The sequence below is a fragment of the Polynucleobacter sp. AP-Latsch-80-C2 genome, assembly GCF_018882185.1.
GTDB lineage: Bacteria > Pseudomonadota > Gammaproteobacteria > Burkholderiales > Burkholderiaceae > Polynucleobacter.
On record NZ_JACVOY010000009.1, the window covers coordinates 1 to 114,368 of the forward strand.

Consider the following 114,368-nt stretch of genomic DNA (forward strand, 5'->3'; position numbering starts at 1 on the left):
CTAGCCTGATTAACCAAAGCCTTAAAACCTCTGAAAACCGAGACTTAGCGAATAAGACTCTCAATCAGATGGTGGATGACAGAATCAGTGATGTGAGAAGTCTAGAGGGGAAGTATTGTTCTTGAGGATTAAAAATAACTTTCCGCTAATGTCCTGATGGCTGAGATAGCTCAATGTCCTGAGTGCGGTAACGTACGTCCAGTTTTTGATGAGTGCCCACATTGTGGATCTACTGATTCGCCTACATTATCGGTGGACACGATTGAGATTAATCTTAAGCATGGTCAGCCTCTGGTGGAGGAGGCTTTAGATAATCTTACCGAGCACCTACGCCGCTCTATGGATTTAGGAATCAAAGCCATTGTTCTTATTCATGGATATGGATCAGGTGGTGAGGGCGGACAGATCAAGAGGGCTGTGCATCAAGCCCTCGAAAGCAATCGTTTCTCAGACCGCGTTGATGAATATTATTTTGGTGAACAAGTTCCCGCTGGAAGTGCAGCCTATCAATCATTAATTAAGCGACGACCCGGTTTAAAAGCCCATCTTCAACAGTTCAAAATAGGTAATCCAGGAATAAGCATCCTATTATTAGGTGCATATGCCAGAAGTGCTTAGAATGGACGTATATCCTTGAAAAGGCAGAATATGACTAATAAATCCAGTCCCACAAATTCAGAAGAAATTAATCCAGAGCAACTGCTCGGAGACTTCAAGGCGCTTATGGCGGATGCTGAGGCACTCATTAAAGCCACAGCGAGTCATGAGGATGGGGCAATTGCATCCATTCGCTCTAAGGCGATAGATACCCTCAGTAATGCCAAAGAGAATCTCTCAAATTTAGAAGGCACTCTAGCTGATAAGGCAAAGGTGGTGGCTGAAGGTGCGGATGACTTTGTTCATCGCAATCCGTGGGAGGCAGTTGGAGTTGCCGCTGGATTGGGATTGCTGATTGGTCTATTAATGCGTCGTCACTGAGCATCCCATGTCACAAGAAAATTTACTCTCATCCATTAAGAATCTTGCTGCAACAGGAGCATCGATTGCGCAAACACGCATAGAGCTGCTTTCGGTCGATGTGCAAATTGCTCGTGCTAAATCTATCCGACTAATGGTAATGATTGTGTGTGCACTTTTCTTTTTATTCGTTGGATTAGTGATGCTGTCTCTACTCATTGTGATTTACTACTGGGACTCCAATAGGATGTTGGCGCTCAGTCTTTTGACCGCCAGCTATTTGACGATAGGACTCATACTGGTATTGCTTGTGAGGCAATCGCTCATTACGATGCCTAAGCTTTTTGAAGCATCCATTGCAGAGTTCGCAAAGGATCGCGAGGAGCTGTCTCGCTGATGCAAAACTTAGCTCAATTAGAACAGCGTCGTCATGATTTGCAAACTCAGGCTAATCGAGAGCGTAAAGAATTTTCCTTGCACTTTGAACCCTTGGAAAAGTCTCTATCTTGGGCTGATAAAGGCGTCGATATTTTTAATTTCTTCAAAAGTAATCCCGTTCTTCTGACGGGAGCTTTTGCTGGACTCGCTCATTACAAACCAAAGCTAGCAAGTAGGGTGCTGGCTTTCGGAATGGGCGCTATGAAGTTAGTCAAAAGCGCAAGGCATCTCATCTAACTTTTCAGAACAGATTTATTGATGATGTGATGTTGATTCAGGAGCTTACTGCCATTGAGCAGCTCAATCTCCAATAGAGTGAGCGCCCCGGCGACTTCAAAGCCTGCGCTGCGAATTAACTTGTCAGCCGCTATTAATGTCCCACCCGTAGCAAGAACATCGTCTAGCAAAAGAACCTTGGCTCCTGCAGGTAAAGTGGATTGTTGGATTTCTAAAGAATCCGCACCATATTCGAGCCCATAAGATTCACGATGTGTGGCTAAGGGGAGTTTATTGGGTTTACGGGCTAACGCAAGGCCTTTATGAGCATGGTGGGCTAATGCAGACCCAAAGATAAAGCCTCGGGACTCAATACCCAGAATATGGGTGTAATCAAACTCTTGGGCCAATAGATTGAGTTGATTGATAGCCTCCTTAAATGCTTGGGGATTCACAAGCAATGGCGATATATCTCGAAACAGGATTCCGGGTTTAGGAAAGTCGGGAACTCCAGGGAGATAATCTAATAAATTCATTTTGCTGTTTTAATCTCTATTATGAAAAACGATCTTCTGATTATCACCGCCTTAGAGGCTGAGCTCAATCGTGATGTTTTGCCTGCGGGTGTCGAGATAGTCTATACAGGGGTTGGGAAGATCAATGCCTCAATTGCAAGCTATCAGGCCATTCATCGATTAAAGCCAAAGCATATTATTAATTTTGGTACGGCTGGAAAAATTAATCCCCAAATTCAGGGCTTACTAGAAATTGGCGCAGTGATACAAAGGGATATGAATGCCGAACCTTTGGCTCCGCGTGGCAAGACTCCCTTTAGTCATACACCAACGAAATATCACTCCAGTAGCGGGTTCTATATCTGCGGAACGGGCGATAGCTTTGTTAATTCGCATGATGAATGGCTTCATCAACAAAAAGTGGATCTTGTTGATATGGAGCTATTTGCTATTGCTGCAGTGGCACATCACCATGGCATTCCATGGAAGTCGTTTAAATACATCACCGATGATGCCAACGAAAACTCTGGGTCTGATTGGCAGGGCAAAGTAAACCACGGCCAAGAGCTCTATTTGGCCATGCTCAATAAGGTCTTGGAGCAATTTTAACCAAGCTATATGGACAAGTAATGCCGAATTAGCTATTGGGCTAATTCATCTTTTGGGGAAAACCCGAGCTCAAAAAGTCCCAAAAATTCATTAGGATTTAGCTTGTTGTATTAATAAATATCTAATAAAAACGGAAGAGACATGAAAAAAATCAAGATTAGCTTACTGGTAACCACGATTACTGGTTTTGCTGCGACAGGTGCGCTTGCCCAGTCAAAAGCGAATGCTTGGGAAGGCGCATACGGACAAGTAGGCGTTGGTTATGGAAACTTTGCACCCTCTATTAGTAATGGCACAGCCACAATTCCAACTGGTAGATCAGCCCCTTATCCGGCAACAATATCGGGGACAACATCGGCTACTAACGTTAATAACATTAATACTGGTTTAGTTACTATTGCTGCTGGATACAACTTTGGTATCAATGAAAATTATGTTTTGGGCATTGGTGCTACTTACTATCCTGGCGCCAGCTCTTCAGCAACCGGGACTTTGAATACTTTGTATAACGGCAACGTTGTTGGTAGTACCAATGCAACTTATAACATCAAGAACCTCTACAATATTTTCTTGAGCCCAGGTTATGTGATTGATAAAGATCGCTTAGCCTATTTGAAGATTGGCTATACCGGCTCTACAATTGGTTTATCTTCACCAATTTTGACTTACAACACCACTAATTTATCAGGCATTAATCTGGGTCTAGGCTACAAACAGATGATCAATGCCCAGTGGTACGCTTTTGGTGAGGCAAATTATGCGTCTTATGGAAGCCAAACTGCTTCTGCGACGACAACTAAAGGTACTTCTGTTAGTAATTCTATTAAAGGGACTGGAATGGATCTTTTGGTCGGCATCGGTTATCGCTTCTAATGCTGCGTTAGGATTACAAAAAGCCCTCAAATTGAGGGCTTTTTCATTTTTATCTGTATTTAACATGGAACTGGCCAGCTCTATACTTGGCGGTAATATAAAAAATACATGAGACAAGACTTGGACAATGACTAATCCTAGTAAGCCATGGCTAAAAAGCTATCCAGAGGGCGTTCCTCACACTGTTGAGGAATCTTCAAACACCTCCTTAGTGGAGATGTTTGAAGAGTCATTTGCAAGCTTTCCAAATCGCAAGGCTTGTGAATATCTCGGAAAGTTTATGACTTACCGTGACCTAGATGATCAGTCCAAAAATTTTGCATCATATCTGCAGTCCTTAGGCCTTGAGCGTGGTTCGCGTGTTGCCATCATGCTGCCTAATGTCATTCAATTTCAGATAGCAATGATGGGGGTCTTGCGTGCAGGTTTTGTGGTGGTGAATGTCAACCCGCTATACACTGCGAGAGAATTGGAGTATCAGCTCAAGGATAGTGGCGCTTCTGTACTAATTATTTTGGAAAACTTTGCCCACGTTTACCAAAATATTAGTAAGCAAGCGCCTATGCACAAAACCATTGTTACTAGTCTTGGGGAATTTATTGGAGCTAAAGGTGCAATAGTTGACTTTGTAGTTCGGCATATCAAGAAAGCCGTACCTCAGTGGAGTCTTCCTCAGAGCATTCAATTCAAAGATGCCATTCAACTAGGGGCTAAGAATACTTTTCAGAAGCCCACGATTTGCGCGGATGACCCTGCCTTTTTGCAGTACACCGGTGGCACTACCGGTATTTCTAAAGGTGCGGTTTTATTGCATCGAAATATCTTAGCCAATGCAAAGCAAATCGAGGTGTGGCTTGAGCCTGGTTTGAAGGGTAAGCATATTGAGCAACTCATTTTTTTATGTGCCTTGCCGCTGTATCACATCTTTGCACTGACGGCCTGTGCAGTTTTTGGTGCTCGCAAGGGTGGTATGTTAATCATGGTTCCTAATCCACGCGATATTCCAGGCTTTATTAAGCTTCTCAAATCACATCCTAATATTCATATTTTCCCTGGTGTAAATACGCTATTCAATGCACTGATACATCGCCCAGAATTCTCCAAAATAAAACTCCCTAATTTGTTAGTCACCATTGGTGGTGGTATGGCGATGCAAAAAGTCGTTGCAGATGAATGGCAAAAACTTACCGGTATTCCTATCGCTGAAGGTTATGGTCTTTCTGAGACTTCCCCTGTAGCTTGCGTCAATACGCCACTGATTGATAGTTTTACTGGCCATGTCGGCTTGCCAGTGCCAGGCACTGAAGTTGTAATTTTGGGTGAAAACGATACTGAAGTGCCTTTAGGGCAGGCTGGTGAAATTTGTATTCGGGGACCTCAAGTGATGACCCGATACTGGAACATGCCAGATGAAACACGCAATGTCTTTACTGCTGATGGTTACTTTCGTTCGGGAGACATTGGCACGATGGATGTCGACGGTTATGTCAAGATTATTGATCGCAAGAAGGATATGATCATTGTGTCTGGCTTTAAAGTTTTTCCAAATGAGGTCGAGGAAGTTTTATCTTTGATGCCAGGAATCTTAGAATGCGCTGTTATCGGCACTCCAGACGACGACACTGGAGAAGCAGTCAAAGCTTTCATTGTTAAAGAGCATGAGCACTTAACTGAAGAGCAGGTACTGGCTTATTGCAAGCAGCAGATGACAAACTATAAGCGTCCAAAGAAAATTATTTTTCGTACCGAACTACCAAAGACCAATGTTGGAAAAATCCTGCGCCGCGAGTTAAGAGATTAATGTCAGTGCTGATTCGTTCCTTCTTGTTTTATCTTTACTTAATCTCAATAACGATCATTGCAGCAGTTCTGTGTGTCATTATCACGCCAGTCACTAGTGTCCAGCAACGCTATGCGCTCGTTCGCTATTGGAGTGGTCTGAACTTATGGATGCTAGATAAGATATGCAACATTCAGTGTCACGTTTTAGGAATGGAGCATATTCACGCGTGCGGTTCTAAGCCTATGATTTTGCTGAGTAAGCATCAATCAGCCTGGGAAACGATTGTTTACCCCTATCTATTTCCCAAGACTCTATGCTTTGTTTCAAAGCGAGAGCTACTATGGCTACCATTTTTTGGGTGGGCTTTAGCCTCATTAAAAATGATCACCATCAATCGAGGAGATCGGGAAGCGGCCCGTGCAGCTGTCGCAGTGCAAGGAAGAGAGCGCTTGACTCAAGGCCAGTGGATCGCTATTTTTCCAGAGGGAACGAGAACGCCAGTAGGCTCTTATCGACCCTATCGCAAGGGTGGGTTTCGTTTAGCCATTGCGACTAATACCGACATTATTCCCGTAGCGCAAAACGCTGGAAATGTTTGGCCGCGCAATAGCTTTAGAAAGTATCCGGGACTAATCACGGTAACGATTGGCCCGGCTATCTCAGTTAAAGATAAGACTGAAGAAAAAATTCAAATAGAAGTAGAGGCATGGATCGAAGGCGAAATGCATCGCATCGATCCAGCCGCATACTAGTTTTCTATTAATTCTTTGGGGTTTTGCCAACCATTTTGGCCGCTCTCAAGAAATCAAAGTCCACTCCTTTATCAGCCTGCATTACGGTATCTAAAAATAGCTTTTGATAGCCACGTTCAGCAGTAGGAGAGGTAATGGGATTTTCTTGAGCGCGTTTAGCCAATTCTTCATCGGATATGAGAAGACTAATTTCACGATTTTGAACACTCAGACGAATTTGGTCGCCGCTACGCACATGCGCTAAGGGTCCGCCAATGGCTGATTCTGGGGTGACGTGCAACACAATCGTTCCAAATGCGGTTCCGCTCATTCGCCCATCAGAGATGCGCACAATATCTTTTACGCCGGCACGAGCAAGCTTCATCGGGATTGGGATGTAGCCGGCCTCAGGCATGCCTGGAGCTCCTTTGGGCCCAATATTTTTGAGCACCAAAATATCATCGGCTGTGACATCTAAATCCGGGCTATCGATTCGCGTAACCAGATCTTCTGCATTTTCAAAAACGACGGCACGTCCAGTGTGCTCCATCAATTGTTCGTTGGCAGCCGATTGTTTGATGATGGCGCCACCAGGAGCCAGATTGCCATACAGTACTGCAATGCTGCCGCGGGGATAAATTGGGTTGTCAAATTTACGGACTACCTCTTGTTTAAAGCTAGGGGGTGCAGCGTCAATTTCTTCGCCCAAGGTTTTACCAGTTACGGTCATGGTATTTAATTTCATGAGTGGCTTTAATTCACGAAGCAGGGTAGTCATGCCTCCAGCATCATGAAAGTTTTCCATGTAGTGATCACCAGAGGGCTTTAGATCAACGAGAACAGGGGTTTCGTTTCCCATTCTATCGAGCGCATCTAAATCGATCTCAAGACCCATGCGCCCGGCAATGGCTGCAAGATGAACAATGCCGTTGGTTGAGCCACCAATCGCCAATAAAACACGCATGGCATTTTCAAATGCATCAGCAGTCAGCACTTTATCTATGGTCAAACCATCTTTAGCCATTTGCACAGCGCATGTACCCGTTTCCTCTGCAATACGGATGCGGTCAGCCGTGACAGCTGGGGGTGTGGCACCACCAGGTACCGTCATGCCTAGCGCTTCGGAGATGCAGGCCATCGTACTAGCCGTTCCCATTACAGAACAGGTACCTACGCTAGCAACCAACTGATCATTAACCTCATCCTTTTCAACTTCATCAATTTCACCAGCACGGAATTTTCCCCAGTAGCGACGACAGTCAGTACAAGCACCCACTCGTTCACTACGATGTGACCCTGTCAACATGGAGCCAGTGATTAGCTGAATGGCTGGAAGACCTGCAGAGGCGGCGCCCATCATCTGTGCGGGAACTGTTTTATCGCATCCACCAATCATCACTACTGCATCCATTGGTTGAGCGCGCAGCATTTCTTCTGTATCCATCGACATGAGATTGCGAAGATACATGCTAGTAGGTGCTGCAAAACTTTCATGAATGGAGATGGTAGGAAATTCCATTGGAAGTCCACCAGCAAGCATGACGCCACGTTTTACAGCCTCTATGAGTTGTGGCATATTGCCATGACAAGGGTTAAATGCGCTACCAGTATTAATAATGCCAATGACTGGGCGATCGAGTGCGCTATTGGTATATCCAGCCCCTTTGATAAAGGCTTTGCGCAGAAATAAGGAGAAGCCCTTATCGCCATAACTGGTGAGACCTTTGCGCAAACCGCTATCAGGTTTTTGATCAGATGGATTTTTAGGCTTCGTGCTCATGATTGTCTTTTTGTCTCTACTGTATTTATGTTCAATAACTTATCGATAGTTATTGGTCTTTATGGAGATTGTAGCTATTCAAAATCTAAAATGCTTACAATCCGCCGCCCCAGCGGTATTGCCATGAGACGCCCAGGGCTTGATAGCTAGTACTGGAGCGTGAATAGACTCCGGCACTGCCAGTGAGGCGAATTGAATTGTGTGTATCAACTGGATAGGAAAAGGTGCTTCCAAAGCGCCAATTTTCTTGTGTACCGCTTACAGGATTACCATTTACATAGGTTTGTCCGCCAAAGAAGTAAGTCACATCGGCTGAGATATAGGCGGTTGATGGGAAGTAATAAATGACATGGGATTCAGATGAATAGATGGGATTTTGTGACAGCGTATTGCTTCCCTGAAAACTTGTATTACTAGTGTAGATGGTGGCAGCGCCAGCCAGTTCTAAGCGCCAAGGACCTATCGCTTTGGATGCTCCAATGGCAGGTTGCACAAACCAGCGATTGGCTCCTACATTAATAAGTTGTTGATTGTTATAGTTTCCCCAGGGAATAGAGGCTGCTAAGCTTGCGCCAATAATAAGATCTTGCTGATAGTTTTTAAATTGATCCAAGGTAAGTGCAGGTGCACCATACAAATTTATAGAGGCTTTAATCAGGGGATCCGATAAACCCTCAGCAGATGCATTGACGGTTTGACCACCTTGTTTGCCCGTGCCACTTAATTCTGCATATGGCAAAAGCAGGGTAATTTTTCCAGACTGGCCCCAGGCATCAACGATCCGCGTTAGACTCGCCGCCTCGGTAGTGAGGGTATAGGAACCGCTCTTAGCTTGGGCTATACCTGCACTAGCAAAGTTAATACCAATAGGTGCATTGGAATAGGCGCGCGCTTCAATTTCTTGAGCTTGAGTATTAAATCCAGCCAGAAGTAAAGCGCATAGAAAAAAACGCTGTACGTAGAAACGTATTTTTTTATGTTTTAGTAGCAGGCTCATTAGACTTCGCTCTATCACCAAAGAGAATAGCAATCGTTGCCGTACTCCCTAAAGAAATTCTGAGACCAATCAATACTAAATAAGGCCAAACAATTAGCCAATACACAATACACATTGCAATGACACGCAATGGGTTTGCCTGACCGAATCCCATGAGTGAGTCCCAAAAGCTTTTTCCATGGATCAAACCATCAACACCAGCCTCAACATAGTTTAGACAAAGCACAATGCCAACATAAATGAAGGATTGCAATAAGAGCGATCTAATTAAACCTTTAGATTTGCTTACCTTCATTGGAAAAACAGCCTCGCTAATCAGCAAGAACTTTGCAGATAGCGCCCCTTTAACTATGGCAAAGCCAAAGATGGATAGCGGGATAGGGCGCTCATCCAAAATAGTTGCCGCTAGAAAACTGAGTGCGCAGAACCAAGAGCCAAAGTAAATTGATAAAGCGAAGGCCTTTTTAGCCTCATCCTCTATTTTCTTTTTTATGACTTGGTGAGCGGAAGGGCTCGTGGATGGGCTCGTGGATGGGGTATTCATATCGATATTGTATGTGCTTGAATTCCAAAAGAAAAAGGCCGCTTAAATAGCGACCTTTTCAGATTTGGCTCCTCGACCTGGGCTCGAACCAGGGACCTACGGATTAACAGTCCGGCGCTCTACCAACTGAGCTATCGAGGAATAAGCCGATATTATAGCAAGATGAAATCATCTCTCCCTACTTCTGTGCAGATCCCCAAAGTACTGACGATTGCTGGGTCGGACAGCGGTGGTGGTGCTGGGATTCAGGCCGATCTCAAGACAATAGCCGCCTTAGGGGGCTACGGTATGTCGGTCATTACTGCCATTACCGCCCAAAATACCTTGGGAGTCACGCGGATCCAAGACATTGATCTCGATGTGATTGAGGCGCAAATTGATGCAGTCTTGCTTGATATTGGCGCTGATATTGTCAAAATTGGGATGTTAGCAAGCCCTGAAATAGTGGCAGTGGTGGCAAAAGCTTTGCGGCGTCATGGCATCAAGCGCATTGTTCTTGACCCTGTGTTACGGGCAACTTCGGGCGCAAGCTTAGGGGGTGATGACACTGCCCAAGCCATCCTTACCGAGTTGTTTCCAATCGCTTCTTTAGTGACGCCTAATCTTGATGAGGCAGCCTTGCTTTTAGGTCGTGAACTCAAGGGGCCGGATGACTTTAAATTGGCCGCGCAAGAATTGCTCGATTTGGGTCCACAAGCCGTGTTGATTAAAGGGGGTCACTTAGATGCGACTCATACTCAAATAACAGACTTCTTAATGTGGCGCTCTCTGGAAGATGGTCTTGAGGTAGTTCAATCAAAAACATTCAAGCACTATCGCGTCAATACCGCCAATACGCATGGCACAGGATGTACGCTGGCTTCGGCCATTGCTACTTATTTGGCTGATGGCCATGATTTGACTCATGCTGTTGCAAAGGCGATTGCTTATGTTGAGGCAGGTTTAGAAGCGGGGCGTTTTTTAAGCATCGGCGAAGGTCCAGGACCGCTGTGGCATATGCATGACTTTTATCCTACCGCCTTGCTTGAAGAAAAAGATAAGTATTGAATGACCGCTTAAGCGCGCATCAAGTCTTGCAATTGCTTGACGGCTACTTTGGGTTCTTTTGCTTGAGTGATTGCTCTCACGACTGCTACTGAACCCACGCCACTTTTGGCAACCGCATGAATGCTATCTTGATCAATTCCGCCAATAGCCACCAGAGGATAGTGACTCAATAACTTGGCGTATTTGTAAAGCCTGCCGAGGCCTTGGGGGGCTGTAGCCATCTTTTTGAGGTTAGTTGCGAAGACTGCACCCATTGCAATATAGCTTGGGCAGTATCGGTCGGCATAGGCCATCTCAGCATAGCCATGCGTACTCAATCCCAAGCGTAAACCTGCGTCTCTGATAGCGTCTAGGTTAGCCGTTTCTAAATCTTCTTGTCCAAGATGCACGCCATACGCTTCAGCCTCAATGGCCTCTTGCCAGTAGTCATTAATGAACAATAAGGTTTTACTATCTTGAGCAGCTTTTACGGATTCTCGAATTTGTTTCTTAATTTTGTTTTTGTCATCGGATTTAAAGCGTAGTTGCACTGTTGGAACCTCAGCTTCAACCATGCGTTTTACCCAATCAGCATCAGGCATGACGCCATACAGCCCCAAGCGTTTTGGACACTCTGCAAATGCCTTGGGATTCATATTGCGCGTCCATGGCAGAAGATCAAAGTGCTCAGGACGACTTGGCCATTTAAAGGGATTAAACCCGCCATCTTGAATCGCCATGCGCGACCAAGCCTTACCTAAAATTTTGGCATCTTTTTCAATAAAGCCCATCTCGATAGCAGCTAAAGCACCAGCTAATTCGTAATGATCAGAGGCTGCTTCATTATCAATTTTTGGTGGTGGTGAGCTCAGACTATATTGCGGAATCGGTAGGCATAGATCCTCAGCGCGATGTGCGGCAACAATTTGATCGGCAAGGTCGCGAACAAGGCTCATAGAATTTTCTAATTAACTTTGATGCCAAAAGGGGGTGCCAACCAACGGGGTACTAGCTTGGGCAGAGGCTTGGGGTTTCATTGCGCCAGATAAGTATGCAAAGCGGCCTGCATCAACTGCCATTGCAAATGCTTTGGCCATGGCTATTGGATCATCCGCAAGCGCAACAGCAGTATTGAGAAGCACGCCATCAAAGCCCCATTCCATGACGCTACAAGCATGGGATGGTAGACCTAGGCCAGCATCCACTAATAGCGGTACTTTGAGACGGTCACGTAAGAGTTTCATAGCATAAGGATTTAGCGGACCCTGACCAGTGCCAATGGGTGCTGCCCAAGGCATCACTGCTTGGCAACCAACGTCGACTAAGCGCTGACACAAAATTAAATCTTCAGTGCAATAGGGAAGTACTTTGAAACCATCTTTAATTAAGGTTTGCGCAGCATCCACTAAGCGCAATGTATCGGGTTGCAAGGTGTAGTCATCACCAATGAGTTCTAGCTTAATCCAGTCAGTCTCAAATACCTCGCGGGCCATTTGCGCTGTAGTAATCGCCTCTTTGGGGCTGTGACAACCAGCCGTGTTCGGCAATACTGGGACAGACATTTTCTTTAGCAAATCCCAGAATCCACTATGTGCTTCTGTGGTTGAGCTTCCTTGACGTCGCAGGCTAACCGTAATCATTGCTGGCTTAGCAACAGTGACAGCGTTTTCTAAAACCTGAGGTGAGGGGTAGCGAGAAGTGCCTAATAAGAGACGACTTGCAAAACGCTCGCCATAGAGTACTAATGGATCTGCGCTGTGGAGGGATTGGGGAATGGGGGCTGTCATATGCTTCATCACCCGCCAGTGACAGGTGCAATTACTTCAATTTGATCGTTTTCATTTAATGAGAATGCCGAATGCTGATGTTTTGGAACAAACTGCAGATTTACTGCCACAGCATAAGGTGGTTTAGCGTTAATCAGCGCAAGTGCATCAGTAACGACGCTTTGCACAGGTAACTCATACTCCAGCTGGTTCACGATCACACGCATGCTTCTGCTCCTGCTGCCATTTTTTCTTTAGCGACGCTAAGACCTAAATCGAGTGCCGTTCTACTATTACCATGCTCGATGATCTCTAATGCACAATCTAAGACTGCTGGCGCAATCATAAAACCATGACGATATAAACCATTGATCATGATCAAGTCGGACAGACCTTTATCTTTTTGGATGCGAATGGCTGGTAAATTATCTTGTAAGGTAGGTCGACATTGGGTTGCCATTTCCAGGATGCGCGCTTCAGCAAAACCGCTATGAACTGTATAGACGGCACTGAGTAATTCCATTGCGGATCGAACACTCATTTCAGATAAGTCATCTGACTCAATTTCAGTGGCGCCCACAACATAGATATCGTTTTCTTTTGGTGCAATATAAATTGGATAACGTGGATGAATTAAACGGGTTGGCCTACGCAGTTTTACTTCAGGCGCATAAAGGCGAATGACTTCACCACGAACCCCGCGTAGAGCAGTATGAGATTTATTCCAGGTCGATTGAGCACCAACGCCTCGGCAGTCAACCACTTGATCGTAGCTTCCTAAACCTCGTAATTGCTCAGGATCCGTTTCTATATTCCAATGGCAGTGAACGGATCCCTTGGCCAGCTCAATAGCTAGCGCATCAAGTAGTTGACGATTATCGAGCTGACCTTCATTGGGTAAATAAAGGCCTTGAGTAAATCGATCGGCTACTCCTGGTTCAAGATTGCGGAGCGCTTGATTGTCTAGAGACTGTGGTGCATGCAGAGCGGGATTGTTTAAGCAGTTTTTCTCTAAATGAGCGGCAAAGCGTTCTGCATCACTGGAATCTTGCCGATGCCACAAAATCAATGTGCCATCTTGCTGAAAATAAACGGGACTGCTGAGCTCTTCAATAAGCGATTTCCAGCGCGGCAAACTATAAATGCCCATCCTCACTACGGCATCTTCGGTAATAGCAGATTCCGCCAAAGGGGCCAGCATTGCAGCGGCAATTCTGGCGGCGGCATGCTGAGCATCAGGGCCACCTTTATCAAATAGATCTACCTGGGCACCTCGCCTGGCAAGTGCGATCGCTAGCAGCCGACCCATCAGGCCGGCACCAACAATGGCAAACTTCCCTTGCGAGAATGCGTTTTTAGTCATGCTTATTGATAAATTTCAGAACCGCGCTTACGGAACTCTGCAGACATTTCCTCCATACCTTTATCGGCATCTTGCGTCACCTCGGCAATTGGAATCACTTTCCCTGGAACTTTTGGATTGCCATCAGCATCCAGAGTCGCTGCATAGTCACGTACTTCTTGTGTGATTTTCATAGAGCAGAACTTAGGACCGCACATGGAACAAAAGTGAGCGATCTTCGCGCCTTCAGCTGGTAAAGTTGCATCATGGTATTCACGAGCACGCTCAGGATCTAAGCCAAGATTAAATTGATCTTCCCAGCGGAACTCAAAGCGGGCTTTTGATAATGCGTTGTCACGTACTTGAGCGCCTGGTAAACCTTTTGCTAAGTCTGCGCCATGGGCAGCAATCTTGTAAGTAATGATTCCTTCGCGGACATCTTCTTTGTCAGGCAAGCCCAGATGCTCTTTAGGTGTGACATAGCAAAGCATGGCGGTACCGTACCAACCAATTTGGGCTGCACCAATGCCGCTGGTAATGTGGTCATATCCAGGAGCAATATCCGTAATCAATGGTCCGAGTGTGTAGAAGGGTGCTTCAAGACAATGTTTGAGTTCTTCAGTCATATTTTCTTCAATGCGCTGCATTGGTACGTGACCAGGACCTTCAATCATCACTTGAACATCATACTTCCAAGCTTTCGCTGTGAGCTCACCTAAGGTATGAAGTTCGCCAAACTGCGCTGCATCATTGGAGTCAGCAATACAGCCTGGACGCAAGCCATCACCTAAGCTAAAGGAGACGTCATACGCTTTCATGATTTCGCAGATTTCATCAAACTTCGTGTACAAGAAGTTTTCTTTGTGATGCGCTAAACACCACTTGGCCATAATCGATCCTCCACGCGAGACAATTCCGGTAATACGATCCGCTGTTAACGGAACATAGCGTAGCAATACACCCGCGTGAATGGTGAAGTAGTCAACGCCTTGCTCGGCTTGTTCTACCAGAGTGTCACGGAACATTTCCCAGGTGAGGTCTTCTGCAATACCGCCAGTCTTGTCTAATGCTTGATAAATTGGAACGGTACCAATTGGCACCGGTGAGTTGCGAATAATCCACTCACGGGTTTCATGAATGTGTTTACCAGTAGATAAATCCATGATGGTGTCAGCACCCCAACGAATGGACCAAACCATTTTTTCTACTTCCTCATTAATCGAGGAGGTCACCGCAGAATTACCTAAGTTGCCATTAATCTTTACACGGAAATTGCGGCCAATAATCATTGGTTCAAGCTCTGGATGATTAATATTGGCTGGAATAATTGCACGGCCAGCAGCAATTTCAGAGCGGACAAACTCACCAGTCACAATATCGGGCAGATTGGCACCATAACTCTTGCCGGGATGTTGCTTGAGTAGTTGCTTGTATTCAGGATTCTTACGTAGCTGCTCAAGACCCATGGATTCGCGCAGAGCAACGTATTCCATTTCTGGAGTGATGATGCCTTGACGTGCGTAATACATTTGACTGACATTCTTGCCGGCCTGGGCAACACGGGGAGGGCTAATGTGTGCAAAGCGAAGGCTTTGTGTTGCCTCATCCTGTGATCTCGCAACACCATATTCAGAGCTGGGGCCTGCTAGTTGTTCTGTGTCATTGCGTTCAGAGATCCATGCTTCACGTAATCTTGGTAAACCTTTTTCAAGATTGATGAGGATATCGGGGTCGCTGTAAGGGCCTGAAGTGTCATAGACAGGTACTGGAGGATTGGCAATTAGCTCTTCACCAACACGCGTAGGTAATTGCTCAATCATGCGAATAGGAGCTTTGATATCTGGACGTGAACCTTCGAGATAGGTTTTTGTTGATGCCGGATAGGCAAATTTTTGACCGAAGTCGCGTTCTAAGCTTTTGATGCTTGGAATTTCATGTTTGGCGTTTTGCTTGTTACTCATGTCCATCTCCTGACTGTTTTAGATGGACGAAACCGGGTGTGTCGGTCTGATGTAACTCCCCACGCCAGCATTACCTGGATCGGGTTTTAGGGTCTTTCTCAGCGCCTCTTAGCTCAATCTGCTAGGAGGGCACCCCTGTTTCATCCTTAAGAGTATTTAACCATGAATTGCTAGATCACGTGCCAATAAACAGACTTATTTGGTGCGTCGCAATATAAAGTCAGCAGTAACAAAAGCGGCATCACTCGTAAATTCGTCGGCCAAAATTCGGGCAGCAGCCTCTGCCAAAGAAATTTCGATAAAACCGCTGACTTCCCCATCATGATTGGTAGGAACAAATTGGTCTGGCAACTCTAAATCATAGACAAAGAGCAATTCATCATGAAAACCCCGGCCTGGTATAGTACGGCGCATATGAATTCTGCCAACAGGTTCAATCTCATCTGCAATCTGTGGCGGAACTCCAGCCTCCTCCCAGAGTTCACGTCGAGCGCTAACCCAGGGGGTTTCATCTGCGGTAATGCCTCCGGCGGCAATGTTGTCGAGTCTGCCAGGATCAGTGGATTTAGTTTCACTGCGTCTACCAAGCCAGAGCGTATTGGCTTTAGTAAAGCCGTTGATGTGGGTGGCCATACTCCGAAAGCCAAAAGTCCGAAAAGCCGCACGCTCCAAGCGAAAGTATTTGTGACCGTTTTGATCGAGCCAAGCAAAGTCTTCATTGCGCCACCCAGGGATAAATCCCCCAAGGCGCATTCTTTGAGCCAATTGATACAGGCTTTCTGATAATTCTCGCGGTTTGCCAAGAGTAACTTGGATCTGATCCGGACTAGTGGAAATGAATCGGATTGGATCTTTCCCTAAGGATTCTTGGAGATAAGAAATAAATTCGGGATTAAGATGTCCAATAGTTTGACTGACACCATTGCTGCCGATGAGTTGTATTGGTAAAAAATCTGGGGGAGCGGAGCGCGCAGTGTTCTGCAACATCTCCTCTAGTGCAGCTAAGGTGCTGGTAGAGAGCGTATTCATAAGGAAAGTGTAAGAGAAAACAATGGGGACATCCAAAAAAATCATGCATGGCGGCCAAATACTGGCAAACGCACTTGTTCGTCAGGGGGTAGATATTGCCTTTGGCGTCCCAGGTGAGAGTTTTTTACCGCTACTGGATGGCTTAGTTGATCAAGGCAATTTTCAATTTATTACCTGTCGGCAAGAAGGTGGCGCTGCATATATGGCAGAAGCCTATGCCAAGTTAACCGGTAAGCCAGGCGTGGTGATGGTGACTCGTGGCCCCGGCGCCTCCAATGCCATGGTAGGCATTCATACTGCCTATCAAGACTCCACACCAATGGTTTTATTAATTGGCCAAGTGGGTACCGATATGGTGGAGCGTGAAGCTTTTCAGGAGGTGGATTACCGCCGTATGTACTCTGAATGCGCCAAGTGGGTAGGAAGCATTGATCGAGTAGATCGGATCGATGAATTTGTATCTCATGCATTTCATATCGCTCAGTCAGGTCGCCAAGGGCCAGTAGTACTGGCTTTGCCAGAAGATGTACTGTATCTAGAGGATGAGGAAAAACCCACTGGAGCTGCACATATTGTTCAACCAGGATTAGATCGTCAGATCTTTGCAGATGCCATGAAAGCATTTGCTAATGCAAAAAATCCGATGGTCTTGGCCGGCGGTGGCAATTGGAATGCTGCGGCTTGCGATAGTCTGAAGGCATGGGCTAAGCGCGAGAATGTCCCGGTAGCAACGAGCTTTCGTTGGCAAGATCTGATTGATAACCAAGATCCTTGCTATGCAGGAGATTTAGGAATCGCTGCTAATCCAGCTTTGGTAAAGCGCATTCAAGAGGCAGATGTCTTATTGGTAATTGGAGAGCGTCTAGGCGAGATGACCACGGCGGGTTACAGCATCTTGACACCACCACAAGCCAAGAACAAGCTTATTCATGTTTTATCAAGCCCCGATGAATTAGGTCGGGTATATCGCCCGGAATTTGCAATTAACTGTAGCCCTGAGAATTTCTGTGCAGCTCTGACAGAAATCAAAATGGGACCTGCTTACGATCAACAGCAGATGCAAACTGCCCATGATGAATACCTTGTCTGGTCTAAGCCAGTGAATGTTCCGGGTGACCTACAACTCGCGCAAATCATGGCTTCTTTGCCAAATGCCATCCCGCGTAATGCCATCATCACGAATGGAGCGGGAAATTTTGCTACCTGGGTTCACCGTTTTTATCCCTACGGTGGATTTAAGAGTCAACTCGCGCCCACCAATGGATCCATGGGTTATGGCTTGCCAGCAGCGATTGCCGCCAAGATCGCTGAACCCAATAGAGTAGTCATTGCCGTCTGTGGCGATGGTGATTTCATGATGAACTGCCAAGAGTTAGCAACAGCAGCTAGATATGAAGCCTATCCCATTGTCTTGGTGGTGAATAACGGCATGCTCGGCACAATTCGTATGCATCAAGAGCGTGAATTTACCAAGCGTGTGATGGGAACCGGATTAACCAATCCGGATTTTGTAAAGTTTGCCGAAAGCTTTGGAATCCCAGGTTATCGCGTTAGCAAAACGGAAGAGTTTGCAGCGACCTTTGAAAAGGCCTTAGCGAGCAATAAGGGTGCTCTCATTGAGCTGGTGCTAGATCCGGAAGTCATTACGCCTACAAAGCTATTATCAAAGTTAGCCAAGTAAGCTGATTTCTCACTGATAATTCAACAATAAAAAAGAGGAGCGATGCTCCTCTTTTTGCTTTTGGCATTGGGTAAACCTTGTCTACTAGTCCACCTTTGCGCCAGAGTCTTTTACTACCCTAGTCCATTTAGCAATTTCGCCTTTGATGAAATTTGCAAATTGTGCAGGCGTATTGCCGACAGGTTGCGCTCCCATAGCGAGATATTTTTCTCTTACAGAGGGGCTGTTGATGGCAGCCATTAATTCTGTGCTGTCCTTATTCAAAATATCAGCCGGCATATTAGCTGGGCCCACAATGCCAAACCAAGAAGTTGCTTCGTACCCCGGTAAATTTGCTGCCTCAGCAATCGTTGGTAGATCCGGAAAAGCAGGTGAGCGTTTTGCGCTCGTGACTGCAAGGGCTTTTAAACGTCCAGCACGAATGTAATTGATGGATGAAGGTAGGTTATCAAACATGATGTCCACGTTGCCAGCCATTAAGTCGGTAACGGCAGGTGGGCTGCCTTTATACGGCAAGTGCACCATATAGGTTTTGGTCATTGATTTAAAGAGCTCACCAGCCATATGGATCGAGGTGCCGTTGCCGCTAGAAGCCATATTGACTTTGCCTGGATGCTTTTTGGCATAGGCAATAAGGTCATTCACGCTATTAATGTTGTTCTTAGCAGCAAACTCTGGATTTAAAACCAATACGTTTGGCAATTCAGCAACCAGAGTAATCGGCGTGAAGTCTTTGATGGGATCAAACGGCATCTTGCCGCCACCTTGGGTGTAGAGCGGTTGATTAATGCCATGAGTTCCAACAGAGGCCATTAACCAGGTGTAACCATCAGGCGCTGACTTAGCAACAATTTCACCACCGATATTGCCACCGGCACCTGGTTTGTTATCAATGATGACATTCCACTTATTAGTTGTAAGCAGTTCATTCTGAAGTGGTCTAGCTACGTTGTCTGTTGCGCCGCCTGCTGGAAATGGCACAACAAAACGAATCGGCTTATTGGGATAGGTGCTTTGTGCATAAGCGGGAAATGAGAACGCGAGTAAAGCCGACGTGCACGTTAGAGCGGCGCTGAGTCGCACAATCAATTTTGAGTGAATTGCCATTATTACCATCTCCATTTTTAAGGTCTTATCACATTTTCATGTGATGTTATTTATATTTATTTTGCCTATCGACAATGTAAACCATTTCCTAGCGGTTTGTCATTAATGCTTAACAATTGAGCACGCTAGCTTGCTCTATATAAATCCACGACTTACGAAAACTTTTGGCGATTTATCCACAAGGGCTGTGGATAAGTTTTGCATTTCTTGGTCCCGCCGACAGGAATCGAACCTGTATCCCACGCTTAGGAGGCATGTGCACTATCCATTGTGCTACGGCGAGAATGCTCCAAATAATTAAAAGTATGTTAATGAAAGCGCTTGCAGCCTACCACCCACAAAAAGCCCAAACTTGATTAGTAATGGCAATCATTACCTCGGGCGCAAAGTAGCTGGAAAAGACCAAAGCCAAGACAAAGCCAGCGAAGAGGTACAAAGACCAGCGCAAGACACAGCGCTTCCTTATCAGCATCTGATTGTACTTAGGCATGGATCGTTCGAACCAGAGCGCGTTCTTTTACGGGTAAATTGACCAAGAAAGCGAAAACTCCCAAAGCAATAGCAATTTCCCAAACAATGAGATAAGAGCCGGTGCGATCAAATAAATAGCCTCCAAAAAACGCACCACAGAAACTGCCGAGCTGATGGGAGAAGAATACGAGCCCTGAGAGCATTGTTAGGTATTTGACGCCAAATATCTGAGCGACGATGCCGTTGGTCAGTGGGATTGTAGATAACCATAAAAATCCCATAATCGAAGCAAAGATATAAGTGCTCCATGGTGAGAGTGGGATTAACAAAAATCCAGTGATGGCAATAGAGCGACCCAAATATATGCCAGACAATAAATAACGCTTTGGAAAGCGTTGACCATAGATGCCGGCGCAATAAGTCCCAAAAATATTAAAGAGCCCAATCAATGCCAAAGCTGTCGTTGCTACTGCAGGTGCGCCGACTGCTGGAAATACGCTAGATAAATCTTTGAGATATGGCGCCAAGTGCACTGCTATAAAAACAACTTGAAAGCCGCAGACAAAGTATCCCAAGGTAAGCAAGCGAAAACTAGGATTGCGAATTGCCTCTTTCAGAGCTTCTTTAATCGTTTGATCGCCAAGCTGATGTTGATATGCAAAATTCTTTTCACGCAACATAAAAGCCGTCGGGATCATCAGGCTGGCCATCAGACCAAGTAGCAGTAGTGCGTCTTGTGCACCAAAGGCGCTTAATAATCCTTGTTCAACTGGGATCATTAAGAATTGACCAAATGAACCTGCGGCGGCGGCAATGCCCATCGCCCAGACGCGTTTATCTGCCGGGACGTTGCGCCCCAGAATTCCGTAAACCATGCTGTAGGTTGTAGCGGTTTGTGCAAGCCCAATCAGTAAGCCACCGGCGAGGGTGAAATTCATCACATCGTTTGAAATCGCCATGCCAGCTAATCCAAGGGCATAAAGAATGCCACCAGCAATCATGATTTTGAATGCACCATAGCGATCGGCCAGGGCGCCAGTTACTGGCTGCACTGCGCCCCAAATCAGATTTTGCAGCGCAATAGTCAAGGCAAAGGTTTCTCGTCCCCAGCCATTGGCCAAGGTAATTGGCAGATTAAACAAACCAAATCCATGGCGGATCCCCATGGAGAGTGTCACCATGAGGCCTCCAAAGATGAGGACCTGCTTCATCGAGAGCCCTGGTTTGGGGGTAGCGTTGCTCATGACTTAGATGATTCCTTTATCTCGTAGAGATGCAATGGACTCATCATTGAGCTTCAAGCGCTCATGCAAGATCTCATCTGTGTGTTGTCCTAGTGTTGGGGGCGCCATCCGAACCTCCGTTGGCGTTTTGGATAACTTCATTGGGCTTGCGACTAATTTCATATTGCCAACAGTGGGATGAGGCACATTGATTTGTACTTTCCGTGCAATCACTTGTTCATTTTCAAAAACTTCTTTGAAATTATTGATTGGTCCACAGGGAACATTTGCTTTCTCTAGCAAGGCGATCCATTCCGTCTTGGATTTCTTGCGAGTCATTACCTCAAGAAGGGGGATGAGCTTTTTTCGGTGTTCGACACGCAGTGGATTGGTTTTAAATAGTGGGTTATCCGCTAAATGTTCTTCGCCACCAGCACTGACAAAATGTCGATATTGACTGTCATTACCAGCTGCCACAATCATCCAGCCATCGGAAGTGGGGAAGGTTTGATAGGGAACGATGATGGGTGAGGCATTGCCCCAGCGAGCAGGAACAGTTCCTGAGGTGAGGTAGGCGCTCGAGACATTAGCCATCACCGCGATTTGTGTATCGAGTAATGACATGTCAATGTATTGGCCTTCACCTGTTTTATCTCGATGGACGACTGCTGCCAAAATTGCAGTGGTTGCGTACATACCGGTAAAAATATCGGCTATAGCCACCCCTGATTTTTGTGGGCTAGCCCCTTCAAATTCATCCGCTTCACCGGTGACGCTCATAAACCCACCCATGCCTTGAATAATGAAATCATAGCCAGGCCGATGTGCGTAAGGACCGGTTTGTCCAAAACCTGTAATCGAGCAATAAATGAGGTCTGGCTTGATTGATTTGAGACTCTCGTAATCCAGTCCGTATTTCAATAAGTCATTGACTTTGTAGTTTTCAATGACGATATCGGACTCTTTGGCGAGTTCACGAATGATTTCTTGACCCTCTGGCTTGGAGATATCGACTGTAATGGAGCGTTTATTGCGATTGATGCAAATAAAATAGGCAGATTCAGCTGTTTCATTCCCCTGGGCATCTTTAGCAAAAGGGGGTCCCCAGTGGCGAGTATCGTCTCCAACGACCGGTCTTTCCACTTTGATGACGTCTGCACCTAGGTCAGCAAGGTTTTGAGTACACCAAGGGCCGGCTAGCACCCGGCTAAGATCTAGAACGCGTATATGACTTAAGGCTCCCATGCCCCAATTTTGGCATGGATGATGGGGGCTTTGCCGAAAAGTTCGGGTTAAGCTTCAGACATGACTACAATTTGCGCGCATGGCTACCCGTAAAACTTCCGAATATAGTGAATCGTCGATTCAGGTCCTCAAGGGACTAGAACCAGTCCGTCAACGGCCTGGTATGTATACCCGTACCGATAATCCGTTGCATATCATTCAAGAGGTGTTGGATAACGCATCTGATGAGGCTTTGGGTGGGTTTGGTAAGCAAATTATTGTGACCTTACACACCGATGGCAGCGTCAGCATAGAGGATGATGGTCGAGGTATTCCAGTTGGAATGCATCCCACAGAAAAACTTCCAGTAGTAGAAATTGTGTTCACCCAGCTTCATGCTGGCGGTAAGTTTGAAAAAGGCACCGGTGGTGCTTATGCTTTTTCAGGCGGCTTGCATGGCGTGGGAGTTTCAGTTACGAATGCTTTATCCAAGCGCTTAGAAGTCACTGTTTGGCGCGATGGGCAAATTTCTACCTTGACCTTTGCTGATGGCAAGGTGATCGAGAAACTCAAAACGAAACCATCTTCAAAAGAAGATAAGTCCCATGGCACGCGCGTTAGAGCTTGGCCAGATGGAAAGTACTTTGATAGCTCTGCTATCCCAATGCCAGAGCTCATTCGTTTGCTTCGCTCTAAAGCAGTTTTATTGCCAGGCGTCAAAGTTACACTCATTCAAGAAAAATCAGGTGATACCCAAACCTGGCAATACGCTCAAGGTCTGCGGGGCTATTTGAATGAAGCGATTGCTCATGCAGGACATGGCCCCGAAGTCATTCCACCCTTTGAGGGCGAGCAATATGCAACTGGAACTGGTGAAGAAGATTCGTTTGCTGAAGGCGAGGGCGCTGCTTGGGTTGTTTCTTGGACCGAAGATGGTGCTCCAGTACGTGAGAGTTATGTCAATTTAATTCCAACACCAGCAGGGGGCACGCATGAGAGTGGTTTGCGTGAGGGATTATTTAACGCCGTTAAAGGTTTCGTTGAGATGCATGCCTTACAGCCTAAGGGTGTGAAGTTAATGCCAGAAGACGTATTCGCGCGCGCCTCTTTTATCTTGTCAGCAAAAGTTCTTGACCCGCAGTTCCAAGGTCAGATTAAGGAGCGCTTAAATTCACGTGATGCCGTGCGCCTAGTTTCAGGCTACGTTAAATCTGCCCTTGAGCTTTGGTTAAATCAACACGTAGATTACGGCCGCAAACTCGCGGATTTGGTGATCAAGCAAGCTCAAGCGCGTACTCGAGCAGGTCAAAAAGTTGAAAAGAAAAAATCTTCTGGAGTTGCAGTTCTTCCCGGTAAGTTAACTGATTGCGAAAGCCAGGACACTTCACTCAATGAGATTTTCTTGGTGGAGGGTGATTCAGCCGGCGGTTCTGCGAAGATGGGTCGTAACAAGGAATATCAAGCGATTCTGCCATTACGGGGCAAGGTATTAAATACCTGGGAGGCTGAGCGCGATCGCCTATTTGCCAACAATGAAGTGCACGATATTGCCGTTGCCATAGGAGTTGATCCCCATGGTATGAATGACACTCCGGATTTATCGAATTTACGCTACGGAAAAGTCTGCATTTTGTCGGATGCGGACGTCGATGGTTCGCATATTCAGGTTCTGCTCTTAACGCTCTTTTACAAACACTTCCCGAAATTAATCGAGTTGGGTCATATTCATATTTCACGACCTCCGCTCTTTAGGGTTGATGCTCCTGCGCGTGGCAAGAAACCGGCACAAAAGATCTATGCCTTAGATGCGAATGAACTACAAGCCATCGAAGATAAATTGCGTAAAGATGGTGTGAAAGAGTCAGCTTGGCAAATTTCTCGTTTTAAAGGTCTGGGTGAAATGAGCGCAGAACAGTTATGGGATACCACCTTAAATCCAGATACTCGTCGATTGCTGCCGGTTACTTTGGGTGCATGGACAGAGGATGAAACCTTTAAAACAATGGATATGCTGATGGGTAAATCAGAGTCAGGTGCTCGCCGAGATTGGCTAGAAGAGCGCGGTAACGAAGTTGAGGCAGATATCTAATGGCAATCAAAAAGACTCCAACCAAGAACGACGTGAATGAGCAGGCAGATTTATTTGCTAATCCTGTAGAGATGGATATCGTCGAGGTTGATCAAGCCCCGGTTACACCTAACCCATCTGGTAATGGCCCCAAGGATCCACACGATCCCAATACGGTTGATCTAAATGAGGATGGTAAAGACAGTTTGACGCTGGCTGTTTATGCTGAGCGCGCCTATCTTGATTACGCCATTAGTGTTGTCAAAGGGCGTGCACTGCCAGATGTGGCAGATGGTCAAAAGCCAGTGCAACGTCGTATTTTGTTCTCGATGAGTGAAATGGGATTGCGCGCAGATGCAAAACCAGTCAAGAGTGCGCGCGTAGTGGGTGATGTATTAGGCAAGTTTCACCCACATGGTGATCAATCCGCTTACGACGCCTTAGTTCGTCTTGCACAAAGCTTTTCGTTGCGTTACCCCCTCATTGATGGACAGGGAAATTTCGGTTCACGGGATGGCGATGGCGCTGCGGCAATGCGTTATACCGAAGCCCGTTTAACCAAGATTGCCGGCTTATTGCTTAGTGAAATTGATGAAGGTACAGTTGATTTCGCACCAAACTATGACGGTTCTTTTCAAGAGCCAAAGCTTTTGCCGGCACGTTTGCCGTTTGTTCTGCTCAACGGCGCTTCCGGCATTGCCGTGGGTATGGCAACAGAGATTCCATCGCATAACTTACGTGAAGTTGCTGCTGCGGCAATTGCCTTAATGAAATCACCTAAGCTGTCTACAGCAGAGCTGCTTGAAATCATGCCTGGACCTGATTATCCAGGGGGCGCACAAATTATTTCATCAACTGCAGAACTCGCGCAGATATACGAAACAGGGCGCGGCAGTGTCAAGGTACGTGCACGTTGGTCTGTAGAGGAGCTGGCTCGCGGTCAATGGCAAATTATCGTGAATGAATTACCTCCAGCGACTTCATCCCAGCGCGTATTACAGGAGATAGAGGAGATCACCAATCCAAGGGTACGGGTTGGTAAGAAAACCTTAACCCCTGAACAGAATAATCTCAAGTCCACTATCTTAAATGTGCTCGATTGTGTGCGTGATGAATCGAGCAAAGATGCTGCAGTGCGTTTGGTATTTGAACCTAAGAGTAAAAATATTGACGTTAATGAATTCGTCAACCTATTGCTAGCGCATACCTCGTTAGAGTCCAATGCCCCAATGAATTTGGTGATGATTGGTAATGATGGCCGTCCTCGTCAAAAGAATCTGAAAGATATTCTCTCGGAGTGGATTGCATTCAGAGTGGGTACTGTTACCCGTCGTACGCAACATCGTTTGGGCAAAGTAAAAGACCGCATGCATATCTTGGAAGGGCGTCTAACCGTTCTTCTGAATATCGACAAGGTGATTAAGATCATTCGCAATAGCGATGAGCCTAAGCAAGATTTGATTAAAGAATTCAAGCTCACAGATCGTCAAGCTGAAGATATTTTGGATATTCGTTTGCGTCAATTAGCTCGTCTTGAAGGTATCAAAATTGAGCAAGAGCTCAAAGAGCTCAAGTCAGAACGCGACGATTTAGAGGGTTTGCTACAAAACGATTCGATCTTACGTAAACGCATCATTAAAGAAATTGAAGCGGATATGAAAGATTTTGGGGATGATCGCCGCACTCTGATTCAAGAAGATAAGCGTGCTGTAGCCGAAACTAAAGTCATTGATGAGCCAGTAACCGTCATTGTTTCTCAAAAAGGTTGGGTCCGTGTACGTCAAGGTCATGAGCATGATGCAACCCAATTTGCCTTTAAGGCAGGTGATGCGCTCTATGCAACCTTTGAAGTGAGAACGGTAGATGTCATCCAAGGATTTGGTAGTGATGGGCGGGTTTATACAGTCCCAGTTAGCGAGCTACCGGGTGCACGTGGAGATGGCTCTCCATTAACCAGTTTTGTGAACTTGGCAGCAGGATCGCAAATGGTGGCTTATTACGCTGGTCAGCCCGATGACTTAGTGTTGCTTTCCACTAAGGCGGGCTATGGCTTCCTGGCAAATGTCTCTGATATGAGTACCCGCAATAAGGCCGGTAAGTCATTCATCAGTGTTGATCTCAAAGTTCCGGGTGATGCTCCCTTGGGGGCAGCTAAAGTCCAAGTAGGCATGAAGCAGGTAGCCTGTTTGTCTGAAGCTTCTAAATTATTGGTATTCCCATTAGACGAGTTAAAGCGTCTTCCGACCGGTGGTAAGGGTGTGATTCTCATGGGCTTGGATGATAAGGAAGCTCTTGCTTCTGCGATTGCTGTTGGTCCAAGCGGTGCAACATATTCTGGTGCTGGTCGTGCAGGTAAGCCGACTGAGCTGAGTCTAGATGCGAAGACGCTGAAATCATTTGCAGGTAATCGCGCACGCAAAGGACATTTCGTTGAGCCAAGACTCAAGGATGGCAAGCTCAAGGCAAACTAAGTTTTTACTTGGTTTGCTGAGACTTGCTTATTCCTTTTTAGGGATGCTAATGCCGTATTTGACGGCAATGACTTCGGCCAAAATTGAGACCGCAATTTCTGGTGGCGTGAGAGCGCCAATATAAAGCCCCACTGGACCATGGAGTCGATCAACTTGTTCTTGATTGAGATCGAACTCTAAAAGACGCTCTTTGCGCTTTTGGGTGTTTTTACGACTGCCTAAAGCCCCTACATAAAATGCTGGTGATTTGAGTGCTTCCATTAAAGCCATGTCATCCAACTTTGGATCGTGAGTCAGTGCAACTACAGCAGTGTGTGGGTCAACTCCAATTTCTAGCAAGACATCGTCAGGCATGCCTTTAAAGAAGCTGACGTCCTCACGATGAATGCCTTCGGCATATTCTTCCCGTGGATCAATGACGATCACTTCAAAGTCAGAGGCTAAGGCAAAGTCTGCGGTGTACAGAGAGAGCTGTCCTGCACCAATGATGACCATCCGCCAACGTGGACCATAGGTTGTGCACATTACTTCTTCAGTGCAGCTAAATGCATCCTGACGTGTGCCAATTGATAAGTTTGATTTGCCTGATTGCAGATCAACAGTACGTCGGACAATTTGATGGGATGAGATTTTATCTAACAGCTGCCCTAAAACTGCCAGCTCAGGTTTAGGTTCAACCAGCAGTCGAAGCGTACCTCCGCAAGGCAATCCAAAGCGAGCAGCTTCTTGCTGGCTCACGCCATAAACAACCATTTCAGGTGTATTGCGGGTTAAGATTTCTGATTGAACTCGTCGTATTAGGTCATCTTCTACGCATCCGCCGGATACCGATCCTGCTACCTGTCCATCCTGACGGATGGCTAGCCATGATCCAAGAGGGCGGGGCGCTGAGCCCCAGGTTTGGACAACCGTAGCAATTGCAACGGGGTGACCTTCTTTGAGCCAAGATACCGCAGTTTTAAGGACGCTTAAATCGGTGCTGTTCATGCTATCTCTAATTTCTCTATCTTATTTTTATGATTGCTAGCTACTTAATTCACAATTCCTATTTATTATCACTCTAATGAGCACGTCCCGTCTGACTTCTGAGTCCCCCAATCTGCGTTTAGCTATATTGCTGTTAGCTGCAGGCCAGGGGAGCCGCATGGGTACATTTCCAAAGGCTTTAATAAAGAAATCAGGTCAGAGCTTACTTAAACGTTTTTGCCTAGCTGCCCAAACGTTAAATCCTGTCCAGTTGCTACTAGTAACCGGCTTTCATGCGCCAGCAATTGAGGGGCATCTACAAAGCTTCATCAACGAATTGAACTACCCAGTAAAGGTTTTGCACAATTCCCAGCCAGATAAAGGTCAAGGCTCATCGATTCGCTTGGGATTGGAATCTACCACCAAAAATTATGACGTGCTCTTAGTCGCCCTATCAGACCAACCGGAGATTGGCAGCGCAGAGATACAAGCATTGCTTGAGGAGTACCAAAATAAAGACCCAGATCAAGAAATGATTTTGCCTATGGTGGATGGTCAGCGTGGCAATCCAGTGCTGTTTTCCAAAAAGTCTATTGAGGCTATGCTAGAAATTCCAGGCATGGTGTGCAGACCCTATATGGATACCCACACAGAAAAGGTAAAGCAATTTATTACGAAGAACAGGGCCTATCTTGTGGATGTCGATACAGAGGAAGACATCCAAAGACAGGCATTAGCAAAGTAGTCATTGGCTCGAAGTTTGGGTTTAAATTTCCGCAATTAATTCAATTTCAACGCAAGCACCTAATGGTATTTGGGCTACGCCAAATGCACTACGCGCATGTTTACCTGATTCTCCAAAAACTTCAAAGAGCAATTCAGAGCAGCCATTAATAACCAAGTGTTGCTCGGTATATTCGGCCGTTGAATTCACTAAGCCCATGACCTTAACAATGCGCTTTACCTTGTCTAAAGAGCCCAGATGATTTTGCAGGGTAGCGATGAGGTCTATGGCAATCGATCGCGCGGCAGCTTTACCAACTTCCGTCTCCATATCCTTGCCAAGTTTACCTACCCATGGTTTGCCATCCTGTTTTGCAATGTGGCCGGATAAAAAAACAGTGTTACCCAAAGTGGCTGCCATCATATAAGCTGCTGCCGGGGGACCGGGTGGAGGTAAATCAATGCCGAGGGTTTTAAGGCGTTCAAGAATTGTGCTCATGGAGGCTTTCAAAAAGTGAAATTGAAAAAGATTGAATAAAAATATCTTACTTGGAAAGTTGGCGCATGGCACTTTCTAGACCATTTAATGTTACCGGGTACATCCGATCTTTCATGAGGTTGCGCATAATGTCGATCGACTGACGATACTGCCAAATAGACTCTGGCTCCGGGTTTAACCAGGCAAAGTGTGGGAAGTGTTCCAGCAATCGATTGAGCCATACGGCACCCGCTTCTTTATTGTTATATTCCACAGAGCCATTGGGACTTAGAATTTCGTACGGGGACATCGTGGCATCCCCAACAAAAATTAGTTTGTAATCAGGACCATATTTATGAATGATCTCCTGCGTGGCGGTGACTTGGTCTCTGCGTCTGCGATTGCTTTGCCATAAGTTTTCATAGACGCAATTATGAAAGTAGTAATGCTCTAGGTGCTTGAACTCGGCTTTTGCGGCAGAGAATAGTTCAGCGATTCGAGCAATATGATCATCCATAGAGCCACCAACGTCCATCAGTAGCAATACTTTCACTTGATTGTGTCGCTCAGGTCGCATCTGAATGTCGAGCATCCCAGCGTTTGCTGCCGTAAAGTGAATGGTCTTATCAAGATCAAGTTCTAAGGTAGAACCTTCGCGAGCAAAACGACGCAAGCGTCGCAGGGCAACTTTAATATTACGGGTTCCTAAAGCTAAATTGCCGTCGTAATCTTTAAATTCTCTAGCTTCCCACACTTTGATGGCTGTTCGATTGCCTGCACTTTCACCACCTATGCGAATGCCTTCTGGATGGTATCCGCTATGACCAAATGGGGAGGAACCACCTGCGCCGATCCATTTATTGCCACCCCCATGCCATTCCTTTTGCTCCTTGAGAAGTTCTTCAAGGCGTTTTTTTAAAGCATCTGGACCGCCTAATTTCTGCAAAGCAGCTTTTTCCTCTTCAGTCAGAACCCGTTGTAATTTCTTCTCGAGCCAATCTAGTGGAATGTCTGGAGAAAGGGCGATGATCTGTTCAACCCCCTGAAAGTAACTTCCAAATACTTGATCGAATCGATCGAAGTATTGCTCATCTTTTACCAAAGTCATTCTGGCTAATTGGTAAAACTCATCAATCGAAGGTTGAATGACGCCTTTCTTAAGAGCTTCCAAAAGCGTTAAATACTCCCTGACAGAAACGGGAATTTTTGCCTCTTTGAGCTTAAGAAAGAATTGAATCAACATCGACTAGGGCGCAGCGTGATTATTTATCGATGGTTACGATTCATCATGACCAAGCGTTCAAATAATTGAATGTCTTGTTCATTTTTTAGCAAAGCGCCATGTAGCGGTGGAATCACAATTTTTTCATCTGTGCTAAACAGGGCGTTAGCAGGAATGTCTTCTGCGAGCAATAGCTTTAACCAATCAATCAACTCTGAGGTTGAAGGTTTCTTTTTTAAACCAGGGAGCGAGCGAATTTGATAGAAAGACTTGAGCGCAGCATCTAGCAGATCCTCCTTGATGTGAGGGTGATGAACATCCACAATGCTTTGCATCGTTTGCGCATCTGGAAAGGAGATGTAATGAAAGAAGCAGCGGCGCAAAAATGCATCTGGTAGTTCTTTTTCATTATTGGATGTAATGATGACAAGAGGACGATGCTTTGCTTTAATTAGTTCTCTGGTTTCATAAACATAAAATTCCATCCGATCAATTTCACGCAGCAAGTCATTCGGAAATTCAATGTCTGCTTTATCGATTTCATCAATGAGCAATACGGTGGGTTCATCAGCTTCAAAGGCTTGCCATAAGACGCCCTTAACAATGTAGTTGCGAATATCTTTGACTTTTTCGTCACCCAACTGTGAGTCACGTAAGCGGCTAACAGCGTCATATTCGTATAAACCTTGTTGTGCTTTGGTTGTGGACTTGATGTGCCATTGCAACAGGGGCATGTTTAGTGCGCTAGCAACTTCCTCTGCCAACATCGTTTTTCCAGTACCAGGTTCACCCTTGATTAGAAGGGGGCGTTGCAATGCAATGGCGGCATTGACTGCTAATTTCAGATCTTCAGTAGCCACGTAGCTTTGGCTACCGTCAAAGCGACTTTGGGAATTGTCTAGCTGGGATGGTTTTTTTTGTGTCATAAAAAGGCGTTCAATAAGTCGTTCATTAAGCGCTCCAGTATAGGTAAAGGACGTTATTTTTTCAGTGTTTTCACTGATTTTGGGGATTGAAATGCCCAAACAATGGTTAAGAGGGCGTCTGTCCGCTATACTCTTCCCAAATTGATCTAAATCAAACTCATTTATAAATGATTGCTATGAAAAAAATCACTATTCTTATTCAGTTAACCCTATGTGTTGGCTTAGCTTTTGCTGGTTTTTCAGCCCAAGCTGAAGATGTCAAGGGCTCAGCTCAGGCTGGTAATGCCAAAGTTTGGCTTTGTACCGGCTGCCATTCCATCCCTGATTACCGTGCTGACTATCCACTGGTTTATAGAGTGCCTATGTTAGGTGGGCAAAATGCCGCCTATATCGCTAGCGCATTAGCCGCATATAAGAAGGGCGAAAGAAAGCATCCAACAATGCGTTCAATTGCCGCCAGCCTATCTGACCAGGATATGGCTGATCTAGGCGAATACTATGCTGCGCAAACAGCCAGCTCACCTAACAACCCATTGAAGTGATAGAGGTACGTTTATGAAATTTGCACTTGTTTCCGCACTTTTGTTAGCCACTGTTGGCTCAGTAAACCTAGTCAATGCTGCTAGCGCAGATAAAGGCCAAGCCATAGTTGAAAAGGCCAACTGTGCCTCTTGTCATGGTGCAGGCTTAAATGCACCTATTCTGCCTTCATACCCAAAGTTGGCTGGACAGTACCCTGACTATTTGTACTATGCCCTGAAGGCCTATCAAGTAGGCAATAGTAACGCTCAATATGGACGCAATAACGCCGTAATGTCATCCCAAGTTCAGGCATTTTCTGAAGCAGATCTGCGCGATATTGCTGCATATGTAGCTACGTTGCCAGGAAACTTCGTCATTAAAAAGTAAGCTGGCTATCTTCGTAAACAGGCTTAGACTAACACTCTAAGCCTTTGTTTTTTATGGGGTTTACTTTACTGCTTCAAGTCCTCGAGCGAGGTGTTTTCGCATAGCAGTTTCTGCAGCAAGTTCATCTCGTTTCAGTATAGCTCGGAGGATTTCACGGTGCTCAACTAAGGAGTTTTGCAGTCGTCCTGTACTGGTTAATGAGTCTCGGCGATGTAATTTCAAAACCTTTCTCAGATCAGCAATCACGCCATTCATCCAGCGATTTCCGGCAATTTCCTGTATTAAATCGTGAAATTTGCCATTAATTTCAAAGAATTGCTCTAAATCTCGATCTGCAGCAGCCTTTTCCAGGCGATGGTGAAGGTGATCCAAGAGATTTAATTGAGCTTCAGTAGCTTTGGTGGATGTTTCTTTGGCGGCTTGACCCTCTAGTAGGGATAGAATCGTAAAAATTTGCTCCAAATCGCGTCTATCTACTTCTGTTACGTAGGCGCCTCGCCGCATTTTGATCGTCACCAAGCCTTCTGACGCTAACACCTTAATGGCTTCTCGCATCGGGGTGCGACTAATTCCAAATTGGTCTGCAAGGCTTTGCTCGTCCAACCAGCTTCCGGATGGAAGTTGTTTGTTGAAAATTTTCTCACGTAGTCGGTCTGCTACGTCCTCATAAAGCGGTCTATTATTCAGTTTTGTATTCATAATTATGAATACATTAACTGGACAAATACTAAATTGTCAAGGAGAATAAGTACAAGTTTCGATGCAATGCAGCAAAACCAAATGGGAGTGCTTTGTGAGTTCAGAAAAGAAAAGTTCAGCTAATCAATCATGGCCATCAGTTCCAGATAGCAATCTGGAGGGTTGGAAAAAGTCTGCGCAAAAATCTGCGCCCAACGGAGATGTCGACAAGCTCGGCTGGAACACCCCTGACGGAATTCACCTAAAGGCTTTATACACATCGGAAGATACTGAAGGCTTGCAATACACCAATTCTTTGCCAGGTTTTGAGCCATTTGTGCGCGGCCCACAGGCAACGATGTATTCAGTACGCCCTTGGACTATTCGTCAATACGCTGGATTTTCAACTGCAGAAGAATCTAATGCCTTCTATCGAAAAGCTTTAGATGCAGGCGGTCAAGGCGTCTCTGTTGCATTTGACTTAGCCACGCATCGCGGCTATGACTCTGACCATCCTAGGGTTACTGGAGATGTTGGTAAAGCTGGCGTTGCTATCGACTCTATTGAAGATGTGAAAATTTTGTTCGATGGCATTCCATTGGATAAAGTATCGGTATCGATGACGATGAATGGCGCCGTCCTTCCGGTATTGGCTGGTTACATTGTGGCTGCTGAAGAGCAAGGCGTTAAGCAAGAGCTGCTGTCAGGAACTATTCAGAACGATATTCTGAAAGAGTTCATGGTGCGTAATACGTATATCTATCCACCAGAGCCCTCGATGCGGATTATTGGTGACATCATTGAGTACACCGCTAAGTACATGCCAAAATTTAACTCGATTTCAATTTCTGGTTATCACATTCAAGAAGCTGGCGCCAATCAAGTATTAGAGCTTGCATTTACTCTGGCCGACGGCAAAGAGTACGTCAAAACCGCTTTAGCAAAAGGCCTGGATGTCGATGGTTTTGCTGGTCGACTGTCATTCTTCTTTGCAATTGGTATGAATTTCTATCTTGAAGTTGCCAAGTTGCGTGCTGCCCGCCTCTTGTGGTGGCGCATTATGAAATCCTTCGAGCCTAAGAATCCAAAATCCTTGATGTTGCGCACCCATTGCCAAACTTCTGGCTGGTCGCTTACGGAGCAAGACCCCTATAACAATGTTGTCAGAACTACTGTCGAGGCGATGGCTGCCGTGTTTGGTGGTACACAATCCTTGCATACCAATTCTTTTGATGAGGCAATTGCTTTGCCCTCTGAATTCTCAAGTCGGATTGCTCGAAACACGCAATTGATATTACAAGAAGAAACGCATATTACTAGCGTAATTGACCCTTGGGCTGGTTCTTACATGATGGAAAACCTGACGCAAGAAATGGCCGATAAAGCCTGGGAAATTATTCAAGAAGTAGATGCCATGGGTGGAATGACGAAAGCCGTTGAGAGTGGGTGGGCTAAGTTGAGGATCGAAGCGGCAGCGGCTGAAAAGCAAGCCAAGATTGATTCTGGCTCTGATGTGATTGTGGGTGTTAACAAATATAAGTTAGCAAAAGAAGATCTGGTCGATGTATTGATGATTGATAACGACAAAGTTCGTGAAAGTCAGGTTGCGCGTCTTAAAGAAATAAAAGCGAAGCGCGATAGTAAAAAAGTAGAGGCTGCATTAGAGGCGTTAACTAAGGCTGCGGCAGACAATACAGGTAATTTACTGGAATTGGCTGTGAATGCGATTCGTTTACGCGCTACCGTGGGTGAGGTATCTGATGCATTAGAGAAGGTTTACGGGCGCCATCGCGCCGATACTCAAAAGGTGACTGGTGTGTACGCTGCCGCTTATGATTCTGCTGAAGGTTGGGAAAAACTCAAGGTTGAAATTGCAGATTTTGCAAAAGACTTTGGTCGCCGTCCTCGTGTGATGATTGCAAAATTAGGTCAGGACGGTCATGATCGCGGAGCAAAGGTGGTTGCTACAGCATTTGCTGACTTAGGTTTTGACGTTGATATTGGACCCTTATTCCAAACCCCTGAGGAGTGTGCGCGACAAGCGATTGAAAATGATGTACATGCCTTGGGAATCTCAACACTAGCAGCGGGTCATAAAACATTAGTGCCAGCAATCATTGCTGAATTGAAAAAACAGGGTTCAGATGACATCATTGTTTTCGTGGGTGGAGTGATACCAAGACAAGATTATGAATTCCTATACGAAGCAGGGGTCAAGGGAATTTATGGTCCAGGAACCCCTATACCTGCTTCAGCAAAGGATGTCCTGGAGCAAATTCGCAAGTCTGCAAAGCCTAACTAAGCCGGAACCAGAAGCATGCTTACTGCTGCCGACCAGGCTTTGATCAATGATCTTGTGGGTCCACCGTCGCTCTTGCAGCGTCGTGCGCTCGCGAAGATTATTACCTTGCTTGAGTCAACGCGCATGGACCATCGTCAGCGTGCAGATGATGTGCTCAATACTTTACTTCCGAAAACAGGCAAATCTTTTCGAATTGGAATTTCGGGTGTACCCGGTGTTGGTAAATCTACCCTAATTGAAACCTTAGGGCTCTATCTAATAGATAAAGGACACCGTGTTGCCGTATTGGCGATTGATCCTTCCTCTAGTTTGTCTGGCGGCTCTATCTTGGGTGACAAGACTCGTATGGAGCGCTTATCAGTCTTAGAGAATGCCTTTATTCGCCCAAGCCCTTCATCACTCACCTTAGGTGGCGTAGCGGAAAAGACTCGCGAAGCCATGTTAGTGGCAGAAGCTGCAGGCTTTGATGTGGTAATTGTTGAAACAGTAGGTGTTGGTCAAAGTGAGATTGCAGTCTCGGGAATGACGGATATGTTTGTATTGCTTCAATTGCCAAATGCTGGCGATGATTTGCAGGCAATCAAAAAGGGTGTGATGGAGATTGCAGATTTAATTGTGATTAATAAGGTTGATATTGATCCTGATGCTGCCATGCGTGCACAACTATTTATAACCAGCTCATTACGACTGTTGGGTTTTCAAGGTAACCCAGATCATGCGTCTCATGATCAAGAATTTTGGCATCCAACAGTAATGACCTTAAGTGCCCTTGAAGGCAAAGGCGTTCCTGAGCTTTGGGACAAGGTGATGCATTTTCAAAAACTACAAAAAGCCAATAGCAAATTTGATGCACGGCGTAAACAGCAGGCTGGTGCATGGATGTGGGATCGTATCGATGCTGGTTTAAAAAATGCATTTCGTAGCAATACGGCGGTACAAGAGCTCTTGCCGAGTTTGAGTGCCCAAGTGAATCAAGGAACTATGGCAGCTTCAGTAGCCGCAAGACGGTTATTGGAGTCCATGGGGCATGAATTTTTCTAAGGAGCGGAAATGAAGGAAATCATTCAACAACTGGAAGCCAAGCGTGAGCTTGCCCGATTGGGTGGCGGACAGAAACGGATACAAGCACAGCACGCTAAAGGCAAGCTAACTGCGCGTGAGCGAATTGAGCTCCTGCTCGATGCTGGTACCTTTGAAGAATGGGATATGTTTGTTGAGCACCGTTGTCACGACTTTGGCATGGGTGACCAAACTGTTCCTGGCGATGGTGTCGTGACTGGTTATGGAATGATTAATGGTCGTTTAGTGTTTGTATTTTCACAAGACTTTACCGTGCTAGGCGGCTCCTTATCTGAGGCACATGCCGAAAAGATTTGCAAGATCATGGATCAAGCACTCAAGGTTGGCGCTCCAGTAATTGGATTAAATGACTCCGGTGGTGCGCGCATTCAAGAAGGCGTAGCTTCTTTAGGTGGCTATGCAGAAATTTTCCAACGCAATGTCACAGCCTCTGGCGTGATCCCCCAAATTTCACTCATTATGGGTCCATCAGCCGGTGGTGCTGTGTATTCACCAGCATTGACCGACTTCATCTTTATGGTGAAGGACAGCTCTTATATGTTCGTGACTGGTCCGGAAGTCGTCAAGACAGTAACCCATGAGGATGTCACTGCAGAAGAGTTGGGCGGTGCAGTAACCCACTCAACAGTCTCTGGCGTATGCGACCTGGCGTTTGATAATGATGTGGACGCAATCATGATGTTGCGTCGCTTCTTCAATTACTTACCCCTTTCGAATCGTGAAAAACCACCACTCATTAAGGGTGCAAATCGCACTGAGGAGCCGGATTTTTCTTTAGATACCTTAGTCCCATCTAATCCTAATCAGCCGTATGACATGAAAGAGTTGATTGAAAAGATTGTTGATGACGGTGAATTTTTTGAGTTGCAACCGGATTACGCTAAAAACATCGTTATTGGATTTGCTCGTATTGAAGGACGGTCCATTGGTATCGTCGCTAACCAACCATTAATTTTGGCTGGTTGCTTAGACATAAAGGCTTCAATTAAAGCGGCACGTTTTGTGCGCTTTTGTGATGCTTTTAATATACCAGTGGTGACGCTAGTGGATGTTCCTGGGTTTATGCCGGGCACCGCGCAGGAGTATGGCGGCATCATTAAGCATGGTGCGAAATTGCTTTATGCCTATGCAGATTGCACTGTGCCCAAGGTAACCTTGATTACCCGTAAAGCTTATGGAGGCGCGTATGACGTGATGGCCTCCAAGCATTTACGTGGCGATGTTAATTTTGCTTGGCCATCAGCAGAGATTGCTGTAATGGGGCCAAAGGGTGCCGTCGAAATTATCTTTCGAGAAGAAAAATCAGATCCAGAAAAAATCTACGCCCGCGAAGCTGAATACAAGGCTAAGTTTGCGAACCCCTTTGTGGCTGGACGTCGTGGCTATATTGATGACGTGATTCTCCCTCATGAAACTCGTAAACGTATTGCTCGCTCTTTAGCGATGTTGAAAGACAAAGATTTGAAGAATCCTGCGCGTAAACACGGCAATATTCCTCTGTAAAGGCGCTGATAAATTATGACTACGAAAATGTTTAAGAAAATTTTGATTGCTAACCGCGGTGAGATTGCTTGCCGTGTCATGAAAACTGCCAAGAAGATGGGCATTAAAACTGTTGCCGTCTATTCAGAGGCTGATAAGGAAGCGCGTCACGTTCAAATTGCTGATGAGGCAGTTTGTATTGGGCCTGCACCATCGCGCGAATCGTATTTGCTCATGGAGCGCATTATTCAGGCCTGTAAAGACACTGGTGCTGAAGCTGTGCATCCTGGATATGGCTTTTTATCTGAAAATGAGCAATTTGCTAAACGTTGCGAAGAAGAAGGCATTGTCTTTATTGGCCCAAAACACCAATCCATTGCTGCAATGGGCGATAAGATTGCTTCTAAGAAATTAGCTTTAGAAGCTAAGGTAAATACGATTCCTGGTCACAATGAAGCCATTGCGACAACGGAAGAAGCGGTCAAGATTGCTCAAGGTATTGGCTATCCCGTCATGATTAAGGCTTCGGCCGGTGGTGGCGGCAAAGGCTTGCGAGTAGCGTTTAATGATAAGGAGGCTGCCGAAGGATTTGTGGCCTGCAAAACCGAAGCAATGAATAGCTTTGGTGATGACCGCATTTTTATTGAGAAGTTTGTAGAAGGGCCACGCCATATTGAGATTCAGGTGTTGGGTGATTCTCATGGCAATGTGGTCTACCTTAATGAGCGTGATTGCTCTATACAACGGCGTCACCAAAAAGTAATCGAAGAGGCGCCATCGCCTTTTATTGATCCTGATACTCGTAAGGCTATGGGGGAACAGGCAGTTGCTCTTGCGAAAGCAGTGGATTATCAATCAGCCGGTACGGTGGAGTTTGTGGTTGGCAAGGATAAGTCTTTCTACTTCCTCGAGATGAACACTCGTTTGCAAGTTGAACATCCAGTGACTGAAAGTATTACTGGGCTTGATCTTGTAGAACAAATGATTCGGGTTGCAGCCGGCGAGAAGCTGGCCTTTAAGCAAGAGGATGTCAAGTTAGACGGTTGGTCGATGGAGTGTCGTATCAATGCAGATGATCCGTTTCGTAACTTTTTGCCCTCGACTGGTCGCTTGGTCAAATATCGTCCGCCAGAATCCATTAATGGGGTGCGTGTAGATACCGGTGTATATGAGGGTGGTGAGATCCCGATGTACTACGACTCTATGATTGCAAAACTCATCGTGCATGGCAAGGATCGTACTGAGGCGATTGAGAAAATGCGTTCAGCATTGAATGATTTCGTCATTCGTGGCATCCATTCAAACATTCCTTTCCAGGCAGCCTTATTGCAGCATCCCCGTTTTGTGAATGGAGACTTCACGACAGGATTTATTGCTGAAGAGTATCCAGATGGATTCAAAAAAGATTCAGTGCAACCTGCAGATCCCAAGCGTTTGGCAGCATTGGCTGCATTCATGCGCTACCGTTATCTTGAGCACATCAAAATGATTGATGGCCAATTAGCCGGCCATGAAATGATCATCGCGAAGAAGTTTGTGGTGGTGACCGGCAAAAAAACCGGATCCATGAAAGATCCACTTGAAGTACCTATTCGCGTAGAACTCAAAGATGGGATCTATTCCGTATACATCGATGAGGCCGACGGCGTTAGCCGATATGACATTGTGAGTGATTGGCGTCCAGGTCAAATTTGCTTGAAAGCCACCATCAACGGTACCCATAAAATTACCGCCCAAGTTGAACGTCGTGGTGTGAGGTTTGTTTTAGTGCTTGATGGAGCGCATTTTGAGTGTATGGTGCTGAGTCCCTTGGGTGCAGAGCTCCAGCGTCGCATGCCAGTCAAGTTGCCGCCAGATACTTCTAAATTAGTCATGTCTCCTATGCCAGGACTGTTGACTAAGGTTGCTGTCAACGTTGGCGAGGCAGTCACTGCTGGTCAGAAGCTGGCATCGATTGAGGCCATGAAGATGGAGAACACCTTATCGGCTATGCAAGACGGTATCGTTGCGGAAATTTGCGCCAAAGAGGGTGATAGCTTGGCAGTAGATCAATTGATTATTCGTTTTGAATAAGGGGGAGTGATGACGGCAACTAAAAAACCATTCAAAATTCTCGGAATTCAGCAAATCGCGATTGGTGGCCAGGATAAAAATCGACTCAAGAAACTTTGGGTTGATTTGCTGGGCTTCCAGTACAAGAGTACTTTTGTTTCTGAACGTGAAAACGTGGATGAAGATATCTGCGCCATTGGATCGGGCGCTCATGAGATTGAGGTGGATCTCATGCAACCACTGGATATGGAGAGGAAGCCCGCAGTTCATCAGACTCCTTTAAATCATATTGGCCTCTGGGTTGATGATTTGCCCAAAGCAGTAGAGTGGCTCTCCGCCAATGGTCTGCGATTTGCTCCTGGCGGTATTCGTGCCGGCGCAGGCGGTTTTGACATCACCTTTGTCCACCCAAAGGGTAATGAGGAGTTTCCATTTAGCGGTGAGGGTGTATTAATTGAGTTGGTGCAGGCACCTCCTGAAGTGATTGCAGGATTAAGTTCATAATGAGGTCTTGTATTTAATCTAAAAGAGTTTCCATTGACCCGTATATTAGCCATCGATACCTCCTCAGCGTGGTGTTCGGTGGCTTTATCTTTAGGTGATGAGCCACCATTCATAAAGCATGAGCCGGTATCGGCTGGGGCTAGTCAACTCCTGCTTCCTTGGGTTAACGAATTATTCACTCAAGCCAAGATATCCCTTCAAGACTTAGATGCGATTGCTATCGGCGTCGGTCCTGGCGCATTCACTGGCGTTCGTTTGGGCGTAGCTGCTGTTCAAGGTCTTGCGATTGCTACGCAAATACCAGTGATACCTGTTGCCTCTCTTGATGCGATAGCTTTTCAACTAGTTCACACCGATCAATTTATATCTGCTAGCCCAAAAAATTTCATCGTAGCAATAGATGCCCGCATGGATGAAACTTATTGGGCTCGCTATCAAGTCTGTGATGGTGCGATTCCAAACCGTCTTGGTGAAATCCGTTTATCAAAACCAGAGGCCATTGAACTAGATGGAGTGGAGTATGTTGCTGGGAGTGCGTTAAAAGAATTTGGCGACCGTTTATTCTCAAGGATCAAATCCATGATTCCTAAATCTCATCTAGAGCCAGATATTAGTATCAGTGCCTTGGGGATATTAGAGTTCGCTAAGTTCCAATGGATCAGTGGTCGTCAGATTGATGTGCATCTTCTTGAGCCTCTGTATATCCGCAATAAAGTAGCATTGACGACACTCGAGCGCCTTGAAAATCTAGAATCTGGTTCCCCCAATGTCTGAGCATGAGGATGTCCCAACGGAAGGTGTATCGGAGCTCTCTTTTTTGCCGATGCAGGCAGTAGACTTAGAGGCTGTTTTGGCTATTGAGGCTGTTTCACATCTTCATCCGTGGACCAGAGGTAACTTTGCTGATTCTCTGGCTGCTGGACATTGGGCCTACTGCATCCGCCCGCAGGTAGATCAGGCTATCAAGGGGTCATTCCTAGATCCAGATGTCCTCTGGGCATATTGCATTCTCTTTCCGGCTGTAGATGAGTTGCATTTACTTAATATTACGGTGTCGCCAAAATTGCGAAAATTGGGGCTTGGAGCCAGGATGATGGCGGCAATTGAGGGTGTTGCAGCCCAACAAAATATACCCAGAATATTGTTGGAGGTACGCCCAACAAATACAGGCGCACTCAATTTGTATCAAAAGCTGGGTTACGAACAAATTGGAATACGCAAAAACTACTATCCAGCTAACGAGCAGACAGGCGCCCGAGAAGATGCGCTGGTAATGGCTAAATCGATTAAGCTAGGATAATGAGCAATATGCATTCAAGCTTCCTAAAAGAAATGGGTATCACGGAATGGACCTCTCGCGATCATGCGGGTGCGAGCGCGCAAGCCCCTAGCGAATTATCTGTTAATGCAGCTATCCCAGAGGGCTCCGAGTCCTTAGGCGATGCAACCACTCCTCAAAGATTTCATTGGTGGTTTTTTGGTGATCAACCTCAAGGCGATGCTCAGATCTTGTTTCAGAACATAATTCGTCTCTTAGGTTTAACCGCATCCGAATGGACTTGGTTAAAACCTACGGATCTAGCTAAGGTCCTTCAAGCATCCGATGCAAACATTCCTGTAGTTGCTATGGCTTTTGGATCGGCGGCAGTTCAAAAAATTACAGGTGAACGTGATTCAGTGCCGCAATTACGCGAAACTGTTTTAGCAATGAGTGGTGATGGCAACGAAGAAATTCCTGTGTTAGCCTCATTCGAATTGACCCATTTTTTATCAAAACCTAAAGACAAAGCGCTTCTTTGGCAGGATCTATTGCTAGCCAAATCGGTACTGCTTAATATTTAAAAGCTTTTGAAGTTAATGCTTATGTTCACCGATGAGGTGCATAGAGTCATATTCCGCTTGGTTCCGGGCGTGACGCTTAATTACTAGCCACATAATCGCACTGACTGCTAGACCAAATCCAATGATCACAAATTGAATTGGGGCATCGAGCCAAATGAGTAGCGAATATACCAACAGCATTGTGAGTACAGAAATGTTTTCATTAAAGTTCTGGACAGCAATCGAATGACCTGCTGACATGAGGACGTGTCCTCGATGTTGTAAGAGCGCATTCATCGGAACGACGAAATATCCAGCTAACCATCCTACGAGGATTAACAAGAAATAGGCAGGCAGTAAATTTAAGGACACTTCTAATTTGCCAATGGTCATCAGTGTGGTGTTTGGCAGCATGTCAGAGTTGTAGATTGCTAAGATGCAAACTACAAAACCCATGGCAACGCCGTAAGGCAACACTCTTAGTGAATGTCTTAAAGGTATGCGCCAGGCTGCCCACATTGCGCCGCCAGCAACGCCAACCGCAGAAATCGCTTGCAATATGGCGCCTTGCGAAAGATTCATATGCAGGGCTACTTGTGCCCACTTAATGACGATAAATTGCAAGGTTGCACCTGCGCCCCAAAATAAGGTGGTTACAGCTAGCGAGATTTGTCCAAGGCGATCATTCCAAAGTGTTTTGAAGCAGACGGAGAAGTCCTTAATGAGCTCAATCGGGTTGGTTTTTTGAGATACGTAACGCGCCCCGGTGTCTGGAATCTTTAAGTTAATCAGCGCCGCAACAACATAAATCATCATGATGATGAGGATGGCCGACTCAGCCGGTGTATCAATGCCTGTGTCTAGGGTTGGCATGTCCCAAGCCAATAAGCTTTTAGAAACGGTGCTGCTGATCAAGACTCCACCCAGCACCGTTCCTAAAATAATAGAGCTCACAGTAAGACCTTCAATCCAGCCATTGGCAGCAACTAATTTCTCTGGAGGTAGTAGTTCGGTCAAGATGCCATACTTGGCTGGTGAATAAGCTGCTGCACCCAAGCCGACGATGGCATAGGACATCAAGGGGTGAACGCTAAAGAGCATGGCAACACACCCAATAAACTTAATGGTGTTGGTAATAAACATGACATTCCCTTTAGGGCGGGAATCCGCAAAGGCGCCAACAAAGGCTGCCAGCAGCACATAAGATAATACGAAGAACAATTTGAGTAGCGGCGTCATCCAGGCCGGAGCATTAAGCTGGACCAAAAGGGCTATAGCCGCAATCAGGAGGGCGTTATCAGCAAGCGACGAAAAAAATTGCGCCGCCATAATGATGTAAAAACTACGGTTCATTCGTACAATCTAGTCATTACTGCAATTAAAGCATGAAAGGAGGGGTGAATATGGGTAGTCAAGCTAACAGCATGATAAATAGACCAATTTTGGCATCTATACACACTGAGGCCTTCCAACATAATTTAAACAGAGTTCGAGAATTAGCTCCAGAATCGAAAATCTGGGCTGTTATTAAGGCTAGGGCCTATGGACATTCCTTTGAATCCGCCTTTAAGGGCTTATCGTCCGCTGACGGTTTTGCACTTCTGGATATAGAGGATGCACGCTGGCTAAGGCAGCAGGGGTGGAGAGGTCGTATCTTGCTTCTAGAGGGCCTATTTCATGAGAATGAGCTGCTATTAGCTCAGGAACTAAATTGTGATCTGGTCGTGCATTGCGAAACCCAGCTTCAATGGCTAGAAGGATTTGAAGGAAAAGCCCATAAGCCCTTTAATGTCTTTCTGAAAATGAATTCAGGCATGAATCGTTTAGGTTTTAAGCCTAAGGCCTATCGAACAGCATTTCATCGCCTTCATTCAGCTGGTTATCACCTGCATCACATGACTCACTTTGCAAATGCTGACCAAGCAGATCAACAACCTACGGTTGGCAGCCAGATGGAAGTATTTAGCGAAACTATTGAAGGTCTTGAAGCCCCTACATCGCTTGCTAATTCAGCAACCATTCTCTGGCACCGCAATGCTCTCGGAGATTGGGTTCGTCCCGGGATCATGCTTTACGGAGCTTCGCCAACTGGCTCTCAGGAAGACATAGCGCATGCACATCTAAAAGCAGCAATGCAACTTCACAGCGAAATTATTGATATTCAAGAACTGCAAAAGGGTGACCGCATCGGCTATGGCGGACGCTTTGAAGCGCCAGAGACTATGCGGGTAGGCATAGTGGCATGTGGATATGCAGATGGCTATCCACGACAAGCTCAAGACGGCACACCAGTTTGGTTAGCCGATGGTGATGCAAATGGTTCGGGTCTGATTTGTCCAATCGTTGGAAACGTCTCAATGGACATGCTTTCAATCGATCTTCGCAATGCTCCCAATGCAAAAATAGGAAGCGTTGTCGAGTTATGGGGTGATCAGGTCCCGGTAGATACCGTGGCGCAAATGAGTGGAACGATTGGTTATGAGCTGCTCTGCGCGCTTGCTCCGCGTGTCCCAGTAAAAATTAAATAATTACTTGTTCCAGATTTGCCACCACTCACGCTCTTTCTTGGCCCGCTGTCCAGTCTGCAGCATTGGGCTATCCGGAAAGTTGAGTGCAAACACTCGAGCAGTATCGCTACTGAGTTCAACCATGCCCAATTTTTCATAGGACTTGAACAATAAATAAAGGGCCTCTTCAACTGCTGGAGCACGATCATAATCACGAATAACCAATTGAGCGCGGTTGGCGGCGGCAAGATAGGCGCCGCGCTGATAATAGAAGCGCGCAACAATAACATCGGCCTCAGCTAAGGAGTTTACGATGTAGCGCATGCGATCCAATGAGTCTGGAGCATATTTACTATTTGGGAATCGCTCTGCAACAATCTTAAATGACTCAAAGGCATCTTTGGCAGCCTTAGGGTCACGCTCACTAAGATCTTGTCCCGTGAATCTACCAAGCCATCCTAGATCGTCATTAAAAGTAATAAGTCCTTTTAAATAGTAGGCGTAGTCTAAGTTATCGCTACCTTGGTGGAGTTTGATAAATCGATCTATCGCCACCAAAGCTTGTGGAGTATCTTGAGCTTTCCAATAACAGTAAGCTGCGTTAATCTGCGCTTGTTGAGAGTAAGGACCAAAAGGAAAGCGAGCCTCTAACTTCTCAAAATACTTTCCGCACTTCGCAAAATCAGCGCTATTTAATTTATCAGTAGCTTCTGAGTAGAGTTTGGATTCCGACCAGATATCGGTATCGTCTTTTTGTCCATCGCTACCAGCGCATCCAGCAAGAGCCACCAAAATGGAGAAGCCGACTATAAAGAGACCTACACTCTTGAATATTGAGGGCGTTCTAAATTTAGATGGAGCAGAATCCACAGCAAGCCTTAAACTGGCGTCTGAAACTGCATCGGACATAACTGAAAGGCCTTTTAAGCGTGGCATTGCCGCAAACTCCTGATTCGAATCCCATTGATTATATCGATGAAGAAGATTTCATCTCATTAGAGATTTCTCAAGATATGGCGGGAGAACGCCTGGATAAGGCTTTGGCGACTTATTTGCCTGATTATTCCCGTAATCGCTTAAAGGCTTGGGTCGAGGCTGGAGCCGTTACGGTCGATGGTAGGGTGACAAAAGCCCGATATTTGCTTCATGGAGGCGAGAGCGTTAAGGTATTTCCGCAAGAAATGCCTGAACAGTATGCCTTTGCTCCAGAAGACATTCCTTTGGATGTGGTTTATGAGGACTCCTCCTTAATTGTGATTAATAAGCCTCCGGGCTTAGTAGTGCACCCCGCTGCCGGCAATTGGACTGGTACCTTATTGAATGGCCTGCTATTTCGTTTTCCGGAGTTAAAGACTTTGCCACGCGCCGGCATCGTGCACCGATTAGATAAAGATACTTCTGGGTTAATGGTGGTGGCAAGAACATCACAAGCTCAAACATCTTTGGTTAAACAACTCCAAGAGCGAACCGTCGGTCGCAGATATTTGGCTTGGGTATGGGGCGACGCGCCAAGTCAAGGCAAGGTATTGGCAACGGTTGGTCGTGATCAACGTGATCGATTAAAAATGGCTGCTGGTAGTCCGCAAGGCAAACCCGCAGCAACACTATTTAGACGTCTTGCTAAAGGATCCTTTAATGAATCCACATTGGCTTTATTGGAATGTCGATTAGAGACGGGGCGCACACATCAAATTCGAGTTCACTTGGAATCACTGGGCTTCCCTTTGCTGGGTGATCCCGTCTACAGAAAAAAAACACCTGGTGCCGCTAAGTCGCTTACCCTAGGGCGGCAGGCTCTGCATGCTTACGCCTTGAGTCTTGAGCACCCCGTGACACATGAAGTGATGACTTGGTTTAAATTGCCTCCAGAAGATCTAATTCAAATGATTCCTCAATTAGGGATGACGACTGACGATTTACCAAAAGAGGAAGCACTCTTAGCCTCCATCAAAAACGATCGAGCGTAATGGAATTCATCAGACCACAATGGCAAGTTCCGAGTTCGGTTCATGCCCTGTCAACCACTCGTATAGGTGGCTTTAGTCAAACTCCTTATGGATCCCTTAATTTAGGTGATCACGTTGGTGATGAGCATATTCAAGTTTTGAAGAATCGGGAATTGCTGAGAACGCAACTGCCATCAGAGCCCATTTGGCTCAAACAAATCCATGGCGTCACTGTGAGCAATCCCAAGAGTCGTTCTGTAGGCTTAAGTAGTCCTATTGAAGCTGATGCGATTGTTACTAAGACTCCTAATGAAGTTTTAGCCATTTTGACTGCAGATTGCTTGCCTGTTTTATTTGCCACTAAGGATGGTTCTGTCGTAGGGGCAGCACATGCAGGCTGGAGGGGTCTTTGCAACGGCGTATTGGAAAATACCGTCAAAGAAATGCTCTTGCTTGAAAAGCATCTAGTGGCTAGCGATGTGTACGCTTGGTTTGGTCCTGCAATCGGGCCTAATGCATTTGAGGTGGGTGACGATGTCTATCAAGCTTTTACAAATTCTGGCATCCAAGTCGAATCGTCCGATTTTGTCCCGATTGCTGGTAAGCCAGGAAAATATCTGGCCAATCTATACGCTTTAGCTGCTGCTCGTTTACGGGCCGTTGGACTCATGCGGATTGCTGGCGGACAGATGTGTACCTTTCATGACAATCAGCAATTTTTTTCCTATCGACGAGATAGGGTGACAGGGCGTTCAGCATCCTTGATTTGGATCTCGGAATAAATCAAGTTTGGATCTTTAGTGCGGGTATTCACTAGCTTTGCCCTAGGGCTAGGGTTATTGCGTATAACCCTATATCCCTTATGGATGGAGAATGTCTCTTATTAAATGAAGAGACTACTATGTTTGCAGGAATGAATACAGGTGCAACGCCATCTTTGGCGCCGCATCATATGGCGCTAATTCCGCCAGAACGTCTGACGGAAATTCAAAAAGAATATTTCACAGAGTTGGCTCACATTGCCACGAATCCCGAAGCAATTGAAGTGAAGGATCGGCGTTTTGCTGGAAAAGCTTGGCACTCATCTTGGAGCAAGGTGATCGCAGCAACCTATCTTTTAAATTCTAAGCATTTGATGGCCTTAGCGAATGCGGTCGAAACGGATGAGAAATCTAAGCAGAAAATCTTGTTCACAACCGAGCAAATGATTGATGCACTTTCTCCATCGAATTTTATTGCGACCAATCCCGAGGTTCTAGAAAACATTATTAGCACCCAGGGCCAATCGATTCAAAAAGGAATCGTGAACCTTCTTGGTGATATGAAGAAGGGCAAAGTTTCTATAACGGATGAAAGCGCTTTTGAAGTTGGGAAGAATATTGCAACCACAGAAGGGCATGTTGTTTTTCGTAACGAATTATTTGAATTAATTCAATACACACCACTTACGGAAACAGTATTTGAGCGCCCCTATTTAATGGTGCCTCCTTGCATCAACAAATATTACATCTTGGATTTGCAGCCAGATAACTCTGTTGTGCGCCACATGGTTTCTCAGGGCCACACGGTATTTTTGGTTTCCTGGAAAAATCCGGATGCGTCAATGGCCAAAGTTTCCTGGGATGACTACGTAGGCAATGGTGTCATCAAGGCGATTGAAGTTGTCCAAGACATTGGCAACAGCAAGCAAATCAATATATTAGGCTTTTGTGTTGGTGGCACTTTGACGACCTCAGCGCTCGCTGTATTGGCTGCGCGTAACGAGCATCCTGCAGCCAGCTTAACGCTATTCACTACCTTATTGGATTTCACCAATACCGGAATTCTGGATGTCTTTATTGATGAAGGCATGGTCGAGTTACGTGAGAACACCATCGGCGGTAAGGGCGGGAAGTTCGGCATGATGTCTGGCCTGGATTTAGGTAACACCTTTTCATTTCTTCGCCCCAATGATTTAGTTTGGAACTATGTTGTTGAGAACTACCTCAAAGGTAATTCACCGCCACCGTTTGATTTGCTGTATTGGAACGGCGATTCCACCAACCTACCGGGTGCAATGTACTGCTGGTACCTGCGTCACACTTATTTGCAGAATGATTTAATCAAACCTGGAAAGGTAACGATCTGTGGCGAAAAAATAGATTTGGGCAAGATTAAATGCCCTGCTTATTTATATGCGTCGCAGGAAGATCATATTGTTCCCTGGCAATCTGCTTATGAATCAACCCACATTCTCAAGGGTAAGAATCGTTTTGTCTTAGGTGCATCTGGACATATTGCGGGCGTCATTAATCCTCCCGCTAAAAATAAACGCTACTACTTTGAAAACAACAAGATTACTCCAACCGCCCAAGAGTGGTTAGAAGGTGCGAAACAAATAACGGGAAGTTGGTGGCCTAACTACACTAAATGGCTTGAGCAATTTGCTGGAGAGCAAAAACCTGCCAGCAAGATCTTTGGCAATGCAAAGTATCAAAAGATGGAACCAGCGCCTGGAGTGTATGTAAAAGAAAAAGCAGCGCCAGCAGTTAACTAATTAACGAGTGTTTTTTACAAGGGGAAAGTAATGTCTCAAAAAGTCGCATATGTAACTGGTGGCATGGGTGGTATCGGTACCGCTATTTGCCAACGCTTAGCAAAAGATGGATTTAAGGTAATCGCTGGTTGCGGTCCAAATTCTCCGCGTAAGGACCGTTGGATTGCAGAGCAAAAAGTTTTGGGCTATGACTTCATCGCATCCGAGGGCAACGTTTCTGACTGGGATAGCACTGTGGCAGCCTTTGAGAAGGTTAAGGCAGAGGTGGGTCATGTTGACGTGCTCGTGAACAATGCGGGTATTACGCGCGATAGCGTCTTCCGCAAAATGACTCCAGATGCCTGGAAAGCCGTTATTGATACCAACCTTAACTCCTTGTTTAACGTTACAAAACAAGTCATCGATGGCATGGTGGAAAATAACTGGGGTCGAATTATTAATATTTCCTCAGTAAATGGTCAAAAAGGGCAGTTTGGACAAGCCAACTACTCTACGGCTAAAGCGGGCCTCCATGGCTTCACTATGGCCTTAGCTCAGGAAGTTGCTACGAAGGGCGTGACCGTGAACACGGTATCTCCGGGTTATATCGGGACCGATATGGTGAAGGCTATCCGTGAGGACGTTCTGGAAAAGATCGTTTCTGGTATTCCGGTCAAGCGTTTGGGCACTCCAGAGGAAATTGCCTCTATTTGCTGCTGGATTGCCTCCGATGATGGCGGTTACGCAACTGGCGCTGATTTCTCACTTAATGGCGGTATTCATACCGGTTGATGACCTAGAAATAGGCTTTGTAGGGATGCAACACGGCTAATTTACCTTTTGGTCAAACTAGGGATAAACTATGCCGATGTTGCGTTGCAGTACTCAGTAAGGAAAATTATGGTTACCCGAGCAAAGCGAGTTGGCGAAGAACGACTCATTAAGAAATACCCGAATCGTCGGTTGTATGACACCCAAACCAGCACTTATGTTACCTTGGCTGACATTAAAGGTTTGGTTATGGCCAACGAAGTATTTAAGGTAATTGACGCTAAATCCGATGAAGACTTGACTCGCAATATCCTCTTGCAAATTATTCTTGAAGAAGAGGCTGGTGGAGCGCCAGTATTTTCATCACAAATGCTCTCGCAGATCATCCGTTTCTACGGAAATTCAATGCAAGGTCTGATGGGTAACTATCTTGAAAAGACCATGCAATCTTTTGTTGATATTCACAACAAGCTTGGCGATCAAACCAAAGGCCTAGGTGCGGGAAGCACTCCTGAGGCATGGTCGCAAATGCTCCATTTACAAAACCCTCTCATGCAGAATTTGATGGGTAGCTATATGGATCAAAGCAAAGATTTGTTTATCAAGATGCAAGAACAAATGCAAGGATCGCAAAATATCTTTGGCGGCTTTCCATTTACACCACAGTCCACCAAAACAGAAAAAGAATAGTTGTGGCGGGAAAAATTGGTTTTGTATCCTTAGGATGCCCTAAGGCTTTAGTCGATTCTGAGTTGATCTTGACTCAACTCAGTGCTGAAGGGTATGAAACTGCGAAGGATTATTCCGGCGCAGATTTGGTGGTTGTAAATACCTGTGGCTTCATTGATTCTGCTGTAGAAGAAAGTCTTTCTGCAATTGGAGAAGCGCTCGCAGAAAATGGCAAGGTAATTGTTACCGGCTGTTTGGGCGCAAGAAAGAATGCCGATGGGAGCGATTTAATCCAAAGCATTCACCCCAAAGTCCTTGCCGTTACTGGGCCCCATGCCACTAATGAGGTAATGCAGGCAATTCATTTGCATTTACCTAAGCCTCATGATCCATTTACAGATTTAGTCCCGCCGGCCGGCGTTAAGCTAACGCCTAAGCACTACGCTTACCTCAAAATTTCTGAAGGCTGTAATCATCGGTGCACCTTTTGCATTATTCCAAGTCTTCGTGGTGATTTGGTATCTAGGCCAATTGGTGAAGTTTTACTCGAGGCCAAACGTTTATTCGAATCTGGAGTTAAAGAGTTGTTGGTGGTATCTCAGGATACGAGTGCTTATGGTGTTGATATTCAATATCGCACAGGCTTCTGGGATGGCAAGCCAGTTAAAACGCGAATGTTTGATTTGGTCAACGCACTCAATCAAATAGCGCGTGAGCATCAAGCCTGGGTGCGACTGCATTATGTTTATCCTTATCCACATGTAGATGATGTTCTGCCCTTGATGGCAGAATTCTCAGAGCATGGGTATGGCGTCTTGCCTTATTTGGATATTCCATTGCAACATGCGCATCCTGATGTTCTTAGGAGAATGAAGCGGCCCGCTAGTGGAGAAAAGAATTTAGAACGCATCTTGGCATGGCACAAAGCTTGTCCAGAACTCGTCATTCGCAGTACCTTTATTGCTGGTTTCCCAGGAGAGACCGAGGAGGAGTTTGAATACCTTCTCAATTTCTTGGAAGAAGCGCAAATAGATCGGGCTGGTTGCTTTGCCTATTCGCCCGTAGATGGAGCGCTTGCAAACCAACTAGATAATCCAGTGCCCGATGAGATCAGAGAAGAGCGTCGAGCTCGTTTCATGGCAAAAGCAGAGGATATTTCCATTAAACGACTTGCTAAAAAAATAGGCAAACGTGTTCAAGTTCTGATTGATCGGGTAGATGAGTCTGGCGGAATTGGCAGAACCATAGGGGATGCCCCTGAAATTGATGGTTTAGTCCGTGTCTTGCCTGCAAATAAGCCCTCTAAACGCTACCGGACGGGTGAAATCATACGTGCGATGGTCATTAGCTCCCAAGGGCATGACCTAATAGCCGAAACTTGACTAATGCAATAAAACTGATAGCTGTATTACTAATTTAGTACAAAGTCAGCCCAATCATTGGGCTTAGCAAAGGGGATTGATATGAGTCGTGATGTCGTAGTCTTAAGTGCAGTTCGTTCCGCAATTGGTACCTTCAATGGTTCCCTCAGCAGCTTTGAGCCTTCCGAGCTCGGCGGCATTGTGATGAAAGAAGCGGTAGCTCGCTCCGGCGTTGATCCGGCGTTGATTAACTACGTTACTGTTGGAAATACCATTCCTACAGATAGCCGTTATGCCTATGTTGCACGCGTTGCTTCAATTCAGGCTGGCTTGCCTATGGAGTCAGTAGCAATGGCATTGAATCGTTTATGCAGCTCTGGCTTGCAAGCGATTGTGACTACTGCACAGCAAATTATGTTGGGCGATTGCGACTATGGTGTTGGCGGTGGTGTAGAGGTAATGTCACGCGGTATGTATGGTTCACCAGCAATGCGCAGTGGTGCGCGCATGGGCGACACTAAGATGCTCGACCTAATGGTAGCTGTCTTGACAGATCCATTTGGTGTTGGTCATATGGGTGTTACTGCAGAGAACCTCGTTGAAAAATGGAAGCTCACTCGTGAAGAGCAAGATGCCTTGGCGGTGGAGTCACATCGCCGTGCGGCACATGCGATTAAAGAAGGGCGCTTCAAATCTCAAATCGTTCCAATCACTATTAAAACTCGCAAAGGCGATATCGTCTTTGATACGGATGAGCATTGCAAGCCAGATACGACAATGGAAACTCTTGGCAAGATGAAGGCCGTGTTCAAAAAAGAAGGCGGCTCAGTTACTGCTGGTAATGCTTCAGGCATTAACGATGGCGCTGCATTCTTTGTATTAGCTGATGCTGAAACTGCAAAGAAAGCTGGCCATAAGCCTATCGCGCGTTTAGTTTCTTATGCTGTTGCGGGTGTTCCAAACCACATCATGGGTGAAGGCCCAATTCCAGCAACCAAAATTGCTCTTGAGCGTGCCGGCCTTAAATTGGATCAAATCGATGTGATTGAGTCCAACGAAGCCTTTGCAGCGCAGGCGCTAGCTGTTACCAAAGGTTTAGGGCTTGATCCAGCAAAGACCAACGTCAATGGCGGTGCAATTGCTTTGGGCCACCCAATTGGTTGTTCTGGTGCAGCTATTGCCACTAAAGCGATTCACGAATTACATCGTGTTCAAGGTAAGTATGCTTTGGTAACTATGTGTATCGGTGGTGGTCAGGGCATTGCTACTATTTTCGAGCGCCTATAAAAAACACTCAGGATTTACGAATGATCTCTTGAGTTAAGTACTTAAGAGATTAGCAGTAAAGCAGCATCCAAGCCGACATGGTCAAAAGCCGCGTCGGCTTTTTCTTTGACTACAGGTTTTGCTCTATAGGCAACGCTGATGCCCGAGTTATTCATCATGATGAGGTCATTGGCTCCATCACCCATGGTTACGGCATTTTGACGGGTGCATCCCAGATTTTGGCAGGCGCTATCAAGATAAGTAGCCTTCGCTATGCCATCCACAATGTCACCCAAAACTTGACCAGTTAGCTTCCCGTTAATGATTTCAAGTGTATTGGCCTGTGTTTGTTTCAGACCAAATTGTTGGCGAAGTTTTTCAGTAAAAAAAGTAAAGCCACCAGATACCAGAAGCGTATAGATTCCCCGCTCATGAGCTCCGGCCAACAGCTCGGCAGCCCCTGGATTGGGACGCAATCTTTCTCTAAAAACTGACTCCAAGGAGCCTGCAGAAACGCCTTCCAATAAAGCTACTCGACGACGTAAGCTTTCTTTAAAATCTTTAATCTCACCGCGCATTGTGGCTTCAGTGATTTGGGCTACGGCCGATTTCTTACCGGTGAAATCTGCAATCTCATCAATGCATTCGATATTGATGAGTGTGGAATCCATATCCATTGCCAAAACTTTTATAGATCCAGGTTCAAATCCAGGCCTTAAAAAGCATAAGTCAGTTTTATACGTACTGGCTATCGACCGTAATAACTCTCTTTGCGGTACATCAAGCGCTTGATGAATATCCCAACGTGCTGTGTGATATTGATGATGTTCTGTTTGCAGTTCGTTGGTGTGTAAGGTCCTCGCGAATCTAGATGCATTGTCCTTAAGCTCAAAAACCAGTTTTTCAGATATAGGCGAGTGTGAGATGGCAACAAGGATTTGATGGCTCATAGACTTCATAATAATGGGTATTAATTTGCTTGTGCAGTGTTCAGCATGGCAGATTCATTCAGTCTCCGCAATATTTGTCTAATGGCATCTAAGCGTTGCTCCAGTTTTTCAAACTCCCGATCTTTCTGAGGGAGAACCTTTAGCTTATCCTGACCATTGAGTTGGATATATTTTGAACTCTGGATTAACTGAATAATCTTCATGGGGTCAATGGGGGGGTTGGGAATAAATTGAATTTGTATTGATGTGGGTGTGGCATCAATCTTTTTAATCCCAAAACCCGTCATTTCTAAACGCAAGCGATGCGTTTCATAAAAGGATTTAGCTTGATCTGGCAAATCACCAAAACGATCTACCAGTTCCTCACGCAAACCCATTAACTCAGAGAAATCATTAGTTCCGGCAAAGCGCTTATATAAAGATAGACGCTCATGCACGTCAGGGCAATAGTCATTTGGAAGCAGTGCCGGTACGCCTAAATTCACATCGGTAGTCGCTTGAAGGGGAGAAAGTAGGTCTGGCTCTTTGCCGCTACGAAGTGACTTTACTGCTCGATTGAGCATTTCTGTATAGAGCTGAAAGCCAATCTCATGAATCTCACCAGATTGTTTATCCCCCAAAACCTCGCCAGCACCACGTATTTCCAAATCATGCATAGCCAAATAAAAGCCTGAGCCCAACTCCTCCATTGCCTGAATCGCATTTAGACGCAATTGCGCTTGCTTACTTAAGGCCTCAGGATCAGGAACGAGTAAATACGCGTAGGCCTGGTGATGAGATCGACCAACACGACCGCGAAGCTGATGCAGTTGAGCCAACCCAAATTTATCTGCACGATGCATGATGATGGTATTGGCGGTAGGAACATCAATCCCCGTTTCAATAATGGTGGTGCATAGCAAGATATTGGTTCGTTGAGTCACAAACTCCCGCATTACTGACTCTAATTCACGCTCATGCATTTGACCATGCGCTACGCTAATTCGCGCTTCAGGTATTAGCTCCTGTAAAGCATGTTTTCGATTTTCAATCGTCTCAACTTCGTTGTGAAGAAAATATACCTGACCACCACGCTTAATCTCGCGGAGAACGGCTTCTCTGATAACACCATCTCCTTCTCTGCGCACAAAGGTTTTAATTGCCAGACGCTTTTGTGGTGCTGTAGCAATAATAGAAAACTCACGGAGTCCTTCCATTGCCATACCCAATGTTCTTGGTATGGGGGTTGCTGTAAGCGTCAATATATCGACTTCAGCTCGCAAGGCCTTTAAGGCATCTTTTTGACGCACACCAAAGCGATGTTCTTCATCGACGATAACAAGTCCTAAGTTAGCAAACTTGGTTTCTTTGGAAAGTAATTTATGTGTACCTATGATGATGTCAGCATCACCTTTGGCTATGGCTTCTAAGGCAGCATTAATTTCCTTTGTTGTCTTAAAGCGCGATAGCTCAACAATGCGTACCGGCCAATCAGCAAATCGATCTTTCCAGGTGGCAACATGCTGTTCTGCCAATAGGGTGGTTGGCGCGAGAATGGCCACTTGCTTGCCGCCCATGACGGCGACAAAGCTAGCCCTTAAGGCAACCTCCGTCTTACCAAAACCAACGTCACCACATACCAAGCGATCCATTGGGCTGCCGCTAGTCATATCACCAATGACGGCTGCAATGGCATTGGCTTGGTCAGGCGTTTCTTCAAAGCCAAAGCTTTCGGAGAATGCAGCGTAATCATGCGCAGAAAATTCAAACGCATGACCTTTGCGAATCGCTCTTGCAGCGTAAAGGCCTAATAATTCTGCAGCAGTGTCACGTATTTGTTGTGCTGCTTTACGTTTAGCCTTATCCCATTGTCCGGAGCCTAGTTGATGCAATGGAGCAGAGTCCGGATCGGAGCCAGCATAACGGGTGACCATTTGTAATTGCTGGACTGGCACATAGAGAGTGGCCTGGCTTGCGTATTGCAAATGCAAAAATTCTTCAAAAACCGGTGCATCTTTTTCGGTTGATAGGTTTAGTAAAACTAAACCTTGATAACGTCCAATGCCATGTTCTGCGTGAACTACAGGATCGCCAATCTTCAGCTCAGATAAGTCTTTGAAGAGCATGTCTGGATCCGCATTTTCCGATGCTTTGCCCTTACGTCTTTGTCTTGCTGTGGAAGTAAATAATTCCACTTCAGTCAGAACAATTAAATTTTCAGATGGCCAGGAAAATCCATTAAACAGTGGGGCGGTGACAAGGCCGAACAGCGACTCACTCTTGACGAAGTCAGCGATGCCATCAAACCCTTCGGGCTTTAATGGATAGAGTGGTTTTCCATCCTGTCCTGCTGGAGCATTACTTTCCTCAAAAAGCTGACGAATCGATTCCTTACGCCCCGCACTATCGGCACAGATCAGAATGCGTGTGCCTTCCTTTGAAACCAATTTGCGCAAACTCGCAACAGGATCACTATCCCTGCGGTGAACGGCAAGATCGGGCACAGGCAGAAACTGTGAAGTCGCCCCAGTTTCCTTTTCTAACACTAAACGTGCATAGGGCTTGGCAGTAGAAAAGAATTCATCTACATCTAGGAATAATTCTTTAGGTGGCAGTATGGGTCGATCAAGGTCATGCTTTAAGAACTCATAGCGTGATTGGGTATCTTTCCAAAAGCTCCGAATCGTTTCCTCGGTATCGCCAATACTGAGAATCCATACCGGATCTCCGGAGCGCGGAAAGTAATCGAATACATTGGAGCACTCATCAAAAAACAAAGGCAGATAGGATTCAATTCCTGCGCTTGGTATTCCTAAGTTCGCATCTTTATAGATGGAGCAACGAGAAGGGTCTCCCTCGAAAACCTCTCTCCAGCGACCACGAAAAGTTGTCCTTGAGCCGTCATCAAATGGAAATTCATGACCAGGTAATAGTCGCACCTCTTTAACGGGATAAAGGCTGCGCTGCGTATCTGGGTCAAATGCACGAATTTGTTCAATTTCATCACCAAAGAGATCTAGGCGGTAGGGTAGATTTGAGCCCATTGGAAACAGATCAATCAGGCCGCCGCGGATGCTGTACTCGCCAGGACGCATTACTGCGCTTACTGGGTCATAACCAGCCTGCTGTAACTGGAGTCTTAAAGCAGCCTCATTGAGTTTGTCACCCTGTCGAAAGAAAAAGGTGTGCCCTGAAAGAAAGTTCGGTGGCCCCAATCTTTGCAATGCGGTCGTAATAGGTACTAAAACGATGTCGCAACTGCCGTTGAGAAGCTCATACAAGGTAGCTAAACGTTCTGAAACTAAATCTTGATGGGGCGAAAAGTGATCGTAGGGAAGGATTTCCCAGTCTGGCAAAAGGCGGGTTTTTAGCTGTGGCGCAAAAGCGGGTATTTCTTCTAGTAAACGTTGTGCTTCTTGAGCCTGGGCACAAAACACCACCATGACTGAGAAATCGTTACGGTAACGTAATGCCGACTGAGCTATTAGCGCCGCATCCGCTGAACCAATCAGTCCCGAGTAGGTAAAGCGCTGCCCAGCCCGCGGAGCGGGTATGGGGGGTACTGGATTTAATGCATCAGACATCTGTGCTCATTATAGAATCAGGTATGGACTCAGGAAACCACTTAATTACAAAGTGCCATGCGCTCTTGCCCACGGCAGGGAGTGGGTCGCGTCTTGGGGGTGATCTACCTAAGCAGTTTCAGCAATTGGCTGGCAGGCCTATGCTGGCTTACGCAATTGAGGCATTTCTTCAGAGCGTTAATGTTGAATCTATTTGGGTCGGTGTTAGCCCTGGTTTTATTAATAACCCGATCTTAAAAAAGCTTGAACAAGGCAATAAGCCAATTCATTTTTTGCCTTCTGGCGGGCCTACTCGGCAAGAAACCGTTCGTAATACCTTGGCAAAAATACTGGAGTCTGGAGTTTCTGAAAATGACTGGGTGTTAGTTCATGATGCTGCCCGGCCAGGTATTACTTCTGAATTGATTGAAAAATTAATTCACGCAGTAAAAAAATCTCATGTTGGCGGTCTCTTGGCCATGCCGTTAGCAGACACCTTAAAACAGGCAGATTTAGATTCAACAATCGCCGGCAATTTGCCACATGCGGAAAAAACAATTCCTCGTGAACACTTATGGCAAGCCCAAACGCCACAAATGTTTCCTTTGAAAACCTTGCATGACGCATTAGTCGATGCTATTCGATTGGAGGCGGATGTCACAGACGAAGCAAGTGCCATGGAGTTAGTCGGATATAAGCCACTCCTCATTGAAGGTGCAACTCGGAATCTCAAGGTTACTCACCCAGCTGATTGGGATTTAATGCAAATATTGCTTCAGACAGCAGGTAAATAAAGATCATCCATGACTCAAATAACAAATCACATTCCTCAATTTCGCATTGGACAGGGCTATGACGTGCACGCACTTGTCCATGAGCGTAAGCTGATATTGGGTGGCGTACATGTCCCTTATGAAAAGGGACTTCTAGGGCATTCTGATGCAGATGCGTTGCTTCATGCCTTAACCGATGCGTTATTGGGTGCCGCTGGATTAAATGACATCGGTCAGCTATTTCCAGATACAGATCCCCAATTTAAAGATATGGATAGTCGAATCTTGCTACGAGCAGCTCTGCAAAAAGTACAGGCTGCTGGTTTCCAGATTGGAAACGTGGATGCAACCATTATTTGCCAGAAGCCAAAATTGGCAGAGTACTTGCCAGAGATGGTTAAAAACATTGCTGCAGATCTATCCGTCACCGCTAGTCATGTGAACTTAAAAGCAAAGACAAACGAATCTCTGGGGCATTTAGGTCGGGGAGAGGGTGTTGCGGTTCATGCAGTAGCCTTGCTATATAAAGCTTAAGCAAGATTTGATAATTATTTCTAGAGAAGAGTGGAGCAATTGATGGCACAGCCAATTGAGCAGGGCGCATTAGCGCAATTATTTACCGAGGCGAGATCACATAATTCCTGGCAATCAAAGCCCGTTAGTGATGAGCAATTAAAGCAAATTTATGAGGTTTTTAAATTTGCACCAACTTCAGTCAATTGCAATCCAGTAAAAATTCTCTTTGTGAAGAGCCCAGTCGAAAAAGCGCGTTTGGTAGATTGCGTCAATCCTGGAAATGTGGATAAAACGCGTAATGCTCCTGTCACTGCCATTATTGGCATGGATTTAGACTTTTATGAAAATTTGCCAAGCCTATTTCCCCATGTGGATGCCAAAAGCTGGTTTGTGGGCAAAGAAGGATTTATCGAATCAACGGCTTTTCGCAACTCTAGCTTGCAGGGGGCTTATTTAATTATGGCGGTGAGGGCGCTTGGCTTAGATTGTGGAGCCATGAGCGGCTTTGATGCGGATAAGGTGAATGCTGAGTTTTTCCCAAATGGCAGAGTAAAAGTGAACTTTTTACTCAATATTGGCTATGGCGATAGCGCTAGCCTGATGCCACGTCACCCCCGTCCATCCTTTGATGAGGCCTGCAAGATCCTCTAAAGCCCTAAGCATTGTAGAATTACGGTCTTTAGAGTGAAGTTTAAGCTTGGCAGTGTTTGCGGATATCGCGAGGATGGCGAAATTGGTAGACGCACCAGGTTTAGGTCCTGACGCCAGAAATGGTGTGGGGGTTCGAGTCCCCCTCCTCGCACCACAAGATTACTACTTGGCTTGGACTTCACATATCCTGATCTTCAATTAAGAGACGAGAATGGCTGTGCAAATAGAAAATTTAGGTTCTTTGGACCGCAGAATGACTTTGGAATTCGCTCGCGCTGATTTGGCTAAAGCACGTGAAGCTCGCTTAGCAAAAGTTGGCAAGACGATGAAAATGGCTGGATTTCGTCCAGGTAAGGTGCCAAAGAATTTAGTAGAAAAGCAGCACGGCATGCAAGTGGATTTCGAACTACAGTTCGATAAAGCTGCTGAACTCTTTTATGAGCAAAGTCAAAAAGAAGGACTTGCATTAGCAGGTCAACCACGTCTCGAGCCTAAGAGTGAATTAAATGCAGATAAAGTTGTTTTCGATGCGTTCTTTGAAGTTCTGCCAGAAGTCAAGATTGGCGATCTTAGTGGCGCTGAAGTGACTCGATATACAACGGATATTGGTGATGCAGAAATTGATCGCGCGTTAGACGTTTTGCGTAAGCAACAGGTTCACTATCATCCTCGTGGCCAAGCTGGCGCTCATGGTGATGGCGGTGCAAATATTGCTGCCCAAAATGGCGACCAGGCAGTAATCGATTTCGTTGGCAAGATTGACGGCGTTGAATTTGCTGGTGGTAAAGCAGAAAACTTTGAATATGTTTTAGGCGAAGGCCGCATGCTTCCTGAGTTCGAAGCTGCTACCTTGGGTTTAAAGGCTGGCGAGAGCAAATCTTTCCCGTTAAGCTTTCCTGCTGACTACCATGGTAAAGATGTTGCCGGTAAAACTGCAGAATTTACGATTACTGTGAAATCAGTTAATTGGCCGCATATGCCTGCTGTTGATGATGCTTTTGCATTGTCCTTGGGTGTCACTGAAGGCGGCGTTGCAAAAATGCGTGAAGAAGTAAAAGAAAATCTAGATCGCGAAGTAAAACGTCGTATTTCTTCATTGCTCAAAAACGAAGTCATGGAGAAGCTCAATTCATTATGTGAGTTTGATGCTCCTAAGTCTCTTGTAGCTTCTGAGCAAGAACGTTTGGTTGAAGGTGCCCGTCAAGACTTGATGCAGCGTGGCGTTCCAAATGCTAAGGATGCTCCTATTCCTCCGGAAATTTTCGCTGAGCAAGCGCTCAAGCGTGTTCGTTTGGGTTTAATCCTGAGTGAGCTGGTTAAAAAGAATAATTTGGCTGCTACTGCTGACCAAATCAAGGCTGAGATTGATGAGCAGGCTGCTACCTACGAAGATCCTAAAGAAGTTGTACGCTGGTTCTATAGCAATCCAAGTCGCTTAAAAGATATTGAGAACTTGGTGCTTGAAGACAATGTTATTAAGTACTTCACTTCACTTGCCAAGGTCAGCGATAAGCCGATAAGCTTTGAAGAATTAAGCAAGCTGAATTAATCCGTATTGTTGCCAACCATTACTTTATAAAGGCTTTCATCATGAATCATTTTCAATCTGAAAATTTAGAACCCAAGGGACTGGGTTTGGTTCCAATGGTGATTGAAACCTCTGGACGAGGTGAGCGTGCTTACGACATTTACTCGCGCCTCTTAAGGGAGCGCGTTGTTTTCTTGGTTGGTGAAGTCAACGATCAGACTGCCAATTTGGTAATTGCACAGCTCCTCTTTTTGGAAAGCGAAAATCCAGATAAAGAAATTTCTCTTTATATCAATTCTCCTGGTGGCTCTGTATCGGCGGGCTTGGCGATTTATGACACTATGCAATTTATTAAGCCACATGTTAGTACTTTGTGTATGGGTATGGCTGCCAGCATGGGTGCATTCTTATTGTGCGCAGGCGAAAAGGGCAAGCGTTATGCATTGCCAAATTCTCGCGTCATGATTCATCAGCCGTTAGGTGGAGCCCGTGGTCAGGCCTCAGATATTGAAATTCAAGCCCGTGAAATTTTGTATTTGCGCGAGCGCCTCAATAAGATCTTGGCTGATCGCACTGGTCAATCTATTGAAACTATTGCAAAAGATACGGATCGCGACAACTTTATGTCTGCTGATCAAGCGCGTGAATATGGCTTGATTGATAAAGTGATTGATAAGCGTCCTTAATTTATTCAAAAGAACTATAGGCAATCAACTTGAGCGATTCCAGCACAACTAATTCTGCAGACAAGGTTTTATATTGCTCGTTTTGTGGCAAGAGCCAGCATGAAGTTAAAAAACTGATTGCTGGTCCGTCTGTGTTTATTTGTGATGAGTGTATTGATCTTTGCACCGACATTATTCAAGAAGAGATTGCTAAACTGCCAAAAGAAGAGGGTGATGATGCACTACCGACGCCTCATCAGATTAGAGAAAATTTAGATCAATATGTGATTGGTCAAGATCATGCCAAGAAGACTCTTGCCGTAGCGGTCTACAACCATTACAAGCGTTTGCAATATTTGCCAAAACCGAAGAAGCAAAAGTTAGACAAGGATGGCAAACCGGTTGAGACGAGCGACAAGAAAGAATCAAAGTTACCCGCTAAAGCAATGGTTGATGGCGTTGAGTTGGCTAAGAGCAATATATTGCTGATTGGGCCAACTGGTTCCGGTAAAACGTTGTTAGCGCAAACCTTAGCTCGTATGCTCGATGTGCCATTTGTCATGGCGGATGCCACAACCTTGACAGAGGCTGGTTATGTTGGCGAGGACGTAGAGAACATCATTCAAAAGCTTTTGCAGGCCTGCGATTACAACGTTGAAAAAGCACAGCGTGGCATCGTGTATATCGATGAGATTGATAAGATTTCCAGAAAATCTGATAATCCCTCAATTACCCGCGACGTATCTGGCGAAGGTGTCCAGCAGGCTCTGTTGAAGTTGGTTGAGGGAACGATGGCTTCTGTACCTCCACAAGGTGGGCGCAAGCATCCTAATCAAGATTTTTTACAGGTTGATACAACCAATATCCTATTCATTTGTGGTGGCGCTTTTGATGGCTTGGAAAAGGTCATTCAGCAACGTACGGCAAAAACCGGTATTGGCTTTAATGCCTCTGTACCCGGTAAAGACGATAGGGGTGTAAGCGATCTTCTGATCGAGGTTGAGCCAGAGGATCTGATTAAGTTTGGATTAATCCCAGAGCTGATTGGTCGTTTACCGGTTGTGGCAACACTTGCGCAATTGGATGAGACGGCATTGATTCAAATTCTGACCGAGCCTAAAAATGCCCTGGTAAAGCAATATCAAGCATTGCTGACCATGGAAGGCGCTGAACTAGAGGTTCGTGAAGCTGCTTTATCTGCCATTGCCAAGAAGGCCATTGCACGTAAAACTGGAGCGCGCGGATTGAGGTCTATTCTTGAAGGCTCACTCACAGACGTCATGTATGACCTGCCATCATTAAAAAATGTGCAAAAGGTCGTAATAGACGAAAGCAGTATTGCGGAGGGAGGTAAGCCTTTGCTGGTCTATAAGCAGGGTGAAGAGTCGGATTTACCTAAAAAAGCCTAATTTCTAAGGGTTTTCTCTCTTTTTTGGGCATAAATGTCCATTTTTTGTACTTTTCCCCCTTGTTTTTTCAAAAGCGCCACCCATATAGGTAGTATGCTACTCATAAATAATGTCTCTATATAGTGGCTATGTCACTTTTGAAGACTGATGAGGATTGATTACTTTGGAGGATTTGCCTTATGCCTGGCCACTTATTACTACCCTCTGAACCCATTCAACTACCTTTACTCCCGCTACGGGACGTAGTTGTCTTCCCCCATATGGTGATTCCCTTATTTGTGGGGCGCCCTAAATCTATTAAAGCTCTAGAGGCAGCCATGGAAACGGGCAAAAATGTCCTTTTAGTGGCTCAAAAAGCAGCCGCCAAGGATGAGCCTGCTATTGAGGATCTCTATGAAGTTGGTTGTATTGCTAACATTCTTCAGATGCTCAAGTTGCCAGATGGCACTGTCAAAGTATTGGTTGAGGGTGTGCAGCGTGCTGAAGTTAGTCAGATTGAAGACAGCATGGGGTACTTTAATTGCGAGGCGACGCCAACAGCGATGAATGCGCTGGATGCTCACGAAACCGAAGCATTACGTCGCGCGATCATGGCTCAGTTTGATCAATACGTAAAGCTGAACAAGAAAGTCCCTCAAGAAATTTTGTCTTCTCTTGGCGGAATTGATGACCCAAGTCGTTTGGCAGATACCATCTGCGCACATTTACCAGTAAAGCTCGAGCAAAAGCAGCGCTTGTTAGAGATGACTGATGTTGTTCAGCGCTTGGAAAGCCTGTTGGCAGATCTCGAAAGTGAGATTGATATCTTGCAGGTTGAGAAGCGTATTCGTGGTCGCGTTAAACGCCAGATGGAAAAGAGCCAACGTGAATATTACCTGAATGAACAAGTGAAGGCAATTCAGAAAGAGCTCGGGGAAGGTGAAGAGGGTGCTGATTTAGAGGAACTTGAGAAGCGCATTAAAGCAGCGCGCATGCCCAAGGAGGCATTGAAAAAAGCAGAGTCTGAACTTAAAAAACTCAAACTCATGTCACCGATGTCGGCTGAAGCCACTGTCATTAGGAACTTTATTGATACCTTAGTAAATCTTCCATGGAAGAAAAAAACAAAGATCAATAACGACTTAACCAATGCAGAAAAAGTGTTGGATGAAGATCATTACGGCTTGGATAAGGTTAAAGAACGTATTCTGGAATATCTTGCTGTTCAGCAGCGCGTAGATCGCGTCAAGGCGCCTATTCTTTGCTTGGTGGGGCCTCCTGGTGTTGGTAAGACTTCTTTGGGTCAATCTATTGCTAGGGCAACCAATCGCAAATTTGTACGCATGGCCTTAGGTGGTGTACGCGACGAATCTGAGATCCGTGGCCATCGCCGCACTTACATTGGATCTATGCCGGGCAAGATCTTAACGAGCCTCACTAAGGTAGGTGTACGCAATCCTTTATTCCTGCTTGATGAGGTTGACAAAATGGGTATGGATTTCCGTGGGGATCCTGCTAGCGCTCTATTGGAGGTTTTGGATCCAGAGCAAAACCATACTTTTCAGGATCATTATGTAGAGGTTGATTTTGATTTGTCTGATGTAATGTTTGTTGCAACATCAAACTCTTTAAATATTCCTGGACCATTACTTGACCGCTTAGAGATTATTCGTTTGGCAGGCTATACCGAGGATGAAAAAACCAGTATCGCTATTAACTATCTGATTCCAAAGCAAATCAAAAATAATGGTTTAAAAAAGGATGAATTAAAAATTGAGGACAGTGCAGTTCGTAGCATGATCCGTTATTACACTCGTGAGGCTGGTGTCCGATCCCTTGAGCGTGAAATTAGCAAGATTTGTCGTAAGGTAGTTAAGTTATTGCTTCTCAAAAAAGAAGCTGCTCCCATTGTTGTCAATGCAGATAATCTTGAGAAATTCCTCTCAGTTCGTATGTATGACTTTGGTTTGGCCGGTAAAGAGAATCAAGTTGGTCAAGTCACCGGCTTAGCTTGGACCGAAGTTGGCGGAGATCTGCTAACGATTGAGGCAGCAGTGATGCCGGGTAAGGGCGTCATCACACGCACCGGTTCTATTGGTGATGTCATGAAAGAGTCCGTTGAAGCAGCTCGCACTGTTGTCAGATCTAGATCTCGACGTCTTGGAATTGCTGACGAATCTTTTGAAAAGAAGGACATTCATATTCACTTCCCGGATGGAGCTACACCCAAAGATGGTCCTTCAGCAGGCATTGCCATCACAACGGCTTTGGTTTCTGTTTTGACTGGCATTCCGATTCGTTCAGACGTTGCAATGACAGGTGAAATTACTTTGCGTGGTGAGGTATTGCCTATCGGTGGTCTCAAGGAGAAACTTTTAGCAGCCCATCGCGGTGGAATTAAGCTTGCTTTAATTCCAGAGGAGAATGCCAAGGATTTGATCGATATTCCTGACAATGTAAAAAATGCCATTGAGATTGTTCCGGTACGCTGGATCGATAAGGTGTTGGAACTAGCGTTAGAGCGTATGCCCGAAGCTTTACCGGATCCCACTCCAGAAGAATTGGCTAAGAAGGCTGCTGAAGCCAGCAAAGCCAATGAAAAGGTTTCCTCGAGCGAGGTGCTAAAGCATTAACAATTGTGGGGTTTACCGTCTTTTTTGATGCGCTCATTGATCAAAACTGACGGAATCCCACCTCTCTTTTTGCTATTAGGTTACAATCTCATCTGTAATATTTTGGGGCGCTTAGCTCAGCTGGTAGAGCGTCTGCCTTACACGCAGAATGTCGGGAGTTCGAGCCTCTCAGCGCCCACCAAATATTCACATCTCTTACGCCTGTTTCCTGGCAATCCCTAGTTACTTTCCAGCGTCCTAGTAAACTAGCGGGATTCATATTTAATACTAGCGAATCCATTCATGTTTGACACCATCCGTAAGCACCAGAAGTTGATGCAATTCGCATTAATGTTGGTTATTGTTCCTTCTTTCGCATTTTTTGGTATATCCAGCTATTCCGGTTTTTTGGATAAAGAAACCGACTTAGTGAAGGTCAATGGGAAACCAATTACAGCTCAAGAGGTAGAAGCAGCTGCTAAGCGTCAGGCAGAGCGTGCCGGTGGAAATATTCAAATTGCTCAAAGCCTACAATTTCGTCAGGCCGTATTAAATGAACTCTTACAACAACGTATTCTGGGATTTGCAGTAACAAACTTGCGTCTTCAGGTTGGTAAAGAGGCTTTGATTCAGAGTTTGCAAAATATCCCACAAATCAGAGCGCTCTATAGGCCTGATGGTGGTTTTGATGACGCCCGATTCAAGCAACTTCTCTCAAACAATGGTTTGAACGAAGAGCAGTTTTATGCAAGCCAAGCATTTGATTTAAAAATTAGCCAACTTCTGAATTCTGTTGCTAGAACTGAGTTAGCCAGCCCTAAAATTTCAGAAATTGTTTCTACGCTTTATGAGACTGAGCGACAGATTCAGGCTTTGCAATTTGATGCCAAAGATTACCTCTCAAAAGTAAATCCTACCCAGGAAGTACTTCAGGCATTTTATGAAGCAAATTCAAAACTATTTGTTAGTCCAGAATTCATTGATGTCGAATACCTTGTTCTGAAGGCAGATCCCAAAGAGGATGCTAAGGTTTTTAGTGAAAAGGCAGATCAATTTGCCAATCTTACTTATGACCAGTCCGATAGCCTGAAGCCAGCTGCTGATAAGTTGAAGTTGACTATTCAAACGCAAAAAGGACTTACAAGAGCGGGTACGAATTCCTCTAAAGATCACCCACTCGAAAATCCAAAAGTATTGCAGTCTCTATTTGGTGATGAGGCAGTAAAAAATAAACGTAATATTGAAGCTGTACAAACCTCGCCTGGTGTTTTTGTATCCGCTCGCGTGGTGATCTTCCATCCAGCGCAAACCCTGCCTTACAAGGAGGTTGCCTCTGAAGTAAAGCGTCAAGTTAGCCAGCGTTTAGCAGAAAAATTAGCGCTTGCTGCTGCATCCGATCGATACACCGCCTTGCAGAAGGATCCTAAGAGTACCGTTGGGTTCGCTAGCCCAGTGTGGATCTCTCGTAATAAGCCAGCCAATTTAATAGGCTCAGCCCTCGATGATGTGATGTCAACAAATCCTGATAAATTACCTGCTGTTGTTTCGGTTGCAATTCCCGGAGTTGGAGCCACCTTATACCGTGTTGATCAAGTCCGCCAGCCCGCTGGTAGTGATACTAAGATCCATAAGGCGCAAGCAGCACAAATACAGGCTTTAGCTGCCCAATCTGAGTTTGCCGGCTTTATGTCTTTCTGGCGAGATGCAGCTAGTGTCAAGACAATCAATCCTTTAAAACCAGCACCATCCGGTACTGGTAGTTAAATCTCTTTACTTGCTGGGATTAGTTTTTAACAAATATTGGTAGGGCCTCATGGCGCCCCGGACATTATTAAATAGTAGGGCTTGCGCCTTCTCATTCGGGTGAATATTGTCGGCCTGGAATAAGTCTCTTTGAGCGGCAAGTCCTTGCATAAAAAATGGTAGCAGCTCTATATTTTCCTGCTTTGCTAACTTTGGAAATATCTCTTTAAATCTTTTTGTATATTCCTGTCCATAGTTTGGAGGAATTTGAATCCCAAAAAGTAAAACCTTCGCTCCAGATTGTTTGCTCAATTGAATCATTTTGCGCAGATTCTTTTCGGTTTCATCAATCGAAAGTCCCCGTAATGCATCGTTTGCTCCAAGCTCTAACAATACTAGTGCGGGCTTTTTTTGTTGTAGCAGTGAAGGTAATCTTGTTAGCCCGCCTGAGGTCGTCTCACCGCTAATGCTGGCGTTAAATACAGACCAGGAGCTCCCTTGTTTTTGAAGCTGCTCCTCCAGAAGTCTTACCCAGCCAGAGCCACGAGTCAGGCCATATTCCGCTGATAGGCTGTCACCCATTACCAAGATAGTTGTACTAGCATGGACTGATGTGACAATGCTGAATAACAGGCAAAATAGACCTGCGGTAACTGATTTTCTGTATAAGAAGCCTTGCCAATAGTTTTTCATCATCTTTTTAGAATGCCTGCATCCATCCATATGAGCCACTTAGTAAAAGTTCTTAGTGCAAATCACCTTGGTAAAACCGTCACCACCAGTGATGGTGTATTAACTATTTTGCACGACATTTGTTTTGAGCTGCTCCAGGGTGAGAGTGTTGCCATTACCGGTTCATCTGGTTCGGGTAAGAGTACATTATTAAGCCTGTTGGCGGGGTTGGATACCCCAACGAGTGGAAATGTTCAGTTAATGGATCATGAACTCAGTCTTATGGATGAGGATGGTAGAGCCGCATTAAGATCGTTGCATGTGGGTTTTGTATTTCAATCGTTTCAGCTCCTGCCGCACCTTACTGCCCTTGAAAATGTGATGCTTCCAGCTGAGCTTAAGGGATCAACGAGCGCTAATGAAGATGCTAGATATTGGCTTGAAAAAGTAGGGCTATCAGACCGTTTAAAGCACTTTCCTAGAACACTTTCAGGAGGTGAGCAGCAACGGGTTGCATTGGCGCGCGCATTTATTAATCAGCCTGCCGTCTTATTTGCTGATGAGCCGACTGGTAGCCTTGATGAAGCCAGCGGGAATAGGGTGATTGACCTGCTTTTTGACCTAAATAGGGCCAATCATTCAACCTTAATTTTAGTCACCCACGATCCAGCCCTAGCCAGTCGGTGTCAGCGGCAGCTTCACCTTCAGGGCGGCCGATTGTTATAGGCAAAACCTTATAATCTAGGGATGTCATTTTTCCACTTTTTGCCCGGCGCTGACGCGCTTTCCCCATTCCGCCAACAAAGACTTTTGGCCTTATTAGTGGCACAAGGTATTGAGCTTGACTCTATTGAGGCTCAGTACATCCACTTCATCTGGTCTGATGCGCAGCTAAGCCCTCAGAATCAAGAAGTTCTTGCAAACTTGTTGACGTACGGTCAGCTCTTTATTTCAAAATTGCATCAAGGTAAATCATGGTTTGGCCTTGGGTCAGGTGATATGCAGGGCGCTATTGTGATCCCTCGCCTCGGGACCGTTTCCCCATGGGCAAGTAAGGCTACGGATATCGCTCAGCAATGTGGATTGGATATTCTGCGAATTGAACGTGGCATTCAGTTTGCCTGGAAGAGTAAAAAAGCTTTGAGTCCCCAGCAGTTGCAATTAGTTTTGGCTGCAGTTCATGATCGCATGACTGAAGTAGTGATTGATTCTATTGAATCTGCTAATGCTCTCTACCAAACTTTGGAGGATCGTCCCTTAAGCCGTATTCCGGTTCTTTCTGAGGGGCGTAGTGCTTTAGAAAAAGCCAATCAAGAATTAGGCTTAGCCCTATCTGATGATGAGGTCACTTATCTGGCAGAAAATTTTATCCGCCTTAGGCGCAATCCTAGCGATGTAGAACTCATCATGTTTGCGCAAGCCAACAGTGAACATTGTCGTCATAAGATTTTCAACTCCAGCTGGACAATTGATGGTGATGATCAAGAACGTTCCTTATTTGCCATGATTCGCAATACCCATCAGTTGCAGCCAGAGGGTACGATCGTTGCCTACTCCGACAACTCTGCCGTGATGGTGGGTTGTGAATCAGAAACCTGGGCACCTCAGGGTCCGCATCAACAATACGCGAAAGATACGCGTTTAGTCCATACCTTAATGAAGGTCGAGACACACAATCATCCAACAGCAATCGCTCCATTTCCTGGTGCCTCTACCGGTGCTGGCGGAGAAATTCGTGATGAGGGTGCCACTGGTATTGGTGGGCGTCCTAAAGCGGGCTTAACAGGCTTTTCTGTATCCAATCTCAACATCCCTGGAACTGACTTTCCATGGGAGTCTGAGAAATATGGCAAGCCCGAACGGATTGCTACACCGCTACAAATCATGATTGATGGGCCGCTAGGCGGAGCTGCTTTTAATAATGAATTTGGTAGGCCGATCTTAGGTGGATATTTCCGGGTCTTTGAGCAAACCCTAGACGGCACCCGTCGTGGATACCATAAGCCCATCATGATTGCCGGCGGTATCGGTAGCATCGACGCCATTCATACCGAGAAAAAAGCAATTCAATCTGGACACCTTTTAATTCAACTGGGTGGACCTGGTATGCGTATTGGTATGGGGGGTGCAACGGGCAGTTCTGTTGCCACCGGTACTAATACAGCGGACTTAGATTTCGATTCGGTCCAACGCGGTAATCCAGAAATGGAGCGACGTGCACAGGAAGTGATCAATGCCTGTCGCGCACTCGGTGAGAAAAATCCGATTGTGTCGATCCATGATGTTGGAGCTGGCGGACTTTCTAATGCTTTCCCTGAGCTCGCTGATGGAGCGGGTCTAGGGGCTAAATTTAAGCTGCGTAGTATTCCCCTTGAAGAGAGCGGCATGAGCCCTGCCGAGATCTGGTGCAACGAATCTCAAGAGCGCTATGTATTGGCAATCGAAGCCAAAGATCTAAATTTATTCAAATCTTTTTGTGAGCGAGAGCGCTGTCCATTTGCAGTAGTAGGTGAGGCAAGCAGTGAACGTCAATTACAGTTAGTTGATTCTAAGCAAGCCGAGGGTGTAGATGAAGCATTACCTATCGACATGCCGATGGAAGTATTGCTTGGTAAGCCTCCGCGTATGCATCGCGATGTTCAGCGCGTTCCCCAGAAATTTGTAGAGCTTGATGTGACGGATGCCGATCTTGCTCAATCGATTGCTTGGGTTCTACAACAACCTACTGTTGCTAGCAAATCATTCTTAATCACTATCGGCGATAGAACGGTTGGTGGTCTTAATGCTCGCGATCAATTTGTCGGACCATGGCAAGTACCAGTTGCAGACTGTGCTGTCACCTTAATGGATTACAAAGGTTACCGTGGTGAAGCAATGTCCATGGGCGAAAGAACTCCATTGGCTGTAATTGATGCTCCAGCTGCGGCCCGCATGGCTGTTGGTGAGGCGCTTACAAATTTATTGGCGGCAGATATTCGCCGGCTTGAGGGCGTGAAGTTATCTGCAAACTGGATGGCGGCTTGTGGAGCGCCCGGCGAAGATGCAAAGTTGTATGACTCAGTTAAGGCGGTTGGAATGGAATTGTGTCCCGCTTTAGGGATTTCAATTCCAGTGGGTAAAGATTCGTTGTCTATGGCGACTGAATGGCGCGATGAAGGGGATGCTAAAAAGGTGGTTTCACCTGTTTCACTCATCATATCTGCATTTTCTTCTGTACAAGATGTACGCAAGACGGCGACCCCATTACTGAAACTCAAAAATCAAGATGGATCTGCATTAGAAACAGAGTTAATTTTGATTGACTTGGGTCGCGGCAAGAATCGTATGGCTGGAAGTATTTTGGCTCAGGTTCTCGGTCAATCAGGCAAAGTTTCTCCTGACTTGGATCACCCAGAGGATCTTAAGTCCCTAGCTGCCGCCATTATTGAGCTTCGCCAAGAAAATAAATTACTCGCCTACCATGATCGTTCTGATGGTGGCTTGTTAGCTTGTGTTGCAGAAATGGCCTTCGCATCTCATACAGGTATTTCTATTAATGTCGACATGATTGCAGTCTATGCTGGTCATGAGCCAGACCATGGCGATGCTAAGAACTGGGCGCAACAAGTATCTGGCCTACGCCATGAGCAAACTATGCGCGCTTTATTTAATGAAGAGCTTGGAGCAGTTATTCAAGTTCGTAGAGAAGATCGTGATGCTGTTTTCGCAATTTTGCGTAAATTGAATCTAAGCGCCCATAGTCATGTCATTGGAAAACCAAACTCCAATGGTCGCATTGAGATCTGGCGTGATGCTAAAAATATCTTTGCAGAACCACGCGAAATCTTGCAGAAAATGTGGACCAATACCAGCTATCAAATAGCGCGTTTGCGTGATAACCCAGCATGTGCTGACTCTGAATTCGGTTTGCTGGATAACTTATCCGATCCTGGAATGTCCCCACAGTTGACATTTGATCCTGCGGACGATGTGGCAGCACCGTTTATTGCAAAGTCTTCTAGGCCAAAAGTAGCTATTTTGCGTGAGCAGGGTGTTAATTCCCACGTTGAAATGGCCTACGCCGTAAATTGGGCTGGCTTTGATAGTTTTGACGTTCATATGTCAGACCTACTGAGCGGTAAAGCAAAGTTAAATGATTTCCGCGGACTCATTGCTTGCGGCGGATTTAGTTATGGGGACGTCCTTGGCGCAGGCGAGGGTTGGGCTAAAACCATTCTCTTTAATCAACAGTTACGTGATCAATTCTCATCATTCTTTACTCGCCAAGATAGTTTTGCTCTAGGCGTATGCAATGGCTGTCAGATGATGAGCAATCTTGCAGGCATTATTCCGGGCGCAGAGGCTTGGCCTAAATTTACACGCAATCAATCTGAGCAATACGAAGCCCGCTTAGTGATGGCAGAGGTATTGCATTCACCCTCTATCTTTACTGAAGGCATGGAAGGTAGTCAACTGCCGATCGCAATTGCACATGGAGAGGGTTTTGCTAATTTCAGCCAACAGGGCAACCTTGATCAAATTACTAAGCAGGGATTGGCTGCAGTACGCTTCGTTGATCACCAGGGCAATCCGACCGAAACCTATCCGATGAATCCAAATGGATCTCCAGGTGGTTTAACCGGAGTGACAACTCCTGATGGACGTTTTACCGTGATGATGCCCCATCCCGAGCGCGTATTTAGATCTGCTCAGATGAGTTGGTGTCCTCCTGAGTGGCTAGAAATTCCAGATGGTGCTAGCCCCTGGTTACGTTTATTCCGTAATGCACATCGTTGGGCAAAATGATTCCTCATTGATGATGTTGATGGAGCCAGTAACCTTTTCAGAAAGTGGCGGTGTCCGTTACCTCCACTTTGGATCTGAGTTGATACAGGGGGCGATGCGTATTCGCGACCCTGATGAAATATATCTTGAATACAACCAACAAATGATGGCTTGGCTTTTGTTTTTAGAAACCAAGCCTGGCATGAAGATTGCGCAATTGGGTTTAGGAACCGGAGCATTGACGAAGTTCCAGCATCGTTATTGCCCGGCAGTCAAAACAACGGTTATTGAACTAAATCCTGCAGTGATTGTTGCTGCTAGATCTATGTTCTTTACTCCTAATGATGATCGTAGGCTTGAGACCCTGCAAATAGATGCTAAAACATTTGTTAATGCAAGCAAAAATAAGAAGCAGTTTGATGCAGTTCAGGTTGATTTATACGATGCAATTTGTGATGGCCCTGCAGCAAGCTCCTTAGATTTTTATAAAGGTTGTTATGACATTCTCAAGGAGCCTGGCGTGATGACAGTGAACTTGTTTTCACGTCATAAAAGCCTTGATATTAATCTCCAGAATATTTGCGAAGCTTTTGGTAACCGCGTTTTATTGTTTCCAGAGTCTCATGACTGCAATATTGTGGCAATTGCTTTCAAGGGCCCGAAATTAGAGGCTGAATGGAAGGATGTTTCTAAACGCGCCAAACTCATTTTAGAAAAGACCGGTCTACCTACCAACAAGTGGGTTTCGGGCATTAGTCGTGAAAATGCTCGGCAGGAAAATAAGCTTTCAATTTAAAAGTGTCTGATAACAATAAAAAAGGCGATCATCCGATCGCCTTTTTTAATCCCAGCTGGATGAGCTAGGTTTTGTTGCAATTACACAGTTACCGTATCTGCTACATCGCTAAATGATTTGATCTTATCAAAGCTCATGTATTTATAAACATCGCCAGCCTTAGCGTCGAGTGCTTTTACTTGTTCTAAGTACTCGCTCGGAGTTGGTAAGCGACCCAGGAGTGCGGCAACAGAGGCCAACTCAGCGGATGCCAAATAAACACGCGTATCGATACCTAAGCGGTTGGGGAAGTTTCGTGTAGAAGTTGATACTGCCGTAGAGCCCTTACGAATCTGCGCTTGATTACCCATGCAGAGAGAGCAGCCAGGGCTTTCCATACGAGCACCTGCGGCACCTAACATACCGTAATAACCTTCTTCCATGAGAACCATTGCATCCATCTTGGTTGGGGGAGCAACCCATAAACGGGTAGGCATATCTTTCTTACCTTGCAATACTTGCCCAGCTGCACGGAAATGACCAATGTTGGTCATGCATGAGCCAATAAAGACTTCATCAATCTTATCGCCCGCGACTTCAGATAATACTTTTACATCATCTGGGTCATTAGGACATGCAAGAATTGGTTCTTTAATCTCATCAATGTTGATTTCAATGATCTCAGCATAGTCAGCGTTCGCATCTGCTTTGAGAAGTTGTGGGTTTGCAATCCAAGCTTCCATGGCTTTGATGCGACGGCCTAGAGTGCGCTTATCTTCGTAACCATTTGCAATCATCCACTTCATGAGGGTGATATTGGATTGCATGTACTCAATAATCGGCTCTTTGTTCAGATGAACAGTACAACCACCTGCTGAACGCTCAGCAGAAGCATCAGACAACTCAAATGCCTGTTCAACCTTCAGATCAGGTAAGCCTTCGATTTCTAGGATGCGGCCAGAGAAAATATTCTTCTTGCCCTGTTTCTCAACAGTAAGCAAACCTTTCTTGATTGCGTATAAAGGGATTGCATTTACTAAGTCACGCAATGTAATGCCAGGCTGCATCTTGCCTTTAAAGCGAACCAGTACAGACTCAGGCATATCTAAAGGCATTACGCCGGTAGCCGCCGCAAAGGCAACCAAGCCTGAGCCAGCAGGGAAGGAGATTCCAATAGGGAAGCGAGTATGGCTATCGCCACCTGTACCGCAGGTATCCGGCAGAAGTAAACGGTTCAACCAGCTATGAATTACGCCATCACCTGGACGCAATGCCACGCCACCACGATTGGTCATGAATGGCGGCAATTCGTGTTGAGTGCGAATGTCTACTGGCTTTGGATAAGCAGAGGTATGGCAGAAAGACTGCATGACCAAATCAGAAGAGAAGCCTAAGCAAGCCAAGTCCTTTAATTCATCACGGGTCATTGGGCCAGTAGTATCTTGTGAGCCTACTGTAGTCATGTGTGGTTCACAGTAGGTTCCAGGGCGCACGCCTTGACCTTCTGGCAAGCCGCATGCGCGACCAACCATCTTCTGCGCCAAACTGAAACCTTTTTTGTTATCAGGCGGGCTTACTGGGAGGCGGAACTCAGTGGAAGCGGGCAGGCCAAGGGCTGCACGTGCTTTTGCTGTTAGGCCACGTCCAACGATCAATGGAATACGGCCGCCAGCACGAACTTCATCCAAGATCACAGGTGATTTCAGGGTAAAGCTGGTGATTTCGCTACCGTTTTTAAATACTTTTCCTTCGTATGGGCGTAATTCAATTTCATCGCCCATATTCATTTGGGATACATCCAATTCGATTGGCAATGCTCCAGAGTCTTCCATGGTATTGAAGAAGATTGGAGCAATGTTCGTACCCAGACAGACCCCGCCAAAACGCTTATTTGGTACAAATGGAATATCTTGTCCTGTCCACCAGAGAACAGAGTTGGTGGCAGATTTACGGGAGGATCCAGTACCAACAACGTCTCCTACATAAGCAATCTGATTGCCTTTTTTCTGGAGAGCAGCAATTTGCTTCATTGGGCCACGTACACCAGACTCATCTGGTTCGATGCCGGGACGTGGATTCTTGAGCATGATGGTGGCATGCAAAGGAATGTCCGGACGGCTCCATGCATCTGGTGCAGGTGAAAGGTCATCTGTATTGGTCTCGCCAGTAACCTTAAAGGCCGTGAGCTTCATGCTTTCTGGAACAGCAGGGCGGCTAGTAAACCACTCAGCATTAGCCCAGCTCTGCATTACAGTCTTGGCGTTAGCGTTCCCTTTTTCAGCAAGCTCCTGAACGTCATTGAAGTAATCAAACATCAAAAGCGTTTTCTTGAGGGCCTCAGCAGCAACAGGACCACATTCAGCATCCGTTAATAGCTCAACTAAGGGCTTGATGTTGTAACCACCGAGCATGGTGCCAAGCAATTCAGTTGCTTTAATGCGGGAAATTAAAGGGGATTTCTCAGTGCCTTTTGCAATGGCGTCTAAAAATTCTGCTTTTACCTTAGCTGCATCATCTACACCGGCAGGGACACGGTTCGTAATGAGTTCTACTAGCTCAGCTTCTTTTCCAGCTGGCGGGCTTTTTAATAACTTTACTAATTCAGCAGTCTGATCCTTGGTTAAAGGAAGGGCAGGAATTCCAAGGGCTGCACGTTCGGCGACTTGGGCGTTATAGGCTTCTAACATGGTGTTTCCTATGAGGTAAAAGTGATCAATAGAAAGGCCAAAAGGGTGTTTTCACCCAATTTCCTTAATTATAGTTACTAAATTAAGTCTTATATAAGAGTTTAAACCCTAAGCATTTATTAGTCCCTTAGGATATTGAGAAAACCGAGATTTTTCCAGTTTTTATGGACTTAATCTAACTAAAGAGCCCTTAAACGACTTGCTCATCCTTTAATGCCCAAACCAGAGCGATTACCCAGCCAATGAGAGACCAGCCAAGGAATAGGTTTAAGGCAAATATTGCCCCCGTATTAGCCCTTTTTCTGTTGAAAGCAATGGCAAAAGGAAGGAAATAAAAGAGGGAGAGAACGGTGATGAGGATGGTGAATAAAAGGCGCATTTGGGTCTAAAAGGGCAGATTAGATAGCTGGAGTTCTCATATTAACGATTTTCAATTTCCCGCCAGAGTTATTCGTGTCGTTATAATTACTTTTTCCAACAGAGCTTAAGCGATGACCAAATACGTTTTTGTCACTGGTGGTGTGGTTTCTTCTTTAGGGAAAGGAATCGCAGCTGCCTCGCTTGCCGCGATTCTCGAATCCCGCGGCCTGAAAGTCACCCTCCTAAAATTAGACCCCTATATCAACGTCGATCCGGGCACTATGAGCCCGCTTCAGCATGGGGAAGTTTTTGTTACTGAAGATGGCGCTGAAACTGACTTAGATTTAGGTCACTATGAGCGCTTTGTTTCCGCGAAAATGCGTAAGAGTAATAACTTCACTACTGGACAGATTTATGAATCTGTTATCAGTAAGGAACGTCGCGGAGAGTATCTTGGAAAGACTGTTCAAGTTATTCCACATATTACAAATGAAATTCAAGCTTTTGTTGAGCGAGGCGCTAAGGCCAGTCATGACGGTCAGGCCGATGTCGCCATTTGCGAAATTGGTGGAACCGTTGGTGACATCGAGTCGCTACCATTTTTAGAGGCAGCTAGACAAATGAGTCTACGTCTTCCCCCTCATAGCTGCGCCTTTGTCCATCTGACTCTCGTCCCTTTTATTAGTAGCGCAGGTGAGCTTAAAACTAAGCCAACTCAGCATTCAGTTCAGAAATTGCGTGAGATCGGCATCATGCCGACTGTTTTGTTATGCAGAGCAGATCGTCCCATTCCAGAAGATGAGCGCGCAAAAATTTCGCTCTTTTCTAATGTCAGGGAAGAAGCTGTTATTTCAGTTTGGGATGTGGATACGATTTACAAAATTCCAGAAATGCTTCATGCACAAGGCATGGACGACCTGATTTGTCGTGAGCTGCAAATAAATGCTGAGCCTGCAGATTTGTCTGTATGGGCAAACCTGGTTTACGAAATGGCCAATCCTCAGCATGAAGTTACTATCGGGATGGTGGGTAAGTATGTTGAGCTTACTGAATCCTACAAGTCTCTGATTGAAGCATTGCGCCATGCTGGAATACATACTCGCACTAAAGTCAATATCAACTACATTGACTCAGAAGTGATTGAAAAAGACGGTGTAGATTGCCTAACAAATCTTGATGCAATTCTTGTGCCTGGCGGCTTCGGGAAACGGGGAACAGAAGGGAAAATTTCTGCTATCCGCTATGCTCGCGAAAATAACGTCCCATACCTTGGCATTTGTCTTGGAATGCAACTGGCAATTATTGAGTTTGCAAGGCACGTTGCCAACATTGCGCAAGCAAATAGTACCGAGTTTGATCCTGAAACCAACAATCCAGTGGTCGCGCTCATTACAGAGTGGCTTGATAGAGAAGGGCGTGTTGAGAAGCGAACTAATGATTCTGATCTCGGGGGCACTATGCGCCTAGGATCGCAACGTTGTCCTGTGAAACAGGGAACATTGGCACATCGAATTTATGGCGATGAAGTGAACGAGCGTCATCGCCATCGTTACGAAGTAAACAATACATACGTTCCCAGGCTAGAGCAATCGGGATTAATTATTTCTGCTAGAACGCCGAATGAGTCATTGCCTGAAATGATGGAGTTGCCTGACTCCATGCATCCTTGGTTCTTTGGGGTGCAGTTCCACCCTGAATTTACCTCTACGCCACGCGATGGTCACCCCTTATTCTCCGCCTTCATCAGTGCGGCCCTTGAGCATCAAACTCTTGCATTAAAGCAAGTTGCGTAAAGAGAATATATGAGTACATTTAAGCTCTGTGGGTTTGATGTTGGTTTGCATCATCGCTTCTTTCTCATTGCTGGTACCTGTGTCATTGAGTCTGAGCAGTCGGCTATTGATGTTGCTGGCCAATTAAAGGAAGTTACTTCCTCACTAAACATTCCGTTTATCTACAAATCCTCTTTTGACAAAGCCAACCGCTCTTCGGGCACTTCTTTTAGAGGTCTTGGAATGGATAGGGGGCTTGAAATCTTGGCTAAAGTCAAAAAGCAAATAGGCGTTCCTATTTTGACGGACGTGCATGATATTAGCGAGATTAAGTCTGTCTCTGAGGTGGTTGACGTGATGCAAACTCCGGCTTTTCTTTGTCGCCAAACAGACTTTATTCGTGCTTGTGCGCAAAGCGGAAAACCAGTGAACTTCAAAAAAGGGCAATTTCTTTCCCCACAAGAAATGCTTAATGTTATTGAAAAGGCACGGGTTGCTGCAGCTGAGAAAAATCTGCCGGACCAGTTTATGGTCTGCGAGCGCGGCGCCTCATTTGGTTATAACAATCTCGTATCGGATATGAGAAGTCTAGCCATTTTGCGGGAATCTCAAGCACCTGTGGTATTTGATGCTACTCATTCAGTCCAGTTGCCAGGTGGTCAAGGCAATTCAAGTGGTGGTCAGCGCGAGTTTGTCCCTGTGTTGGCTAGAGCTGCAGTAGCTGTTGGTGTGAGTGGCTTGTTTATGGAAACTCACCCAGATCCTGCAAAGGCACTCTCCGATGGTCCCAATGCGGTGCCGTTAAACCGAATGAAAGAATTGCTTGAGTCACTTGTTGCGATCGATTCGGTTGTTAAGAAAAGTGGTTCATTTCTAGAAGATAGTTTTAAGTAATTTATTAAATAGAGTAGGTTTAATTAACCCAATTTCAAATTGTTTTAAGGAGAAGGTGCATGAGCGCCATTGTTGACATCATCGGTAGAGAAGTTTTAGATTCACGCGGCAACCCAACTGTAGAGTGCGACGTATTGCTTGAATCGGGCGTAATGGGTCGCGCTGCAGTTCCATCAGGTGCCTCTACAGGCTCTCGTGAGGCGATCGAATTGCGAGATGGTGATAAGGCTCGATATCTGGGTAAGGGTGTTCTCAAGGCAGTTCAAAATATCAATATTGAAATTGCTGAATCCATCCTAGGCTTAGATGCGAGTGAGCAGGCCTTCTTGGACCATACCTTGATTGAGTTAGATGGTACTCATAACAAGGCTCGTCTTGGTGCTAACGCTACATTAGCAGTGTCAATGGCTGTCGCTAGAGCGGCTGCTGAGGAAGCTGGATTACCTCTTTATCGTTATTTTGGCGGCTCAGGTGGCATGCAGTTACCCGTTCCTATGATGAACATCGTAAATGGTGGTGCACATGCCAATAACAGCCTAGATATTCAAGAATTTATGGTGATGCCAGTTGGTGCGCAAAGTTTCCGGGAAGCCTTGCGTTGTGGCGCAGAGATTTTTCATGAACTCAAAAAGATCATTGGCTCTCAAGGTATGCCAACTACCGTTGGTGATGAGGGTGGTTTTGCTCCTAACTTCAAGAGCAATCAAGAGTGTTTGCAAACGATTATGAAGGCCATTGAAGGTGCTGGATATCAAGCTGGTGAGGATGTCTTATTGGCTTTAGACTGCGCTGCTAGTGAGTTTTATAAAGATGGTAAATACCATTTATCTGGAGAGGGTCTGCAACTCAGCTCTGGTGAATTCGCAGATTATTTGGGTCAATTGGCTGATCAATTTCCAATTGTGTCAATCGAAGATGGCATGCATGAAAGCGATTGGGATGGCTGGGCCGATATCACGAGAAAATTAGGTAAAAAAATTCAACTAGTAGGCGATGATCTTTTTGTTACCAATACTCGCATTCTTAAAGAAGGTATTGATAAGGGGATTGCAAACTCGATCTTGATTAAGATTAATCAGATTGGAACCCTGACAGAAACTTTCGCCGCAATTGAAATGGCTAAGCGTGCTAATTACACGGCTGTCATTTCACATCGCTCTGGTGAAACTGAGGACAGTACTATTGCTGATATTGCTGTTGGCACTAATGCTGGTCAAATCAAAACGGGTTCCTTATCTCGCTCAGATCGTATTGCTAAATACAATCAGTTATTGAGAATCGAAGAAGATTTAGGCGATGTAGCCACTTATCCTGGCAAATCTGTTTTTTATAATCTGCATCGTTAAGATTATTTCCTTTAGATAATGCGGATAGTCATTTACTCTATGCTGGTATTGCTCATTGCAATCCAGTACCCGCTTTGGCTGGGGAAGGGTGGATGGATTAAAGTTTATGAAATGGAAAAACAGGTAGAGCTACAAGAGGCAAAAAATAGTCTCTTGGCTCTACGCAATGCAAAATTATCAGGTGACGTAAAAGATTTGAAGGATGGCACGCGAGCCATTGAAGAGCGCGCTCGTGTTGAGCATGGTCTCATAAAAGAAGGTGAGTTCTTTGTTCAAATCCTCCCAGCTGATAAATCCTCTGCCAGCACCAAAGAAGAAGGTGCTAAATAAATTATTCTGGTGTTTAATGGCCGCCCGACGGGGGTCGTGTTGCATCACTGAGTAAATCTGTTTTAAATACCTGCTCACAATCCACGGCATCAAAGCGATAGGGCTTTGCGCAAAAATCGCAGAAAGTCTCCACAATGCCCTGTTCGTCAATAATGCTCTGCACTTCATCCTGACCAAGCATTCTGAGAACATCGGCAACCTTAGCGCGTGAGCAACGGCAGGCGAAACTGATTGGACGGGGTGGAAAGCTTCGTACCCCGTTTTCCACAGACTCCTCCAGAAATAAGCGACGTAATATTGTTGCGGGTGGCAGGGTAAGTAATTCTTCGCTGGTAATAGTTTCACCTAAGGTTTGAATGCGAGACCATCCCTCGGCTGCCACCTGTGGATCTAAGTGAGCATGGCCACCCGAGTCTGGAAGTCGCTGTAATAGCAAGCCACCCACATGAGTTTCATTCGAACTTAGCCAAATGCGCGTTTCCAGCTGTTCAGAGTTCTGCATATAGAGGGCAATGGCTTCAGCTGCGCTTGTAACGGGCTTAATCACCGTGCCTTGATGATCTTGTAGGGCAACGATACCCTGGTAGGGCGGTTGACCTGGTTCGCGATCAGCGGGGTCTAAGGTGATCACTAGTCTTCCAGTGTTATTGGCATCCAACAGCTCACCTAAGCTAGCATCTGGAGAGATTTTAGAGGGGTCTACGGATAGCTTTACTGTGGCACGCATCGATAAGTCGGACTTGCATTCCACAACTAGTAGCTGAATTGGACCCTTACTTTGAGCTTGAATAATGAGAGTCCCATTAAATTTCAGGCTTGCCGTCAGGAGGGTTGCAGCACCCACAAAATCCCCCAAGATTTTGCGTATGGCTGGAGGGTCATTACGACGCTCTAACACTGCCTGCCAGGCAGTCCCAATGGATACAATTTCCCCGCGAACAGGGGCCCCATCACACATAAACACTAACAATTCATTCATAAGGCAAAGTATCCATGTTTTTTAATTTTGCCGTCAATAAGTCTGACCTGAGATAATGTAATTTATGCATATTCGTACACGTTTCGCCCCTAGTCCCACGGGCTTTATTCATCTGGGCAACCTTCGCAGCGCTCTCTATCCCTGGGCATTTGCTCGCCACAATAAAGGCGACTTTATTTTGAGGATTGAAGATACTGATCTTGAGCGTTCTACTCAGGAGGCTGTGGACGTCATTATTGAGGGAATGTCTTGGTTAGGCCTGGATTTGGATGAGGGTCCAATTTACCAAATGCAACGTATTGATCGATATCGCGAAGTTGTTAAGCACATGCTAGATGCTGGACTTGCATACCCTTGTTACATGAGTGAAGAGGAATTGAATAAGCTTCGCGACGAACAAATGACCAATAAAGAGAAGCCGCGCTATAACGGTCTATGGAGGCCTGAACCTGGTAAGGCGCTTCCACCCATTCCCGAGGGCATTCTTCCGGTAATCCGCTTTAAGAATCCCATTGGAGGCAGTGTTATTTGGAATGATGCTGTTAAAGGGACGATTGAAATCAGCAATGATGAGTTGGATGATTTGGTGATCGCTCGTCCTGATGGCACGCCAACCTATAACTTCTGCGTTGTCGTTGATGACTTGGATATGAATATTACCCATGTAATACGTGGAGATGATCATGTCAACAACACCCCTAGGCAGATCAATATTATGAAGGCTTTGGGCGGGGCACCTCCTGTCTATGCACATTTACCAACAGTCTTAAATGATAGTGGTGAAAAAATGAGTAAGCGCAATGGCGCTATGAGCGTGCGCGATTATCAGAAAGCAGGATACTTGCCTGAGGCTATTCTGAATTACCTTGCGCGTCTTGGTTGGTCTCATGGTGATGCGGAGGTATTTACTAAAGAGCAGTTTGTTGATTGGTTTGATCTGGAAAGTTTAGGTCGCTCTCCCGCTCAACATAATCCAGAAAAATTGCTCTGGTTAAATCACCAATACATTCAACAAGCAGATCCAGAGAAATTAGCGCTTGCAGTTAAGCCCTTTGCACATGCATTAGGAATTGACACAGAAAGTGGACCTCATTTTGTGCAGGTAGTTGGGTTGCTGAAGGATCGTGCGAATACTTTGATTGAAATAGCAGAGGGGGCTAAATTATTTTATTTGCCGCCGCCTAACCCAAGCGCAGAACAGTTGGCTGAAAATATTCCTCAGGCGATTATTCCAGTCCTCAAGGATTTTATTCGTGTCCTTGACTCCTCGGAGCAAAGTAAAGAAGCATACGGTGCTGCATTTAAGCAGATTTTGGCTCAGCACCAAATTAAAATGCCAGCCTTGGCGATGCCCGTTCGATACGCCTTATTTGCTACAACCCAGACTCCAGCGATCGATTCTGTATTGGTGGTTTTGGGCAAGGATGAAGCAATTAAAAGGCTCTCCAAGGTGGTCTAGTAGTCAATTTGCGCACTCGCACAAAAATAGGCTAAAATCTTGGATTGTTTTGAGTGTCTTGTAGTTTTATTGCGAGATTTCGGGGGTATAGCTCAGCTGGGAGAGCGCTTGCATGGCATGCAAGAGGTCAGCGGTTCGATCCCGCTTATCTCCACCAAGCATTTAAAATAGAGACGTATTTGTAGTAGTCCAGGTCCCCATCGTCTAGAGGCCTAGGACATCACCCTTTCACGGTGAGTACGGGGGTTCGAATCCCCCTGGGGACGCCAGTTTTTTTTGGTTAGTTTTAAATGTAGTGCTCGTTGTAATTTGGAGCGGTAGTTCAGTTGGTTAGAATATCGGCCTGTCACGCCGAGGGTCGCGGGTTCGAGTCCCGTCCGCTCCGCCAGAATAAGTGACGAAAAGCCCGAGAAATCGGGCTTTTTTATTTATTTGTCTTATGTGGTGTATTTAATAGCTCAAACTTTATGCCTTCAAATAAGAAAAATACTCCTGCTGGTCAAAGACCTAGCTATGCTGAAACTACTTTAATAGAAGATGTGCTTGAGGCTAATCGAAATGTTGGTGAACATATCGATTCTTTAACAAGAAGATCAACTCTTATTCAGGAGCGATTGGCAATGTTGCATCCAGAAGTCACCATTAGGGTGATCAGAAGAATTCTTACAAAAGATTTAGAAAATCTTGGGTAAGGTTTTTCTCTCTATACTCGACCCATTCATTTGTCAGGAAATTCAATATGTCTTTTAAATTCAAACTTGCCACGCTTGCCCCAGTTGCTATTTCAATGACTGCTTACATGCCCTTATCCTATGCGCAGCAATCTTCTGACTCAGATGTGCCTAATTCGGGTACTTATGTTGGCATTGGTGTCGGAACTAACTCAACACAATTCAACGGTCAAACACTCTCAGGTACAGGGCTCACCACAGATACTGTTGCCGGCAGATCAGCAAGTGGAATTGGCAGCGGTGAGACTGGGGTCGTTTTTGGTCCCACAAAGTCAATCTCACCATCTGTGCAGATAGGATATTTTAAAAAATTTGAGGACTCAAATTATTTGTGGGGTACAAAATTATCATACAGCTATATTGGCGGCTCCCCGGCGACTACGTACAATGTTCAGCTACCTCAATACGGAACTTTTCCCAATGGCAAGCCGTTGACTGGTGGCAATGCGGTGACAAGTTCATATCAAAAATCCATTACCAATCAAATATCATTCATTCCATACTTTGGTAAGGCTCTAGAAAAGGGGATGATTTATTTTGGTGTAGGACCGACATATTCCCAAGTAAGGTCAACCACTAATGGATTGGTTGGATATGCACAGATTGATGGTCGCACTGTAGATGTCAGTGGTGCGCCACAATCTTTTATTTCTTCGCAATGGGTTTACGGAGGTGCCGCAATGATTGGCGGCTCATATTTCATAGATAAAAACTGGTTCTTGGATCTAAACTATACCTATGCAATGACTCAGAATAAGACTTCTAATCGTGTCTCTCCATTTTCCAATCCTCCCACCACTGGTTTTTTGATTGGCAGCTCCACTGGCACTGCAATGGTTCAGACAATAGGCCTTACTCTTAACAAGCTTTTTTAGAATTAGGTAGATACATATTATTAGGTTGCTCGAATGCCTTCTATTCAAAATTTATAGAAGGTAGGCTCTGTGACGAACTGTTGAGCCCCCGCTAAAATAGGAGTATGAACATTCAGCTGCTTAATCAGGTCGTCCTTTTAGCCATCCCAATTTTCCTTATTTTGATGTTAGGTGAATTTATTTATGGACTTTTGATTAAAAAAAATACATATCGCCTAAACGACACCATCAGCAGTCTTAGTCAAGGTCTTCTGAGTCAAGCTATTTTGATGTGCCTTATTTTTTTTCAAATCGGGGCCTATGAATTGGTATATCAATATATCGGGTTTACATCTTTTGGTCTATTTTGGGAAGCTTGGTATGGTTGGATTTGTGCATTTTTAGTTTATGATTTTTTAGACTATTGGCTGCATAGACTAAGTCATCAATCAGCTTTACTTTGGGGCTCCCATGTTATTCATCATCAAAGTCAATTATTTAATTTTTCTACGGCATTAAGACAAGAGAGTTTTTTTCCCATCATTGCCTGCATATTTTTCGCAGTAATGGCGCTTGTCGGAATACCGCCATATGAATTTGTACTAGTTGGCTTCATTGTATTAATCTATCAATTCTGGATTCACACCGAACATATCGGTAAATTGGGATGGATTGATAGTTTTTTTTCAACCCCATCCAATCATCGCGTTCATCACTCCATTAATCATGAATACATAGATAAGAATTTTGGTGCCGTTTTAATTATTTGGGACCGTATTTTTGGAACTTATCAGAAAGAGGAGGGTAAGTGTATTTACGGCACTCAAACCCCATTAAATTCATGGAATCCAATCTGGGCCCTTAGCTCTATATTTGCTGGTTTATACACCAAGATATGCAAATCCTCTGGACCAGTTAATATATTCTCGATCCTTTTGAAGAGTCCTGCTTGGGATCCAGAGGCAAAAAAAGAGGTGCATTTGCCAAACATTAAACCGTCTCATGAAGTCTATAACCCTCCTTTAAGCGGATATCAAAAATATGCCGCACTAGGCATTTTTTCTTTAACCGTGATGTTTTCTATCAATTTTTATATTGATGGGAATCGGTTTAATTATCCTGAGAAAATTTTAGACGTAACAATTATTTGTATTGGCTTATATTACGTTGGATATTTTATGGAATCAAAAAAGTGAATAGCTTATGCTACCCATTCAAAAGCATTTTTATTCAAATCTATAAGCCAGGGCCATAAAAAGATTATCTTGGAAGGATCGGCTCATCACGGGACTATTACTAATCCCACTTCCCATCCACTTGCGCTTTCCATAAACATTGATATACCAGCTATCAATAATCGGAATTTCTAATAAGAAGCCTGCCATTAAATTGGTTGTAGCAGGGGCCGTGTAACTTTGATAGCCGATAGTATTGGCTTGTTGGCCTGTTACGCCATAGTAATAGTTTGCGTATTGACTTGATTGTTTTTCAATACCAAACTGCGGATAAAGGGTAATATTTTTGATTGTTTCAATTTTTCCAAAATAGGAAAATTCATACAATGCGCCCTTAGATTGACTAAAGTCATGATAGGCATTGATAAGAAATGCACCAATTGGGGTTTCCTGAAAAGTGCCAATGCCAATGGGAAGTGGATAGCGCTTCACAATAGTATTTGTTGTATAGGATGACTTCACAACATAATTATCAAGAATTGCCTTTCCAGTAATCTCAAGATAGCCATAACCAATTTTGGCCGTCTTGATGCCAAACATATCAATACGCACAAAAGCACGTTCATAATTTGCAAAGGCATAAGGCGCAACAAATGTTTGCGTACCGTAAGTGCCTAGATGCAAATTAGAGGTATAGGTTGCCAAGCCAATATCACCAACTATATGATCGGGTAAATCGTCGTCGATAGTTTGATCTTGCGCTAAGCAGCGCAAGGAATACAAGAAAAGAAGAAGAAAAAGGGAGCTACGCATTGGTTAATGAGGTTTATCTCAATTAATATCGCGACCAGATAACATCTGTTTTACTTTGCGCTCTGAATCAAGATCAAACCCACACTCTACTTTACGTGATGAGTTCTCATAAGTCCCAAAAAGAATATCCCATATCGGAATACCGTAATTATTAGTGTGGCGATTATGCTCATGATGGATGCGATGCATTTCGGGTCTCACAATAATATAGCCTAGCCAACGGGGTGTTGGTGTATTGGTATGCTCCCAAAATTCAAAGATGCCAACCCAAAGAGATGCCCAAGCTGAGGATTCTATATTCAAGCCTAAGAGGGAATAAGAAACAATGTTAATAATGAAGGCATTTGCCAAAAAATCACTTGGGTGCGCGTATATTGCTGTTAAGGCTTCTATGCGATGCGTACTATGGTGTATCTGATGAAAAATTCTCCACATGAGATTATTATGATGACGTAAACGGTGCCACCAATAAACAAAAAAGCTGATGCAAACATAAGCAATCAGGCCGTTCAGCCAATCAGGAGTATTGAGAAAAAAGCGAGATAAACTGGGGAAAAGGGCGATGCGCCCTAAATGCGGAACCAAATAAATACCAATTACTGTTGTTAGGAATACACCAAGGCCGCCAAAGATAAAAAGTCTAAGAAGCCATGATTTGTCTGAGCCATATGGATGCAAAGGCCGAATTTTTTCTATCCCAATAAAAATACCCACCACAGCAATGCTGATAAAAATAGAAATCTCAGAAATTAACACCAGCTAATTTCCTTAATTAAGTATTGAGATCGCGTTGCGTCTTTTCTAATCTTAGAAAGCGCTGCAATTCAGGAGAAATGATTTTATTTTTAATTTTTATAACGGCTAAGTTGTCATGCATTTCTTTAAAAAAATCAGCTGTCTCATAAGCAACCGTTTCACGTTCATTATCAACCGTGATCATGTGATAGCTATTACCAAGATAAATTGTTCTTTTTATTTCCGAACTTACTGAATTTGTTAGAAGCTCAACATTATTCGGGTGAGCAATTTCATCATCTATTGCGTGAATTGCTAGCAAGGGGGCATTTACATTAGACAGGTTCTTTTTAACGTAAAAGCATAATTTATCCGCTTGAAAGATGTGATTTAGCGTCATATATGAACCGCCTACTTCAGAAATATCGAAGTTCAACATAGCCTTCTTTATATGTGCTCGAATTTGGATATTTTTGATTCCAAATGGGTCACGTTCTTTATATTTAAAACGCTCACCTAAGCCGAGCCAAATGCCAAGCCTGGTAAATATGCGATACCACGGGCTAGCCCAGCCGTTGTAATTTAATGTAGTGGAAAGACATACGATTGCATTAATACCATCAAGCGTTGATGCAACGCCTAGCGCTAAAGTTGCACCAAGTGAGATGCCACCTACGGATATTGGGGCAGACTCTGTATTTTGTAATTGATGGACAAAAGCGCAGGCCTCAGAAAGCCACTCTTTCCAATTGCCAGCTTGATCACCAAAACCATAACCCTTCAAGGCGGGTGTTTCGACTCGAAATCCATTCTTTCGCAAAATGTCCCCCAAATAGTTCAACTCGATTGGGGAGGAGGAAAGCCCATGAAATAGTACAATAATGGGTGAGCAAGGTTGGGGACTATTCATGTAGGCATTTTAGGCCTTATGAAGGTAAAATCAAAATGATCATAAATAACGCAAAAAAATGGTGCCAATTCCCCATCTGGGTTATTTCCATATGCCTAGCCCTTGAGTTTATATTTCTAACAGTCTTACTGCATTTGACTGGCATGAATTTTTATTCTGAAAATCCGTATAAATTTTACTATTTGGCGGGCATATTTGCGGCGTATTTCTTTGGTTTTTGGCCAGCTCTAGTGTTTATTATTTTGGGTACTGGATACGCTAATTATTGGTTTGTCCCTCCCTTTGGTGAATTTATCTTTAATTATCATGACCTTCAAGTATGGATATTAAATTTTTTACTAGGTATTGCTTGCATCGGTTTAATCGAATATTTGCAGCGTGAGCGATATAAAACAAAGTTGCTTTTATTGGTTGCGGAATCGCGTTATTTAATTTTATTGCACCGCGATAATGACCTCATGAATGCCTTAAAAAAAGATAAATAATGTCAGACACTATTAATGCCCTTCTTCATCAAGTGGCTGAGCGATTCGATAGAAATATCAATGAAATCGGACCTGAAACAACTCTAGAATCTCTAGGGGTTGATTCTCTTGGAAAAATCGAATTATTATTTGACTTGGAAGATTATTTTGAAGTTCGGCTTCCAAATGAAGATTTCAAAGTCACCACAATACAAGATGTGGCTAATTTGATCGATTCAGTAAAGTAAAATGAGTCGAGACTCAGATTCAGGTAGGGTAGTTATTACTGGATTGGGCGCAGCATCTTGTCTTGGAATAGGCTCTCATATCCAATTCCAAAATGCCTCTCTTTGCAATTCTGGAATTACTGGGTTTTCTAATTCTTTATCCATTCAAGTCGATCTAAGCTGTGCGGGGCTAGTTCCATCTAATATAGTAGATCATTTCGATTCCTCTACGCTTGGCATGTACGATCGAGTAGCCCATTTATCTTGGGTAGCCTCAAAAGAGGCTCTTGAACACTCGGGCTTAAAGGATTTACGATCAGAAGAGCTAGAACGTAGTGCGGTATTCTGGGGAACGGGTTTTGGTGGGGCCAATACCGTTGAAAATGCTTACGATAATATTTATATCAATGGCGAGGATCGAGTTCGGCCATTTACAGTGATTGGCGTAATGTCAAATGGTGCCGCAGCACTCATTTCTTTAAATACCGCTTTTAAGGGCCCCTCAATTACTTATTCTACTGCTTGCGCCTCTTCTGCTCATGCAATTGGAGAGGCATATAGAAGTATTAAGCATGGGTATTGTGATCGCGCAATTGCAGGCGGAGCAGAGAGTCTCTTAACCGCCGCTTCTATTAAAGCTTGGGAGGCTTTAAAAACGCTTGCTATGCCAGACCCTGAAAATATTGCTAAATCATGTAAGCCATTTTCAAAAAATCGCACTGGTTTTGTTTTGGGCGAAGGCGCTGCAGCAATTGTTCTTGAGTCTCTATCTAGCGCAAAAAAGCGAGGCGCAATCATTCTCGCTGAAATTATTGGATATGGGGCCACGTCTGATTCCTTGCACATCACAAAACCTGATCCCTTGGGGCAATCGAAAGCAATGCAATTAGCCATAAATGATGCAGGCTTAAATGCCGACCAGGTTGTTTATATCAATGCCCATGGAACTGCCACTCAAGTTGGGGATATTGCTGAAACCATTTCTATTAAGAACACCTTTGGGCTAGATGCGGCAAAAAAACTAGCCATAAGCTCAACTAAGGCAATCCATGGGCATACTCTTGGTGCTGCTGGAGCATTAGAGTTGTTAATTACCGTGCAGGCAATGCAAAATAACATTGCACCCGGCACAGCATTTTTAGAATTTAATGATCCTCAATGCGATTTAAATTATTTGCCATTACGTTCAATTGAATTGTCCATTCCTTATGCAATGAGTAATTCATTTGCCTTTGGCGGATCGAATGTTTCCTTGATATTGGCCAGGGATGTGAGTTAACTCTTAACTTTCTTTGTCAGCGGCGCTGTAATGCTATGAAACCAAAGAACGCCCAAAGTAATGCCTGTAACCAATACCTCCGAATCACTCACTAAACCGTGAAAATTATCCGCCGCATAGGAATTTGAATTTAAATTTATCACTATTTCCAGTAGGATAAGAGTAGCCGTAAAAATTAATCTCACATTTTTTAGAGGATTAATTAAAGGGATGGCTAGTTTATTAGAATTGATTAATAGATAGAATGCAGAAACAAAGTTGAGACCCCAAAAAAAATAGATGAAAAAGGTTAATGAGAAGGGCGCAGAGATGTAGTAAAGAGCTGAAATACAAATCTGCAATATAAGTAAATATTTTGTCACTGGATTAGTCGATTTTAATTTGAGTTGTAACTCAGGGTTTTGGTAAGTGCTAATTTTAAAACTATCAGTAAGTGTAGATTCTTTCCTCCAACTATTCAATGTACAAGGTGTCGAGGTCTAATATCGTCAGGTAAGAAAGCAAATCAGTCGGTATACTCAAACTACAGTAACAAAGGATATTTGGAGATCAATTTTCCTATCGGTAAGCATATAGACTCTTTAACAAGACGCCCCACATTAATTCAGGAGCACCTTATGGCGTTCCATCATGAAGCAACCACTAGGATGATTAAGGAATGGAGACAAAGGATCTAAATAAATCTGATTCGATACTTATCTTGAATAGATTGAGCCAAAAAAAAGCCCATATTTATGAGCTCTATTGAATACAAAAATCATGTAATTGAGGATTACTTCTTCTTGGGAGTAGTTATGGATGCAGCCATCGCATCAAAGTAAACTACTTTTACCTGCTCTCCAATATTTACATCAGCTAATAAGGCTGGGTTTTTAACTGTTACTGTAGTGATGTTGCCACTAGGACCTTTTACAGAAACCAATTTCTTATCACGGTCAACGCCAACGATATCAGCAATAATCGTAGTTGTATTTGCAATCACTTCTGAAGGCTTTTCATTGGCCTTGGAGTTGGTGACGGCATTGGTTTCAACCTTGCTGCGAATGCCGGTGCTCTTAGTTTTAATTAACTCAATAGCCACAGCCGTTTCATAGCTGACATTGACTCGATCGCCTTTTTTGATTTGAGCAAAGTAAGTAATTTCAGGGCCAGCAACAAACTTTGATTCACCTTCTTTATTCTTGAATGTAATAGTGCGTGTTTTAGCATCAACCTTGAGGACTTCACCCTCATATAGCTGGTAGCGGTTATCAGTAACAGCAGCATCGATTACAACGGGTTTAGCGGTAGTAGTGTCAGTAGGCTTTGTTTGCGCCATGAGTGATGGGGAAGCAAGTGTGGCCGCAAGAATAATGGCGATAGGGGTAAGTTTCATGTTTATTATTTTCCTTGTAATTAAAAGCTCATATGCTAAATATTAGCTTACTTTCATTTGTATCAAGATTTAATTGGTATTTATCTGCCGATAGTTCATGAATCGCTATTTTTGTTAAGATTGAATGAATAAATGCTGGATTCAAAAAGGAATGAAATGCCACGGTTTGCAGCCAACCTAACCATGCTTTTTAACGAAGTTCCGTTTATGGAGCGATTTGGGCAAGCCGCCATGTCTGGCTTTAAAGGTGTAGAGTTTCTTTTCCCTTACGCTTATTCTGCTGCGGATATTAAGTATGAATTGAAGCGCAATGATCTCAATTTGGTGTTGCATAACTTGCCGCCGGGAGATTGGGATGCTGGTGAGCGAGGGATTGCCTGCTTGCCGGATAGGGTAGATGAATTCCGTTCCGGCGTGCAAAAAGCCATTGATTACGCAATAGCACTGGAAGTTCCTCAGTTGAACTGTTTGGCTGGCAAGGCGGCAGCTGATATAGATCCTAAAGTGCTACACAATGCCTTGATATCTAACCTTAAGTACGCAACGTCTGAATTTCATAAGGTCGGCTTAAGGCTTTTAATCGAGCCCATTAATACTTTTGATATTCCAGATTTCTTTTTATCCAAAACCCAACAAACCATTGAGATTCTGCAAGAGGTAGGTGCAGATAACCTGTTTATTCAATATGACATCTATCACGCGCAGCGGATGGAGGGTGAGCTTTCCAAAACAATCGAAAATAACTTAGCTAAGATTGCTCATTTTCAGATAGCCGACAATCCTGGAAGAAACGAGCCTGGTACGGGCGAAATAAACTATGACTATCTTTTTAAGTTGCTAGATCGCCTTGGATACATGGGTTGGATTGGTTGTGAATATAAACCACTAACTAATACTCAGAATGGCTTGAACTGGATATCTACATATCAATAGAATAGTTTGAATATTAAGGTCAGAATAGTTATGGCATCATCCCTGGTTGTATATCTACATGGATTTAGATCCTCTCCAAGATCGAGTAAGGCGGTAATGACCGGCAACGCCATTAGGGGCCTTTCAAGCCAAAACAATCCTATGGAATGGTATTGCCCTCAATTGTTAGCATCGCCTAAAGAAAGCATGGATTTAGTTACCCGTCATATAAAGCATTCTCGAGCAGATCAAATCATTGTCATTGGTTCTTCGCTAGGAGGTTTTTATGCCAACTATTTGGCGGAGCAATATGCATGCAAGGCTGTTGTTCTTAATCCGGCCGTCCGTGCCGCCCGCGAACTGGCACCGCATGTAGGCATGCTCAGTGCGTATGATAGTGATGAGCCTTTTGATTTTCGACCTGAATATATTGATGAGCTAAAGGCTCTACAAATTGAAAATATTTCAAAGCCCGAAAGGTATTTTTTGCTTGCTGCAAAAGGGGATGAATTGCTTGATTGGAAGGAGATGGCAACCTTTTATGCAGGTGCTCAGCAGCTAATCTTGGAAGGGAGCGACCATGGAATTGCTGATTATTCCGAACATCTACCAATCGTTCTCAAATTTATATTGGGATAGCCGATTGATTACATGGGGCATCTTCTGTAAGATGATCTAAACAGTCGGCGCCTTATAAGGCAGATTGAGAAAGGAGTGCTTGTGCTGAGTATCTTAAGATTAGACGCTGGTGGGATTCCTCAGGGCTGGGTCAATGCAGAAGAGGCTACTAAACATTATGCGGACAGTAGCGTACTTTGGACACTTGGTGAGCCCATCTTTAAGATGCGTGGGGGCATCTCTAGATTAAGCGGGCTGCAGTCCGTTATTGATCTACATTCCATCATTGCTATTAAAGGAGCATCAAAGATTAACCTTTTTGATGTTGTGCCGGCGATTACAAAACATAAGCTTTTTAAACGCGATCGTGGGCTTTGTGCTTACTGTGGTGACTCTATTCACGAGAGCAATGCTGAGGCTGAGCATATTATCCCGAGCAGTCGTGGCGGAAAATATTCGTGGATGAACTTAGTCATCTCCTGTAGATCCTGCAATCAGCGAAAAGGCAATCGCACTCCTGAAATGGCCGGAATGGGTTTGCTTTATGCCCCATATCAACCCAGCCTATATGAGGACATGATTCTCAAAGGTAGAAATATTTTGGCTGATCAAATGGATTTTTTAGCTGCAAACTTGCCCAAAAATAGCCGATTACTTGAGGTCTCCCTCTGCGATTAAGCGCTCAGTTGGGCATTTGCATTACCCTATGAAATCCTTGCAAATCATTATTGCGGCTCTGATCCTGTCCATCTTAGGTCACTTAATATTATTTGTTGGAATACCGTTCCTATCATTTTCCTCTGCACCTGAAATTCCTGAAGATCTTATTATTAAGACAGAATTAAAAGTTGAGTCGCCCAAGAAAATACAAACGGCTAGAGCACCCAAAAAGAAGCCGCCCCTATCGACCGAAAACCGCGCATCAATTGAAGATCCTAATTCTTCAAACTCCGCAGGGGAGCAGGGCGGTGCTAGTAATGAAAAGGGGGCCGCTTTTAGACTGCCCCAATCGGGTATTATTTATTACGACTCCTATGTTGATGGTCAGAAATATCAAACTGGTGAAATCGACTGGATTGTAGAAGGCAATAACTATCGCTTATATATCAACATACCATACGCATTTGTTGGCCCTTTTGTTTTTGAGTCTCGAGGCACCATAGATGCTTACGGAATCGCGCCATCAATCTATTGGTCACAACGCGGGTCTAGAGCGCCGCGTTACTCACGTTTTGACCGAGATGAAAAGGGAGGAGGGCAGATGTACTTTTCTGAGAAGCCTGAATTTACTCCAGCCATTATGCCTGGAACTCAAGATCGATTCAGCCTTATGTTCCAAATCGCATCGCTCTTAAACGGAGATGGCAAGATCGACGAAGCAGGAAGCATAAGGTCTATTCCTGTAGTGGATTACAACACGTTAGAGATGTGGCAATTCAAGAGCTATGGTGAGGCAGTGACTGAGGACGTGCCCAGCCTAGGAATGACGGCTATTAGACACTATGCACTTATCCAACGAGAAAGTGATCCCTATAAACGACAGGTTGATATCTGGTTGGCAAAGGATCTTGAATGGTTGCCAGGGCGAATTAGATCTCAGGAATCCAATGGAAGGGTGCTTGAGTTAGTTTTTAAGCAGAAAAACTCCATCAACTAACTTTTGATTGGCTAGTAGCGCTCAAGCGACTCTTATCAATTAATGAGCCGAGCATATTAAAAAGAGCGGCTGCAGACATGGATGCAGCAAAGATTCCTGTAAAGGCAATAATGATTGGAAGGATTCGCCAATTTTTTTCTAGCTGGAATGAGCCAAAGCCAACAGTGACGTACATTTCACCTGCAAAGTAAAGTGCATCTGGATTGCTGACAAAAATCTTTAAAGGGATGAGGGCGTATGTCCACATAATAATGTCACTGAAGTGCCCAAGAATGACCAGCATGATAGCCAAAAAATAGGCGATGACTGCTGCAAGTCGAAATACATGAAAAAAATTCATTTTCATGTGTCGCTTGCTACTGAGCCAGTTAACCAGTCTATGAAAACAGATAACCACGAGCATGATATACAAACCATGCAAGGCCAACATAGCACTCGCAAATGCAATGATCCAATAGAGTTGAGCATGCCCAACATCATTGCTTACCTGATTGATAAGTTGGCCTAAGGAAGGCAGATAAGTGAAGATTTCCATATTATTTTCTTTGAGGCGGAGCGAATGTTGAAACTAACAATCCATATAAAGCGGACCCCGATATTGCCACTGCAAATAAGCCTGAAAAAGAGATCAGTATTGGCAACATATTCCACTGTGGGCCAAGCTTATATGCTGGGTCGTTATGGTCTAGGTTTGTATACATTTCCCCAGCAAAACAAAAGGTTTTCACAACACTTGGAAATACATTCACGCTAACCATGGCGTAAGTCCAAATAAAAATATCTATTAAATGACTCAGCAGGATCAGTAATACGACGGTGAAATAAACCAGTATGTCGACTTGTTTGTAACGAAGATTTCCATACCTGCTGTCAAATGCATGAAAACACCCCATGATGAGCAATATCAATATCCCATGGTTCAACACAACCAATACGGCAATAAAACTCATTAGCCTAATTGCGGTGCCGGTTAAATCGCCCATAATTTCATGAAGGATGTACATCACATTAGGCAGGGAATTGATGTATTCGAACATAAGGTGTCTAGGATTTATGTGTAGAAGTTAAGCCATATTTCTTATTTGACATAATAATGATTATGCGCAATTAGTGTTTATGGTAATTAGTTAGGAACAGGCTTAAGAGCGCTTGTATAGTCCTGCTTATAAAGCTTTTGCCAGCGTGAACGCAAACCATCGCTTATGGCCGGCTTGTTATAAATATCGGCAATATCAATGGCTGAAATACCTTCAGCATTAAGCAGTTTTAAATCAGCACCTTTATCCAAAAGGAGTTTGACTAGTAATTCATTTCCAGATTGAACAGCCATCATCAATGGCGTTGTTCCACCTAAGCTAAGTGAATTAACATTGGCGCCGTTGAGAATCAGGAAGCTGGCTATATCTAAGTGCCCTTTTGCAGAGGCGTAATGTAAAGGTGTCCAGCCTATGTGATCAATTTGAGCCTTATTCTTCACTATTAACGCTTTAACTATCGGCATTTCACCATTAATAGAGGCCATCATTAAAGGTGTTTCTCCCTGCTTATTAGACAGATCAACATCCATTCCCTTGCTGGACAAAAGTAGTTCAATTACTTGGTAAGAATGGTCTTTAATCGCCAAAACAAGCATTGGATTGCCATTTTCATCTACGATATTCGGAGAAATTCCCTGTTTAATCAGTGCTTTAACTGTACTTACATCATCAAATTTCGCGGCTTTAACAAAGTCATTTCGTTGTGTTTCAGTTTGCGAAAGCGCAACTTTAGAGCTAAGCAGTCCAGATAACAGGATTATTGAGAAAATTATGATATTTCTCATGAAGAAATAGCTCTATCTATTTGAAAACACTTAAAAAAATTATTAGAAGTAGAGCTTGCAAGTTCTTCAATTGGGACACCCTTAAGCTGGGCTATAAATTCCCCCACTTTGGCTACCCAGGCAGGTTCATTAATCTTGCCGCGATAAGGAATAGGCGCCAAATATGGAGAATCGGTCTCTATGAGCATTCTGTCTAATGGCACCTGTTTACAGGTCTCTTGAAGGTCTTTGGCGCTCTTAAAGGTCACTATTCCAGAGAAGGATATGAAAAAGCCCATATCCATGGCTGCCTTGGCAACCTCATAGCTTTCAGTAAAACAATGCATTACGCCGCCAATCTGATCGGCACCCTCTTCCTTGAGTATTTTGATGGTGTCTGCAGAAGCAGATCGGGTATGAATAATGAGGGGTTTTCGGGTAGACACTGCCGCCCGAATATGAGTCCTGAATCGATTTCTTTGCCAATCTAGGGACTCGTAGCTTCGATCTCCCATTCGGTAATAGTCAAGCCCCGTTTCCCCGATAGCAATGATTTTGGGGTGCTTTAAGGCCGTTTCTACCAAAAACTCAAGGCTGGGTTCGGGGGTGTCCTCATAATCTGGGTGAACACCAACGGATGCGTATAAATGAGGGTGTTCTTGAGCGAGCTTCAGGACATTGGGGAAATCAGGCAGATCAACCGAAACACATAAAGCGTGCTCCACCTTTGCGGTTTTCATGTTCGCCAAGACTTCCGGTAGGCGAGTTTGAAATTCAGGGAAATCGAGATGGCAATGTGAGTCTATGAACATGACTCGATTTTAATCTGCCTTAACCCTCAAAAACTTGTTGGTATTGAGATAAGAGCGCTTCAAGCTGAATCCTGGTTGCTAACGGATGATTCTCATGGCGACGAGATTGAGTAACGGAGCGCCAGAATTGCAATAACTTACCGATATTCGCCTTTTGTGCAAGCGACAAGATGGTAGTTTGGTGTTTTGGATAATATCTTGGCGCCCCCCCTTGGGCCACACTTTGAAGATCGGACACCCATCGTTGCATTGTGGCGAGCAAAATCCCAAATTGTGCTTTATGCGTTTTCTCAGCAGTCTCAAGCCAATTAATAAGAGCTCCCTGAGACATGGATTGAAGAAGAATGCGAGAGGCCTGAAGGGCGATCGTCAGCTCGTCTTTTTCGTCTTTATTATGTCGCGCTAATAAAGAATTTAAAACTGAATATGGTGCGCCGCCCTGTTCGTCGAAAATGGTTTCAATATCCCCTGAATTAAATTCCATCTTCGGTAGCGCTGCAATTGTGGAGTGTAGCCACGATAAACCAATGGCTCTATCTGGCCTGGGCGCACTTATGAGGCGACAGCGTGAGCGAATGGTTGGTAACACCCGATCTAGTCGGTCTGACAACAATATAAAGATGGTATTGGCTGGCGGCTCTTCCAAGGACTTCAAAAGAGTGTTGGCAGAATCAGAGCGCAACATTTCCAATGGATATATCAAAATGACTCGATTGCCGCCGCGGTGTGATCCAATTGAAAGGCTTTCAATTGCTTGTCGAGTCTCCTCAATAGAAATATTTTTCTTTTCTTTTTTTTCCTGAGCCTCTCCATCGGAGTCATCGCGAGCTGTCTTTCCCTTTTTAGGTGCTTCATCACTCTCGTAATCGGCGTGAGGCAATAACTTGCGATGTGTTTCGGGTACAAGAGCAATGAAATCTGGGTGATTGGCTGTATCAAACCAATGACATGCTTCGCAATGGTTGCATGGTTTGCTGGCAATGGAATCAGAACCCTCGCATAAAAGTGCTTTTGCTAACTGAACGCTAAATTCAAATTTACCTATCCCAGGTTGTCCATGGATTAAAACAGCATTAGGAAAATTCAGAAGATCAAACCCATCCCACATGGGCTGAAGCCAGGGTGCAATTTGACTTTGCTGATCGCCAGATTTAGATGTTTCTAGCATTACAGATTTATCTTGAGCTCTTTAAGGTCATTCCAGATCGCTTCTTGAGACTCTGTGGCGTCAACTATGTGAAAGCGTACAGAATCTTCCTTCGCTCTGCGTAAATACTCTTGACGAACCTTTTCAAAAAAATTGAGATCCATCTTTTCAAATTTATCTGGTGCACGCACTTTTGATCTCCTGGACTCAGCTACGGAGCCCGGCAAGTCAAATAAAATAGTCAGGTCAGGTTGAAGAATTTCACCATTAGGTTGGCCCTGAACCCAGCGCTCTAGAGTATTTAATTTATCTAAGCTCAACCCCCTACCGCCACCTTGATAAGCAAAGCTGGCATCGGTAAATCTATCTGAAACAACAATGTTCCCAGCTTGAAGAGCTGGAGAAATCACTTGAGCAAGATGTTCGCGCCGTGCAGCGAACATTAATAGAGCTTCAGTTTCAATGTCCATTGGGGCATCGAGTAATAAATTTCGCAACTGCTCTCCAAGTGTCGTGCCGCCTGGCTCGCGTGTGACGACTACTTTGCGATCGGGGTAAGAGTCTTCTAATAACTTGGAAAATGCTTCGATGTGCGTACTTTTGCCAGCACCGTCAATACCTTCGAAGCTGACAAAATATCCTGGATGCATTGAGCTCATATGAATACTTTATTTATTCAGATCAGTTTTAGGGCTGACCTTGCGTTGAAATCGATTCACAGCATGTTCATGATCGCTGAGGTTGCTAGAGAAATGGCTTGAACCATCACCCCGAGCCACAAAAAACAGTGCCTCACTTTGAGCAGGTTTGATGGCCGCCAAAATTGATTCTTGGCTTGGCATGGCTATCGGGGTTGGGGGCAATCCTTTATGCATATAGGTATTGTAAGGACTGTCTCGGCGAAGATCTGCTTTGCGCAAATTACCATCAAAATGTGGGCCAATTCCATAGATTATGGTTGGGTCAGTTTGCAATGGCATGCCTTTACTCAGCCGGTTTAAAAATACGGCAGAGACCTGCCCACGGTCGCTGGCCCTCCCCGTTTCTTTTTCTATGATTGAAGACAGAATCAGCATTTCATAGGGAGATTTGAGGGGTGATTTTGCTTCCCGTTGATCCCATACTTGAGAGAGCTGCTTTTGCATTGCCTGGGATGCTCTTCTGTAGATATTGATATCTGGTTCCTCAGGATCAAAAATATAGGTATCTGGTAGAAAAATACCTTCAAGACCTGGGTAATTTAGGTTCAAGCTTTGCAATAATTCTTTAGACCCAAGTCCTTTGGTTTGATGAATTAGTGCTGGATGCTTATCAATGGCGTCGCGCAATTGCCAAATCGTCATGCCTGGAATGATGGCAATGCTTTCCCTAACCCTATCACCACGGGCTATTTGTAAAAGCATCTTTCCCGCGCTAGCTCCTGTTGGAAGTAAATAAGTGCCTGGTTTCAATTTTGAGCCCAAAAAAAGAGCTCTTGCACTTATTTGGGTAAACAAGGAAAACGAGCCTATTCCCTGCTCTTGTAACTGTGAGGCAACACTAGCTAGGCTAGATTGCGGTTTAATTTTGACCTTATAGGCAGGAGCCTCAGTAATATTGGGCTCTCGTGGCACTACCGGCAATAAAAATATCAATCCATAAGTAAGGCTCAAAATGGCTATAAGCCATAAGAGATAGCTCTTCATTCTTGGGGATTTTGATTTTTTGCGAACGAATAGGTTTCTGCTCTGAATTTTTTTGCTCATCAGGCTATGATAAAAGGGTCATGACAATCCTCCTCCAAAATACCCCTACTTCCAATGGTTTTGACCAGTCTGGAATAAGTCTCCTACCCCAGTGGGGCCTAATATTTGTTGAGGGCGAGGACGCTGCTAACTTTCTTCAGAACCAGCTAACCAATTCAGTTTTAGGCATGAAGGCCGCCCTGCCAGGTCAGATTGCCGCATCAAATGACTTTGTTCGTTTGGTGGGCTACTGCAACCCCAAAGGAAGATTGATGGCCAGTGCCTGGTTAACCTTGCGCCCTGGCTCGGCTGGAGCCGTGAATCGATATGCGCTTTTTATTAGCAAGGATATTGCAGCCAGCTTTGCTAAGCGCCTTTCCATGTTTGTCTTGAGGTCTAAGGTAATAGTAAAGGATGTCTCAGACCAATGGAATATTTTGGGATTTTATGGAAATGCGCAGCAAGCTGCGAGTCTAGAGATTGCTCCCGATAATGTGGCAATCACGCTGCCAGAGGTTTTGGCAAACAATCATTCTTATACGAGGACATTAATAGCTCGTCCAATCTCTGAAGATGTTGATCAAGTATCGGAAAGAGCATTATCTCAATGGGACGCTCTAGAGGTGCTTAGCGCAATACCCAGAATTGTTCAGGCAACCCAGGAGCAGTTTGTTCCCCAGATGATTAATTTTGAATCTGTAGCGGGCGTTGATTTTAAAAAAGGTTGCTATCCTGGTCAGGAAATCGTTGCTAGAAGCCAGTACCGCGGCTCAATTAAGCGCAGATTGCAGTTAGCCCACCTGGTAGCCAGCCCATCTGGACAAAGCATCTCGCCAGGTACTGAGCTCTTTTTTCATGATGATCCAACGCAACCGGCAGGCATGGTAGTTTTATCTTCCCTCAACCCTGCCATAGTTAATAGAGTCGAGTTTCAGGTTGAATGCAAATTAGAGGCTCTTGAGCGCGGTGAAATTCGCCTTGGAACTCATGAAGGACCTGTGTTAAAAATAGATTCATTACCCTATCTATTGATAGAAATCTAGCTAACTATGTGCCTCATTCTATTTGCCTGGAAATCACATCCCGACTACCCTCTGGTAGTGGCTGCGAATCGCGATGAGTTTTATGAGCGTGATACAGAAGGTTTGGGCTGGTGGCCGGAACACCCCCATGTCTTGGCGGGTCGTGACCGTGCTGATGTATTGGGAAGTCCAGGGACATGGCTTGGGTTTACAAAGACCGGTCGCTTTGCAGCGCTTACTAATGTGAGAGCGCCAAGCGAAAAAAACCCAGATGCCAGAACCCGTGGCGAACTCTCATTGATGTATCTCACTAATAAAGACCGTCCTAATGACTTTATACAGAGTCATTCAAAACGTTTTTCTCAATACAACGGTTTTAATCTTTTGATGGCGGATTTAAGCGACCCAAGTAATGCAGAAATGCACTGGGTTAGTAATCGAATGATGATGGGTCAGAGTATTCGTCCACGAAAAGTCTTTCCTGAACAAGCGCTAACCCCGGGCGTATACGGACTCTCTAATGCGATGTTGGATACGCCCTGGCCTAAGGTAAATCATCGTGTCGCGGCCTTTGCTCAGGCATTAGCCATGGATCAAGGGCAACTTAAAAATGCCGATCAATATTTGAAGCTTCTAGCGGATACCCATGTAGCTAGCGACCATGAGCTACCAAACACTGGTGTCAATCGCGATTGGGAAAAAGCCCTCTCCCCTGCCTTTATTAAAACCCCTTCGTATGGCACTCGCTCAAGCACCATATTGCGCATTCGCAAAGACGGTCAATTTGAAATGGTAGAGCGCCGCTTTGATGCTACTGGAACAGTCGGACATGATGTTGTAACAGGCGCATTGAGCGCTGCGCCTGGCTCTAACCTATCAGTCTAAATTTACTCGGAACGATGGTCGTCGTTCACGACTCTTGATCCATCTGCAGAACGGGTGGCTAATCTTTTTATGTATTTAAATGTGCCCGTTGCCATGCAGCAGACTTCACCCTGGTCGTTGTAAAGTTTTGCCTCACAAAAAGCCATGGTTGCTGTACGTCGGACTGTATCCGCTTTTACGCGAAGCACCCCATTTGCAGCTTGCATGAAATTATTTTTTAATTCAATGGTGACAACACTGCGATCGCTCGGGTCACCTGATCTGGCAGCAACTGCCATTGCAACATCCATCAATGTCAATAAAACGCCGCCATGCGCAACTTCCCAGGTATTAGTGTGCTCGGGTTTCAGTGCCAGCAGGATCTCCCCTTTACCAAGCTCGGCACTTAAGCAACGTACGCCCAAAAGCTTTAGAAAGGGGACGTTTAATTCCTTACCTAAATTAGCCAGTTGAGTTTGGGGATTTATTTGCACTTGTTTATTCATGGGTTAATTTTAGAGGCTTATACAGAGATTGTGAAATCAACCTAGAATAGTCCACTATGGCCTTTACCTTATCTGGCGCAGATGTATGCCAGCCCACTCTTCCAACCCCTATTCCTGATCCGTATTGGGTTGCTTTTTCATCCTCTGCAGCAAAGCTCATTGGCTTAGAGGTAGACGATAGTGGTTTACCTCAGGATCCAACATGGTTGGGGTTATTGGCGGGCAACCAACTGGTCGCAAATAATCAGCATTTTTTAAATCCTATTGCAACAGCCTATAGCGGGCATCAATTTGGTGTCTGGGCTGGCCAACTCGGTGATGGCAGGGCAATACTTCTGGGGGATATTGCTGGGCAGGAATTGCAGCTAAAGGGTGCAGGAAAGACGCATTATTCTCGCATGGGTGATGGCAGAGCAGTGCTTAGATCGTCTATTCGAGAGTATTTATGTAGCGAAGCAATGCACTCGCTTGGAATTCCAACTACGCGAGCCTTATCGGTGGTTGGCTCTGACCTACCTATACGTCGAGAAACATCAGAAACGGCAGCTGTCTGCGCTCGTCTTGCCCCCAGTTTTATTCGTATCGGTCATTTCGAGCATTTCAGCACACAACAAAATATTGCTCGCCTAAAAGAGCTTGCTGATTTGGTGATGAAAAATCACTACCCCGAGTGCATGAATGCCGAATCACCCTATTTAGATTTAGTTAAGAAAATCTCCGCACGCAATGCCAGCTTGGTAGCCCAGTGGCAAGCAGTAGGTTTTTGCCATGGCGTTCTCAATAGCGACAATATTAGTGCCTTAGGCTTGACCATGGACTATGGTCCATTTGGCTTTATGGATTACTTTCAAATTGATCATATCTGCAACCATAGCGACCAAGCTGGTAGGTATTCCTATCATCGGCAACCCCAAATTATGCATTGGAATATAGCTTGCCTCGCTAGCGCCATGCTGCCACTGCTGGAGCTTCAAGAAGAATCTGAAACAGCGATGAATTTACTTCGTTCGGCTTTAGATGAGTTTTCAGATGTATATACCCAACAATGGCAGGCACTGTTTAGGCAAAAGTTGGGGTTTAAAACTACCCAAGAGGACGATATGAAATTGCTCGAGCGCTTGTTGCAGTTATTGCATGACTCGCGAGTTGACTTCACATCGTTTTTTAGGGGTCTGGGAAATATCCTCACCCATGAGTCTGTAGAGAAGATTTTATTGCGAAATCACTTTGTGAATCGTGAACTAATAGATAAATGGTTTACTGATTATGTTTTACGCCTGAAGTCAGAAAATAGTATTGATGAAGAGCGAAAACTGTTCATCAATAAGGTTAATCCTAAATTCATACTGCGCAATCATTTGGCCCAAAGAGCTATCGAGCTTGCACAGCGCAAAGATTTTTCAGAAGTACAGAAATTAAATGCAATCTTGAGTAAGCCTTTTGACGAGCAGTTGGAGTATGCCGAATATGCAGACCCTCCGACCCCTGATTTACGAGCAATTGAGGTAAGTTGCTCCTCATAATTTTTCAGCTTAAGAAGACCCTAAAGGATAAATATGAAAAAAACAGATCAAGAATATAAAGAGATGCTGAGTGATGTTGAATACAGTGTTACTCGTGAGGCTGCCACTGAGCGACCATTTTCTGGAAAGTATTGGGATCATTGGGATCAAGGTAAGTACAAATGTATTTGCTGTAATACCCCCCTCTTTCAATCACAGACCAAGTTTGATGCAGGTTGTGGTTGGCCTAGCTATAGCGCGCCAGAGGAAGAATCCGCAATCAAGGAGATTCGAGATACTAGTCATGGGATGCTTCGTACTGAAGTTCGCTGCTCCAATTGTGATGCTCATCTCGGGCATGTATTTGATGATGGCCCCGCTCCTACGGGCTTAAGATATTGCATCAACTCAGCCTCCTTGAGTTTTGAGCCTAGTGAGAATGCCGCTCCGAATCTCAAAGCTTAATTTGAAATAGCAGGATAATCCCCCTATGAAATTTTTATTTGATCTATTCCCAATTATTCTGTTCTTTATCGCCTTTAAATTTGGCGATATTTATACCGCCACTATTGTTGCCATGGTCGCAACCATTGGTCAAATTCTCTGGGTTTATTATCGCCATCGAAAAATAGATGCCATGCAATGGGTTAGCTTAGTCATGATCCTTGTCTTTGGTAGCCTGACTATTTTCCTTCATGACAAAACATTCATCCAACTCAAACCCACTGCCTTATATTGGCTTTTTTCCTCTGTCTTATTCATCAGCTCTGAATTTTTTCAAAAAAATTGGATTCAAGTTTTTATGGGCAAGCAAGTAACCCTAAAAGAGAAAAATTCTCATACCGTATGGCGTCATTTAAATAGGGCTTGGGCAGCATTCTTCTTCATCATGGGTGGACTCAATCTTTATATCGCTTTTGAATATTCAGAAGAAACATGGGTCAACTTTAAGCTCTTTGGAAGTACGGGCCTGTTAGTTATCTTTGTCATCATTCAGGGCATTTGGTTAAGCCGTCATATGGAGCAACCAGCCGAGTGAGCATTAATCAAAAAAGAATTGCCTTATTTGAAGAGGATCTACTTAAGGCATTTACTGTTAAGCATCTTCACATTGATGATGAAAGTTACCTGCATGCAGGACATGCTGGCGCAGCCACCGGAGGCGGCCATTTTAAAGTGATCCTAGTTGCCCCAGAATTTGCTGGCTTAAACTTGGTGGCACGGCATCGGGCTATTTATGCCGCCTTAAATCAACATATCCCCACGGAAATTCACGCCCTAACAATATCTGCCCTTACTCCTGAAGAGTATTGGGCCTGATAGTGTTTTAATATAGCTATAAATCCACATTTTTATCTTTATCAAAATCCAAATTATGCTCAAGACTAGCCACATTATTCCCCTCAGTATTTTTAGTGCCTATCTCCTTTCTTGCAATGCTTTTGCGCAAAATGCGGCAATCGTTAATGGCAAACCCATTCCTAAGGCCCAGCTAGACAAGTTAGTGCAAAAATCAAAGCAGCCAGATAGCCCCCAGGTTCGAGAGCAAGCGCGCGAGATGCTTGTGACACGTGAACTCATCTTGCAAGAAGCGGATAAGCGTGGAGTCATTCAAAAAGAATCCGTTAGAGATCAGTTGGAGCAATCTCGCATGGGTGTATTGATCGCTGCAGTTTTTGAGGATTATGTCGACAAAGAAGGCGTTGCAGAGTCTGATCTCAAAGCTGCTTACGAGTCCGTAAAGACTCAATACACCGGCAAGGAATATCACGTTGAACATATATTGGTAGAAAAAGAATCTGATGCCAAAGCCATTACAGCACAATTAAAAGCCGGTGGAAACTTCGAAGAAATTGCAAAAGCGAAATCTAAGGATCCTGGCTCCGCTCCTAATGGTGGCGATTTAGGATGGGTTACCGATAAAGCTTTAGTCCCAGAATTTTCTAAAGCCATGGTTCAGCTAAAGAATGGTCAGGTAACCGATAAGCCTGTGAAGTCACAATTTGGCTGGCACGTCATTAAGATGGTCGACGTACGCGATGTCAAAGCGCCGAGCATGGATGAAATCAAAGATCAGTTAAAGCAAATGATCATGTCAGATCAAAACTGGCAAAAAGCAAAATTCTCTGAAATGATGCAAAAGCTTCGCACAAAGGCGAAGATCCAGTAAGTTTTCATAGATTTATCTAGCGGGATAACGGCGAGGACGTAATTTCTGAATCGCCATTCCCGCTAGTCCACAGGCAAATGCCGAGACAACAAAGACGTCTCTAGGTTGCGAGGCTTCCCAAATCCAGCCCGCAAAAAGCCCGCCTAAAGTTCCACCAAATCCATATGAGACGGTTGCCATGAGTGCCTGCCCCCTTGCCTGCAATGGGCCTGTAAACCAACGCTGCAATAATTTAGTAGCGGCACTATGATGGGCTGCAAAGGTTCCTGCATGTAAAAGCTGAGCAATAATCAATATTGCTGTAAATGGCAAAAACGCCATCAACGCAAATCGAATAACGCCAATGCCAAATGATGCTTGGAGCACTACTTCAGGATCTACCCTGCTTAATACTTTGCTTTGGAAGTAGAAAAATAGGACTTCAGCAGAAACACCAAGAGCCCAAAAAAGGCCGATTTGCAATTTATCGTATCCAAGATTGGCTAAATAAAGTGAATAGAAAACATAGAGAGCAGCATGTGCAAATTGCATAAAGAACCCGGATAGTAAAAACCACCGTACATCAGGATTAAACAAAACCACAAGAAGCTCGCCCTTGACCATCTTACGGCGCTCCATCTTTGGCTCATGCAATAAAAAAGTAACTAACGCCAAAGTAATTAATACGACTGTTCCTACTAGTGGATAGAGTTCGATGCCTTTGCGCTGAAATAGTTCGCCAGCACAGAGCACCATGGCAATAAATCCAATGGAGCCCCAGAGTCTCAAACGACCATAGCGCTTATCAAAGGAATTGTCTTTAAAGAGCGCATGAACGGTGGCGGACTCACCCAGTGGCATCAGGCTGCTTAAGATGGTGTGAAGCACAAACATCCAAATAAAGAATCCGATATAACTGTACAAAAAATAGATCGTTGTAAATACTAGGGCCGCAAGGCATGCACAGAATCGAATAATTCCGATGCGATTAGATAAATAGTCAGAAAGCCACCCCCAGGAAAAAGGGCCAATAATTCGGGTGATTTGTAGCATTGACATTAGTACAGCAATCTCAATAACTGAAAAACCTCGGTCTAAAAAAAATAGACTGGCATACGGCGAAACGAGCCCCACATAAGCAAAGTACAAAAAGAAAAAGGACCCGAAGGCCCAGCGAACCATTGTCGTCATTTCAGTTGAAATCGTTAGTCAGTTTTGTTGCCAGGTCTTGCGGCAGGAATTGGCGCTACTGATAAAGAAACATCACCGCATTGAGCGCGATGGCGTAATGCATGATCCATGAGCACTAGAGCAAGCATTGCTTCGGCAATGGGGGTTGCGCGAATACCGACACAAGGATCATGTCGCCCTTTTGTCTGCACACTAATTGGCTTGCCATCTAAGTCAATCGATTGCTTAGCAGTATGAATACTAGAAGTAGGTTTGATCGCTATTGAGACGAGGATATCCTGCCCTGTACTGATGCCCCCTAAAGTTCCGCCAGCATTATTGCTTGCAAAGCCATTCGGGAAAAGTTCATCGCCATGTTCGCTACCGCGTTGAGCAACGGATTTAAATCCAGCGCCGATCTCAATGCCCTTAACGGCATTAATGCCCATCATGGCATGAGCGATATCCGCATCTAATTTATCAAAAAGCGGCTCACCTAAGCCAATTGGGACATTACGAGCGCGCACTTCAATTCGCGCTCCACAGGAGTCCCCTGCTTTTCGCAATTCATCCATATAGGACTCAAGCTGGGGGATGATTTCTGCGTTAGCAGCAAAAAAAGGATTTTGTTCAATTTGAGCAAGATCTTGAAATGGGATCTCGATTTCGCCAAGTTGACTCATGTAGCCATAAAACTCTGTGCCATACTTTTCATGGAGCCATTTTTTTGCAATGGCGGCTGCAGCTACGACTGGAGCCGTGAGACGAGCGGATGAGCGGCCACCACCACGTGGATCACGGAGCCCATACTTATGATGATAGGCATAGTCAGCATGACCAGGCCTGAAAGTTTGCAGAATATCGCCGTAGTCTTGGCTGCGATGATCCGTATTGCGAATAAGAAGACTAATTGGCGCGCCGGTGGTTTTACCCTCAAAGATTCCAGACAAGATCTCAACCTTGTCCTCTTCTTTGCGTTGAGTGACGTGTCGAGAGGTTCCTGGCTTACGGCGATCTAGATCAATCTGAAGATCGGCCTCTGAAAGTTGCATGCCCGGTGGGCAGCCATCAACCACGGCACCAATTGCTGGACCATGGGACTCACCAAAGGTGGTGACGGTAAAAAGGAGGCCTAAAGTATTTCCTGACATGTCGTCATTATGTCATTTGTCGCGAATTTCAGGCTAGAGCTGCTTAACTGGGGGCTTTTTCAGTATCTTCTGGCCAATCACGAATATAGGCCTTTAGCATGGTATTTTCGAAATCTTGGGCTTCCACGACGGATTTAGCAACGTCATAAAAAGAGATCACACCCATCAGCATTTTTTGGTCAACCACAGGAAGGTATCGAGCATGATCAACGAGCATCATCCGACGAACTTCATCAATTTCAGTTTCCATATTGCATGTCAGGGGTCTTAGATTCATGACAGACTGCACCTGCAAACCATCCAATTTTCCATGATGTTTGGCTAAGGCTGAAATGACCTCACGGAAAGTCAAAATCCCAACTAACTTGTCATACTCCATTACTACCAAGGAGCCAATGTCATGCTCACTCATGACCAGAACGGCAGTTTGCAATGCTGTCTCAGGAGCAACAGTAAATAATGTGCTGCCTTTAACGCGCAAAATGTCACGAACTTTCATTTGGTCTCCGTAATTAATCCTTCTATGACTTCAATATATCCCTAAGACTTCTTTGAATCAAGGGTTAACGGACCCCATTTAGTAACGAATAACCCTAATAACTCCAGACCGAATCCCTGGCAGATTAGATACTAGGACAGCCCCAGCAAGAGTAATCCACCATGTGAGGTAAATCCAAATAAGAGCCAATGGAAAAATGGCAAAGGCTCCGTACACCGTTTTATAGAACGCTGTATGCGTCAGAAAAAGAGCGAATCCAAATTTCATCATTTCAAATGTCAATGCAGCAAAAAACCCACCCGCAAAGGCATCTGACCAAAGAATTTTGGTGTACGGGAGAATTTTATAAACCACTGCATATACGGCTATAGTCAAAAATATTGGAGCAATGGTGGCAACCAATTTAAACCCCAGAGAGACAGCTTTAATCCAGCCTTCTGAAGCGCTAAATAGGACTCCACTGAGATAGATGCCTAAGCCAAGCAAGATGGGTCCCAAAATAGTTGCTGCGCCATAAATCAAGAATTTTTTCTGCAATGGGCGTTTTTCTTTGATTTTGAATATTTGGTTGAAAGCCCCCTCAATAACGGCGAGGGTCATGATGGTGGTGACTACCAAACTCGCTAAGCCAATAAAGGTTAACCCCCTAGCCTTTGATGAAAACTGATCTAAGTAAACAAATACCTGTTGATTAATGCCGCCGGGCATATAGGTATCCAGTAACCAATAGCGAAAGGCGTTCTTAATTTGAATGACGCTAGGCAAATAGCCAATTAAGATTGTGGCTAGCGTAACCATGGGCACCAAAGACAAAGTGGTTGTAAAGGCCAAACTAGCGGCAATTTGCTTTAGGTTTTGGCCACGGTTGCGGTCCCAGATCTCTTTACCAAGAGAGAGCCATAATTGGGGGTTACGAATAAGGCGCATCGCCGTATCATAAGAGATCATATGAGCCAACACGATATTTTAGTTTTGTACTACTCCCGCTCTGGTGCAACCAGGGACTTAGCGCGCTGCATTGCCGAAGGCATAGAATCCGTACCCGGCATAAATGCCCGCCTTAGAACAGTTCCCCCCATTTCTGCCGTCAGCGAAGCAACAGAAGCTCCTGTTCCTGCCGAAGGGCCCCCTTATGCTGAATTAAGAGACCTTCAGGATTGCATTGGCCTAGCCCTGGGTTCGCCAACGCGCTTTGGAAATATGGCTGCCCCAATGAAATACTTTTGGGACTGTAGTTCCTCGGAGTGGTTGGCTGGTGCGCTGATTGGAAAGCCTGCTTGCGTTTTTACAAGCGCTGGCAGTATGCATGGCGGTCAAGAAAGCACCCTTCTCACGATGATGATTCCATTACTGCACCATGGAATGCTGATACTCGGCCTCCCCTATAGTGAGGCTGACCTGATGACTACAAAGACAGGCGGGAGTCCTTATGGTGTTAGTCACCATGCTCATTCCCATGGTAATGAGGCGATTAGCCCTGAAGAGCAGCGTTTAGCGAAAGCTCAGGGTAAGCGTTTGGCTCAAACTGCATTACTTCTCAATCAATCTTAAGAGCAGCCTATACGGATATGTACAAAAAGTGGCTTCAAAAAAATCCCTCTCAATTATTAGCCACAGCTGCTTTTATTGACCTGTTCATTCTTTGCGTTTGCTGGGAGTGGTTTATCTCGCCCTTACGCCCAGATGGATCATGGCTCATTTTGAAAGGTATACCCCTACTATTTGCTATCCCCGGCATCTGGAAAGGAAGGGTTTACACCATGCAGTGGGCCTCTATGATGATTCTCTTGTATGTAACTGAGGGATTAGTGCGCATCTTAGAGCCTGGGGCAAATTTTTGGCTCGCATTAATTGAAACAATTCTGGCAACTATTGGATTCGTTTGCTTGCTGATGTATCTCAAGCCCATAAAAAAAGAAGCGAAAGTCAAAAAGAAAATGCAGGTGGTGGAATGAAATCAGGTCTCCTTTCGCAACTAGAGTCTGTATTGAATAAAAAATACATTCTGTCTGATGATGAATCTAAAGCTCCCTACCTTACAGATTGGCGTAAGCGTTATACCGGTAAAGCTCTTGCAGTTGTTCTACCTGCTAATGCAAATGAGGTAGCGCAAATTATGAAGATCTGTGCAGCTACAAGTACTGCCGTTATTCCGCAGGGAGGCCACACCGGCTTTTGTGGAGGAGCTACTCCAGACTCTAGTGGCAATCAAATCATTATCAATCTCAAACGTATGAATCAAGTCCGTGAGATTGATATTGCCAATCAAACCATCAGTCTTGAGGCAGGCTGTATCTTGCAAGTAGTGCAAGAAAAAGCTGCTGAGCAAGGTTTTTTATTTCCACTGAGTCTAGGTGCTGAGGGTAGCTGCATGATTGGCGGTAACTTAGCAACAAATGCAGGCGGTACCAATGTCCTGCGTTATGGCAATACCCGAGATTTATGTCTTGGCTTGGAAGTAGTCACGGCCCAAGGCGAGATATGGAATGGCATGAAGGGTTTACGCAAAGACAATACCGGTTATGACTTGCGCGATTTATTTGTAGGCTCAGAAGGTACTCTTGGAATTATTACTGCTGCAGTCATGAAGTTATATCCATTGCCGATTTCACAATGGACCACACTGGTTGCCACTCAAGATATTGCCTCCACCATTGCCCTCCTAAATTTATTTCAGAAACGCGCTACCTCCCTACTCACCGGTTTTGAAATGATGACTTCGGAATCATTGGCGCTGAACCAAAAACATTTCCCCCACATGGCAAACCCATTACAGGGAAATCCCCCCAACACAATTTTGATTGAGCTCTCCGATCACGAGAGTGAAGAGCATGTAAAGCAGTTGCTTGAAACGATTCTTGAAGAGGCGTTTGAATCGGGATTAATATCCGATGCCGTCATCGCTACCAATCTGAGTCAGGCTAATAGCTTTTGGCAAATGCGTGAACACATTACTCTGGCGCAAGCGGAGGAAGGTGCTAATTTAAAACACGATATTACTATCCCCCTTTCAGCTTTGGATGACTTTATTAGCCAAACCGATGCTCTCCTCAGGGCACGCTACCCCGGAGTTCGAATAATCAATTTTGGGCATTTGGGCGATGGCAACCTTCACTACAACATTGCGCCCCCTCCAGGAATTGACTTTAAGGCCTTTAATTTGGCCAATGAAAAGCCGGTTCATGAGCTGGTCTATGCCCAAGTTGAGCGCTGTAAGGGCTCTATTTCAGCAGAACATGGGGTTGGGCAGCTCAAATTAGATGGCTTAAGGGCTCATAAGGGAGAAGTAGCTCACGACCTCATGAAGGCCATTAAAAAGGCTCTAGACCCGCAAAATATCCTGAACCCCCATAAAGTGGTCTCAATTTAAGAATTTTTGTTAAATATTTTGTATTTCCTGTCATCTCAAGCCAATTGAATTGCGTTGTATGGACATGGAGGTGACATATATGTCTACAAGACTCAAACGTTGGGCCCGTGCAATTCAACAAATCGACCTTTCAAAGCGCGCTGATCCTGAGGTAGCCATTGGCTATTTGGATAGCAAGTACCGCGATATTGCTTGGAGATATATTCGAATCCTAGGCTTTGAACGAACCATCAGCTTCATGGCTAGCAACAATTTCCACCCAGAATAATGCTTGAAAAACCCTAAATAATTGATTTATTTAGGGTTTTTTGCTTCTTTACTCTAAAAACCTAGGTTGCCAAGAGAATTGCAGTCAGAGCTCAACCGATATCGATGAACAAAAAGCCATCGTTGACTTTTCTGATGTGTAGAAATAGCTAAAAATTGCTGAAACAGGCAAGAGCAGCATTCCTGAGACTAGCTTGAACCAGTCATACGTAGCACTCTGCTTCCCAGCAGGCGTAGGCTCCACAACTGAATAATCCCCCAAGCTCACTAGGCAACTCTTTTAGGTTCATTGCCAATAGCATGGCATTCAGGGATTTAGCATCTCAATAGCAAAATTATTGACTGGGCCAATAAGGCCGTTCAGCCAAACAGTCCGAGCCTAGTGAGAAAAGAGTATCAAACATTCCCAATCAATCTGGCACCGTTCTTTGGACATAAATAAGTTATCCAAACTGTCACAATCACTTGATCCAGTTGAAAAGAACTCGTAGGATCAAAGAGTTGGAGTCAAAATCCTACAACTTACCATCGGAGAGAAGAATGAGTCAAAAGAAATTGGTTAAAGAGTTAATGAAGAAGCTAGATAAGCTTGAGTCAGATAGAGAAAAACTGATTGATAAACTTGCTAAGGCTCTGGATAAGTTAGAGAAGAAAGTGGCCCAAAAGACTGCCACAAAAACCCCGGCCAAAAAAGCAACGGCAAAGAAAGCTCCCGCTAAAAAAGTTGCGCGCAAGAAGACTGCCTCCAAGAAAGTTGCGACTAAGCAAGTACCCTCAGCACCCACTCAAACTCCAGTAACTGGTAGCTAATTACCCATGGGTAAAAAATCACAGCCAAGCAATCATGATAATGACTATGATGCAAAGCTACGACTTCTACAAATTGAACTTGTAAAACTTCAGCGCCAAATCATTTCAAGCGGATCTCGACTCTTAATTATCCTTGAGGGTCGCGATACTGCCGGCAAGGATGGGACGATTAAAAGCATCGTCGCGCACTTAAGTCCCCGAGAGAGCCATGTTGTTGCGCTGAGTAAGCCAACTGAACGCGAGGAAGGCGAATGGTATTTTCAGCGCTATATAGCGGAGCTACCATCATCTGGAGAAATCGTTATATTTAACCGCAGCTGGTACAACCGGGCTGGAGTTGAAAAGGTCATGGGCTTTTGTACCGATACCCAATACAAGCAATTTATTGATACGGTAAATGAATTCGAAAGCTTAATCATTGGTTCTGG

112 protein-coding genes, 7 tRNA genes and 1 riboswitch (1 of these 120 running past the window's edge) are annotated in these 114,368 nt (G+C 44.8%); of the genes, 75 read left to right on the forward strand and 44 right to left on the reverse strand.

Annotated features, from left to right (window positions below):
- The first annotated feature begins 156 nt into the window (after positions 1–156).
- From ICN47_RS09910 to ICN47_RS09925, 4 genes are read left to right on the forward strand one after another with little or no spacing between them, the layout of a single operon-like run.
- The gene (locus ICN47_RS09910; RefSeq protein ID WP_216219785.1) at positions 157–618 is read left to right on the forward strand and encodes a Smr/MutS family protein; all 462 of its coding nucleotides are present in this window, start codon (positions 157–159) and stop codon (positions 616–618) included.
- 30 nt (positions 619–648) lie between these two features.
- A complete protein-coding gene (locus ICN47_RS09915; RefSeq protein ID WP_216219786.1) occupies positions 649–978 on the forward strand; it encodes a YqjD family protein in 330 nt (109 codons plus the stop codon).
- A gap of 7 nt (positions 979–985) precedes the next feature.
- Positions 986–1,354, forward strand: a complete 369-nt coding sequence (locus tag ICN47_RS09920) for a phage holin family protein (protein ID WP_216219787.1) — start codon at positions 986–988, stop codon at positions 1,352–1,354.
- Positions 1,354–1,632, forward strand: coding sequence for a YqjK family protein (locus ICN47_RS09925; RefSeq protein ID WP_255538995.1), 279 nt, complete (start codon positions 1,354–1,356; stop codon positions 1,630–1,632). The genes ICN47_RS09920 and ICN47_RS09925 overlap by 1 nt, the downstream gene beginning before the upstream one ends.
- On the opposite strand, the gene ICN47_RS09930 is transcribed toward ICN47_RS09925, so the two are convergent.
- A complete protein-coding gene (locus ICN47_RS09930) occupies positions 1,629–2,147 on the reverse strand; it encodes an adenine phosphoribosyltransferase (protein WP_216219788.1) in 519 nt (172 codons plus the stop codon). The two genes, ICN47_RS09925 and ICN47_RS09930, sit on opposite strands and share 4 nt — an antisense overlap.
- Positions 2,148–2,168: 21 nt before the next feature.
- Between ICN47_RS09930 and ICN47_RS09935 the strand changes: the two genes are divergently transcribed.
- The 4 genes from ICN47_RS09935 to ICN47_RS09950 all read left to right on the forward strand — a co-directional run bounded on the left by ICN47_RS09935 (position 2,169) and on the right by ICN47_RS09950 (position 6,143).
- A complete protein-coding gene (locus ICN47_RS09935) occupies positions 2,169–2,735 on the forward strand; it encodes a 5'-methylthioadenosine nucleosidase (protein WP_216219789.1) in 567 nt (188 codons plus the stop codon).
- Between the two features lie 141 nt (positions 2,736–2,876).
- Positions 2,877–3,608: an outer membrane protein gene (locus ICN47_RS09940; RefSeq protein ID WP_216219790.1), complete on the forward strand. Its 732-nt coding sequence runs from the start codon at positions 2,877–2,879 to the stop codon at positions 3,606–3,608.
- Positions 3,609–3,735: 127 nt separating this feature from the next.
- Positions 3,736–5,409 (forward strand): AMP-binding protein, encoded by a 1,674-nt coding sequence (locus ICN47_RS09945; protein ID WP_216219791.1) that lies wholly within the window; start codon positions 3,736–3,738, stop codon positions 5,407–5,409.
- Positions 5,409–6,143: a 1-acyl-sn-glycerol-3-phosphate acyltransferase gene (locus ICN47_RS09950; RefSeq protein ID WP_216219792.1), complete on the forward strand. Its 735-nt coding sequence runs from the start codon at positions 5,409–5,411 to the stop codon at positions 6,141–6,143. The genes ICN47_RS09945 and ICN47_RS09950 overlap by 1 nt, the downstream gene beginning before the upstream one ends.
- 7 nt (positions 6,144–6,150) lie before the next feature.
- Here ICN47_RS09950 and ICN47_RS09955 read toward each other — a convergent pair whose 3' ends face one another.
- The 4 genes from ICN47_RS09955 to ICN47_RS09970 all read right to left on the reverse strand — a co-directional run bounded on the left by ICN47_RS09955 (position 6,151) and on the right by ICN47_RS09970 (position 9,584).
- On the reverse strand, positions 6,151–7,902 hold the full coding sequence (locus ICN47_RS09955) for an IlvD/Edd family dehydratase (protein WP_216219793.1): 1,752 nt from the start codon (positions 7,900–7,902) through the stop codon (positions 6,151–6,153).
- A 94-nt stretch (positions 7,903–7,996) separates the two neighbouring features.
- The gene (locus tag ICN47_RS09960; RefSeq protein ID WP_216219794.1) at positions 7,997–8,899 is read right to left on the reverse strand and encodes a transporter; all 903 of its coding nucleotides are present in this window, start codon (positions 8,897–8,899) and stop codon (positions 7,997–7,999) included.
- A complete protein-coding gene (locus ICN47_RS09965; RefSeq protein ID WP_216219795.1) occupies positions 8,877–9,443 on the reverse strand; it encodes a hypothetical protein in 567 nt (188 codons plus the stop codon). The genes ICN47_RS09960 and ICN47_RS09965 overlap by 23 nt, the downstream gene beginning before the upstream one ends.
- A 65-nt stretch (positions 9,444–9,508) precedes the next feature.
- Positions 9,509–9,584: transfer RNA gene (locus ICN47_RS09970), tRNA-Asn, on the reverse strand.
- Between the two features lie 21 nt (positions 9,585–9,605).
- On the opposite strand from ICN47_RS09970, the gene thiD reads away from it, so the two are divergent.
- Entirely contained in the window at positions 9,606–10,490 is an 885-nt protein-coding gene (gene thiD, locus ICN47_RS09975; protein ID WP_216219796.1) for a bifunctional hydroxymethylpyrimidine kinase/phosphomethylpyrimidine kinase, read from the forward strand.
- An 8-nt stretch (positions 10,491–10,498) separates the two neighbouring features.
- Here the strand turns inward: thiD and thiE are convergent, their stop codons facing one another.
- From thiE to ICN47_RS10005, 6 genes are all read right to left on the reverse strand, one after another.
- Positions 10,499–11,425, reverse strand: coding sequence for a thiamine phosphate synthase (gene thiE / locus ICN47_RS09980; RefSeq protein ID WP_216219797.1), 927 nt, complete (start codon positions 11,423–11,425; stop codon positions 10,499–10,501).
- A gap of 12 nt (positions 11,426–11,437) precedes the next feature.
- Positions 11,438–12,256: a thiazole synthase gene (locus tag ICN47_RS09985; RefSeq protein WP_216862660.1), complete on the reverse strand. Its 819-nt coding sequence runs from the start codon at positions 12,254–12,256 to the stop codon at positions 11,438–11,440.
- Between the two features lie 8 nt (positions 12,257–12,264).
- Positions 12,265–12,462 (reverse strand): sulfur carrier protein ThiS, encoded by a 198-nt coding sequence (gene thiS, locus ICN47_RS09990; protein ID WP_216219798.1) that lies wholly within the window; start codon positions 12,460–12,462, stop codon positions 12,265–12,267.
- Positions 12,453–13,598, reverse strand: a complete 1,146-nt coding sequence (gene thiO / locus ICN47_RS09995) for a glycine oxidase ThiO (protein WP_216219799.1) — start codon at positions 13,596–13,598, stop codon at positions 12,453–12,455. The genes thiS and thiO overlap by 10 nt, the downstream gene beginning before the upstream one ends.
- 2 nt (positions 13,599–13,600) lie before the next feature.
- Positions 13,601–15,544 (reverse strand): phosphomethylpyrimidine synthase ThiC, encoded by a 1,944-nt coding sequence (thiC, locus tag ICN47_RS10000; protein ID WP_216862653.1) that lies wholly within the window; start codon positions 15,542–15,544, stop codon positions 13,601–13,603.
- A gap of 33 nt (positions 15,545–15,577) precedes the next feature.
- A riboswitch (TPP riboswitch) is annotated at positions 15,578–15,685 on the reverse strand.
- Positions 15,686–15,733: 48 nt separating this feature from the next.
- Positions 15,734–16,567: an NUDIX hydrolase family protein gene (locus ICN47_RS10005; protein WP_216219800.1), complete on the reverse strand. Its 834-nt coding sequence runs from the start codon at positions 16,565–16,567 to the stop codon at positions 15,734–15,736.
- Positions 16,568–16,589: 22 nt separating this feature from the next.
- On the opposite strand from ICN47_RS10005, the gene ICN47_RS10010 reads away from it, so the two are divergent.
- Complete coding sequence (locus ICN47_RS10010; RefSeq protein WP_216219801.1) at positions 16,590–18,248, forward strand: thiamine pyrophosphate-binding protein; 1,659 nt, start codon at positions 16,590–16,592, stop codon at positions 18,246–18,248.
- An 84-nt stretch (positions 18,249–18,332) separates the two neighbouring features.
- Here ICN47_RS10010 and ICN47_RS10015 read toward each other — a convergent pair whose 3' ends face one another.
- The 4 genes from ICN47_RS10015 to ICN47_RS10030 form a co-directional block, all read right to left on the reverse strand.
- Positions 18,333–19,355 (reverse strand): tripartite tricarboxylate transporter substrate binding protein, encoded by a 1,023-nt coding sequence (locus ICN47_RS10015; RefSeq protein ID WP_216219802.1) that lies wholly within the window; start codon positions 19,353–19,355, stop codon positions 18,333–18,335.
- A gap of 208 nt (positions 19,356–19,563) precedes the next feature.
- Positions 19,564–19,638 (reverse strand) — tRNA-Arg (locus ICN47_RS10020).
- Between the two features lie 199 nt (positions 19,639–19,837).
- Positions 19,838–21,070 (reverse strand): MFS transporter, encoded by a 1,233-nt coding sequence (locus ICN47_RS10025; protein WP_216219803.1) that lies wholly within the window; start codon positions 21,068–21,070, stop codon positions 19,838–19,840.
- 3 nt (positions 21,071–21,073) lie between these two features.
- Positions 21,074–22,294, reverse strand: a complete 1,221-nt coding sequence (locus tag ICN47_RS10030) for a CaiB/BaiF CoA-transferase family protein (protein WP_216219804.1) — start codon at positions 22,292–22,294, stop codon at positions 21,074–21,076.
- A gap of 79 nt (positions 22,295–22,373) precedes the next feature.
- On the opposite strand from ICN47_RS10030, the gene ICN47_RS10035 reads away from it, so the two are divergent.
- Together ICN47_RS10035 and parC are read left to right on the forward strand one after the other, a co-directional pair.
- Entirely contained in the window at positions 22,374–24,362 is a 1,989-nt protein-coding gene (locus ICN47_RS10035; protein ID WP_216219805.1) for a DNA topoisomerase IV subunit B, read from the forward strand.
- A 71-nt stretch (positions 24,363–24,433) separates the two neighbouring features.
- Positions 24,434–26,812, forward strand: coding sequence for a DNA topoisomerase IV subunit A (gene parC, locus ICN47_RS10040; RefSeq protein ID WP_216219889.1), 2,379 nt, complete (start codon positions 24,434–24,436; stop codon positions 26,810–26,812).
- A 27-nt stretch (positions 26,813–26,839) separates the two neighbouring features.
- Here the strand turns inward: parC and ICN47_RS10045 are convergent, their stop codons facing one another.
- Positions 26,840–27,799: an XdhC family protein gene (locus tag ICN47_RS10045; protein WP_216219806.1), complete on the reverse strand. Its 960-nt coding sequence runs from the start codon at positions 27,797–27,799 to the stop codon at positions 26,840–26,842.
- Positions 27,800–27,875: 76 nt separating this feature from the next.
- On the opposite strand from ICN47_RS10045, the gene ICN47_RS10050 reads away from it, so the two are divergent.
- Positions 27,876–28,523, forward strand: a complete 648-nt coding sequence (locus ICN47_RS10050; RefSeq protein WP_216219807.1) for an NTP transferase domain-containing protein — start codon at positions 27,876–27,878, stop codon at positions 28,521–28,523.
- Positions 28,524–28,544: 21 nt separating this feature from the next.
- Here ICN47_RS10050 and ICN47_RS10055 read toward each other — a convergent pair whose 3' ends face one another.
- The 3 genes from ICN47_RS10055 to ICN47_RS10065 are packed head-to-tail and all read right to left on the reverse strand — an operon-like array spanning position 28,545 to position 31,127.
- Complete coding sequence (locus tag ICN47_RS10055) at positions 28,545–29,000, reverse strand: RidA family protein (protein ID WP_216219808.1); 456 nt, start codon at positions 28,998–29,000, stop codon at positions 28,545–28,547.
- Positions 29,001–29,046: 46 nt separating this feature from the next.
- Positions 29,047–30,222: a VWA domain-containing protein gene (locus ICN47_RS10060; protein WP_216219809.1), complete on the reverse strand. Its 1,176-nt coding sequence runs from the start codon at positions 30,220–30,222 to the stop codon at positions 29,047–29,049.
- A 23-nt stretch (positions 30,223–30,245) separates the two neighbouring features.
- Positions 30,246–31,127 (reverse strand): MoxR family ATPase, encoded by an 882-nt coding sequence (locus ICN47_RS10065; RefSeq protein WP_216219810.1) that lies wholly within the window; start codon positions 31,125–31,127, stop codon positions 30,246–30,248.
- A 176-nt stretch (positions 31,128–31,303) separates the two neighbouring features.
- Between ICN47_RS10065 and ICN47_RS10070 the strand changes: the two genes are divergently transcribed.
- Both ICN47_RS10070 and ICN47_RS10075 read left to right on the forward strand, forming a co-directional pair.
- On the forward strand, positions 31,304–31,669 hold the full coding sequence (locus ICN47_RS10070; protein WP_216219811.1) for a cytochrome c: 366 nt from the start codon (positions 31,304–31,306) through the stop codon (positions 31,667–31,669).
- A gap of 13 nt (positions 31,670–31,682) precedes the next feature.
- Positions 31,683–32,036 (forward strand): cytochrome c, encoded by a 354-nt coding sequence (locus tag ICN47_RS10075; RefSeq protein ID WP_216219812.1) that lies wholly within the window; start codon positions 31,683–31,685, stop codon positions 32,034–32,036.
- Between the two features lie 60 nt (positions 32,037–32,096).
- Here ICN47_RS10075 and ICN47_RS10080 read toward each other — a convergent pair whose 3' ends face one another.
- Complete coding sequence (locus ICN47_RS10080) at positions 32,097–32,735, reverse strand: GntR family transcriptional regulator (RefSeq protein ID WP_216219813.1); 639 nt, start codon at positions 32,733–32,735, stop codon at positions 32,097–32,099.
- A 61-nt stretch (positions 32,736–32,796) separates the two neighbouring features.
- On the opposite strand from ICN47_RS10080, the gene scpA reads away from it, so the two are divergent.
- Genes scpA through ICN47_RS10120 form a run of 8 tightly spaced genes read left to right on the forward strand, consistent with a single transcriptional unit; the run spans position 32,797 to position 41,976 of the window.
- Complete coding sequence (gene scpA / locus ICN47_RS10085) at positions 32,797–35,016, forward strand: methylmalonyl-CoA mutase (protein ID WP_216219814.1); 2,220 nt, start codon at positions 32,797–32,799, stop codon at positions 35,014–35,016.
- Positions 35,017–35,031: 15 nt separating this feature from the next.
- On the forward strand, positions 35,032–36,057 hold the full coding sequence (meaB, locus tag ICN47_RS10090; protein WP_216219815.1) for a methylmalonyl Co-A mutase-associated GTPase MeaB: 1,026 nt from the start codon (positions 35,032–35,034) through the stop codon (positions 36,055–36,057).
- Between the two features lie 9 nt (positions 36,058–36,066).
- Positions 36,067–37,599: an acyl-CoA carboxylase subunit beta gene (locus ICN47_RS10095; protein WP_216219816.1), complete on the forward strand. Its 1,533-nt coding sequence runs from the start codon at positions 36,067–36,069 to the stop codon at positions 37,597–37,599.
- Positions 37,600–37,626: 27 nt separating this feature from the next.
- Positions 37,627–39,651 (forward strand): acetyl-CoA carboxylase biotin carboxylase subunit, encoded by a 2,025-nt coding sequence (gene accC / locus ICN47_RS10100; protein ID WP_216219890.1) that lies wholly within the window; start codon positions 37,627–37,629, stop codon positions 39,649–39,651.
- A 9-nt stretch (positions 39,652–39,660) separates the two neighbouring features.
- Positions 39,661–40,134 (forward strand): VOC family protein, encoded by a 474-nt coding sequence (locus tag ICN47_RS10105; RefSeq protein WP_216219817.1) that lies wholly within the window; start codon positions 39,661–39,663, stop codon positions 40,132–40,134.
- Between the two features lie 33 nt (positions 40,135–40,167).
- The gene (gene tsaB / locus ICN47_RS10110; RefSeq protein ID WP_216862654.1) at positions 40,168–40,908 is read left to right on the forward strand and encodes a tRNA (adenosine(37)-N6)-threonylcarbamoyltransferase complex dimerization subunit type 1 TsaB; all 741 of its coding nucleotides are present in this window, start codon (positions 40,168–40,170) and stop codon (positions 40,906–40,908) included.
- Entirely contained in the window at positions 40,901–41,434 is a 534-nt protein-coding gene (gene rimI, locus ICN47_RS10115; protein ID WP_216219818.1) for a ribosomal protein S18-alanine N-acetyltransferase, read from the forward strand. Before tsaB ends, rimI begins: the two co-directional genes overlap by 8 nt.
- 8 nt (positions 41,435–41,442) lie before the next feature.
- Entirely contained in the window at positions 41,443–41,976 is a 534-nt protein-coding gene (locus ICN47_RS10120) for a DNA polymerase III subunit psi (protein ID WP_255538996.1), read from the forward strand.
- A 12-nt stretch (positions 41,977–41,988) separates the two neighbouring features.
- On the opposite strand, the gene lplT is transcribed toward ICN47_RS10120, so the two are convergent.
- Positions 41,989–43,308, reverse strand: coding sequence for a lysophospholipid transporter LplT (lplT, locus tag ICN47_RS10125; RefSeq protein ID WP_216219820.1), 1,320 nt, complete (start codon positions 43,306–43,308; stop codon positions 41,989–41,991).
- A 74-nt stretch (positions 43,309–43,382) separates the two neighbouring features.
- Here lplT and alr point away from each other — a divergent pair, with 74 nt between their 5' ends.
- Entirely contained in the window at positions 43,383–44,483 is a 1,101-nt protein-coding gene (gene alr, locus ICN47_RS10130; RefSeq protein ID WP_216219893.1) for an alanine racemase, read from the forward strand.
- Here alr and ICN47_RS10135 read toward each other — a convergent pair whose 3' ends face one another.
- A complete protein-coding gene (locus tag ICN47_RS10135) occupies positions 44,484–45,398 on the reverse strand; it encodes an outer membrane protein assembly factor BamD (protein ID WP_304608914.1) in 915 nt (304 codons plus the stop codon).
- On the opposite strand from ICN47_RS10135, the gene ICN47_RS10140 reads away from it, so the two are divergent.
- The 7 genes from ICN47_RS10140 (at position 45,392) to ICN47_RS10170 (ending at position 53,011) form a co-directional block, all read left to right on the forward strand.
- Positions 45,392–46,429, forward strand: a complete 1,038-nt coding sequence (locus ICN47_RS10140) for an RluA family pseudouridine synthase (protein WP_216219821.1) — start codon at positions 45,392–45,394, stop codon at positions 46,427–46,429. The genes ICN47_RS10135 and ICN47_RS10140 overlap by 7 nt on opposite strands.
- A complete protein-coding gene (pgeF, locus tag ICN47_RS10145; RefSeq protein WP_216219822.1) occupies positions 46,429–47,190 on the forward strand; it encodes a peptidoglycan editing factor PgeF in 762 nt (253 codons plus the stop codon). The genes ICN47_RS10140 and pgeF overlap by 1 nt, the downstream gene beginning before the upstream one ends.
- Positions 47,191–47,309: 119 nt before the next feature.
- Positions 47,310–48,944, forward strand: coding sequence for a class I poly(R)-hydroxyalkanoic acid synthase (gene phaC, locus ICN47_RS10150; protein WP_216219823.1), 1,635 nt, complete (start codon positions 47,310–47,312; stop codon positions 48,942–48,944).
- A gap of 30 nt (positions 48,945–48,974) precedes the next feature.
- Positions 48,975–49,715 (forward strand): 3-ketoacyl-ACP reductase, encoded by a 741-nt coding sequence (locus ICN47_RS10155; RefSeq protein WP_216219824.1) that lies wholly within the window; start codon positions 48,975–48,977, stop codon positions 49,713–49,715.
- Between the two features lie 108 nt (positions 49,716–49,823).
- Positions 49,824–50,384 carry a polyhydroxyalkanoate synthesis repressor PhaR gene (gene phaR, locus ICN47_RS10160; RefSeq protein WP_216219825.1) on the forward strand — a complete coding sequence of 187 codons (561 nt, stop codon included), beginning with the start codon at positions 49,824–49,826 and terminating at the stop codon, positions 50,382–50,384.
- A gap of 2 nt (positions 50,385–50,386) precedes the next feature.
- Positions 50,387–51,745, forward strand: coding sequence for a 30S ribosomal protein S12 methylthiotransferase RimO (gene rimO, locus ICN47_RS10165; RefSeq protein WP_216219826.1), 1,359 nt, complete (start codon positions 50,387–50,389; stop codon positions 51,743–51,745).
- 81 nt (positions 51,746–51,826) lie between these two features.
- Positions 51,827–53,011: an acetyl-CoA C-acyltransferase family protein gene (locus ICN47_RS10170; RefSeq protein WP_216219827.1), complete on the forward strand. Its 1,185-nt coding sequence runs from the start codon at positions 51,827–51,829 to the stop codon at positions 53,009–53,011.
- 41 nt (positions 53,012–53,052) lie between these two features.
- On the opposite strand, the gene serB is transcribed toward ICN47_RS10170, so the two are convergent.
- The gene (gene serB, locus ICN47_RS10175) at positions 53,053–53,940 is read right to left on the reverse strand and encodes a phosphoserine phosphatase SerB (RefSeq protein ID WP_216219828.1); all 888 of its coding nucleotides are present in this window, start codon (positions 53,938–53,940) and stop codon (positions 53,053–53,055) included.
- Positions 53,941–53,960: 20 nt separating this feature from the next.
- The gene (gene mfd, locus ICN47_RS10180; protein WP_216219829.1) at positions 53,961–57,503 is read right to left on the reverse strand and encodes a transcription-repair coupling factor; all 3,543 of its coding nucleotides are present in this window, start codon (positions 57,501–57,503) and stop codon (positions 53,961–53,963) included.
- Between the two features lie 23 nt (positions 57,504–57,526).
- Between mfd and ispD the strand changes: the two genes are divergently transcribed.
- The 10 genes from ispD (at position 57,527) to ICN47_RS10230 (ending at position 67,379) form a co-directional block, all read left to right on the forward strand.
- On the forward strand, positions 57,527–58,276 hold the full coding sequence (gene ispD, locus ICN47_RS10185) for a 2-C-methyl-D-erythritol 4-phosphate cytidylyltransferase (protein WP_216219830.1): 750 nt from the start codon (positions 57,527–57,529) through the stop codon (positions 58,274–58,276).
- Positions 58,277–58,285: 9 nt separating this feature from the next.
- Entirely contained in the window at positions 58,286–58,789 is a 504-nt protein-coding gene (ispF, locus tag ICN47_RS10190; RefSeq protein WP_216219831.1) for a 2-C-methyl-D-erythritol 2,4-cyclodiphosphate synthase, read from the forward strand.
- A 42-nt stretch (positions 58,790–58,831) separates the two neighbouring features.
- Positions 58,832–59,422 (forward strand): malonic semialdehyde reductase, encoded by a 591-nt coding sequence (locus ICN47_RS10195; protein WP_216219832.1) that lies wholly within the window; start codon positions 58,832–58,834, stop codon positions 59,420–59,422.
- Between the two features lie 67 nt (positions 59,423–59,489).
- Positions 59,490–59,576 (forward strand) — tRNA-Leu (locus ICN47_RS10200).
- A gap of 57 nt (positions 59,577–59,633) precedes the next feature.
- Positions 59,634–60,971: a trigger factor gene (gene tig, locus ICN47_RS10205; RefSeq protein WP_216219833.1), complete on the forward strand. Its 1,338-nt coding sequence runs from the start codon at positions 59,634–59,636 to the stop codon at positions 60,969–60,971.
- A gap of 41 nt (positions 60,972–61,012) precedes the next feature.
- Entirely contained in the window at positions 61,013–61,636 is a 624-nt protein-coding gene (gene clpP / locus ICN47_RS10210) for an ATP-dependent Clp endopeptidase proteolytic subunit ClpP (protein WP_216219834.1), read from the forward strand.
- 29 nt (positions 61,637–61,665) lie between these two features.
- Positions 61,666–63,024 (forward strand): ATP-dependent Clp protease ATP-binding subunit ClpX, encoded by a 1,359-nt coding sequence (clpX, locus tag ICN47_RS10215; RefSeq protein WP_216219835.1) that lies wholly within the window; start codon positions 61,666–61,668, stop codon positions 63,022–63,024.
- A 179-nt stretch (positions 63,025–63,203) separates the two neighbouring features.
- The gene (lon, locus tag ICN47_RS10220) at positions 63,204–65,636 is read left to right on the forward strand and encodes an endopeptidase La (RefSeq protein ID WP_216219836.1); all 2,433 of its coding nucleotides are present in this window, start codon (positions 63,204–63,206) and stop codon (positions 65,634–65,636) included.
- A 105-nt stretch (positions 65,637–65,741) separates the two neighbouring features.
- Positions 65,742–65,817, forward strand: a tRNA-Val gene (locus ICN47_RS10225).
- Positions 65,818–65,918: 101 nt separating this feature from the next.
- Positions 65,919–67,379 (forward strand): peptidylprolyl isomerase, encoded by a 1,461-nt coding sequence (locus ICN47_RS10230; protein ID WP_216219837.1) that lies wholly within the window; start codon positions 65,919–65,921, stop codon positions 67,377–67,379.
- Between the two features lie 6 nt (positions 67,380–67,385).
- Here ICN47_RS10230 and ICN47_RS10235 read toward each other — a convergent pair whose 3' ends face one another.
- Positions 67,386–68,081, reverse strand: a complete 696-nt coding sequence (locus ICN47_RS10235; RefSeq protein WP_255539001.1) for an arylesterase — start codon at positions 68,079–68,081, stop codon at positions 67,386–67,388.
- Between ICN47_RS10235 and ICN47_RS10240 the strand changes: the two genes are divergently transcribed.
- Genes ICN47_RS10240 through ICN47_RS10250 form a run of 3 tightly spaced genes read left to right on the forward strand, consistent with a single transcriptional unit; the run spans position 68,082 to position 73,590 of the window.
- Entirely contained in the window at positions 68,082–68,756 is a 675-nt protein-coding gene (locus ICN47_RS10240) for an ABC transporter ATP-binding protein (protein ID WP_216219838.1), read from the forward strand.
- A gap of 21 nt (positions 68,757–68,777) precedes the next feature.
- The gene (purL, locus tag ICN47_RS10245) at positions 68,778–72,815 is read left to right on the forward strand and encodes a phosphoribosylformylglycinamidine synthase (RefSeq protein WP_216219839.1); all 4,038 of its coding nucleotides are present in this window, start codon (positions 68,778–68,780) and stop codon (positions 72,813–72,815) included.
- Entirely contained in the window at positions 72,760–73,590 is an 831-nt protein-coding gene (locus ICN47_RS10250) for a spermidine synthase (RefSeq protein WP_255538998.1), read from the forward strand. The genes purL and ICN47_RS10250 overlap by 56 nt, the downstream gene beginning before the upstream one ends.
- Positions 73,591–73,670: 80 nt before the next feature.
- Here ICN47_RS10250 and ICN47_RS10255 read toward each other — a convergent pair whose 3' ends face one another.
- Together ICN47_RS10255 and ICN47_RS10260 are read right to left on the reverse strand one after the other, a co-directional pair.
- Positions 73,671–76,256 carry a bifunctional aconitate hydratase 2/2-methylisocitrate dehydratase gene (locus ICN47_RS10255; RefSeq protein WP_216219840.1) on the reverse strand — a complete coding sequence of 862 codons (2,586 nt, stop codon included), beginning with the start codon at positions 76,254–76,256 and terminating at the stop codon, positions 73,671–73,673.
- A 190-nt stretch (positions 76,257–76,446) separates the two neighbouring features.
- Positions 76,447–76,635 carry a superinfection immunity protein gene (locus ICN47_RS10260; protein ID WP_216219841.1) on the reverse strand — a complete coding sequence of 63 codons (189 nt, stop codon included), beginning with the start codon at positions 76,633–76,635 and terminating at the stop codon, positions 76,447–76,449.
- Positions 76,636–76,747: 112 nt separating this feature from the next.
- On the opposite strand from ICN47_RS10260, the gene ICN47_RS10265 reads away from it, so the two are divergent.
- Genes ICN47_RS10265 through ftsB form a run of 4 tightly spaced genes read left to right on the forward strand, consistent with a single transcriptional unit; the run spans position 76,748 to position 80,958 of the window.
- Entirely contained in the window at positions 76,748–78,409 is a 1,662-nt protein-coding gene (locus ICN47_RS10265; protein WP_216219842.1) for a CTP synthase, read from the forward strand.
- A gap of 9 nt (positions 78,410–78,418) precedes the next feature.
- Entirely contained in the window at positions 78,419–79,282 is an 864-nt protein-coding gene (gene kdsA / locus ICN47_RS10270) for a 3-deoxy-8-phosphooctulonate synthase (RefSeq protein WP_216219843.1), read from the forward strand.
- 59 nt (positions 79,283–79,341) lie between these two features.
- Positions 79,342–80,628, forward strand: a complete 1,287-nt coding sequence (gene eno / locus ICN47_RS10275) for a phosphopyruvate hydratase (RefSeq protein ID WP_216219844.1) — start codon at positions 79,342–79,344, stop codon at positions 80,626–80,628.
- 18 nt (positions 80,629–80,646) lie between these two features.
- Positions 80,647–80,958: a cell division protein FtsB gene (gene ftsB, locus ICN47_RS10280; protein ID WP_216219845.1), complete on the forward strand. Its 312-nt coding sequence runs from the start codon at positions 80,647–80,649 to the stop codon at positions 80,956–80,958.
- Positions 80,959–80,971: 13 nt separating this feature from the next.
- Here ftsB and ICN47_RS10285 read toward each other — a convergent pair whose 3' ends face one another.
- Positions 80,972–81,937: an Hsp33 family molecular chaperone HslO gene (locus ICN47_RS10285; protein WP_216219846.1), complete on the reverse strand. Its 966-nt coding sequence runs from the start codon at positions 81,935–81,937 to the stop codon at positions 80,972–80,974.
- 64 nt (positions 81,938–82,001) lie between these two features.
- Here ICN47_RS10285 and gltX point away from each other — a divergent pair, with 64 nt between their 5' ends.
- The 7 genes from gltX to ICN47_RS10320 all read left to right on the forward strand — a co-directional run bounded on the left by gltX (position 82,002) and on the right by ICN47_RS10320 (position 86,177).
- Positions 82,002–83,396 (forward strand): glutamate--tRNA ligase, encoded by a 1,395-nt coding sequence (gltX, locus tag ICN47_RS10290; RefSeq protein ID WP_216219847.1) that lies wholly within the window; start codon positions 82,002–82,004, stop codon positions 83,394–83,396.
- Between the two features lie 81 nt (positions 83,397–83,477).
- Positions 83,478–83,553, forward strand: a tRNA-Ala gene (locus tag ICN47_RS10295).
- A gap of 36 nt (positions 83,554–83,589) precedes the next feature.
- Positions 83,590–83,665: transfer RNA gene (locus ICN47_RS10300), tRNA-Glu, on the forward strand.
- A 42-nt stretch (positions 83,666–83,707) separates the two neighbouring features.
- Positions 83,708–83,784 (forward strand) — tRNA-Asp (locus ICN47_RS10305).
- Positions 83,785–83,863: 79 nt separating this feature from the next.
- The gene (locus ICN47_RS10310) at positions 83,864–84,088 is read left to right on the forward strand and encodes a hypothetical protein (protein WP_216219848.1); all 225 of its coding nucleotides are present in this window, start codon (positions 83,864–83,866) and stop codon (positions 84,086–84,088) included.
- Positions 84,089–84,135: 47 nt separating this feature from the next.
- On the forward strand, positions 84,136–85,002 hold the full coding sequence (locus ICN47_RS10315; protein ID WP_216219849.1) for an outer membrane protein: 867 nt from the start codon (positions 84,136–84,138) through the stop codon (positions 85,000–85,002).
- Between the two features lie 104 nt (positions 85,003–85,106).
- Positions 85,107–86,177 (forward strand): sterol desaturase family protein, encoded by a 1,071-nt coding sequence (locus tag ICN47_RS10320; RefSeq protein WP_216219850.1) that lies wholly within the window; start codon positions 85,107–85,109, stop codon positions 86,175–86,177.
- 30 nt (positions 86,178–86,207) lie between these two features.
- Here ICN47_RS10320 and ICN47_RS10325 read toward each other — a convergent pair whose 3' ends face one another.
- From ICN47_RS10325 to ICN47_RS10335, 3 genes are read right to left on the reverse strand one after another with little or no spacing between them, the layout of a single operon-like run.
- Positions 86,208–86,969 (reverse strand): MipA/OmpV family protein, encoded by a 762-nt coding sequence (locus ICN47_RS10325; protein WP_216219851.1) that lies wholly within the window; start codon positions 86,967–86,969, stop codon positions 86,208–86,210.
- A gap of 18 nt (positions 86,970–86,987) precedes the next feature.
- A complete protein-coding gene (locus ICN47_RS10330; RefSeq protein ID WP_216219852.1) occupies positions 86,988–87,725 on the reverse strand; it encodes a sterol desaturase family protein in 738 nt (245 codons plus the stop codon).
- A gap of 16 nt (positions 87,726–87,741) precedes the next feature.
- Positions 87,742–88,614, reverse strand: coding sequence for a carboxylesterase (locus ICN47_RS10335; RefSeq protein WP_216219853.1), 873 nt, complete (start codon positions 88,612–88,614; stop codon positions 87,742–87,744).
- A gap of 35 nt (positions 88,615–88,649) precedes the next feature.
- Here ICN47_RS10335 and ICN47_RS10340 point away from each other — a divergent pair, with 35 nt between their 5' ends.
- Genes ICN47_RS10340 through ICN47_RS10350 form a run of 3 tightly spaced genes read left to right on the forward strand, consistent with a single transcriptional unit; the run spans position 88,650 to position 90,584 of the window.
- On the forward strand, positions 88,650–89,099 hold the full coding sequence (locus tag ICN47_RS10340; protein ID WP_216219854.1) for a DUF4118 domain-containing protein: 450 nt from the start codon (positions 88,650–88,652) through the stop codon (positions 89,097–89,099).
- Entirely contained in the window at positions 89,099–89,326 is a 228-nt protein-coding gene (locus ICN47_RS10345; RefSeq protein WP_216219855.1) for an acyl carrier protein, read from the forward strand. The genes ICN47_RS10340 and ICN47_RS10345 overlap by 1 nt, the downstream gene beginning before the upstream one ends.
- A 1-nt stretch (position 89,327) precedes the next feature.
- Complete coding sequence (locus tag ICN47_RS10350; RefSeq protein WP_216219856.1) at positions 89,328–90,584, forward strand: beta-ketoacyl synthase; 1,257 nt, start codon at positions 89,328–89,330, stop codon at positions 90,582–90,584.
- 772 nt (positions 90,585–91,356) lie between these two features.
- Here ICN47_RS10350 and ICN47_RS10355 read toward each other — a convergent pair.
- The gene (locus tag ICN47_RS10355) at positions 91,357–91,959 is read right to left on the reverse strand and encodes a hypothetical protein (protein WP_216862656.1); all 603 of its coding nucleotides are present in this window, start codon (positions 91,957–91,959) and stop codon (positions 91,357–91,359) included.
- A 156-nt stretch (positions 91,960–92,115) separates the two neighbouring features.
- On the opposite strand from ICN47_RS10355, the gene hyi reads away from it, so the two are divergent.
- The 4 genes from hyi (at position 92,116) to ICN47_RS10375 (ending at position 95,146) form a co-directional block, all read left to right on the forward strand.
- Positions 92,116–92,892, forward strand: a complete 777-nt coding sequence (hyi, locus tag ICN47_RS10360) for a hydroxypyruvate isomerase (protein ID WP_216219857.1) — start codon at positions 92,116–92,118, stop codon at positions 92,890–92,892.
- A 30-nt stretch (positions 92,893–92,922) separates the two neighbouring features.
- Entirely contained in the window at positions 92,923–93,510 is a 588-nt protein-coding gene (locus ICN47_RS10365; RefSeq protein WP_216219858.1) for a YqiA/YcfP family alpha/beta fold hydrolase, read from the forward strand.
- Positions 93,511–93,591: 81 nt separating this feature from the next.
- Positions 93,592–94,167: an HNH endonuclease gene (locus tag ICN47_RS10370; protein WP_370626316.1), complete on the forward strand. Its 576-nt coding sequence runs from the start codon at positions 93,592–93,594 to the stop codon at positions 94,165–94,167.
- A 28-nt stretch (positions 94,168–94,195) separates the two neighbouring features.
- A complete protein-coding gene (locus tag ICN47_RS10375) occupies positions 94,196–95,146 on the forward strand; it encodes a DUF3108 domain-containing protein (protein WP_216219859.1) in 951 nt (316 codons plus the stop codon).
- Here ICN47_RS10375 and ICN47_RS10380 read toward each other — a convergent pair.
- The 7 genes from ICN47_RS10380 to mltG form a co-directional block, all read right to left on the reverse strand.
- On the reverse strand, positions 95,139–95,681 hold the full coding sequence (locus ICN47_RS10380; RefSeq protein WP_216219860.1) for an ion channel: 543 nt from the start codon (positions 95,679–95,681) through the stop codon (positions 95,139–95,141). The genes ICN47_RS10375 and ICN47_RS10380 overlap by 8 nt on opposite strands.
- A 1-nt stretch (position 95,682) precedes the next feature.
- Positions 95,683–96,183, reverse strand: a complete 501-nt coding sequence (locus tag ICN47_RS10385) for a hypothetical protein (protein ID WP_216219861.1) — start codon at positions 96,181–96,183, stop codon at positions 95,683–95,685.
- 86 nt (positions 96,184–96,269) lie between these two features.
- Complete coding sequence (locus ICN47_RS10390; protein WP_216219862.1) at positions 96,270–96,968, reverse strand: ankyrin repeat domain-containing protein; 699 nt, start codon at positions 96,966–96,968, stop codon at positions 96,270–96,272.
- The gene (locus ICN47_RS10395; RefSeq protein WP_216219863.1) at positions 96,965–97,759 is read right to left on the reverse strand and encodes a TatD family hydrolase; all 795 of its coding nucleotides are present in this window, start codon (positions 97,757–97,759) and stop codon (positions 96,965–96,967) included. The genes ICN47_RS10390 and ICN47_RS10395 overlap by 4 nt, the downstream gene beginning before the upstream one ends.
- Before the next feature lie 19 nt (positions 97,760–97,778).
- Positions 97,779–98,927 (reverse strand): DNA polymerase III subunit delta', encoded by a 1,149-nt coding sequence (locus tag ICN47_RS10400; RefSeq protein ID WP_216219864.1) that lies wholly within the window; start codon positions 98,925–98,927, stop codon positions 97,779–97,781.
- On the reverse strand, positions 98,927–99,556 hold the full coding sequence (gene tmk / locus ICN47_RS10405) for a dTMP kinase (RefSeq protein WP_216219898.1): 630 nt from the start codon (positions 99,554–99,556) through the stop codon (positions 98,927–98,929). The genes ICN47_RS10400 and tmk overlap by 1 nt, the downstream gene beginning before the upstream one ends.
- Positions 99,557–99,574: 18 nt before the next feature.
- The gene (gene mltG / locus ICN47_RS10410) at positions 99,575–100,591 is read right to left on the reverse strand and encodes an endolytic transglycosylase MltG (RefSeq protein ID WP_255538999.1); all 1,017 of its coding nucleotides are present in this window, start codon (positions 100,589–100,591) and stop codon (positions 99,575–99,577) included.
- A gap of 80 nt (positions 100,592–100,671) precedes the next feature.
- Between mltG and ICN47_RS10415 the strand changes: the two genes are divergently transcribed.
- Positions 100,672–101,673, forward strand: coding sequence for a folate-binding protein YgfZ (locus tag ICN47_RS10415; RefSeq protein ID WP_216219866.1), 1,002 nt, complete (start codon positions 100,672–100,674; stop codon positions 101,671–101,673).
- A 6-nt stretch (positions 101,674–101,679) separates the two neighbouring features.
- The gene (locus ICN47_RS10420) at positions 101,680–102,537 is read left to right on the forward strand and encodes an NRDE family protein (RefSeq protein WP_216219867.1); all 858 of its coding nucleotides are present in this window, start codon (positions 101,680–101,682) and stop codon (positions 102,535–102,537) included.
- 2 nt (positions 102,538–102,539) lie between these two features.
- Here the strand turns inward: ICN47_RS10420 and ICN47_RS10425 are convergent, their stop codons facing one another.
- Positions 102,540–103,022, reverse strand: a complete 483-nt coding sequence (locus ICN47_RS10425) for a PaaI family thioesterase (protein WP_216219868.1) — start codon at positions 103,020–103,022, stop codon at positions 102,540–102,542.
- Positions 103,023–103,078: 56 nt separating this feature from the next.
- Here ICN47_RS10425 and ICN47_RS10430 point away from each other — a divergent pair, with 56 nt between their 5' ends.
- Genes ICN47_RS10430 through ICN47_RS10450 form a run of 5 tightly spaced genes read left to right on the forward strand, consistent with a single transcriptional unit; the run spans position 103,079 to position 106,694 of the window.
- On the forward strand, positions 103,079–104,545 hold the full coding sequence (locus tag ICN47_RS10430) for a YdiU family protein (protein ID WP_216219869.1): 1,467 nt from the start codon (positions 103,079–103,081) through the stop codon (positions 104,543–104,545).
- A 27-nt stretch (positions 104,546–104,572) separates the two neighbouring features.
- Positions 104,573–104,989 carry a peptide-methionine (R)-S-oxide reductase MsrB gene (gene msrB / locus ICN47_RS10435; RefSeq protein ID WP_216219899.1) on the forward strand — a complete coding sequence of 139 codons (417 nt, stop codon included), beginning with the start codon at positions 104,573–104,575 and terminating at the stop codon, positions 104,987–104,989.
- Between the two features lie 25 nt (positions 104,990–105,014).
- Positions 105,015–105,563: a septation protein A gene (locus ICN47_RS10440; RefSeq protein ID WP_216219870.1), complete on the forward strand. Its 549-nt coding sequence runs from the start codon at positions 105,015–105,017 to the stop codon at positions 105,561–105,563.
- Positions 105,560–105,844, forward strand: coding sequence for a BolA/IbaG family iron-sulfur metabolism protein (locus tag ICN47_RS10445; RefSeq protein WP_216219871.1), 285 nt, complete (start codon positions 105,560–105,562; stop codon positions 105,842–105,844). The genes ICN47_RS10440 and ICN47_RS10445 overlap by 4 nt, the downstream gene beginning before the upstream one ends.
- A 55-nt stretch (positions 105,845–105,899) precedes the next feature.
- Positions 105,900–106,694 (forward strand): peptidylprolyl isomerase, encoded by a 795-nt coding sequence (locus tag ICN47_RS10450; RefSeq protein ID WP_216219872.1) that lies wholly within the window; start codon positions 105,900–105,902, stop codon positions 106,692–106,694.
- 12 nt (positions 106,695–106,706) lie between these two features.
- Here ICN47_RS10450 and ICN47_RS10455 read toward each other — a convergent pair whose 3' ends face one another.
- The 4 genes from ICN47_RS10455 to ICN47_RS10470 form a co-directional block, all read right to left on the reverse strand.
- Positions 106,707–107,864: an MFS transporter gene (locus ICN47_RS10455; protein ID WP_216219873.1), complete on the reverse strand. Its 1,158-nt coding sequence runs from the start codon at positions 107,862–107,864 to the stop codon at positions 106,707–106,709.
- Positions 107,865–107,878: 14 nt separating this feature from the next.
- Entirely contained in the window at positions 107,879–108,994 is a 1,116-nt protein-coding gene (aroC, locus tag ICN47_RS10460) for a chorismate synthase (protein ID WP_216219874.1), read from the reverse strand.
- A gap of 43 nt (positions 108,995–109,037) precedes the next feature.
- Positions 109,038–109,493: a CBS domain-containing protein gene (locus ICN47_RS10465; protein WP_216219875.1), complete on the reverse strand. Its 456-nt coding sequence runs from the start codon at positions 109,491–109,493 to the stop codon at positions 109,038–109,040.
- Positions 109,494–109,571: 78 nt separating this feature from the next.
- Positions 109,572–110,441: a YhjD/YihY/BrkB family envelope integrity protein gene (locus ICN47_RS10470; RefSeq protein ID WP_255539003.1), complete on the reverse strand. Its 870-nt coding sequence runs from the start codon at positions 110,439–110,441 to the stop codon at positions 109,572–109,574.
- On the opposite strand from ICN47_RS10470, the gene wrbA reads away from it, so the two are divergent.
- The 6 genes from wrbA to ppk2 form a co-directional block, all read left to right on the forward strand.
- Entirely contained in the window at positions 110,442–111,044 is a 603-nt protein-coding gene (gene wrbA, locus ICN47_RS10475; protein ID WP_216219876.1) for an NAD(P)H:quinone oxidoreductase, read from the forward strand. It begins immediately after the preceding gene.
- A gap of 17 nt (positions 111,045–111,061) precedes the next feature.
- Positions 111,062–111,448 (forward strand): DUF2069 domain-containing protein, encoded by a 387-nt coding sequence (locus tag ICN47_RS10480; protein WP_216219877.1) that lies wholly within the window; start codon positions 111,062–111,064, stop codon positions 111,446–111,448.
- Entirely contained in the window at positions 111,445–112,863 is a 1,419-nt protein-coding gene (locus ICN47_RS10485; RefSeq protein WP_216219878.1) for an FAD-binding oxidoreductase, read from the forward strand. Before ICN47_RS10480 ends, ICN47_RS10485 begins: the two co-directional genes overlap by 4 nt.
- A gap of 79 nt (positions 112,864–112,942) precedes the next feature.
- Positions 112,943–113,131, forward strand: a complete 189-nt coding sequence (locus tag ICN47_RS10490; protein WP_062308516.1) for a hypothetical protein — start codon at positions 112,943–112,945, stop codon at positions 113,129–113,131.
- A gap of 539 nt (positions 113,132–113,670) precedes the next feature.
- A complete protein-coding gene (locus ICN47_RS10495) occupies positions 113,671–113,940 on the forward strand; it encodes a serine/threonine protein kinase (RefSeq protein ID WP_216219879.1) in 270 nt (89 codons plus the stop codon).
- Positions 113,941–113,946: 6 nt separating this feature from the next.
- Positions 113,947–114,368, forward strand: the 5' portion of a protein-coding gene (gene ppk2 / locus ICN47_RS10500) for a polyphosphate kinase 2 (RefSeq protein WP_216219880.1). The gene runs 361 nt beyond the window's last position; the window shows 422 of its 783 coding nt (coding positions 1–422); it begins with the start codon at positions 113,947–113,949; its stop codon lies off the right edge, out of view.

Bases quoted from the DNA above. Each gene is read 5' to 3' on its own strand.
- ispF (WP_216219831.1), top strand. From the start codon at position 58,286: ATGACTCAAATAACAAATCACATTCCTCAATTTCGCATTGGACAGGGC.
- ICN47_RS10320 (WP_216219850.1), top strand. From the start codon at position 85,107: ATGAACATTCAGCTGCTTAATCAGGTCGTCCTTTTAGCCATCCCAATT.
- tmk (WP_216219898.1), bottom strand. From the start codon at position 99,556: ATGCATCCAGGATATTTTGTCAGCTTCGAAGGTATTGACGGTGCTGGC.
- thiD (WP_216219796.1), top strand. From the start codon at position 9,606: ATGAAATCATCTCTCCCTACTTCTGTGCAGATCCCCAAAGTACTGACG.
- ispD (WP_216219830.1), top strand. From the start codon at position 57,527: ATGGACTCAGGAAACCACTTAATTACAAAGTGCCATGCGCTCTTGCCC.
- ICN47_RS09920 (WP_216219787.1), top strand. From the start codon at position 986: ATGTCACAAGAAAATTTACTCTCATCCATTAAGAATCTTGCTGCAACA.
- ICN47_RS10325 (WP_216219851.1), bottom strand. From the start codon at position 86,969: ATGCGTAGCTCCCTTTTTCTTCTTCTTTTCTTGTATTCCTTGCGCTGC.
- ICN47_RS10430 (WP_216219869.1), top strand. From the start codon at position 103,079: ATGGCCTTTACCTTATCTGGCGCAGATGTATGCCAGCCCACTCTTCCA.
- ICN47_RS10060 (WP_216219809.1), bottom strand. From the start codon at position 30,222: ATGTTGATTCAATTCTTTCTTAAGCTCAAAGAGGCAAAAATTCCCGTT.
- ICN47_RS10230 (WP_216219837.1), top strand. From the start codon at position 65,919: ATGTTTGACACCATCCGTAAGCACCAGAAGTTGATGCAATTCGCATTA.
- ICN47_RS10240 (WP_216219838.1), top strand. From the start codon at position 68,082: ATGAGCCACTTAGTAAAAGTTCTTAGTGCAAATCACCTTGGTAAAACC.
- ICN47_RS10235 (WP_255539001.1), bottom strand. From the start codon at position 68,081: ATGGATGGATGCAGGCATTCTAAAAAGATGATGAAAAACTATTGGCAA.
- accC (WP_216219890.1), top strand. From the start codon at position 37,627: ATGTTTAAGAAAATTTTGATTGCTAACCGCGGTGAGATTGCTTGCCGT.
- ICN47_RS10065 (WP_216219810.1), bottom strand. From the start codon at position 31,127: ATGACACAAAAAAAACCATCCCAGCTAGACAATTCCCAAAGTCGCTTT.
- ICN47_RS10450 (WP_216219872.1), top strand. From the start codon at position 105,900: ATGCTCAAGACTAGCCACATTATTCCCCTCAGTATTTTTAGTGCCTAT.
- thiS (WP_216219798.1), bottom strand. From the start codon at position 12,462: ATGCGTGTGATCGTGAACCAGCTGGAGTATGAGTTACCTGTGCAAAGC.
- ICN47_RS10310 (WP_216219848.1), top strand. From the start codon at position 83,864: ATGCCTTCAAATAAGAAAAATACTCCTGCTGGTCAAAGACCTAGCTAT.
- ICN47_RS10350 (WP_216219856.1), top strand. From the start codon at position 89,328: ATGAGTCGAGACTCAGATTCAGGTAGGGTAGTTATTACTGGATTGGGC.
- ICN47_RS09950 (WP_216219792.1), top strand. From the start codon at position 5,409: ATGTCAGTGCTGATTCGTTCCTTCTTGTTTTATCTTTACTTAATCTCA.
- ICN47_RS10265 (WP_216219842.1), top strand. From the start codon at position 76,748: ATGACCAAATACGTTTTTGTCACTGGTGGTGTGGTTTCTTCTTTAGGG.
- aroC (WP_216219874.1), bottom strand. From the start codon at position 108,994: ATGTCAGGAAATACTTTAGGCCTCCTTTTTACCGTCACCACCTTTGGT.
- ICN47_RS09985 (WP_216862660.1), bottom strand. From the start codon at position 12,256: ATGACAGCCCCCATTCCCCAATCCCTCCACAGCGCAGATCCATTAGTA.
- ICN47_RS10390 (WP_216219862.1), bottom strand. From the start codon at position 96,968: ATGAGAAATATCATAATTTTCTCAATAATCCTGTTATCTGGACTGCTT.
- ICN47_RS09910 (WP_216219785.1), top strand. From the start codon at position 157: ATGGCTGAGATAGCTCAATGTCCTGAGTGCGGTAACGTACGTCCAGTT.
- eno (WP_216219844.1), top strand. From the start codon at position 79,342: ATGAGCGCCATTGTTGACATCATCGGTAGAGAAGTTTTAGATTCACGC.
- ICN47_RS10075 (WP_216219812.1), top strand. From the start codon at position 31,683: ATGAAATTTGCACTTGTTTCCGCACTTTTGTTAGCCACTGTTGGCTCA.
- ICN47_RS10095 (WP_216219816.1), top strand. From the start codon at position 36,067: ATGAAGGAAATCATTCAACAACTGGAAGCCAAGCGTGAGCTTGCCCGA.
- mltG (WP_255538999.1), bottom strand. From the start codon at position 100,591: ATGAAGAGCTATCTCTTATGGCTTATAGCCATTTTGAGCCTTACTTAT.
- ICN47_RS10400 (WP_216219864.1), bottom strand. From the start codon at position 98,927: ATGCTAGAAACATCTAAATCTGGCGATCAGCAAAGTCAAATTGCACCC.
- tig (WP_216219833.1), top strand. From the start codon at position 59,634: ATGGCTGTGCAAATAGAAAATTTAGGTTCTTTGGACCGCAGAATGACT.
- ICN47_RS10195 (WP_216219832.1), top strand. From the start codon at position 58,832: ATGGCACAGCCAATTGAGCAGGGCGCATTAGCGCAATTATTTACCGAG.
- phaC (WP_216219823.1), top strand. From the start codon at position 47,310: ATGTTTGCAGGAATGAATACAGGTGCAACGCCATCTTTGGCGCCGCAT.
- mfd (WP_216219829.1), bottom strand. From the start codon at position 57,503: ATGTCTGATGCATTAAATCCAGTACCCCCCATACCCGCTCCGCGGGCT.
- ICN47_RS10480 (WP_216219877.1), top strand. From the start codon at position 111,062: ATGTACAAAAAGTGGCTTCAAAAAAATCCCTCTCAATTATTAGCCACA.
- ICN47_RS10120 (WP_255538996.1), top strand. From the start codon at position 41,443: ATGCATTCAAGCTTCCTAAAAGAAATGGGTATCACGGAATGGACCTCT.
- thiC (WP_216862653.1), bottom strand. From the start codon at position 15,544: ATGGACATGAGTAACAAGCAAAACGCCAAACATGAAATTCCAAGCATC.
- parC (WP_216219889.1), top strand. From the start codon at position 24,434: ATGGATATCGTCGAGGTTGATCAAGCCCCGGTTACACCTAACCCATCT.
- lon (WP_216219836.1), top strand. From the start codon at position 63,204: ATGCCTGGCCACTTATTACTACCCTCTGAACCCATTCAACTACCTTTA.
- ICN47_RS10025 (WP_216219803.1), bottom strand. From the start codon at position 21,070: ATGAGCAACGCTACCCCCAAACCAGGGCTCTCGATGAAGCAGGTCCTC.
- ICN47_RS10470 (WP_255539003.1), bottom strand. From the start codon at position 110,441: ATGATCTCTTATGATACGGCGATGCGCCTTATTCGTAACCCCCAATTA.
- scpA (WP_216219814.1), top strand. From the start codon at position 32,797: ATGCAATGCAGCAAAACCAAATGGGAGTGCTTTGTGAGTTCAGAAAAG.
- ICN47_RS10285 (WP_216219846.1), bottom strand. From the start codon at position 81,937: ATGAATGAATTGTTAGTGTTTATGTGTGATGGGGCCCCTGTTCGCGGG.
- ICN47_RS10005 (WP_216219800.1), bottom strand. From the start codon at position 16,567: ATGAATACGCTCTCTACCAGCACCTTAGCTGCACTAGAGGAGATGTTG.
- ICN47_RS10440 (WP_216219870.1), top strand. From the start codon at position 105,015: ATGAAATTTTTATTTGATCTATTCCCAATTATTCTGTTCTTTATCGCC.
- ICN47_RS10105 (WP_216219817.1), top strand. From the start codon at position 39,661: ATGACGGCAACTAAAAAACCATTCAAAATTCTCGGAATTCAGCAAATC.
- ICN47_RS09940 (WP_216219790.1), top strand. From the start codon at position 2,877: ATGAAAAAAATCAAGATTAGCTTACTGGTAACCACGATTACTGGTTTT.
- clpP (WP_216219834.1), top strand. From the start codon at position 61,013: ATGAATCATTTTCAATCTGAAAATTTAGAACCCAAGGGACTGGGTTTG.
- ICN47_RS10055 (WP_216219808.1), bottom strand. From the start codon at position 29,000: ATGAGCACAATTCTTGAACGCCTTAAAACCCTCGGCATTGATTTACCT.
- serB (WP_216219828.1), bottom strand. From the start codon at position 53,940: ATGAGCCATCAAATCCTTGTTGCCATCTCACACTCGCCTATATCTGAA.
- ICN47_RS09935 (WP_216219789.1), top strand. From the start codon at position 2,169: ATGAAAAACGATCTTCTGATTATCACCGCCTTAGAGGCTGAGCTCAAT.
- ICN47_RS10420 (WP_216219867.1), top strand. From the start codon at position 101,680: ATGTGCCTCATTCTATTTGCCTGGAAATCACATCCCGACTACCCTCTG.
- ICN47_RS10080 (WP_216219813.1), bottom strand. From the start codon at position 32,735: ATGAATACAAAACTGAATAATAGACCGCTTTATGAGGACGTAGCAGAC.
- ICN47_RS10490 (WP_062308516.1), top strand. From the start codon at position 112,943: ATGTCTACAAGACTCAAACGTTGGGCCCGTGCAATTCAACAAATCGAC.
- meaB (WP_216219815.1), top strand. From the start codon at position 35,032: ATGCTTACTGCTGCCGACCAGGCTTTGATCAATGATCTTGTGGGTCCA.
- gltX (WP_216219847.1), top strand. From the start codon at position 82,002: ATGCATATTCGTACACGTTTCGCCCCTAGTCCCACGGGCTTTATTCAT.
- ICN47_RS10035 (WP_216219805.1), top strand. From the start codon at position 22,374: ATGGCTACCCGTAAAACTTCCGAATATAGTGAATCGTCGATTCAGGTC.
- ICN47_RS10355 (WP_216862656.1), bottom strand. From the start codon at position 91,959: ATGAAACTTACCCCTATCGCCATTATTCTTGCGGCCACACTTGCTTCC.
- ICN47_RS09955 (WP_216219793.1), bottom strand. From the start codon at position 7,902: ATGAGCACGAAGCCTAAAAATCCATCTGATCAAAAACCTGATAGCGGT.
- lplT (WP_216219820.1), bottom strand. From the start codon at position 43,308: ATGAACCGTAGTTTTTACATCATTATGGCGGCGCAATTTTTTTCGTCG.
- ICN47_RS09965 (WP_216219795.1), bottom strand. From the start codon at position 9,443: ATGAATACCCCATCCACGAGCCCATCCACGAGCCCTTCCGCTCACCAA.
- ICN47_RS10385 (WP_216219861.1), bottom strand. From the start codon at position 96,183: ATGTTCGAATACATCAATTCCCTGCCTAATGTGATGTACATCCTTCAT.
- ICN47_RS09915 (WP_216219786.1), top strand. From the start codon at position 649: ATGACTAATAAATCCAGTCCCACAAATTCAGAAGAAATTAATCCAGAG.
- ICN47_RS10045 (WP_216219806.1), bottom strand. From the start codon at position 27,799: ATGAACAGCACCGATTTAAGCGTCCTTAAAACTGCGGTATCTTGGCTC.
- phaR (WP_216219825.1), top strand. From the start codon at position 49,824: ATGGTTACCCGAGCAAAGCGAGTTGGCGAAGAACGACTCATTAAGAAA.
- ICN47_RS10010 (WP_216219801.1), top strand. From the start codon at position 16,590: ATGGGGACATCCAAAAAAATCATGCATGGCGGCCAAATACTGGCAAAC.
- ICN47_RS10425 (WP_216219868.1), bottom strand. From the start codon at position 103,022: ATGAATAAACAAGTGCAAATAAATCCCCAAACTCAACTGGCTAATTTA.
- rimI (WP_216219818.1), top strand. From the start codon at position 40,901: ATGTCTGAGCATGAGGATGTCCCAACGGAAGGTGTATCGGAGCTCTCT.
- ICN47_RS10340 (WP_216219854.1), top strand. From the start codon at position 88,650: ATGATCATAAATAACGCAAAAAAATGGTGCCAATTCCCCATCTGGGTT.
- ICN47_RS10255 (WP_216219840.1), bottom strand. From the start codon at position 76,256: ATGTTAGAAGCCTATAACGCCCAAGTCGCCGAACGTGCAGCCCTTGGA.
- ICN47_RS10335 (WP_216219853.1), bottom strand. From the start codon at position 88,614: ATGAATAGTCCCCAACCTTGCTCACCCATTATTGTACTATTTCATGGG.
- ICN47_RS10260 (WP_216219841.1), bottom strand. From the start codon at position 76,635: ATGCGCCTTTTATTCACCATCCTCATCACCGTTCTCTCCCTCTTTTAT.
- ICN47_RS10495 (WP_216219879.1), top strand. From the start codon at position 113,671: ATGAGTCAAAAGAAATTGGTTAAAGAGTTAATGAAGAAGCTAGATAAG.
- ICN47_RS09945 (WP_216219791.1), top strand. From the start codon at position 3,736: ATGACTAATCCTAGTAAGCCATGGCTAAAAAGCTATCCAGAGGGCGTT.
- ICN47_RS10365 (WP_216219858.1), top strand. From the start codon at position 92,923: ATGGCATCATCCCTGGTTGTATATCTACATGGATTTAGATCCTCTCCA.
- purL (WP_216219839.1), top strand. From the start codon at position 68,778: ATGTCATTTTTCCACTTTTTGCCCGGCGCTGACGCGCTTTCCCCATTC.
- ICN47_RS10250 (WP_255538998.1), top strand. From the start codon at position 72,760: ATGGTGCTAGCCCCTGGTTACGTTTATTCCGTAATGCACATCGTTGGG.
- ICN47_RS10315 (WP_216219849.1), top strand. From the start codon at position 84,136: ATGTCTTTTAAATTCAAACTTGCCACGCTTGCCCCAGTTGCTATTTCA.
- ICN47_RS10345 (WP_216219855.1), top strand. From the start codon at position 89,099: ATGTCAGACACTATTAATGCCCTTCTTCATCAAGTGGCTGAGCGATTC.
- hyi (WP_216219857.1), top strand. From the start codon at position 92,116: ATGCCACGGTTTGCAGCCAACCTAACCATGCTTTTTAACGAAGTTCCG.
- ICN47_RS10030 (WP_216219804.1), bottom strand. From the start codon at position 22,294: ATGGGAGCCTTAAGTCATATACGCGTTCTAGATCTTAGCCGGGTGCTA.
- ICN47_RS10155 (WP_216219824.1), top strand. From the start codon at position 48,975: ATGTCTCAAAAAGTCGCATATGTAACTGGTGGCATGGGTGGTATCGGT.
- ICN47_RS09960 (WP_216219794.1), bottom strand. From the start codon at position 8,899: ATGAGCCTGCTACTAAAACATAAAAAAATACGTTTCTACGTACAGCGT.
- ICN47_RS10455 (WP_216219873.1), bottom strand. From the start codon at position 107,864: ATGACGACAATGGTTCGCTGGGCCTTCGGGTCCTTTTTCTTTTTGTAC.
- ICN47_RS09925 (WP_255538995.1), top strand. From the start codon at position 1,354: ATGCAAAACTTAGCTCAATTAGAACAGCGTCGTCATGATTTGCAAACT.
- ICN47_RS10485 (WP_216219878.1), top strand. From the start codon at position 111,445: ATGAAATCAGGTCTCCTTTCGCAACTAGAGTCTGTATTGAATAAAAAA.
- ICN47_RS10375 (WP_216219859.1), top strand. From the start codon at position 94,196: ATGAAATCCTTGCAAATCATTATTGCGGCTCTGATCCTGTCCATCTTA.
- ICN47_RS10070 (WP_216219811.1), top strand. From the start codon at position 31,304: ATGAAAAAAATCACTATTCTTATTCAGTTAACCCTATGTGTTGGCTTA.
- ftsB (WP_216219845.1), top strand. From the start codon at position 80,647: ATGCGGATAGTCATTTACTCTATGCTGGTATTGCTCATTGCAATCCAG.
- ICN47_RS09930 (WP_216219788.1), bottom strand. From the start codon at position 2,147: ATGAATTTATTAGATTATCTCCCTGGAGTTCCCGACTTTCCTAAACCC.
- wrbA (WP_216219876.1), top strand. From the start codon at position 110,442: ATGAGCCAACACGATATTTTAGTTTTGTACTACTCCCGCTCTGGTGCA.
- thiO (WP_216219799.1), bottom strand. From the start codon at position 13,598: ATGACTAAAAACGCATTCTCGCAAGGGAAGTTTGCCATTGTTGGTGCC.
- thiE (WP_216219797.1), bottom strand. From the start codon at position 11,425: ATGAGCCTTGTTCGCGACCTTGCCGATCAAATTGTTGCCGCACATCGC.
- ICN47_RS10170 (WP_216219827.1), top strand. From the start codon at position 51,827: ATGAGTCGTGATGTCGTAGTCTTAAGTGCAGTTCGTTCCGCAATTGGT.
- kdsA (WP_216219843.1), top strand. From the start codon at position 78,419: ATGAGTACATTTAAGCTCTGTGGGTTTGATGTTGGTTTGCATCATCGC.
- ICN47_RS10415 (WP_216219866.1), top strand. From the start codon at position 100,672: ATGACAATCCTCCTCCAAAATACCCCTACTTCCAATGGTTTTGACCAG.
- ICN47_RS10135 (WP_304608914.1), bottom strand. From the start codon at position 45,398: ATGCCACGCTTAAAAGGCCTTTCAGTTATGTCCGATGCAGTTTCAGAC.
- ICN47_RS10465 (WP_216219875.1), bottom strand. From the start codon at position 109,493: ATGAAAGTTCGTGACATTTTGCGCGTTAAAGGCAGCACATTATTTACT.
- pgeF (WP_216219822.1), top strand. From the start codon at position 46,429: ATGGAATTCATCAGACCACAATGGCAAGTTCCGAGTTCGGTTCATGCC.
- ICN47_RS10015 (WP_216219802.1), bottom strand. From the start codon at position 19,355: ATGGCAATTCACTCAAAATTGATTGTGCGACTCAGCGCCGCTCTAACG.
- ICN47_RS10380 (WP_216219860.1), bottom strand. From the start codon at position 95,681: ATGGAAATCTTCACTTATCTGCCTTCCTTAGGCCAACTTATCAATCAG.
- ICN47_RS10050 (WP_216219807.1), top strand. From the start codon at position 27,876: ATGAGCACGTCCCGTCTGACTTCTGAGTCCCCCAATCTGCGTTTAGCT.
- ICN47_RS10395 (WP_216219863.1), bottom strand. From the start codon at position 97,759: ATGTTCATAGACTCACATTGCCATCTCGATTTCCCTGAATTTCAAACT.